At 58.6% G+C, this 115,343-nt stretch carries 108 protein-coding genes and 2 pseudogenes (2 of these 110 cut by a window edge); 71 read left to right on the top strand and 39 right to left on the bottom strand.

The window, feature by feature from the left end:
* The 3 genes from treZ to N2599_RS23955 all read left to right on the top strand — a co-directional run.
* Positions 1–811, top strand: partial view of a malto-oligosyltrehalose trehalohydrolase gene (treZ, locus tag N2599_RS23945; RefSeq protein ID WP_037143191.1) — the 3' portion only. The gene continues 1,010 nt to the left of window position 1, outside the view; only the last 811 of its 1,821 coding nucleotides appear in the window; the start codon falls outside the window, past its left edge; the stop codon is at positions 809–811.
* A 75-nt stretch (positions 812–886) separates the two neighbouring features.
* On the top strand, positions 887–2,350 hold the full coding sequence (locus N2599_RS23950) for a phospholipase D-like domain-containing protein (protein WP_027512530.1): 1,464 nt from the start codon (positions 887–889) through the stop codon (positions 2,348–2,350).
* A 91-nt stretch (positions 2,351–2,441) separates the two neighbouring features.
* Entirely contained in the window at positions 2,442–3,272 is an 831-nt protein-coding gene (locus N2599_RS23955; RefSeq protein WP_027512531.1) for an endonuclease/exonuclease/phosphatase family protein, read from the top strand.
* Positions 3,273–3,300: 28 nt separating this feature from the next.
* Here the strand turns inward: N2599_RS23955 and N2599_RS23960 are convergent, their stop codons facing one another.
* On the bottom strand, positions 3,301–5,862 hold the full coding sequence (locus N2599_RS23960) for an FAD-dependent oxidoreductase (protein ID WP_027512532.1): 2,562 nt from the start codon (positions 5,860–5,862) through the stop codon (positions 3,301–3,303).
* Between the two features lie 231 nt (positions 5,863–6,093).
* On the opposite strand from N2599_RS23960, the gene minC reads away from it, so the two are divergent.
* From minC to minE, 3 genes are read left to right on the top strand one after another with little or no spacing between them, the layout of a single operon-like run.
* A complete protein-coding gene (gene minC, locus N2599_RS23965; RefSeq protein WP_027512533.1) occupies positions 6,094–6,816 on the top strand; it encodes a septum site-determining protein MinC in 723 nt (240 codons plus the stop codon).
* 32 nt (positions 6,817–6,848) lie between these two features.
* The gene (gene minD / locus N2599_RS23970) at positions 6,849–7,664 is read left to right on the top strand and encodes a septum site-determining protein MinD (protein ID WP_027512534.1); all 816 of its coding nucleotides are present in this window, start codon (positions 6,849–6,851) and stop codon (positions 7,662–7,664) included.
* A complete protein-coding gene (gene minE, locus N2599_RS23975; RefSeq protein ID WP_027512535.1) occupies positions 7,661–7,921 on the top strand; it encodes a cell division topological specificity factor MinE in 261 nt (86 codons plus the stop codon). The genes minD and minE overlap by 4 nt, the downstream gene beginning before the upstream one ends.
* A gap of 111 nt (positions 7,922–8,032) precedes the next feature.
* Here the strand turns inward: minE and N2599_RS23980 are convergent, their stop codons facing one another.
* Complete coding sequence (locus N2599_RS23980) at positions 8,033–8,899, bottom strand: alpha/beta fold hydrolase (RefSeq protein WP_027512536.1); 867 nt, start codon at positions 8,897–8,899, stop codon at positions 8,033–8,035.
* A 235-nt stretch (positions 8,900–9,134) separates the two neighbouring features.
* Here N2599_RS23980 and N2599_RS23985 point away from each other — a divergent pair, with 235 nt between their 5' ends.
* The 9 genes from N2599_RS23985 to N2599_RS24025 all read left to right on the top strand — a co-directional run bounded on the left by N2599_RS23985 (position 9,135) and on the right by N2599_RS24025 (position 17,882).
* Positions 9,135–10,052, top strand: coding sequence for a metal ABC transporter substrate-binding protein (locus tag N2599_RS23985; protein WP_027512537.1), 918 nt, complete (start codon positions 9,135–9,137; stop codon positions 10,050–10,052).
* Positions 10,049–10,945, top strand: coding sequence for a manganese/iron ABC transporter ATP-binding protein (locus N2599_RS23990; RefSeq protein WP_027512538.1), 897 nt, complete (start codon positions 10,049–10,051; stop codon positions 10,943–10,945). Before N2599_RS23985 ends, N2599_RS23990 begins: the two co-directional genes overlap by 4 nt.
* Positions 10,945–11,802 (top strand): iron/manganese ABC transporter permease subunit SitC, encoded by an 858-nt coding sequence (sitC, locus tag N2599_RS23995; RefSeq protein WP_027512539.1) that lies wholly within the window; start codon positions 10,945–10,947, stop codon positions 11,800–11,802. Before N2599_RS23990 ends, sitC begins: the two co-directional genes overlap by 1 nt.
* Positions 11,799–12,641, top strand: coding sequence for a metal ABC transporter permease (locus N2599_RS24000; protein ID WP_027512540.1), 843 nt, complete (start codon positions 11,799–11,801; stop codon positions 12,639–12,641). The genes sitC and N2599_RS24000 overlap by 4 nt, the downstream gene beginning before the upstream one ends.
* A 209-nt stretch (positions 12,642–12,850) precedes the next feature.
* A complete protein-coding gene (locus N2599_RS24005; RefSeq protein WP_027512541.1) occupies positions 12,851–13,681 on the top strand; it encodes a metallophosphoesterase family protein in 831 nt (276 codons plus the stop codon).
* Entirely contained in the window at positions 13,678–14,841 is a 1,164-nt protein-coding gene (locus N2599_RS24010) for an ABC transporter ATP-binding protein (RefSeq protein WP_027512542.1), read from the top strand. Before N2599_RS24005 ends, N2599_RS24010 begins: the two co-directional genes overlap by 4 nt.
* Positions 14,834–15,757, top strand: a complete 924-nt coding sequence (locus N2599_RS24015; protein ID WP_027512543.1) for a carbohydrate ABC transporter permease — start codon at positions 14,834–14,836, stop codon at positions 15,755–15,757. The genes N2599_RS24010 and N2599_RS24015 overlap by 8 nt, the downstream gene beginning before the upstream one ends.
* Positions 15,754–16,590 carry a carbohydrate ABC transporter permease gene (locus tag N2599_RS24020; RefSeq protein WP_027512544.1) on the top strand — a complete coding sequence of 279 codons (837 nt, stop codon included), beginning with the start codon at positions 15,754–15,756 and terminating at the stop codon, positions 16,588–16,590. The genes N2599_RS24015 and N2599_RS24020 overlap by 4 nt, the downstream gene beginning before the upstream one ends.
* A 26-nt stretch (positions 16,591–16,616) precedes the next feature.
* The gene (locus N2599_RS24025) at positions 16,617–17,882 is read left to right on the top strand and encodes an ABC transporter substrate-binding protein (RefSeq protein WP_027512545.1); all 1,266 of its coding nucleotides are present in this window, start codon (positions 16,617–16,619) and stop codon (positions 17,880–17,882) included.
* Positions 17,883–17,936: 54 nt separating this feature from the next.
* Here N2599_RS24025 and N2599_RS24030 read toward each other — a convergent pair whose 3' ends face one another.
* Both N2599_RS24030 and N2599_RS24035 read right to left on the bottom strand, forming a co-directional pair.
* Entirely contained in the window at positions 17,937–18,932 is a 996-nt protein-coding gene (locus tag N2599_RS24030) for a substrate-binding domain-containing protein (protein ID WP_027512546.1), read from the bottom strand.
* Between the two features lie 159 nt (positions 18,933–19,091).
* The gene (locus N2599_RS24035) at positions 19,092–20,246 is read right to left on the bottom strand and encodes an ROK family transcriptional regulator (protein WP_027512547.1); all 1,155 of its coding nucleotides are present in this window, start codon (positions 20,244–20,246) and stop codon (positions 19,092–19,094) included.
* Positions 20,247–20,459: 213 nt separating this feature from the next.
* Between N2599_RS24035 and N2599_RS24040 the strand changes: the two genes are divergently transcribed.
* The 7 genes from N2599_RS24040 to N2599_RS24070 all read left to right on the top strand — a co-directional run bounded on the left by N2599_RS24040 (position 20,460) and on the right by N2599_RS24070 (position 27,125).
* Positions 20,460–21,767, top strand: a complete 1,308-nt coding sequence (locus N2599_RS24040; RefSeq protein WP_027512548.1) for an extracellular solute-binding protein — start codon at positions 20,460–20,462, stop codon at positions 21,765–21,767.
* Positions 21,768–21,827: 60 nt separating this feature from the next.
* A complete protein-coding gene (locus tag N2599_RS24045) occupies positions 21,828–22,718 on the top strand; it encodes a carbohydrate ABC transporter permease (RefSeq protein ID WP_027512549.1) in 891 nt (296 codons plus the stop codon).
* A gap of 3 nt (positions 22,719–22,721) precedes the next feature.
* Positions 22,722–23,639 (top strand): carbohydrate ABC transporter permease, encoded by a 918-nt coding sequence (locus N2599_RS24050; RefSeq protein WP_027512550.1) that lies wholly within the window; start codon positions 22,722–22,724, stop codon positions 23,637–23,639.
* A gap of 2 nt (positions 23,640–23,641) precedes the next feature.
* A complete protein-coding gene (locus N2599_RS24055) occupies positions 23,642–24,745 on the top strand; it encodes an ABC transporter ATP-binding protein (protein ID WP_027512551.1) in 1,104 nt (367 codons plus the stop codon).
* Positions 24,746–24,759: 14 nt separating this feature from the next.
* Positions 24,760–25,587: a glycerophosphodiester phosphodiesterase family protein gene (locus tag N2599_RS24060; protein ID WP_027512552.1), complete on the top strand. Its 828-nt coding sequence runs from the start codon at positions 24,760–24,762 to the stop codon at positions 25,585–25,587.
* Positions 25,584–26,414, top strand: a complete 831-nt coding sequence (locus N2599_RS24065) for an inositol monophosphatase family protein (RefSeq protein WP_027512553.1) — start codon at positions 25,584–25,586, stop codon at positions 26,412–26,414. The genes N2599_RS24060 and N2599_RS24065 overlap by 4 nt, the downstream gene beginning before the upstream one ends.
* A 402-nt stretch (positions 26,415–26,816) precedes the next feature.
* The gene (locus N2599_RS24070) at positions 26,817–27,125 is read left to right on the top strand and encodes a hypothetical protein (protein ID WP_027512554.1); all 309 of its coding nucleotides are present in this window, start codon (positions 26,817–26,819) and stop codon (positions 27,123–27,125) included.
* A gap of 53 nt (positions 27,126–27,178) precedes the next feature.
* Here the strand turns inward: N2599_RS24070 and N2599_RS24075 are convergent, their stop codons facing one another.
* Positions 27,179–28,723 (bottom strand): DHA2 family efflux MFS transporter permease subunit, encoded by a 1,545-nt coding sequence (locus N2599_RS24075; protein WP_027512555.1) that lies wholly within the window; start codon positions 28,721–28,723, stop codon positions 27,179–27,181.
* A gap of 162 nt (positions 28,724–28,885) precedes the next feature.
* On the opposite strand from N2599_RS24075, the pseudogene N2599_RS24080 reads away from it, so the two are divergent.
* The 6 genes and pseudogenes from N2599_RS24080 to N2599_RS24105 form a co-directional block, all read left to right on the top strand.
* A pseudogene (locus N2599_RS24080) lies at positions 28,886–29,116 on the top strand (hypothetical protein); the annotation flags it as partial.
* A 53-nt stretch (positions 29,117–29,169) separates the two neighbouring features.
* Positions 29,170–29,409 (top strand): hypothetical protein, encoded by a 240-nt coding sequence (locus N2599_RS24085; protein ID WP_027512557.1) that lies wholly within the window; start codon positions 29,170–29,172, stop codon positions 29,407–29,409.
* 316 nt (positions 29,410–29,725) lie between these two features.
* On the top strand, positions 29,726–29,920 hold the full coding sequence (locus tag N2599_RS37910; protein ID WP_156915332.1) for a hypothetical protein: 195 nt from the start codon (positions 29,726–29,728) through the stop codon (positions 29,918–29,920).
* Entirely contained in the window at positions 29,921–30,760 is an 840-nt protein-coding gene (locus N2599_RS37915) for a thermonuclease family protein (RefSeq protein WP_051336744.1), read from the top strand.
* On the top strand, positions 30,675–31,901 hold the full coding sequence (locus tag N2599_RS24100; protein ID WP_245209292.1) for a hypothetical protein: 1,227 nt from the start codon (positions 30,675–30,677) through the stop codon (positions 31,899–31,901). Before N2599_RS37915 ends, N2599_RS24100 begins: the two co-directional genes overlap by 86 nt.
* Positions 31,902–32,149: 248 nt before the next feature.
* Positions 32,150–32,797: a hypothetical protein gene (locus N2599_RS24105; protein ID WP_156915333.1), complete on the top strand. Its 648-nt coding sequence runs from the start codon at positions 32,150–32,152 to the stop codon at positions 32,795–32,797.
* Here the strand turns inward: N2599_RS24105 and N2599_RS24110 are convergent.
* Complete coding sequence (locus tag N2599_RS24110) at positions 32,754–33,572, bottom strand: IS5 family transposase (protein WP_087003020.1); 819 nt, start codon at positions 33,570–33,572, stop codon at positions 32,754–32,756. The genes N2599_RS24105 and N2599_RS24110 overlap by 44 nt on opposite strands.
* Before the next feature lie 305 nt (positions 33,573–33,877).
* A complete protein-coding gene (locus tag N2599_RS24115) occupies positions 33,878–34,177 on the bottom strand; it encodes a hypothetical protein (RefSeq protein WP_156915296.1) in 300 nt (99 codons plus the stop codon).
* Positions 34,178–34,224: 47 nt separating this feature from the next.
* Between N2599_RS24115 and N2599_RS24120 the strand changes: the two genes are divergently transcribed.
* The gene (locus tag N2599_RS24120; RefSeq protein ID WP_245209261.1) at positions 34,225–35,049 is read left to right on the top strand and encodes a class I SAM-dependent methyltransferase; all 825 of its coding nucleotides are present in this window, start codon (positions 34,225–34,227) and stop codon (positions 35,047–35,049) included.
* A 58-nt stretch (positions 35,050–35,107) separates the two neighbouring features.
* Here N2599_RS24120 and N2599_RS24125 read toward each other — a convergent pair whose 3' ends face one another.
* A complete protein-coding gene (locus N2599_RS24125; protein ID WP_260308576.1) occupies positions 35,108–35,242 on the bottom strand; it encodes a hypothetical protein in 135 nt (44 codons plus the stop codon).
* A gap of 173 nt (positions 35,243–35,415) precedes the next feature.
* Positions 35,416–35,751: an antibiotic biosynthesis monooxygenase family protein gene (locus N2599_RS24130; protein ID WP_027511047.1), complete on the bottom strand. Its 336-nt coding sequence runs from the start codon at positions 35,749–35,751 to the stop codon at positions 35,416–35,418.
* Positions 35,752–36,003: 252 nt separating this feature from the next.
* On the opposite strand from N2599_RS24130, the gene N2599_RS24135 reads away from it, so the two are divergent.
* The 3 genes from N2599_RS24135 to N2599_RS24145 all read left to right on the top strand — a co-directional run bounded on the left by N2599_RS24135 (position 36,004) and on the right by N2599_RS24145 (position 39,016).
* Positions 36,004–36,783, top strand: coding sequence for a class I SAM-dependent methyltransferase (locus N2599_RS24135; protein WP_051336626.1), 780 nt, complete (start codon positions 36,004–36,006; stop codon positions 36,781–36,783).
* A gap of 116 nt (positions 36,784–36,899) precedes the next feature.
* Positions 36,900–37,304: a DUF2199 domain-containing protein gene (locus N2599_RS24140; RefSeq protein ID WP_209444073.1), complete on the top strand. Its 405-nt coding sequence runs from the start codon at positions 36,900–36,902 to the stop codon at positions 37,302–37,304.
* Positions 37,305–38,044: 740 nt separating this feature from the next.
* Positions 38,045–39,016: a DMT family transporter gene (locus tag N2599_RS24145; protein ID WP_027511045.1), complete on the top strand. Its 972-nt coding sequence runs from the start codon at positions 38,045–38,047 to the stop codon at positions 39,014–39,016.
* Positions 39,017–39,103: 87 nt separating this feature from the next.
* Here N2599_RS24145 and N2599_RS24150 read toward each other — a convergent pair whose 3' ends face one another.
* Positions 39,104–39,253 carry a hypothetical protein gene (locus N2599_RS24150; protein ID WP_245209260.1) on the bottom strand — a complete coding sequence of 50 codons (150 nt, stop codon included), beginning with the start codon at positions 39,251–39,253 and terminating at the stop codon, positions 39,104–39,106.
* Between the two features lie 371 nt (positions 39,254–39,624).
* On the bottom strand, positions 39,625–40,290 hold the full coding sequence (gene plsY, locus N2599_RS24155; protein ID WP_027511044.1) for a glycerol-3-phosphate 1-O-acyltransferase PlsY: 666 nt from the start codon (positions 40,288–40,290) through the stop codon (positions 39,625–39,627).
* Between the two features lie 631 nt (positions 40,291–40,921).
* Here plsY and N2599_RS24165 point away from each other — a divergent pair.
* Positions 40,922–41,476 (top strand): Ivy family c-type lysozyme inhibitor, encoded by a 555-nt coding sequence (locus tag N2599_RS24165; RefSeq protein WP_511459604.1) that lies wholly within the window; start codon positions 40,922–40,924, stop codon positions 41,474–41,476.
* Positions 41,477–41,563: 87 nt separating this feature from the next.
* Here the strand turns inward: N2599_RS24165 and N2599_RS24170 are convergent, their stop codons facing one another.
* Positions 41,564–42,172: a L,D-transpeptidase gene (locus tag N2599_RS24170; RefSeq protein ID WP_027511041.1), complete on the bottom strand. Its 609-nt coding sequence runs from the start codon at positions 42,170–42,172 to the stop codon at positions 41,564–41,566.
* 782 nt (positions 42,173–42,954) lie between these two features.
* Here N2599_RS24170 and N2599_RS24175 point away from each other — a divergent pair.
* The 6 genes from N2599_RS24175 to N2599_RS24200 all read left to right on the top strand — a co-directional run bounded on the left by N2599_RS24175 (position 42,955) and on the right by N2599_RS24200 (position 49,142).
* The gene (locus N2599_RS24175; protein WP_027511040.1) at positions 42,955–43,677 is read left to right on the top strand and encodes a FadR/GntR family transcriptional regulator; all 723 of its coding nucleotides are present in this window, start codon (positions 42,955–42,957) and stop codon (positions 43,675–43,677) included.
* Entirely contained in the window at positions 43,674–44,840 is a 1,167-nt protein-coding gene (locus N2599_RS24180; RefSeq protein WP_027511039.1) for a PLP-dependent transferase, read from the top strand. The genes N2599_RS24175 and N2599_RS24180 overlap by 4 nt, the downstream gene beginning before the upstream one ends.
* Positions 44,841–44,879: 39 nt before the next feature.
* The gene (locus N2599_RS24185; RefSeq protein ID WP_027511038.1) at positions 44,880–46,139 is read left to right on the top strand and encodes an ABC transporter substrate-binding protein; all 1,260 of its coding nucleotides are present in this window, start codon (positions 44,880–44,882) and stop codon (positions 46,137–46,139) included.
* A 172-nt stretch (positions 46,140–46,311) separates the two neighbouring features.
* Entirely contained in the window at positions 46,312–47,247 is a 936-nt protein-coding gene (locus tag N2599_RS24190; protein ID WP_027511037.1) for a carbohydrate ABC transporter permease, read from the top strand.
* A gap of 4 nt (positions 47,248–47,251) precedes the next feature.
* Positions 47,252–48,082 carry a carbohydrate ABC transporter permease gene (locus N2599_RS24195; RefSeq protein ID WP_027511036.1) on the top strand — a complete coding sequence of 277 codons (831 nt, stop codon included), beginning with the start codon at positions 47,252–47,254 and terminating at the stop codon, positions 48,080–48,082.
* A gap of 4 nt (positions 48,083–48,086) precedes the next feature.
* Entirely contained in the window at positions 48,087–49,142 is a 1,056-nt protein-coding gene (locus N2599_RS24200) for an ABC transporter ATP-binding protein (protein ID WP_027511035.1), read from the top strand.
* A 165-nt stretch (positions 49,143–49,307) separates the two neighbouring features.
* Here the strand turns inward: N2599_RS24200 and N2599_RS24205 are convergent, their stop codons facing one another.
* The 14 genes from N2599_RS24205 to N2599_RS24270 all read right to left on the bottom strand — a co-directional run bounded on the left by N2599_RS24205 (position 49,308) and on the right by N2599_RS24270 (position 63,983).
* Positions 49,308–50,345, bottom strand: coding sequence for an MBL fold metallo-hydrolase (locus N2599_RS24205; RefSeq protein WP_027511034.1), 1,038 nt, complete (start codon positions 50,343–50,345; stop codon positions 49,308–49,310).
* A 47-nt stretch (positions 50,346–50,392) separates the two neighbouring features.
* A complete protein-coding gene (locus N2599_RS24210; protein WP_027511033.1) occupies positions 50,393–51,055 on the bottom strand; it encodes a peroxiredoxin in 663 nt (220 codons plus the stop codon).
* A gap of 193 nt (positions 51,056–51,248) precedes the next feature.
* Positions 51,249–52,292 (bottom strand): sulfate/molybdate ABC transporter ATP-binding protein, encoded by a 1,044-nt coding sequence (locus tag N2599_RS24215; protein WP_027511032.1) that lies wholly within the window; start codon positions 52,290–52,292, stop codon positions 51,249–51,251.
* A gap of 10 nt (positions 52,293–52,302) precedes the next feature.
* A complete protein-coding gene (gene cysW, locus N2599_RS24220; RefSeq protein WP_027511031.1) occupies positions 52,303–53,175 on the bottom strand; it encodes a sulfate ABC transporter permease subunit CysW in 873 nt (290 codons plus the stop codon).
* The gene (cysT, locus tag N2599_RS24225) at positions 53,165–54,022 is read right to left on the bottom strand and encodes a sulfate ABC transporter permease subunit CysT (protein WP_027511030.1); all 858 of its coding nucleotides are present in this window, start codon (positions 54,020–54,022) and stop codon (positions 53,165–53,167) included. Before cysT ends, cysW begins: the two co-directional genes overlap by 11 nt.
* An 8-nt stretch (positions 54,023–54,030) precedes the next feature.
* Positions 54,031–55,056 (bottom strand): sulfate ABC transporter substrate-binding protein, encoded by a 1,026-nt coding sequence (locus N2599_RS24230; protein WP_027511029.1) that lies wholly within the window; start codon positions 55,054–55,056, stop codon positions 54,031–54,033.
* A gap of 268 nt (positions 55,057–55,324) precedes the next feature.
* Positions 55,325–55,780, bottom strand: a complete 456-nt coding sequence (locus tag N2599_RS24235) for a PTS sugar transporter subunit IIA (RefSeq protein WP_027511028.1) — start codon at positions 55,778–55,780, stop codon at positions 55,325–55,327.
* A gap of 41 nt (positions 55,781–55,821) precedes the next feature.
* Entirely contained in the window at positions 55,822–56,514 is a 693-nt protein-coding gene (locus N2599_RS24240) for a response regulator transcription factor (RefSeq protein ID WP_027511027.1), read from the bottom strand.
* On the bottom strand, positions 56,511–59,219 hold the full coding sequence (locus N2599_RS24245) for a DUF4118 domain-containing protein (protein WP_027511026.1): 2,709 nt from the start codon (positions 59,217–59,219) through the stop codon (positions 56,511–56,513). Before N2599_RS24245 ends, N2599_RS24240 begins: the two co-directional genes overlap by 4 nt.
* 63 nt (positions 59,220–59,282) lie before the next feature.
* Positions 59,283–59,852, bottom strand: coding sequence for a potassium-transporting ATPase subunit KdpC (gene kdpC, locus N2599_RS24250; protein ID WP_027511025.1), 570 nt, complete (start codon positions 59,850–59,852; stop codon positions 59,283–59,285).
* A 12-nt stretch (positions 59,853–59,864) separates the two neighbouring features.
* Complete coding sequence (kdpB, locus tag N2599_RS24255; protein ID WP_027511024.1) at positions 59,865–61,952, bottom strand: potassium-transporting ATPase subunit KdpB; 2,088 nt, start codon at positions 61,950–61,952, stop codon at positions 59,865–59,867.
* A gap of 41 nt (positions 61,953–61,993) precedes the next feature.
* Positions 61,994–62,149: a hypothetical protein gene (locus N2599_RS24260; protein WP_167333911.1), complete on the bottom strand. Its 156-nt coding sequence runs from the start codon at positions 62,147–62,149 to the stop codon at positions 61,994–61,996.
* A gap of 9 nt (positions 62,150–62,158) precedes the next feature.
* Positions 62,159–63,862, bottom strand: a complete 1,704-nt coding sequence (kdpA, locus tag N2599_RS24265; protein WP_027511023.1) for a potassium-transporting ATPase subunit KdpA — start codon at positions 63,860–63,862, stop codon at positions 62,159–62,161.
* 31 nt (positions 63,863–63,893) lie between these two features.
* Positions 63,894–63,983 (bottom strand): K(+)-transporting ATPase subunit F, encoded by a 90-nt coding sequence (locus tag N2599_RS24270; protein ID WP_016556800.1) that lies wholly within the window; start codon positions 63,981–63,983, stop codon positions 63,894–63,896.
* Between the two features lie 453 nt (positions 63,984–64,436).
* On the opposite strand from N2599_RS24270, the gene N2599_RS24275 reads away from it, so the two are divergent.
* From N2599_RS24275 to N2599_RS24300, 6 genes are all read left to right on the top strand, one after another.
* Complete coding sequence (locus N2599_RS24275; protein WP_027511022.1) at positions 64,437–65,480, top strand: NAD(P)-dependent alcohol dehydrogenase; 1,044 nt, start codon at positions 64,437–64,439, stop codon at positions 65,478–65,480.
* A 223-nt stretch (positions 65,481–65,703) separates the two neighbouring features.
* Positions 65,704–66,216 (top strand): hypothetical protein, encoded by a 513-nt coding sequence (locus N2599_RS24280; RefSeq protein ID WP_143534077.1) that lies wholly within the window; start codon positions 65,704–65,706, stop codon positions 66,214–66,216.
* A 270-nt stretch (positions 66,217–66,486) separates the two neighbouring features.
* On the top strand, positions 66,487–66,705 hold the full coding sequence (locus N2599_RS24285) for a hypothetical protein (protein ID WP_027511020.1): 219 nt from the start codon (positions 66,487–66,489) through the stop codon (positions 66,703–66,705).
* A 505-nt stretch (positions 66,706–67,210) separates the two neighbouring features.
* Positions 67,211–67,420 (top strand): cold-shock protein, encoded by a 210-nt coding sequence (locus N2599_RS24290; RefSeq protein ID WP_027511019.1) that lies wholly within the window; start codon positions 67,211–67,213, stop codon positions 67,418–67,420.
* Between the two features lie 183 nt (positions 67,421–67,603).
* On the top strand, positions 67,604–67,984 hold the full coding sequence (locus N2599_RS24295) for a DUF6481 family protein (protein ID WP_027511018.1): 381 nt from the start codon (positions 67,604–67,606) through the stop codon (positions 67,982–67,984).
* Between the two features lie 81 nt (positions 67,985–68,065).
* Positions 68,066–69,100: a fatty acid desaturase gene (locus N2599_RS24300; protein ID WP_027511017.1), complete on the top strand. Its 1,035-nt coding sequence runs from the start codon at positions 68,066–68,068 to the stop codon at positions 69,098–69,100.
* A 170-nt stretch (positions 69,101–69,270) separates the two neighbouring features.
* Here the strand turns inward: N2599_RS24300 and N2599_RS24305 are convergent, their stop codons facing one another.
* The 6 genes and pseudogenes from N2599_RS24305 to N2599_RS24330 all read right to left on the bottom strand — a co-directional run bounded on the left by N2599_RS24305 (position 69,271) and on the right by N2599_RS24330 (position 77,572).
* Entirely contained in the window at positions 69,271–70,458 is a 1,188-nt protein-coding gene (locus N2599_RS24305; RefSeq protein WP_027511016.1) for a galactarate dehydratase, read from the bottom strand.
* A gap of 12 nt (positions 70,459–70,470) precedes the next feature.
* Positions 70,471–71,688, bottom strand: a complete 1,218-nt coding sequence (locus tag N2599_RS24310) for a mandelate racemase/muconate lactonizing enzyme family protein (protein WP_027511015.1) — start codon at positions 71,686–71,688, stop codon at positions 70,471–70,473.
* Positions 71,685–73,411, bottom strand: a pseudogene (locus tag N2599_RS24315) (ABC transporter ATP-binding protein). Before N2599_RS24315 ends, N2599_RS24310 begins: the two are co-directional and overlap by 4 nt.
* 7 nt (positions 73,412–73,418) lie before the next feature.
* A complete protein-coding gene (locus N2599_RS24320) occupies positions 73,419–74,540 on the bottom strand; it encodes an ABC transporter permease (RefSeq protein WP_027511014.1) in 1,122 nt (373 codons plus the stop codon).
* A gap of 9 nt (positions 74,541–74,549) precedes the next feature.
* The gene (locus N2599_RS24325) at positions 74,550–75,536 is read right to left on the bottom strand and encodes an ABC transporter permease (protein ID WP_027511013.1); all 987 of its coding nucleotides are present in this window, start codon (positions 75,534–75,536) and stop codon (positions 74,550–74,552) included.
* Positions 75,537–75,631: 95 nt separating this feature from the next.
* Positions 75,632–77,572: an ABC transporter substrate-binding protein gene (locus N2599_RS24330; RefSeq protein WP_027511012.1), complete on the bottom strand. Its 1,941-nt coding sequence runs from the start codon at positions 77,570–77,572 to the stop codon at positions 75,632–75,634.
* Between the two features lie 215 nt (positions 77,573–77,787).
* Here N2599_RS24330 and N2599_RS24335 point away from each other — a divergent pair, with 215 nt between their 5' ends.
* The 11 genes from N2599_RS24335 (at position 77,788) to N2599_RS24385 (ending at position 88,683) form a co-directional block, all read left to right on the top strand.
* Entirely contained in the window at positions 77,788–78,501 is a 714-nt protein-coding gene (locus tag N2599_RS24335; protein WP_027511011.1) for a ribonuclease activity regulator RraA, read from the top strand.
* A complete protein-coding gene (locus N2599_RS24340) occupies positions 78,501–79,214 on the top strand; it encodes a FadR/GntR family transcriptional regulator (protein WP_027511010.1) in 714 nt (237 codons plus the stop codon). Before N2599_RS24335 ends, N2599_RS24340 begins: the two co-directional genes overlap by 1 nt.
* Before the next feature lie 23 nt (positions 79,215–79,237).
* Positions 79,238–80,068 carry an NAD-dependent epimerase/dehydratase family protein gene (locus tag N2599_RS24345; RefSeq protein WP_027511009.1) on the top strand — a complete coding sequence of 277 codons (831 nt, stop codon included), beginning with the start codon at positions 79,238–79,240 and terminating at the stop codon, positions 80,066–80,068.
* Positions 80,065–80,943, top strand: a complete 879-nt coding sequence (locus tag N2599_RS24350) for an SMP-30/gluconolactonase/LRE family protein (protein ID WP_027511008.1) — start codon at positions 80,065–80,067, stop codon at positions 80,941–80,943. Before N2599_RS24345 ends, N2599_RS24350 begins: the two co-directional genes overlap by 4 nt.
* Positions 80,944–80,965: 22 nt before the next feature.
* Positions 80,966–81,895: a dihydrodipicolinate synthase family protein gene (locus N2599_RS24355; RefSeq protein WP_027511007.1), complete on the top strand. Its 930-nt coding sequence runs from the start codon at positions 80,966–80,968 to the stop codon at positions 81,893–81,895.
* A 91-nt stretch (positions 81,896–81,986) separates the two neighbouring features.
* The gene (locus N2599_RS24360) at positions 81,987–83,573 is read left to right on the top strand and encodes an ABC transporter substrate-binding protein (protein ID WP_027511006.1); all 1,587 of its coding nucleotides are present in this window, start codon (positions 81,987–81,989) and stop codon (positions 83,571–83,573) included.
* A 6-nt stretch (positions 83,574–83,579) separates the two neighbouring features.
* Positions 83,580–84,680 carry an ABC transporter permease gene (locus tag N2599_RS24365; protein ID WP_027511005.1) on the top strand — a complete coding sequence of 367 codons (1,101 nt, stop codon included), beginning with the start codon at positions 83,580–83,582 and terminating at the stop codon, positions 84,678–84,680.
* 5 nt (positions 84,681–84,685) lie between these two features.
* Positions 84,686–85,621, top strand: a complete 936-nt coding sequence (locus N2599_RS24370; RefSeq protein WP_027511004.1) for an ABC transporter permease — start codon at positions 84,686–84,688, stop codon at positions 85,619–85,621.
* Positions 85,618–86,475 (top strand): ABC transporter ATP-binding protein, encoded by an 858-nt coding sequence (locus tag N2599_RS24375; protein WP_027511003.1) that lies wholly within the window; start codon positions 85,618–85,620, stop codon positions 86,473–86,475. Before N2599_RS24370 ends, N2599_RS24375 begins: the two co-directional genes overlap by 4 nt.
* Positions 86,472–87,218, top strand: a complete 747-nt coding sequence (locus tag N2599_RS24380) for an ABC transporter ATP-binding protein (protein ID WP_027511002.1) — start codon at positions 86,472–86,474, stop codon at positions 87,216–87,218. Before N2599_RS24375 ends, N2599_RS24380 begins: the two co-directional genes overlap by 4 nt.
* 556 nt (positions 87,219–87,774) lie before the next feature.
* Positions 87,775–88,683, top strand: a complete 909-nt coding sequence (locus N2599_RS24385) for a class I SAM-dependent methyltransferase (protein WP_198521624.1) — start codon at positions 87,775–87,777, stop codon at positions 88,681–88,683.
* A gap of 16 nt (positions 88,684–88,699) precedes the next feature.
* On the opposite strand, the gene N2599_RS24390 is transcribed toward N2599_RS24385, so the two are convergent.
* The 5 genes from N2599_RS24390 to N2599_RS24410 form a co-directional block, all read right to left on the bottom strand.
* Entirely contained in the window at positions 88,700–88,891 is a 192-nt protein-coding gene (locus N2599_RS24390) for a hypothetical protein (RefSeq protein WP_027511000.1), read from the bottom strand.
* A 336-nt stretch (positions 88,892–89,227) separates the two neighbouring features.
* A complete protein-coding gene (gene cysN, locus N2599_RS24395) occupies positions 89,228–91,129 on the bottom strand; it encodes a sulfate adenylyltransferase subunit CysN (protein ID WP_027510999.1) in 1,902 nt (633 codons plus the stop codon).
* Positions 91,129–92,076, bottom strand: a complete 948-nt coding sequence (gene cysD, locus N2599_RS24400; RefSeq protein WP_051336623.1) for a sulfate adenylyltransferase subunit CysD — start codon at positions 92,074–92,076, stop codon at positions 91,129–91,131. The genes cysN and cysD overlap by 1 nt, the downstream gene beginning before the upstream one ends.
* Before the next feature lie 3 nt (positions 92,077–92,079).
* Entirely contained in the window at positions 92,080–92,928 is an 849-nt protein-coding gene (locus N2599_RS24405) for a sulfotransferase family protein (protein WP_027510997.1), read from the bottom strand.
* A gap of 42 nt (positions 92,929–92,970) precedes the next feature.
* Positions 92,971–93,969 carry a glycosyltransferase family 4 protein gene (locus N2599_RS24410; RefSeq protein WP_156915294.1) on the bottom strand — a complete coding sequence of 333 codons (999 nt, stop codon included), beginning with the start codon at positions 93,967–93,969 and terminating at the stop codon, positions 92,971–92,973.
* A 580-nt stretch (positions 93,970–94,549) separates the two neighbouring features.
* On the opposite strand from N2599_RS24410, the gene N2599_RS24415 reads away from it, so the two are divergent.
* The 6 genes from N2599_RS24415 to N2599_RS24440 all read left to right on the top strand — a co-directional run bounded on the left by N2599_RS24415 (position 94,550) and on the right by N2599_RS24440 (position 102,807).
* Complete coding sequence (locus tag N2599_RS24415) at positions 94,550–95,824, top strand: pectate lyase family protein (protein ID WP_157814366.1); 1,275 nt, start codon at positions 94,550–94,552, stop codon at positions 95,822–95,824.
* Between the two features lie 51 nt (positions 95,825–95,875).
* Positions 95,876–97,015, top strand: a complete 1,140-nt coding sequence (locus tag N2599_RS24420; protein WP_037142335.1) for a glycosyltransferase family 4 protein — start codon at positions 95,876–95,878, stop codon at positions 97,013–97,015.
* Between the two features lie 5 nt (positions 97,016–97,020).
* Positions 97,021–97,872: a sulfotransferase domain-containing protein gene (locus N2599_RS24425; protein ID WP_027510995.1), complete on the top strand. Its 852-nt coding sequence runs from the start codon at positions 97,021–97,023 to the stop codon at positions 97,870–97,872.
* Between the two features lie 429 nt (positions 97,873–98,301).
* Positions 98,302–100,407 (top strand): polysaccharide biosynthesis protein, encoded by a 2,106-nt coding sequence (locus tag N2599_RS24430; protein ID WP_084606507.1) that lies wholly within the window; start codon positions 98,302–98,304, stop codon positions 100,405–100,407.
* A gap of 38 nt (positions 100,408–100,445) precedes the next feature.
* Positions 100,446–101,621: a glycosyltransferase gene (locus tag N2599_RS24435; RefSeq protein ID WP_051336619.1), complete on the top strand. Its 1,176-nt coding sequence runs from the start codon at positions 100,446–100,448 to the stop codon at positions 101,619–101,621.
* Complete coding sequence (locus N2599_RS24440; protein ID WP_027510994.1) at positions 101,596–102,807, top strand: glycosyltransferase family 4 protein; 1,212 nt, start codon at positions 101,596–101,598, stop codon at positions 102,805–102,807. The genes N2599_RS24435 and N2599_RS24440 overlap by 26 nt, the downstream gene beginning before the upstream one ends.
* On the opposite strand, the gene N2599_RS24445 is transcribed toward N2599_RS24440, so the two are convergent.
* The gene (locus N2599_RS24445; RefSeq protein ID WP_084606502.1) at positions 102,804–104,093 is read right to left on the bottom strand and encodes an O-antigen ligase family protein; all 1,290 of its coding nucleotides are present in this window, start codon (positions 104,091–104,093) and stop codon (positions 102,804–102,806) included. The two genes, N2599_RS24440 and N2599_RS24445, sit on opposite strands and share 4 nt — an antisense overlap.
* 245 nt (positions 104,094–104,338) lie before the next feature.
* Between N2599_RS24445 and N2599_RS24450 the strand changes: the two genes are divergently transcribed.
* Positions 104,339–106,585, top strand: a complete 2,247-nt coding sequence (locus tag N2599_RS24450) for a GumC family protein (RefSeq protein WP_027510992.1) — start codon at positions 104,339–104,341, stop codon at positions 106,583–106,585.
* Here N2599_RS24450 and N2599_RS24455 read toward each other — a convergent pair.
* The gene (locus N2599_RS24455) at positions 106,577–107,953 is read right to left on the bottom strand and encodes a lipopolysaccharide biosynthesis protein (RefSeq protein WP_051336628.1); all 1,377 of its coding nucleotides are present in this window, start codon (positions 107,951–107,953) and stop codon (positions 106,577–106,579) included. The two genes, N2599_RS24450 and N2599_RS24455, sit on opposite strands and share 9 nt — an antisense overlap.
* A gap of 259 nt (positions 107,954–108,212) precedes the next feature.
* On the opposite strand from N2599_RS24455, the gene N2599_RS24460 reads away from it, so the two are divergent.
* The 8 genes in view from N2599_RS24460 to N2599_RS24495 are tightly spaced (at most 44 nt apart) and all read left to right on the top strand, a layout consistent with a single transcriptional unit that may run on beyond the window.
* Positions 108,213–109,451: a polysaccharide biosynthesis/export family protein gene (locus tag N2599_RS24460; protein WP_051336618.1), complete on the top strand. Its 1,239-nt coding sequence runs from the start codon at positions 108,213–108,215 to the stop codon at positions 109,449–109,451.
* Entirely contained in the window at positions 109,393–110,157 is a 765-nt protein-coding gene (locus tag N2599_RS24465) for a sugar transferase (RefSeq protein WP_084606501.1), read from the top strand. Before N2599_RS24460 ends, N2599_RS24465 begins: the two co-directional genes overlap by 59 nt.
* Positions 110,158–110,160: 3 nt before the next feature.
* Positions 110,161–111,069: a methionyl-tRNA formyltransferase gene (locus N2599_RS24470; RefSeq protein WP_027510990.1), complete on the top strand. Its 909-nt coding sequence runs from the start codon at positions 110,161–110,163 to the stop codon at positions 111,067–111,069.
* Entirely contained in the window at positions 111,066–111,746 is a 681-nt protein-coding gene (locus N2599_RS24475) for a PIG-L deacetylase family protein (protein WP_027510989.1), read from the top strand. The genes N2599_RS24470 and N2599_RS24475 overlap by 4 nt, the downstream gene beginning before the upstream one ends.
* A 44-nt stretch (positions 111,747–111,790) precedes the next feature.
* On the top strand, positions 111,791–112,981 hold the full coding sequence (locus N2599_RS24480) for a DegT/DnrJ/EryC1/StrS family aminotransferase (protein WP_037142329.1): 1,191 nt from the start codon (positions 111,791–111,793) through the stop codon (positions 112,979–112,981).
* A 1-nt stretch (position 112,982) separates the two neighbouring features.
* Complete coding sequence (locus N2599_RS24485; RefSeq protein ID WP_375714146.1) at positions 112,983–113,696, top strand: PHP domain-containing protein; 714 nt, start codon at positions 112,983–112,985, stop codon at positions 113,694–113,696.
* A complete protein-coding gene (locus tag N2599_RS24490) occupies positions 113,693–114,667 on the top strand; it encodes an ATP-grasp domain-containing protein (protein ID WP_027510987.1) in 975 nt (324 codons plus the stop codon). The genes N2599_RS24485 and N2599_RS24490 overlap by 4 nt, the downstream gene beginning before the upstream one ends.
* A protein-coding gene (locus N2599_RS24495; RefSeq protein WP_051336615.1) for an NAD-dependent epimerase/dehydratase family protein crosses the window boundary here: on the top strand, positions 114,664–115,343 show its 5' portion. The gene runs 235 nt beyond the window's last position; the window shows 680 of its 915 coding nt (coding positions 1–680); its start codon is at positions 114,664–114,666; the stop codon falls past the right edge of the window. Before N2599_RS24490 ends, N2599_RS24495 begins: the two co-directional genes overlap by 4 nt.

The following is a 115,343-nucleotide window of genomic DNA, read 5'->3' on the forward strand; positions in this document are numbered from 1 at the left end:
AACCGGCGAAACAGCCGGCCACTATAAGCCCTTCGCATCCGACCTTTGGGAAAAGACGAAGCTTTCGATGCAGCACGGCTTCGTCTATCCGGACCGCGGCGATCCGCCTGAGCTGCCGAAGGATGAACGGGTCTATTTGCCACCCGTGGCCTTTATCAATTTTCTCCAGAATCACGATCAGGTGGGTAATCGCGCTTTCGGCGAGCGCTTGATCAGCCTTGCGCATCCCGGCATGACAGAGATGCTGACGGCGGTTCTGTTTCTATCGCCGCAGATCCCCTTCCTCTTTATGGGCGAGGATTATGGCGAGACGCAGCCGTTCCACTTCTTCTGCGACTACACCGGCGAACTCGGCGAGATCGTCCGCAGAGGGCGGATGGCAGAGGCGGAAGGCTTTGGCGGTTTGAAGGAAGGCAAGACAGCCGGCGATCTGCCGGATCCAAATGCGATCTCTACGTTCGAGCATTCGAAGCTTCGATGGGAGCGTTCCGACAGCGATGAAGGTAGACGACGGAAGGCCTATGTACGAGAGCTTATCGGTCTGCGGCACAAGTATGTCGTGCCATTGCTGAAGAGACCCGGCCGGATCACAAGCGCGGCGTTGGAAAGCGTCGATGGCGTGCTGGCTGTCAACTGGACCTTCGGCGGCAGCAAGCTGGAACTTCGAGCCAATCTGAGCGACCGTCGTCTTCCGGTACCCCCTTTCGAAGGTGCAGTCATCTTCGATCTGCTGCCTCGCAGCGAGCCGGGGGACGGCAAGCTTGCCGCCCATTCGGTGGTAGTTGCGCTCGATCCCAAGCTGGCAAAATAGCAGCACGAAAATTTCGCGCTTCTGTTGAGCGGCGGCGAATTGAACGCCGCCGTTTTGCAGCTATATCTTCTTCCAATGTTTTATCTCATATCGACCTACTGGGCGCATATCCTTTTCGTCATTTCGCTCGCGATGGGAGCCGCCGCGGCGATCCATGCCGCCATGACGAAGGAGGAGGTACGCGCTGCAATCGGCTGGGTCGGCGTCATCATCCTCTCGCCGATTGTCGGCGCGGTACTTTATGCGATCGCCGGCATCAATCGCATCCGCCGGAAATCCCTGAGCCTCCGTCGCGATGCCCTGCTGCCGGCAGCCGACCTTGACGAACTCGAGAGTTTCGATGCGGAGCCGGAGAGGATCATCAGCGCTTATGGACGGCGCTTTGCAGCATTGCAGACGCTTGGCGATCGCGTTGCCCGCTATCCGCTCACCACCGGCAATACGATCGACATGCTGGAAACGGGCGACGATGCCTATACGGCGATGAAGGCTGCGATCGACGGGGCCGGGCGGAGTGTTCTGCTTGAAACCTATATTTTCGATCGCGACAAGATCGGCCTCCAGATTGCCGATGCGCTGATTGCGGCGGCAAAACGTGGCATCGAGGTGCGCGTGCTGATCGACGCCGTCGGCGCGCGCTATTCCGTGCCCAGCATTCTCGGCTATCTCGCTGATGGCGGGGTGATGGTTTCGGTCTTCAACGGCAATGTCATCATGGGCCTGCGGCTGCCTTATGCAAATCTCCGCACTCACCGAAAAATTCTGATTGCCGACGGGCGTCTGGCGTTGACGGGCGGTATGAATATCCGACAGGGCTTCAGCTACGCGATGACGGGCGATGATTTTGCACGCGATACGCATTTCTCCGTGACCGGCTCCGTGGTTGCCGATCTCTTCGATGTCGCGGCCGAGGATTGGCGCTTTACGACAGGTGAGATTCTAAGCGCGGACGCGTGGCGGGTCGAAGCGCCCGAACGCCAACCGGGCGATCCGGTCTTCATGCGCGTCGTTGCCTCCGGACCGGACCGCAGCGTCGAGACGAACCATAAGATGCTGATAGGCGCCTTTTCTGTCGCGCGGAAATCAATCCGCATCATGTCACCTTATTTCCTGCCCGATCGTGAACTGATCAGCGCGCTGACAACTGCCGCTCGGCGCGGCGTCGAGGTCGATATCGTCGTGCCGGCCGTCAACAATCTCGTTCTCGTTGACCGGGCGATGACGGCGCAGTTCGACCAGATCCTCAAGAACTACTGCCGCATATGGCGCTCGACCGGCAGCTTCAGCCACTCCAAGCTGATGACGATTGACGGGGTCTGGGCCTATGTCGGTTCGTCCAATCTTGATCCGCGCTCGCTCAGGCTGAACTTCGAGGTGGATCTCGAAGTTCTGAACGAGGGGTTTGCGGCGGAGATCGACGAGCATATCGACGAGATGCTGAAATCTGCAGCACCGGTGACCTTGGAGAGCCTCCAGGGGCGGCCCTTCCTGGTGCGGCTTGTCGAAAAGTTTCTGTGGCTGGGTTCGCCCTATCTTTGATTTTCTCGGATCGGACATGGCAAGTTTTACCTGTGGGCCTATACTGCCAAATCAGAGCCGATTTCGACCAACGGAGCGCGCGTAAACTCCGATGCTTGCCAGGAAAGACAGCCTGCCCGCCAACATTCTCGCGTCGATCCGTAACCGCAAAAAGCGGTTGGATGCCGTGCTTGCGGCTGCAAAGCCCCGGGCGGAAGGTACATTGATCGCCTCCTACAATGTCCATAAATGCGTCGGCGCCGACAGGCGTTGCGATCCCGAGCGAACAAGCCGGGTGATCCACGAGATCGGCGCCGACGTGATTGCCTTGCAGGAGGCCGACACGCGCTTCGGGGAGAGGACAGGCATCCTCGATCTGGCGCGCCTGGAGCGCGAGACGGCACTTATTCCGGTTCCGGTCTCGGGCATGTCGAAGGCGCATGGCTGGCACGGCAATGTCGTGCTCTTCAAGAAAGGCCTGGTACGCGACGTGCACCAGATCAAACTGCCGGGCCTTGAACCGCGCGGCGCGCTGGTTGCGGAACTCGAACTGGAAAATGGCGGAGAGCTTCGGATCATTGCCGCCCATTTCGGGCTTCTGCGGCACTCACGTGCGCGGCAGGCTCAGATGCTGGTCGATCTGATGGCGGATCGGAGCGAGGTGACGACGGTCCTGCTCGGCGACCTCAACGAATGGCGGCTCGGCGACCGTTCGTCGCTTAACACGCTTCAATCCGCCTTCGAGGCGCAGCCTCTTGCAGTCGCAAGCTTCCCGGCTCGCCTGCCGATCTTGGCGCTCGACCGCATCATGTCGAACCGGAAAGGTGTGCTGACGAACGTCGAGGCGCATGATACGCCACTTGCGCGCGTCGCCTCCGATCACTTGCCGATCAAGGCGGTTCTCAACCTGAAGAGGGTGGAAGAGCTGACGGCGTCCGCCTGATCCCTCATCCACCTGCTCATTTTTGATATCAGCTCCGGGGTTTCAAATTTTCCGGATCGTAGAGCGGCCTGTAGCCGACGGCGGCGACGTCGACCGGATAAGTCTCACCGAAGTATTCGATGACGAGCTTGCGGCCTTCCTGGGCATGGGACCAGGGCAGGTAGGCGAGCGCGATGTTCTTTCCGATTGTCGGGCCATAGGCGATCGACGTCGTGTAGGAGCGGCGGCCGAACTCGTCGACAAGGGTCTCGCCGGTTTCCGGATCCATGACCGGCAGCGTGCCGACCGGATAGCGGGCGACGCCTTTGCTGTCGATGTTATCGGTCATCACCAGCGTGCAGAGCATCGCCGGCTGGTGCTCGCGGGCCTTATATTCGAGATGCCTGGCCTTGCCGCGGAAATCGGCCTCCTTGACCTTCGGACGGGCGAGGCCGGCTTCGATAAGATTGTACTGCGTGATGAGGTCGGCATTCTGCAGGCGCAGGCTCTTTTCCATGCGACGGCTATTGGCGTAGGTCTCGACGCCGAAGGCCATGACGCCAGTCGCGCGCAGCGCATCCCAGACGGCAAGGCCATCCTCGTACTTCATGTGCAGCTCCCAGCCCTGCTCGCCGACATAGGAGATGCGGAAGGCCGTGACGTGCCTGCCGTCGATCTCGATCGGCTTGATCGCGGCGAAGGCGAAGTTTTCCGGATCGAGGGCCGCCGGATCGGCGACGACCTTCTTCAGCGTGGCGCGGGCGTTCGGCCCCCAGATGCCGATGGTGACGTATTTTTCGGAGACGTCGGTGACGGTAACGTTGAAGCCCTTATCCTCGGCAATCCGCTTGATGTAGTGGAAATCGCGCGGGCCTGCGTCCGCCCCGTCGATCACACGGCAGCGGTCGGCGATACGGATGACCGTCAGATCGGCGCGCACCATGCCCTCGTCGTCGAGGAAGTGCGTGTAGATGCCCTTGCCGATGTTGGCGTCGCCGCCGATCTTTGCGGCGCAGACCCACTCCATCAGCTCGACATGACCAGGCCCTTCGACGTCGAACATGTAGAAGTGGCTTAGGTTGACGATGCCGCAATCCTCGCTCATCGCCAGGTGCTCGGCATTGGAGACGCGCCAGAAGTGGCGGCCGTCCCATTCGTTTTCGCGCACCGGCACGCGATCGCCGTACTTCTCAAGCAGGTGCTCGTTGGCTCTGTAGCCATGGGCGCGCTCCCAGCCGCCAAGCTCCATGAAATAGCCGCCGAGCTCGACTTCGCGCTCGTAAAAGGGCGAGTGCTTGACGTCGCGGCTGGTGGCATAGGGCTCGCGCGTATGAACGGCCGGGAAATAGATCTTCTGGGCGGCCTCAAAACAACGGTCCTCGATGAACTGTTCCGTCAGCTGGTGCGCGTAGAAGCGTGAATAGTCGATGCTGGCGTGGTCGATCCCGGTGCGGCCGTCGGTCATCCAGTCGGCGATCAGCTTGCCATAGCCGGGACCATCCTTGACCCAGATGGCGACGCAGTACCAGAGGCCGCGCACCTTCTGGCTCTCGCCGCAGGACGGGCCGCCGGCGGCGGAAACCTGCAGCAGGCCGTTGAAGGAATGGCTTTCGTTATAGCCGAGTTCGCCGAGGATCGGGGTGAGCTCCATGGCGCGCTCGAGCGGCGCGATAATCTCATCCATTTCGAGGTCGCGCTGCGAGGGCGACAGGCGCGCCTCATGCTTTTCGAGCAGCTCGCGGGGATGGCACATGCGCGGACTGGTCTGCTCGTAGTAACCCCATTCGATCTGGCCGCCCTCGGTGGTCTTCGGGTCGCCGGTGTCGCGCATATAGGCGGAGTTGCCCTGGTCGCGCAAAAGCGGGAAGCCGATTTCTTTGCCTGTGCCTTCGAACGCGTTGTAGGGGCCGAAGAAGGTGAGCGGATGGTCGACCGGCATGACCGGCAGGTCCTCGCCGACCATCTCTGCGACCAGACGGCCCCACAGGCCGGCGCAGACGATGACGTGATCGGCCATGATCGTGCCGCGATGAGTGACGACGCCCTTGATGCGGCCGTTCTCGACGATCAGCGACTTGGCCGGCGTATTGGCGAAGGCCTTGAGCTTGCCGACCTTCTCGCCGGCATCGACCAGCTTGCCGGCAACCGTCTGCGAGCGCGGGATGACAAGGCCAGCATCGGGATCGAACAGGCCGCCCTGGACCATCTCTTCCTCGATCAGCGGGAACTTTTCCTTGATCTCGGCGGGGCTGACGTAATGGGCGCGTGTGCCGAAGGCCTTGGCCGAGCTCAGCTTTCGCTTGATCTCCTCCATCCAGGTGTCGTCGCCGGTGCGGGCGACTTCGAGGCCGCCGATGCGGGCGTAGTGTCCCATCTTCTCGTAGAAATCGATGGAGTACTGCGTCGTCCAGACCGACAGATAGTCGTGGCTGGTCGTATAACAGAAGTCGGAAGCATGTGCCGTCGAGCCGATATCGGTCGGGATGCCCGACTTGTCGATGCCGACAATATCGTCCCAGCCGCGCTCGATCAGGTGATGGGCAATCGACGCGCCGACAATGCCGCCCAACCCGATAATTACGACTTTCGCCTTGTCTGGAAATTCTGCCATCACATGCACCCTCGAATTTTGTTGCGCCGAATCTAGTACACGCGATCTTGCAGCTACAGTCGATCCACGACATTAAGATGTAGCGATCCGCCAAAAGCATCCTTCGTTCAGGTTCAGCGTCGCTGGCATCCCCCCGTTGGGGACCGATGTTATCTAGGCCTTCGCGATCGCCGCGTTAACTGTTTGTTAACCATGTCGGCGATAGACATGGTCAACGATTTCTTAACTCAGATGACCAAAGTGCTAACAGACGCTCGCTCGATCCGAATCAAGGGCCGCTCCTTCCTCGCGGTCATGCTTTCTCCGGACCTCCCTTTCGATGATTGGCTGGCGAGGCTGGATGATCTCGCAGCCCGTTCAGCCGGATTCTTTCTGGGGCGGCCCGTCGTTCTTGATGTCACGGACCTGCAGATCGACAGGTCGCAGCTGAAGGAACTTATCGCGGAACTGACGCGACGCAATGTGAGCATCATGGGTATCGAGGGCGGGCGCCCTTCAATCCTTGGGCCGGGCATGCCGCCTGCGCTTAAGGGCGGTCGTCCCGGTTCAGACTTCGAGCTGCCGAAAGCGGAACCAGTTATCGATCTGCAAAACAAGCCGGCGGCCGCCGAGATTCGTTCGGCACTACAATCCATCGTGATCCGGGAGCCTGTGCGTTCCGGTCAGTCGGTGATCTTCCCGGAAGGCGACGTCACAGTCATCGGATCGGTTGCCTCGGGTTCGGAGATCGTCGCTGGAGGGTCGGTCCATATCTATGGGGCGCTGCGGGGTCGAGTCATGGCAGGGTCGGTTGGAAATGCGTCCGCGCGTATCTTCTGCCGAAAGCTTGAGGCCGAGCTGATTGCGATCGATGGCATCTACAAGACCGCCGAAGACATGGCCTCGCACCTTCGTGGGCAAGCCGTCCAGCTCTGGCTCGAAGGCGATACGATCATGGCAGAGAAACTTATCTGAGCCGAAAGCCGGCTAGGACAAAGGAGAGCAAGATGGGGAAAGTCATCGTCGTCACTTCAGGCAAAGGCGGAGTTGGCAAGACAACCTCGACCGCCGCGCTGGGAGGGGCCTTGGCACAGAGAAACGAGAAAGTGGTCGTCGTCGATTTTGATGTCGGGCTGCGGAATCTCGACCTAGTGATGGGCGCGGAGCGAAGGGTTGTCTACGACCTGATCAACGTCATACAGGGTGACGCCAAGCTCTCGCAGGCGCTGATACGCGACAAGAGGCTGGACACGCTGTTTCTGCTGCCGGCGTCGCAAACGCGGGACAAGGACAACTTGACCCCGGAAGGTGTTGAACGGGTCATGGCTGATCTGAAGCGCCACTTCGACTGGATCATCTGCGATAGTCCGGCGGGCATCGAACGCGGCGCGACCCTTGCAATGCGCCACGCCGATGTCGCGGTCGTCGTCACCAACCCGGAAGTCTCGTCGGTACGCGATTCAGATCGCATCATCGGCCTGCTGGATGCAAAGACCGCCAAGGCCGAACGCGGCGAGCGGATGGAAAAGCACCTGCTCCTGACCCGATACGACGCCAACCGGGCGGAACGGGGCGATATGCTCAAGGTCGACGACGTCTTGGAGATCCTGTCCATCCCGCTCCTCGGCATTGTTCCCGAAAGCATGGATGTTCTGCGCGCCTCCAATATCGGCGCTCCTGTGACACTCGCCGATAGCCGCAGCGCACCTGCGATGGCTTATTTCGATGCGGCCCGCCGGCTTGCTGGTGAGGATGTGCCGATCACAATTCCGGGCGAAAAGCGAGGCATCTTCGGCAAGATCTTCGGACGGAGGGCCGCATGAACATCTTCAGTTTTTTCGGCAGAAAGCAAACCGCACCCGCGGCGCGTGAACGCCTGCAGGTGCTTCTGGCACACGAACGCTCGTCGGTGGGTACAGACCTCGTGTCGCTGCTGCGCGAGGAGATTCTGGAAGTCATCGCCAAGCACGTGCAGCTCGACGCCGATAAGGTGCAGGTGAAGATGGATCGCAACGAGCACGTCTCGATCCTGGAAATCGACGTCGAAATCCCGCTGAAAGCAGCTGCAGAGGCGGCTTGAAGCAGTCCGCTAAACCGTCTCACTGGCACTCGTAAAGACCTGAAGCCGCCCGGTGATATCAAGAGCCGGGCGGTTTTCGTAAGCAAGGATTGTGCCCAAGGCAATCGTTTCCTACTCGAACATCCCCCTCGGCGTCTCGCCCTTCAAGAAAGGTTCGATGAAGGCATGCAGCAGGTCGGACTGGTTGATGACGGCGGTGTGTGACGTCGCCGGCATGACGGCAAGACGAGAGGCAGGAAGGGGCTTGCCCATATCGCCCATGACGCCGCCGCCGAGCAACCGGAACATGGCAACCGAATGTTCTAGGGTTGCAACATCGGCGTCGCCGGAGATGAGCAGCACCGGTATCTTCAGCGACTTCACGTCCTTTTCCCATGCCATCGGCTCGTGCTCGAGGGCGATCAGTTTCCTGACCAGGGCAGGGAAGCCGTCGGGATTGGCGGCAAGCTTGCGGTAGTCGTCGGCGAACGGCATGCCGACAAACATTTCCACCGTCATTTGCGGGATGAAGGCCCTGAACGCCGGCTGCCAGCCCTCGGCATCGTAGGCAACGGAGGCTGCTGCAAGTTTGTTCACTTTTTCCGGATGGCGGACGGCGACTTGCAGCGCAGCGGCCGCACCCATGGAATATCCGAACACATCCGCCTTCTTGAGGCCGACCGCGTCCATGAAGGCCGCGACGTCGTCTGCCAGGTTTTGATAGGTAATGGGGCGGTCGATGTCGGTGGTGCGGCCGTGGCCCTGGAATTCGAGCGCGTAGACCTTGTGGGTTTCGGCGAGCTTGGGGATGATCGCGCCCATGGACGGGATGTTCATATAAGCGCCGTGCAGCACGATCAGCGGGTCACCGTCTCCGGACACTTCATAATACATCTGCATGCCGTTGACCTCGACCCGGTCGCCTGTCGGCTTGGGTTCGGCCAAGGCTGATCCTGCGATAAACAAGCCGACTGCGGCAATGAGGGCGGTGCGGAACATGGGGTGTTTCTCCTTTCGTCTCATGCGTTTTCATCAACGCCGACAATAAGACGAAAGGCCGTTGCTCAATCCGACATGGCCGGCTCAAGATTCTTCGGCGCCTACGGTGCTGCGCTGCATGCTTGCCATGTGACCTGATCCGCGGATTTTGCAATTGCGAATAAGTCGCACTTGCAAAAATAAATTCCTTTCCTTAAGACTGTAATGCAAGTCATTCGCAGCAAGGAGCGTGAGGATGTTAAAACGGGCAGGGCGCCTATTGGCCGGATTGATAGCGGCAGCAATCGTGTCGGTCGCGGCGATGGGACCGGCAGCGGCTGCGGAGAAGTTCAAGGCGGTGACAACCTTTACCGTTATTGCAGACATGGCCAAGAACGTGGCGGGTGATGCCGCCATCGTGGAATCGATCACCAAGCCGGGTGCGGAGATTCACAATTACTCCCCGACACCCGGTGACATACAAAGGGCGCAGGGCGCTCGCCTCATCCTCTGGAACGGGCTCAATCTTGAGCGCTGGTTCGAAAAGTTTTTCGTTAATCTCCATGACGTTCCGGGCGTCGTCGTTTCCGAAGGCATCGAACCGATGAGCATTGCCGAAGGGCCTTATTCCGGCAAGCCCAACCCGCACGCCTGGATGTCGCCGAAGAATGCTCTGATCTATGTCGACAACATCCGCGATGCCTTCGTGAAGCACGATCCGGCGAACGCCGCTGCCTACGAGGCCAACGCTGCCGCTTATAAAATGAAGATCGAGGCGACCATCACGCCGATCCGCGAAAAGCTTGAGCAGATTCCGGACGACAAGCGCTGGCTGGTGTCGAGCGAGGGCGCCTTTTCCTACCTCGCCCGTGACTTTGGCCTGAAGGAACTCTATCTCTGGCCTATCAATGCCGACCAGCAGGGAACACCACAACAGGTCCGCAAGGTGATCGATGCCGTTGAGGCCAACGAGATCGCTGCCGTCTTCAGCGAGAGCACGGTGTCCGACAAGCCGGCCAGGCAGGTCGCACGCGAAACCGGCGTACATTACGGTGGCGTGCTCTATGTCGATTCCCTTAGCGAGGAGGAAGGGCCCGTGCCGACCTATATCGATCTGCTCCGCGTAACCTCCGACACGGTCGAAAAGGGCCTAGTCGAAGGCCTGTCGCAATGAATGAGCCGCTTAAAAAGCTTGCCCGTCCCGCGGATGCGGGATCGGGCATTGCGGTGAGCAGTGCGACCGTCACCTATCGCAACGGCCATACTGCCCTTCGCGATGCCAGCTTCCAGATCCCGACGGGCACGATTACGGCGTTGGTCGGGGTCAACGGCTCCGGCAAATCGACACTGTTCAAGGCGATTATGGGCTTCGTGCGCCTTGCCAGGGGCGACATAAGGATACTCGGCATGCCGGTCGGTGAGGCACTGCGCAAGAACCTCGTCGCCTATGTGCCGCAAAGCGAAGAGGTGGATTGGAACTTTCCAGTCCTCGTCGAGGACGTTGTCATGATGGGCCGCTACGGCCACATGGGCATGATGCGCATCCCGAAGGCGGCCGATCACGCTGCCGTGTCATCGGCACTCGCACGCGTCAACATGAGCGAATTGCGCACGCGCCAGATCGGCGAGTTGTCGGGCGGGCAGAAGAAGCGGGTCTTCCTGGCTCGCGCGCTGGCGCAGGACGGCCGCGTCATCCTGCTCGATGAGCCCTTCACCGGCGTCGACGTCAAGACCGAAGACCAGATTACCGTTCTGCTCCGCGAGTTGCGCGACGAAGGCCGGGTCATGCTGGTCTCCACCCACAATCTCGGCTCGGTACCGGAGTTCTGCGACCGCACCGTTCTCATCAAAGGCACCGTCCTCGCCTACGGCACGACTGCCGAGACTTTCACTCCGGCAAACCTCGAGAAGACTTTTGGCGGCGTGCTGCGCCATTTCATGCTGACCGAGGCTGACGACCGCGGGTCACATCCGATTGATGTGATGACCGACGACGAACGCCCGCTTGTGATGCAAGATGGCCGGGCCGTCGGGCACGAGCCAAGGGGTAATGGGGGCCGGCGCTAATGGTCTTCCTTACCGAGCCGTTTACCTATGAATATATGCTCAATGCCATGTGGGTTTCGGCTCTGGTGGGCGGTGTCTGCGCGTTTTTATCCTGCTACCTGATGCTCAAGGGCTGGTCACTCATCGGCGACGCGCTTTCCCATTCCATCGTGCCTGGTGTTGCCGGCGCCTACATGCTGGGCTTGCCTTTCTCGATCGGCGCCTTCTTCTCCGGCGGCCTTGCCGCCGCCGCGATGCTCTTCCTCAACCAACGCACCAAGCTGAAGGAGGATGCCATTATCGGCCTGATCTTCTCCTCCTTTTTCGGGCTCGGCCTCTTCATGGTGTCCCTGTCGCCGACCTCGGTGAACATCCAGACCATCGTGCTCGGCAACATTCTCGCCATCACGCCGGAGGACACGCTCCAGCTCGCCGTTATCGGTTTCGTCTCGCTCGCTATCCTTCTCGTCAAATGGAAGGACCTGATGGTCACCTTCTTCGACGAGAGCCATGCACGTTCGATCGGCCTCAACCCCACTGCGCTCAAGATCATGTTCTTCATGCTGCTTTCGGCATCGACGGTCGCCGCCCTCCAGACGGTGGGTGCCTTTCTCGTCATCTGTATGGTGGTGACGCCGGGTGCCACTGCTTATCTGCTGACAGATCGCTTTCCCCGGCTGCTCGCAATCGCAGTGGTCATTGGCGCAGTGACCAGCTTCGTCGGTGCCTATGCGAGTTATTTCCTGGATGGCGCGACCGGCGGCATCATCGTCGTGTTGCAGACCCTCCTCTTCCTCGCCGCGTTCCTCCTTGCGCCCAAACATGGAATGCTGGCGGCGCGTCGCAGGGCGGCCGAAGCACAGGAGGCCAGTCAATGAATATCCTCGAGACGCTGTTCATGCCTTTCCAGTTCAGCTTCATGATCAATGCGCTGGTCATCTCGATGCTTGTGGCGGTGCCGACGGCGCTTCTTTCCTGTTTTCTTGTGATCAAAGGCTGGTCGCTGCTCGGCGATGCCATCTCCCATGCGGTTTTTCCCGGCGTAGTAATCGCCTACATCGTTGGCTTCCCTTTTGCGCTCGGCGCCTTCATCGCCGGCATGTTTTGCGCCGTTGCTACTGGTTTTCTGAAAGACAACAGCCGCATCAAGCAGGACACGGTGATGGGTATCGTGTTTTCCGGCATGTTCGGCCTTGGCCTCGTGCTTTACGTGAAGATCCAGTCCGAGGTGCATCTCGATCACATATTGTTCGGGGACATGCTCGGCGTTGGCTGGCGGGACATCGGCGAAACGGCGATGATCGCGACTTTGACCGCCGGTATCATCTGCATCAAGTGGAAGGATTTTCTGTTGCATGCCTTCGATCCGGCGCAGGCAAAGGCGGTCGGCCTTCGCGTTAACCTGCTGCACTACGGATTGCTTTGCCTGATCTCGCTTACCGTTGTCGGCGCGCTGAAGGCGGTCGGAATCATCCTCGCCATCGCGATGCTCATTGCACCCGGCGCCATCGCCTTCCTGCTGACGCGCAGCTTCGGCATGATGCTGGTCCTGTCGGTGGTTATCGCCATGATCGCCTCGGCTGCCGGAATCTATCTGTCGTTCTTCATCGACAGCGCACCGGCGCCAACCATCGTGTTGTTGCTTTCCATCTTGTTTGCTGCTGCCTTTGCCGCCACCGTCCGAAGGGCGGAGCGATCCGAGACGGCACAGCAATAGATCCTCGCACATTGGAACCTGTGCCGACTGTCAGGGCCTCTTCCGGCACGTCGAAGACACGACGCTCGATGACGGATCGATGACAAAACTGAAAAACAGCTGAAAACCACCGCTGCCTGTTTGACATGGGAGCCTTCTACAGAGGTCGCGAAGAAGCGACGGTCGTTCTGAAGGGCGTTCGGCGCTCCGGCGACTTGGAGAAGCACCCCATGAAAATTATTCAGATCACCGATACCCATTTCAGCCCGAACAAGCCGCATTTCAACGGCAATTGGGCGCCGCTGCTGACATGGATCGAAGAAACGGCTGCCGATCTGATCATCCATACCGGGGACCTTACCGTCGACGGCGCGGACAAGGATGAGGACATCTCCTTTTCGATGGACCTCATGCGTCAGGTTTCCGTCCCGATGCTCATCGTTCCAGGCAATCATGATGTCGGCGATCTTCCAGGCTCACGCCAGCCGGTGAATGCCGAACGGCTTCAGCGCTGGCGGCGGCTGGCCGGCGAGGACCGATGGCTTGAAGACGCGGGCTCCTGGCGCTTCGCCGGTCTCAATTCGCTGCTGCTCGGCCACGAGGATGACGAGGAGGAAGCGCAATTCGAATGGCTCCAGAAGGCGTTGGAAGACCGCGGTGGCCGCCGCGTCGCGCTTTTCGCGCACAAACCGCTTTTCGTCGATGAGCCGCATGAGGGCGATACCGGCTACTGGAGCGTCAAGCCGTCCCAGCGCCGCCGGCTTTATGACCTGATCGCGGCACATGACGTCGCGCTTTTTGCCAGCGGCCATCTGCATTGGGCCTGGCAGGGCCGCTACGAACAGACAGCGCTGACGTGGGGGCCTTCGGCGGCGTTCATCATCGACAAGATGGAGCGCGAGATGCCAGGTGAGCGCCTGATCGGCGCTGTTATCCACGAACTCGGCGATGATGCCGCAAGCCGCATCGTCGCTATTCCCGGCATGACCGCGCATGTGCTCGACGAGGTTGTGCACGAGGTCTATCCGCATGCGGCAAAGACGCAGGAGCCGGTCGAATGAGCGCGCTTTCGCTTCGCGGCATCACGAAGTCCTTCGGCGGCAATCTTATCCTCAAGGGCGTGAGCCTCGATGCCGGACCTGGCGAGTTCATTGCGCTTGTCGGTCCCTCCGGCTGCGGCAAGAGCACGCTGCTGCGCATCCTTGCCGGCCTCGACTATGCCGATCAGGGTGAGATCTTGATCGGCGGGCGCGAGATGTCGGCGGTGGCGGCGGCCAACCGCAATATCGCGATGGTTTTTCAATCCTATGCGCTCTATCCGCATCTGACGGCATCGGAAAATATCGCCGTGCCGCTTGCGATGCGCAGGCTTTCGCGGGTGCAGCGTCTACCGTTCGTGGGATCGTTGATACCTGGCCAGCGCGCGATCCGCGCAGGCATTGCCCACGATGCCAAGGAAATGGCGAAATCGTTGAAGATCGACCATCTGCTTGATCGCAAGCCGGGTCAGATGTCCGGCGGCCAGCGTCAACGCGTGGCGCTCGCCCGCGCCATGGTACGCCACCCAAGCGTCTTCCTCATGGACGAGCCGCTTTCCAACCTCGACGCCAACCTGCGCGTCCATGCCCGCGGCGAGATCGTCGAGCTGCATCGCCGGGCCGGCGTGCCGACCGTCTACGTCACGCACGACCAAGCGGAAGCTCTTTCGATGGCGGACCGTGTCGCCGTGATGATCGGCGGCAATCTCCTGCAACTCGCGAGCCCGCAGGCAATCTACGACGATCCAGCGCATATCGAGGTTGCCCGCTTCGTCGGACAGCCGCGCATCAATCTGCTGCCGGCGATCGCCGAAGCCGGCATCGTCACGTTTGGCGGCATTCGCCTGACGCTTAAAAACATGACCCAGCCGAAAGCTCGTGTCACCGTCGCCATCCGCCCGGAGTTTGTGCACATTTCAAAGAGCCGGCATGACGGGCTTCCCGCACATATCGAGCGGATCGAATTCCTGGGATCGGAGGTCATCCTCCATTGCCGGCTCGACGCGATCGGCGAGACGGTGATCGTCAAGCTTTCGCCTGCGGAGGCCGCCGGTCTTGCAACTGGCGCCCCCGTCGGCCTTCAGCTCTTGCCCGAACGAGCCATGGTTTTTGCCGAAGACGGCCCCCGCCTTGGCAGTGTCGTTGCTGCCGCGGATGCCAAGCGGGAGAAGACGCATGGCTAGCGTCGCCTCCATTGCCATGCCACGCGATCCGGCTGTGGCGCATCGGTGCAGCGAAGCCCGCATCGCCTGGATGCTGGCGCTGCCGGCGATCATGCTGCTTTTCTTCTTCGTGCTGCTGCCGGTCGTTGCCGTGATCATACTCGGCTTCACCGACTTCGAGCTCGGCTATGGACAGTTTCGTTTCGTCGGCTTCGAAAATTACGCGCACCTGATAACCGATCGCACCTTTCGCAAGTCGCTTTGGAACACCTCGATTTACGCGGCGATCGTCGCGCCGGTCTCGATCTTTCTCGGGCTCGCCATTGCCATGCTGATCGAAAGCGAGACGACGGCGCGCAGCTTTTTCCGTACTGCCTATTTCCTGCCGGTCGCCTCGCTGATCGTCGCGATGGCGACCGTCTGGCAATATATGTTCCATCCAACGATCGGGCCGCTCAACGCGCTGCTTTCACTTGCCGGGCTTCCCGGTCCGAACTGGCTCGGCAGTTCCGGCACGGTGCTTTACAGCCTGTCGATCATCGGCGTCTGGCAATCGGCGGGCTTCAATATGGTGCTTTTCCTGGCTGGGCTGACCGCGATCCCGCGTGAACTTTATGCCGCAGCCGAGGTGGACGGTGCCAGATCGGCAGTCGACCGTTTCTTCCTGGTCACTTGGCCGATGCTCGGCCCGACGACGCTCTTTGTTGTCACGATTAGCATCACCAATGCAGTGAAGGTCTTCGAGACGGTCAAGACACTGACCGAGGGCGGTCCGAACAAGGCCTCGGAGGTGCTGCTCTTCACCATCTACCAGGAAGGCTTCGTCTATCTGCGCGTCGGCTATGCCTCGGCGATGACGGTCGTTTTTCTCCTGATCCTCGTCGTGCTGATGTTCCTGCAGTATCGCCTTCTTGATCGCCGGGTGCATTACACATGACAACGAGTGCTCTTTCCCTCGGCAGAATTATCCGCCTGACGTTGCTTTCGCTTGGCGCCATTGTCTTCCTGGCGCCCTACCTCTTCATGATCTCGACCGCCGGCAAGGCGCAAAGCGATATTTTCACCTCATCTCTGTCGCTGATCCCCGAGCACTTCAACTATGTGCAGAATTTCACCAAGGCGCTGAGCCGTGTGCCGATGGGAATGCTGCTCTGGAACGGGGTCGTCGTCTGCGGGTTGATCTTCTTCTTCCAAGTGCTCGTCGCGATCCCTTGCGCCTATGCCATGGCGAAACTCCGCTTCCGCGCCGCACGGATGATGATGGTGCTCGTCATGCTCGGCCTTCTGGTCCCGATCCATGCGACCGCCTTGCCGATCTATGTCGCCTTCGACCGGGTCTCGCTGCTCAACAGCTATGCCGCGCTTGTTGCGCCCTTTACGATTTCGGTTTTCGCGATCTTCATGTTTCTGCAGTTCTTCCGCGCCATGCCGGATGATCTCATCCATGCTGCCCGGCTCGACGGCATGTCGGAAGTCGGCATCGTCGCGCGCGTCATCGTCCCGAACGCCTGGCCGGCGGTGACGGCCTTCGCGATCTTCTCGGTCGTCGCACACTGGAACGATCTCTTTTGGCCGCTGGTCGTCATTAGTAAGCAGGACTACGCGACGCCGCCGCTCGGCCTCATGTATTTCCGCGCGGCCGAGGCAGGCGACGATTACGGCGCGCTGATGGCGGCGACGCTCACCATTACCCTTCCCCTCGTTGCCGTCTTCCTGCTTGCGCAGAAGCGTTTCGTCGAGGGCATCACCATGACCGGTCTCAAAGGCTGACCGGTTGCAACCCAGGAGAACGAGCGATGAAACCTATCACCCAGCTTCTCGCCGCAGCGGCTATATCCATGGCAATCTCGTTTCCGGCCAATGCCGAAACGACGCTGACGGTTCACTACCCGATGCCCGGCTTCTTCAAGGACGTGATGGACACGATCTCGAAGAAGTTCATGGAAGAAAATCCGGATATCAAGATCCAGTTCGCAAGCCCGTCTGCAACCTATGAAGAAGGCATCCAGACGATCCTACGCCAGGCCGGCACCAGCGAAATGCCTGATGTCACATTCGTCGGCCTCAATCGCCTGCGCATGCTGAATGAGCGCAAGGTCGGCGTCGATCTGAGCCAGCTCGTCCAGAAGGATGGGAACATGACTGAGCAGGGTTTCTCCGACACGATCCTGAAGCTCGCGCAAGTCAACGGCAAGCAAGTCGGTCTCGCTTTCGCGACCTCCAACCCGATCATGTACTACAACGCCGATCTCGTGAAGGCGGCCGGCGGCGATCCTGATAATCCGCCGAAGACCTGGGACGAAGTCATTGCGCTCGGTGGCAAGATCAAGGCGCTTGGCAACGGCGTTGACGGCATCGATTTCCGCTGGCAGGGCGACGACTGGATGTTCTCGGCTCTGCTTTTCGGCGCCGGCGGCAAGATGCTGAACGAAGACGAGAGCAAGGTGGCCTTCAACGGTCCAGAAGGCCAGAGAGCCGTCGAGACGCTGCATCGTATGGTCACGGAAGGCGGCATGCCGGTCTTCACCAAGGCTGCCGGCGAACAGGCCTTTGCCGCCGGCAAGGTCGGTTTTGAGTTCCAGACGACCGGCGCGTTGCGCAACACGATCAAGAATGTCGGCAGCAAGTTCGATCTGCGCACGGCCAAGATCCCGCTGATCGATCCGGTCAACGGGCGCCTACCGACGGGCGGCAACGCCGTCGTTATCCTCACACAGGATGAAGCAAAGCAGGACGCAGCCTGGACGTTCGCCAAGTTCGCCGCCGGCCCCTATGGGGCTTCCGTCGTCGTTCCTGGCACGGGTTATGTTCCCAACAACGAACTTGCGGCCAAGTCGGCCGAATATCTCGGCGACTTCTACAAGCAGAACCCGCTCTTCCGGGCGGGCTTGAGCCAGATGCCGGTGATGGTGCCCTGGTATGCCTTCCCGGGCACCAACGGCGTGAAGGTCACACAGACGATCGTCGACAACCTTTCGCGCATCGTCGACGGCTCTGCCGAGCCGAAGGACGCGCTCGACGACGCAGCCGACGAGGTTCAAGGCATGCTGCCGCGCAGCTAAGCCGCCGCCTTCAACGCTTCGAAGCCGCCGCATCGCGAAATGCGGCGGCTTTTTCTATGACGGATCTTTTGTTAGATCGCGCACGGTTCCGCCCTTACGCAACGTGTAGGCAACATCGAGATGGCGGGCAGGGGCGGCGTTCTCGGCCATGTCGAGGAGCAGCGAGGCGGCCGTCGCCCCCATGCTTGCATCCGGCATTTCGATCGTCGTCAGCGGCGGGTCCATTAGCCGGCCGATGGCGATGCCGTCGAAACCGGCGACGGAAATGTCGTGGGGTACCGAGAAGCCCTCGCGCCGAAGCGCGCTGATGACACCGAAGGCGAGAAGATCATTGGAGGCGATGATCGCTGTCGGCGAAAACGTGGCCATCGCCTGGCTGAGGTCAAGCTGCTCATAGCCGCTGACGAACGGGATCTGCACTGCACGTAGCGGCGCCAGCCCGCTTTCGTTCATGGCGTCAACGTGACCGTCATAGCGAGATCTTGCCCTGTCGGAAGCGGTGAAATCTCCGGAAACAAAGAGAATGCGCCGGTGCCCCATGGCGATCAGGAAGGCGGTGAGCTCACAGCCGGCGCTGCGGTTGTCGGCTGTGACGGCGGCGGGAAATCGTTGCGTCGGCATGTTATTGAGGAGAACCGTCGGCGGCAGGGACGGCAGAAGTGCTGCACTCGTCAATGGATCGCAGACGGTGAGGATCAGGCCAGTTGGACGGTCATTCAGAAGAGATGCAACGGCATCGGCCTCGCGCGCTGGATCATAATTCGATTGGGCGATCAGAACACCGTGTCCGGCGACCAACATGCGATTTTGAATGCCGGAAAGCGATGATGCAAAAACCGGGTTGGTAATGCTCGGTATAAGTACGCCGACAACCGGTCTGCGTCCGAGCTTCCCCGCGGCAAGTCCCGCCGGCCGATAGCCGAGCTCTGCTGCTGCGCGGCGCACCTTGCGCACCATTCCATCGCTGACCGGCCCGTTGCGGTTCAGGACCCGGCTGGCAGTTGCAAGCGAACACCCTGCCCGGAAAGCAACCTGTTGCAGCGTGGCCATAACCTACCTCATCAAAATGATTTCATCGGAAATTCCATAGGCAAGTTTAATGACACTGATCTGAAAGCGCGCCGAAGGGGAGCTTGAGTTTCATCGAGACAGACGACGGTGTGCCGTACCTGCGCCGTCTCGGTCAGTCGTCCGTCAGATCGCTATCAGCTAGTAAAAGGTCGACCGGAAGGGCGCAATCGCGGCTCCCATCGCCGATGCGTCGCTGCTGATCTTGGAGATGATGAGCTTCGGACGTGGACGATCCACACCATAGCGCGGGCGGCCAAACATCTCGGTCCGATCGATCATCATCTGGGCCAGGCCGGAGGGGACTTGTCCGCCAAAGACGATCGCCTGTGGGTCGAAGATCGCCCATATTGCGTTGACAAGACGGTTGTAGGCTGGAGTAATCTCATCCACCCATTCGACGACGCCCGGCCATCGCGGGTTGAAATTCTTGCGCATGTAAGTGATGGAAGGAACATCGATGCCGTTGCGGTTGAGTCTCTCGATCAGCAACTGCAGAGCCGGCCGGCGCTGGCTTTCTTCGGTATCGTATATACCAGAGAACTCCCCAGCATTGCCGTTTCCACCCAGCAGCAGTTCTCCGTCGCTGATCAATCCGCCTCCGAAGCCGTAGTTGAAGCTCAGATAGGCGAAGTGCTTGATGTAGCGACCGACGCCGAACATCGATTCGGCGACGGCACCGGTATTGGCGCCATTGTGTACCCAAACCGGCTTACCGAAGAATTCGGCAAGCAGCGGCCCAAGTTCGATCAGCGACCATTCGTGCAGCGGCAGCGGGGCATTATAGCGGGTTCCGCCCACGTCGTAGCCTGCAATGGCAAAACCGATGCCGAAGAAACCATCCGGCAACAGCCCCTTGAGTTTCTGCTGCTCGGCAAGCCGCTCACGGACCAGATCGAGCGACTGCGCCATCGTTTGCTCGCGCAAAGTCACGCTGCTCTCGGCCAGGATGTTGCCTGCCAAATCCATCAGGCAAAGGCCGATGACGTCGGTGTTGACGGATATCCCGCATGAATAGGCATAGCGGCCTTCGAGCCTCAGCGTGGGGCTCGGCTGACCACGGCCGACGCCAGGTTTCGGAGATCCGAAGCCGACGATGCCGCGTTCCGCCAGCTGGTCGATGATGCGGTATACCGATTGCTGGGTGAGGTCGGTATGAGCCGTCACTTCCGACCGCGACAGCCCGGGATGGCGCCAGATAAGCCGCAAAAGATTGCGCTCGTTGGGTGAGACGACACCTTCCGTCGTAGCCCTTAGAAATTTGGGGGCAATCAGCGCTTCGGGGAAATAGGGCATCTCATGCACCGGTTCGGCAATTACTGTGGAAGTGTAATAATTATCGTCACTTGCAACGTCGCATTGAGCTTTCTGTCCTGAATACCGGGAAAGTTTGGCGACGGCAAGCAGCTCAGACCGTCATTCAATTGTTACACTTTAAGTGTAGAAATAGACGTGTTCACGGTTCCAGGTCGAATTCGGCCGAATTTTCCAAGGCAGGTGAGGGCGACTATGAAGATTTCCACTCTGGCGGCTGCGACCGCCTTGATGACGGTTGCGCATGCAGTGCAGGCGGCCGACATAGAATTCTGGTACGGCAACACGGGCAATGTCGAAACTGCCATCAAGGCCGAGTGCGACGCGTTCAATGCCGCTCAAAGCAAGCATCATGTCACCTGTGTCGGCCAGGGTAGCTACGAAGTCTCGATGCAGAAAGCGATCGCCGCCTACCGGTCCCATAACTATCCGGTGCTGATCCAGTTCTTCGATGCCGGAACGCTCGACCTGATGCTGTCGGATGCCGTCGTTCCGGTCCAGGACATTCTTCCGGACGTCAAGTGGAACAGCTATATCGCTGGCGCCCGCGCCTATTACGAAACCTCCGGAGGCAAGCTCTTCTCGCAGCCCTACAATGCCTCGACGCTACTCTTCTACACCAACAAGACGGAGCTCGAGAAAGCCGGCATCGCCAAGATCCCGACCACCTGGGAAGAGGTCATCGACGCCGCGCGCAAGCTGAAGGCCGCAGGACATGCCTGCCCTTTCGTCACCGACGGCGACACCTGGCGCGTACTGGAGCAGTTCTCCGCACGCCATGGTCTGCCGATCGCTTCGAAGCATAACGGCTACGATGGCCTCGACGCAGAATATGTCCTCAACACAACCTTTGCCGCCAAGCACCTCACCAATCTGGTTGAATGGCGCAAGGAAGGCCTGGTCAAGCTCAACGCCGATACCAAGGCCGGTAACTATACGGCAGCCTTCAACGCCGGCGAGTGCGCCATGATGGAAGGCTCCTCCGGCTCCTATGCCGCCTCCGCCAAGGCCTTCGAAGGCAAATACGAAATCACTGTCGGCATGGCGCCGATGTATCAGGGCTACGAGCGCCACAACACGCTGGTCGGCGGCGCTTCGATCTATGTCATGAAAGGTCGCGACCAATCGGAGGTCGATGGCGCCAAGGCCTTCCTCGACTTCCTTCGCCAGCCCGAGCAGCAGATGGCCCTCACCGCGGCAACCGGATATGTGCCTGTCACCAACGACGTGCTTGATGCCATCGCCAAGAGCGGCGAGGGCAACTCCACCAAATATGCGACCGCCGCGATCGGCATTAAATCGATGAACCAACCGCGCACTGAGGACAGTCGCGGCATCCGCCTTGGCTTTTATGTGCAGTTCCGCGAGGTCTTCATGGAAGAAACACAAAAGGCCTTTGCCGGCGAGCAGACCATGCAGGCCGCACTTGATCGTGCCAAGGCTCGCGGCGATGAACTGCTGCGCCGCTTTGAGAAGACTTACAAGGGCGTAAAACTGCCCTGATCCGGCCATCGCCGCCACGGCAGTCGGCCGTGCCTGTCCTCATCATTGCGGGCTTTCCCCATGTCCTCGGATTCCAATCTTTTCAGCAATCGCTGGCTGCCGGTGCTCCTGGTGGCGCCTTTCATGCTGCTGATCGCCGTATTCTTCTACGCACCGGTCTTCCAGGCCTTCTACTGGTCCTTTTTCTTGGAACAGCCTTTTGGCGGCGGCTCGATATTCGTTGGCTGGGAGAATTTTGCCCGGGTGCTTTCCGATTCGGAATTCTGGGAGGCAGCTTGGCGCACCATCATTTTCATGGTGACCGCCTCGTCATTGGCCGTCGCGGTTCCATTGATCCTGGCGGTTGCCGCCGACCGGAAAATCCACATGTCACTTCCGGCCCGCAACGTGCTGGTTTGGCCGAAGGGCGTTGCCGGAGCTTCGATCGGCGTGGTTTTCGCCTTCATATTCAATCCGTTCGTCGGCGTGCTCGCGCCGCTCAACAATTCCTTTCCCGGCATCTGGGCGCCGGGCATCGATGGTACGGATGCCTTCATTACGCTTGTCGCCGCGCATGTTTGGGGCGGCATCCCGTTCAATTTCGTCATCATCCTGGCGGGATTGCAATCGATCCCGCGCACCATGCACCAGGCCGCAGCGATGGACGGGGCAGGGCCCTGGCGGCGCATCTTCGATGTGCAACTGCCTCTCATCATGCCGCAGCTTTTCCTGACGCTGGTTCTGGAATTCACCGAAAGCGTGACTTCGGCCTTCGCACTCATCGATACAATCACCGATGGCGGTCCGGGCGGAGCGACGACACTGCTCGTCTACAAGATCTATGTCGACGGCTTCAGCGGATACGATCTTTCCGGCGCCTCGACACAGACTGCGATCCTGATGGTCTTCGTCATTATCCTCACTGCCGCCCAGTTCCTATTCCTCGGCCGGCGCATCAACTATGAGCGGTGAACCATGGTCGAAAACGCGCGTTCCCTCAATTTCGCTACGGGCCTTATCCTGTTGATCGGCATGGCCTATATCTTGGGGCCGCTCTATCTGACGCTTACCACAGCCTCGCATTCTTACGAATTCATGCTGCGTAACGGACTTGCCTGGTATCCGGGCGACCAGCTTGTGGCCAATATGGCGCGCGTCTTCACTGAGACCCGAATCCCTGTCCAGATGCTCAACAGCTTTCTGGTGGCGCTCGGCAATGCTGCGGCGACCTGCATCCTGTCGGTTCTCTCTGCCTACGCGCTCGTTTATTTCCGCGTCCGATGGGCGGGTGTTGCCTTCGCGCTGATCCTTGCCACGATCATGCTGCCGCTGGAAATCCGTGTCATCACCACCTATCAGGTGGCATCGAACGTCTTTTCTCCGCTCAACGCACTGCTTGATGTCACCGGTCTCAACGATCTGATCGCACAAATCGCCGGAGTTCCTCTTCATCTCGAATGGAGCGTGCTCAACACACATTTTGGTTTGATTGCGCCACTCGTTGCGCATGGCACAGGAACCTTCCTCTTCCGGCAGTTCTTCCGCACGCTGCCTGCGGATCTGTTCAAGGCTGCACGCATGGACGGTGCAGGCCCGATCCGTTTTCTTTTCGATATCATCCTGCCTCTCTCACGCACCAGCTTTGCCGCACTTTTCGTGCTGACCTTCCTCAGCGGCTGGACGCAATATCTGTGGCCGCTCGTCGGTGCATCGACACCTGATATGCAGACTGCAGTCGTGGGGCTCGCCCGGCTTGTCCCGGACGCCGAAGGCACCGTGCCCGACTTTCCGATGGTCATGGCCGGTGCCGTGATCGTTTCCATCATTCCCCTGGTGATGATCGCGCTGTTGCAACGCTATCTCGTTCAGGGCCTCGTCCTTTCGGAGAAATAGCGATGAACGCCATCGATACGGCCATCCGCGCCGCAGCTGCCGATATCAATCTCGCAGGCGTCACCAAAGCTTATGACCCGCAGACCATCGTTATTCCGCCGATAGATGTGGAACTCAAGGCAGGTGAATTCACCGTCGTGCTCGGCCCTTCGGGCTGCGGCAAATCCACGCTTCTGCAGATGATCGCCGGGCTTGAACGGGTAAGCGCCGGGAAGATCGTCATCGGCGGCCGGGAAGTTCAGGACCTCGAGCCGAAGCAGCGCGGCTGCGCCATGGTTTTTCAGAACTACGCGCTCTATCCGCATATGACGGTGTTCGAGAACATGGCCTATAGCCTGAAAGTCGCAGGCCTGGCGAAGGTGGAGCGTGCCGAGCGGGTGGCGGGGGTCGCGAAGATGCTCGGCCTTTCCGACTGTCTCAGTCGGAAGCCGGGGCAACTATCCGGTGGCCAGCGCCAGCGCGTCGCAATCGGCCGTGCCATCGTACGCGAGCCCGGCGTACTGCTCTTCGATGAACCGCTTTCAAACCTCGATGCGCAACTCAGACACGATATGCGCGTCGAACTTGCCGAGCTGCATCGGCGTATTGGGGCTACCACCGTTTTCGTCACGCACGACCAGATGGAAGCGATGACGCTCGCCGACCGCATCCTGATCCTCAACAGGGGCCGCATCGAACAATTCGATACGCCGAAGGCTATCTACCATCATCCGGCCTCGGTCTTTGTCGCGAGATTCATCGGCGCTCCGCCAATGAACATCCTGCCGGTCACCGCCGACGGTTCCGCATTGTGCCTAGCCGACGGGCAAGTCGTGGCCGAAACCCCTTTGACCGGCAGTTTTCAGCTTGGCATTCGTCCTGAAGACATCGTCACCAACGGCAACGGCGCCGGACGGATACTCAAGGCAATGCTGCGTTTTCGCGAAGACCTCGGCTCCCATTCTGTACTGGCGGCCGATCTGGCCGGATCGGTGATCCGCGTTGCGACGCCCTTCGGCGTCGACACTGCCGACCAGCCTGAGCTCTCCCTGAATTTCCCTCCTTCCCGGCTGCATCTCTTTGATGCGGAGACAGGCCGGGTCATGGCCGATGCCCTCGGCGCTTAATGAAAGAATACCTCATGACTTACAAAGATTTTATCGCCGATCCAGCGCGTTCCTGCGCCGTCGTTGCCCATCGCGGTGCTTGGCATGGTGCGCCGGAAAACAGCCTGGCCGCCATTGAAAAGGCCATCGCGCTCGGCTGCGACATAGTGGAACTCGATGTCCGCAAAAGCGCCGACGGGGAGCTTTTCCTGATGCATGACGATACCCTCGAGCGCATGGCCGGCATCGACCGGGTGGCCGAGAGCCTCGCGATGGCTGAACTTCAGTCGATTGCTTTGCGTGATGGAGACGGCGGCGAAACCCGTGCGCCCACCGATCAGCGCATTCCCACGCTGAGGCAGGCTCTGGAGGTCATCCGCGGCCGCATCTTCGCCGACCTCGACCTTAAGGATAGGGGCCTCTTCGCTGAGGTTGCGGCCTGCGCGCGCGCAGTGGCCGCCAGTAACGATATCGATCTGAAGACCAAGGTCCATACCAGCGCCGATGTCGCATGGGTGCGTGCCCAGAATATTGACGGTGTGCCGTTCATGGGCATGGCGCAGTTTACCGCGGAAGGAACGAAAGATACACTTGCTGTGCTTGCCGAACTTTCGCCCTTCATGTGCGAGATCCGCTTCGACAGTCTGGAGACGATCGCACGCAATCGCGAAGCCTTTGCCAAAGCAGGCATGGCGCTTTGGGTCAACACGCTCGACCAGCCAGGCAGCGGCGAGTGGACCGATCGCGCTGCGCTTGCCGATCCGGATTCTATCTGGGGCCGGTTGATCGATGCCGGCATCAGCGTTATCCAGACCGACCAGCCCGCCGCCCTGAAATCTTACCTGAAAGTTCGCAGCGCATGACCATGATCTCCGATGCTCTGATCTGCGTCCTGATGGAGGATATGCGCCGGGCAGGCGAGGCGGAGATCCTGCCCCGGTTTCTCGGCGTGACTGCAGATGGCATCCGCACGAAAACTACGCCGGACGATCTGGTAACCGATGCCGATATCGGTGCGGAACGCCGATTGTCCGAGGCGTTTTCGGCGCACTTTCCGGATGCACTGCTGGTCGGCGAAGAGGCGGTTTCGGCCAATCCGGCGTTGCTTGCGCGCCTGGCGGATACCGATCTCGTCGTGATCATCGACCCTGTCGACGGGACCTGGAATTTCGCCCATGGCGTCCCGCTGTTCGGTATGATCGTCGCCATCGTTTCCGGCGGTGAAACGGTGGCCGGGCTGATCCACTACCCGCTGACCGGCGATTTTCTTGTCGCCCGGCCTGGAAAGGGGGCTTGGCATATCGCTCGCGACGGCGCGCCGACCCGTCTGGCTGTCGCCGCATCAGGACCTATCAGCGAGATGCATGGATTCGTGCCGCTGCACATGTTTATGCCTGAGGAGCAGGCGGCTTTCGCTTCGCGCCAGCTGCGCTTTTGCCGCACGACCACATGGCGCTGCTCGGCTTATGAATACCGGATGATCTCCACCGGCGCGATGAGCTTTTCCTTGAATGCGGACCTGAAGCCCTGGGACCATGCGGCCGGCGTGCTGATCCACCGCGAAGCGGGCGGTTATGCAGCTTTGCTAGGCAGTGCCCCTTATCGGCCGGCAATGACGCAGGGGAGGCTGTTGCTGGCGCCGGACCTGCGTAGCTGGGAGGCAATTCGAGAGGCGCTGACGAAGGAATGAACCTTCCGCCATGGCGAGGAGCTTCCGCCATGGCGAGGAGGAGGAGGTATCCTCGGCTCCTGCATGAAAATGTCAAGGTGGTGCTCTAGCGAGCGCCGGCGCCTCCAAAGCTGATCCGGGTTGCACGCATGCTTCAACGGAAGAAGAGGTATTTGACGAGCACCGCGATCACGAGCGCGCCCACAACGAACCCGAGTATGCCCGCGAGCCCCATGCCCCACATCATTCCGCTGTCCATCATGTGGTTCATCATGATCGCCACCTCCATTCATTCTGCAGCCTCGAGGCTACACCCACCTCGGTGGGGATCAGACCAAGGTCCGACGTCAAGTTGCGAAAGACCTGCTACGGTGCGGACTGGAAGTAAGGGCGGCTGCGGCCAAGCGCAGATGGGGAGGGCTCATGTCCCACGGTGTCATCACCGAAATTCGCGAGGCGCGGAAAGTACTATTGACCCTTTCAATCAAGGATCGCGAGCTTCTTGTTCGCCGGATTGTGGACGAAATCCACGCGGTTCGAAATAACGACCTTTCCAACGGCCTGTTTGCCAATAGCGCTGGTTTCGACCACCTTATTGCGCACACTTACGACACGATCCCCAGTATCGCGCGGATGGACGACGAGAACTTCGGAATCGTCCTCGACCAGTTCGCTGACCTACTCAACACGGTTGCGAGCATCCTTCGCGGGCAGCCGACTGTGCTGCATTAAGGTGAAGTGAAGTATCAGCGCTGACCCCGGTACTTAAACCGTCACTTCGGGCATCATTCTAAGATGGGAGTACGCCTTGCGAACGGCAGGCAAATGATCGCGCAGCCCGTGAGGGCAGCGACAGTCATCCATGCCTCGTTGATTGCCTGGACGGCCGCGGCTATTTGGACCAGCGGGTCGAGCATCATCATCGTGGCCGCATCGGCGCTGCCGGTGTCACCGGTGACGGCCGCCAACGGCACGCCGACAAAGGATGCCGCATCGGCATCGCCCGCCTGCAACCGATCCCAAAGCTTCTGTCCGAGCGGTCCGGAGCGCATATAGATGATCGTATCGATCAGCGCGATGCCGATTGCCCCGCCAAGGTTGCGCATTAGGTTAAAGAGGCCACTTGCGTCGGGAATGCGCTCTGGCGCCAGACTGCCGAGGGCCAGCCGCGTGGGCGGCAGCAGGCAAAACATGATGGCAACGCCCCGGATGACCTGGGGCCAGAACATGGCATCGTAGTCGGAGCGCGGGTCCTGGAACGCGCTCATTGCAAGCCCGACCGCGAAGACTGCAAATCCGAGCGCCGAAAGGAGACGGGGGTCGGTCCGCTTTTCCAGCGCAACGGCGATTGGTGCGGTGATGAGCTGGGCGATCCCTGTCACCAACATGGTGGTACCAATCTCCAGCGCGTCATGTCCGCGGATGAAGGCAAGGAACACCGGCATCAGATAGACCGACCCGAACAGGCCCATGCCAAGAACGAAGCTGAGCAACGATCCCGTTAGAAAGTTTCGATCACCGAAATTGCGAAGATCGACGACCGGCCCATTCCGATGCAGCGACCGCCATATGAACACGCTTGCCGATCCCAGGCACAAAGCAAGCAGGAGCAAAACATAGGGCGATGTCCAACCGCCAGTCGGTGCTTCCTTCAAGCTCAGTTCCAGGCAGATGAGGGTAGTGGCCATCATCAGTAGCGAAAGCGCGTCAAGTCGCCTAAGTTCCGACACGTCGCCCGCTTCCTTCTGCAAGGATCGCCAGGCGAGGAGTGCAGAAACAATGCCGGGAATGATGTTGATCAGAAACAACCAGTGCCAAGAATATGTCGCCGTCAGAAAACCTCCGACAATTGGTCCGACTGTAGGTGCAAAGACGGCAAGTGCGCCGGCGATCGTCGTCGCAAGGGCTTGCCGTTCAATCGCAAACAGCAAGAAGACGGCCGAAAACACCGACGGAATCAGCGTTCCACCGGAAAAGCCCTGAATGATCCGCCAGGTAACCAGCTCTCCAAAGCTGCCGCTGATGGCGCAGCCTGCAGACGCAATGACGAACAGACCGATGGAAGCGACAAATAACCATCGCATCGTCAAAAGTCGCGTCAGGAAGCCGGTCAATGGAATGGCCACAACCTCGGCAATGAGGTATGCGGTCTGTATCCAGCTCATCTGATCCGGATCGATACCAAGCGCGGCCTGAATGGTCGGAAGCGACGTGGCGACGACCTGGACGTCGAGGATCGCCATAAACATTCCGATGCACATGGCCATAAAGCCCAGCCAGACCACCGCCGGGTGCGCTTGGGGATGAGAAGGCTCTAACCGTTGCGGCATAGGGCAATTCTTTCAGGAAAGCATCTGCTTTGATGCGCACAGTCAAGAGGCGCGCATGGGCAATCGCGACGATCGATGCGTAGACCGGCATTCGGGATAAGATAGCGGAAGGACTGTGATCTCACCAATCAAAAGAGCGCAGTTCTGGTAGCGCGGGGAGCGCTTGCCGCGGGGATGCCGATCGAGGGCGTAGCAAAGACACCCAGCAACAAGCTTGCCCACTATTATGGCGTCGAGCATCCTCCATTGCAGGGGCATGACGCCCTCGACGATGGCCTCTCCGTTGCGTACGCCCTGCAGTATCATCTCTTGAAGACTGGGACGTTGCAGTCAGAGGCTTTCGACCGTACTTACCGCAAAGAGAAAACTGCCCGAGCTGGTTGCTGGTGCTAAACTATTTCTACAGCAGCGATTGCGCGTGGGCCGAGACGGAGCAGGACCAATTGATGGCCGAAGACGACCCAGAATTGACTGCCCTTTTCAAGGCGGTGGCCGAAAGCCCGAAGCGAGACAACAGCACCTATCATAAGGCACTTGCCGAGGCTCGCCAAGCTTTCGAAGCCGCCGAGCGGGCATTAGGCGAGGCGGTTCGGGTGCAGACGAAGACCAAAATGAAGCGCAACGGCGATTACGTCGTAAAATGGACTTTCAAGCGGAATGCCGGCGAAAAGGCTAAATCGCGATGATCCCGCTCTAGGGTGATGGAAATGGTCTTCCGCGATTCCTCCGGCGCTCGCTGGGCTAGCTTGTAAAAGATCGGCAAGTTTGATGCAGCATCCGGCTTCGATGTTGCGCCGGTTGTGCGCGTGGCGGTCGGAACGGCTGCCACGGATGGCAAATTGACGAGGGCAACGTTCTTCGGCGCCGCTCCTCGAACATCTGAACTGGCGGCTCCGCTCATTTCGTAACCGTGCATTTACCAGCTTCCTATCTGAGCGCAGCGTCATCTTGGAAGCATCGGTTGTTTTGCGTATAACGATTTTGCTAACAGGGGTTGTGTTCGTGATCTACATCGCGGTTGGACTTCTTATTGCTCATGTTGTTCTGATCGCCATCGGGTTTGGTCTTCGCAATAGCGAGGAACAATGGGTGCTCGGCCTGATGTTCGGCGGGTATTGCTTCGCCATACTTGGCTCCGTCACCGCGATATGGGTTCACTATAAAAAGTCCACCCGGCGCGTGGAGCCGTCTTGCTAGATGCAGAGCCATCCAGCTTCTGAGCCAAGCGGCGTCGTGCTCTTCGAGACGGAACATCTCAAAGCCAATATTCGCGCTGCACTGGCGGAAGCGACGCTCAGTCCGTGGCAGCGGAGCTTTCTCTCGGATGTGCTTCACAGGCTGGAGAGATACGGTGGTAGGGCGCGCCTGAGCGACAAACAACTGCTGAAACTCAATCAAATTCTCGGGCGCGACGGAACGCAGCACCGAGAAGCGATAGCGACATTCCGCTCGGACCCATACCGGCGTCGCTCGCGACACCGCAAATCTTCCTTCCTGCCGCGACAGGTCAGGTGGTGGGGTAGAAGATTTGCCCGAGATGCAGTGATTGTGGCACTCATCGCGATGGTCGGCCTTCTTTATTCACTGTTCGAAACTGGACCGAAGCAATTCTTTCTTGGCACGGCTGGCAAGTCGCCGAATGTGGTGGAGCAGGTCTGGTCATCGTTCACGGTGACCGACGGCGATACCGTTCATGTCGCGGGCGAGCGGGCAGGGACACGCCTCGTTGGCTTCAACACGCCCGAAACCTTCAGTCCTGAATGCACACATGAACGGCAACTCGGCAATCGCGCAAAAGCGCGTCTGAAGGAGCTAGTCAGCTCGCCGGACGTTCAACTCACGAAGGTGGCATGTGCTTGTCCAACCGGCACCGAGGGAACAGATGCATGCAATTACGGACGGAGTTGCGGTGTCTTGAAGGTCGACGGGCGAGACGTGGGTCAAATCCTGATTGCCGAAGGCCTCGCCGTTCCGTTCATTTGTCGAGGAGACCGCTGTCCAAGAACCCCACGGCCGTGGTGCGGACAGCAATCATGATCGATTTTCTGATGCGGCCGCTGAGCGGCCGTCGCCTTCCCTTTCACGCTTCTTCGAAACGCAGCAATCTCCATGGACATCAATGATGGCAATCTTAATTCGGCTGTTAAGGGCCGTGTTCGTCACTATCCTATGCATCGTCATTTTCGCGGCATTATTCGAATTTCTGAACGCCATCCCAACATACCTTTTTCTCCCGGACCACCTTGAGGGCGGTGTCGCATACCGTGGCGGAATGATGTTACTTGGTGCGCTCTGGTGGGGAGCGGTATTCCGTGCGCCGGGCTATCTTTTCTATGGCACCGTTCCGTTGCTGATCGTTCTGGCGGTGACAGAATGGAGATCGATGAAGGGTTGGCCATCGTATCTTGCCATCTGGTTCATCGCTGGGCTGGCAGCGACTGGCTTGTCTCTTTTGAACCCTCTAAGGGTCGCCGCTGTGCTGCTCGCAGCCGCTGCAGCTAGCTATCTCTACTGGCTTCTCGCCGGAAAATCCGCAGGCGATCGGCTACAAGGCTGGCGGAGGCGGGAGCGCAACGGCGGCTTCAAATTTGTAAACTATGCCGCCTACGCCGTCCTGGCGTATCTTGCCTTTCAACTGGCGGGATACGCCGATCATGGCGGCAAGCTGCTCTGGGCTACCTTTGTTTCCGAGCCAGAACCCGGAACGCCTCCCTTTCAGGTGAGGTTCAAACGACCACTGACTGCTTCACAGAAGGTCGCCATGATGGATTTTCCTGATCCAGCTTCCTGTCTGAAGACGTCGGAAACGGATGGTCTGCCACTTGATCGCCTCAAGGAAATGGATTGGGATCGGATAGACAATACGGACGAAGCGAATGTCTGCATGTTCAGACTGCTGGGTTCCTATCCGAATTTGTCCTACGCAACCGATTGGTATGAAGCGCAGGGGTTCAGGGTCCCGGACAACTTCAGTAGCGCTCGGCCCTACCTTGAGCAGGATGGTACGCAGCGCGTTTCCGCCTCTTACTCGATCCGAAAGAACGGCCCGAAATTCCCAACAACAGGCATCGTTCGGCGGGCGTTTGGATCAATTCCATACGGTATGTCCGTGGATGCTACATGGTCGAAGGACGGTAAGCAGCTGCAATGGGTGGAGACGGGATTCAGCACTTTGTAGTCAGTGGCGGCTAGGTCTTTGGTTGGATGCAGCGAAATGGCCATTGAACTTCCACGTTCAGGATTGGTCGCCAATTGCCGTCATCATAGCTTGCAAGATTATCTGTTCCGGGCGCAAGAGGGGGATGCAAATCGTTGAGGCAGCTATCAAAGTGGCACTGCGTTATTTTAACGGTCCTGCTCGCCTCCTGCGATCCACATGAGGCACCCCCTGACGTCGATTTCTTGTCGACCAGCGGATACTTTGTTGTGGGCGACCGGACGATTCACCTTCCTTTCGTAGCGGTGAATGCGGTGCGGGGAACTGGCCTGCCTCAGCTTGCCCCAGGGGACCGCGACGATGAGAGGAAACACATCGACGTGGCGGCTAACCCCGCCGTCCCGCCCAGGGTGCAATGGATGCGTTTATACGTTTCGTCGTACGGCACTTATGGAGAAACCATGCATGCCGGCAAAATCTGCGAGCAGGTCGTCCAGGAATGGGCTGTCACAATTTGCCACAATCGACGGCCGGGCCAGTTGAAGAATGTCCCGAGCTATTTTACGATCCTCGACCGAGATGCAATCGACATTCTCAAGGGTCATACGACGTTCGACGGCAAAACCCGATACGACCACGTTTCGAGGATGAAATTGGTGATCGGTGAGCCAGAGACAGTCTGCGACGAGCCGTCGGAACATTGCACGGCGGCAGTTGCCATCTCGCCTCGTCTGCTTGCGATCTGGAGCACATGGCTGTCGGCAAAGTCGCGAGAGACAGCTTCAGCGGCAGGTCTCCGTCAAGGTCGGGCGATCAAATGGTTCGTGGACAGTCAGATCGGAAACATCAGGGCTTCCTTGCCTAAGAGTCCGTTCAAGAAAGCGGATATCGAGCGAGCCTTCTTGTCATTAGCTTGATCATAGCGGTCTGAATGAAGGCGAGGCTTGTGCCAGAGAAGCGCTCGAAATCCTTTGCCATTCGGCGGTTTATGCCGAGCCACGCCAACGTCCGCTCGACGATCCATCGCTTCGGGAGCACCTGAAAGCCGGCCTGATTGCGTTTGACGATTTCCATCGATCGCGGACTGGCCTCTTCGACTGTCGGGCCCTGATACCCGCCATCGCCGCAAATTTTCTCGATGAATGGAAAGCGGTTGACGAGCCTGTCGAAAACAAGTGCTGCTCCATCACGATCCTGAATACCTGCCGAATGAACCTCCGCTTTCAGAAGCATGCCCAGGGTATCAACCAGAATGTGCCGCTTGCGGCCCTTGATCTTCTTGCCTGCGTCGTATCCGATATCGAGACGGGCATCTGGGCCGGTCTTCACCGATTGGCTATCGATGATGGCAAATGACGGCTGTTCTTCGCGCCCCTCAAGCCGCCGCGTCCGGCAGTAGAGCGCGTCATGGATACGACGCCACGTCCCGTCCCGGCAGAACCGCTTGAAATAATGATAGACCGTGCTCTTCGGTGGAAAATCATGCGGCAGCAATGCCCATTGGCAGCCTGACTGCAGCAGATAGAAAATCGCGTCCATCACCGCCCGAAGCGACGTCTTGCGTCGGCGGCCCAGTCGAGGCTGCCTTGGCATAAAGGGTTCGATCAGGCCCCACTCACGGTCAGTCAGATCGCTTGCGTAGCGCATGCGGCTTCTGTCATGATGACGCCGGGTGAAGGGTGTCCAGGCCATTCGATCTCTCCGTATTTGTCGCAAAATACAAAGAATCTGATTGCCGCCCTTCACTCAACCCCACGACCGCCAGCCATTCTTGAACAGACACTAAGTAGATTGTTGTGGCGAGTGTTACCTGGTTCGGATTTGCACTATCCGAAGAACCAGAGCACCGGCATTGCATCAACAGCCGCGAACGACATTCAGACTGCGACTGAGTTTTTGCCGAGGCTTGCTATAGCCGTGCGATATTCTGGACCCCCAGGGCGCTGAGCGGCTACGGCGATAACTGAGAAGGCTGGCCTCGAACGCATGTCGTATGGTTATTCCCCCATCGCCGCGATCCGGATGAAAAATAGCCCGTTCTCGTTTTGAAAGGAAGCTTCAGGAAAATCATCGTGATCACCGGCGTTATAGTGCTCTTTTTCGTTTACACTTCGCTCATCGCGCTGGGGCAAATCGCGACAAGCAGACGCAATGATGAGTTCACGGCTGGGGTGTTCGCAGTCCTGGCATTCGCGGCCATCGTCCTTTTTGCGGTGAGGGTTCGGCAGATGGACCTCACGAAACCTACAATGGTGATCGGACCCAGGCATCTCCAACCAAAAGGTGGCGAGACTCATCTCCGGTGCGTGCGGACGTGGCCCGTGGCGCTTGTTATAGCTGTCCTATGCGTACCCAAGATCCAGCCAACGTCTCGTCTCCAGGTTTTCTCCACGCGAAAGCATGGGCCGAGGCGTATGAGCTGATTGATCTTCAGCTATCGCCCTTGGGATTAAAGCCCATCGAGGCCCTGGGTTTGGATTTGCGAGACGTTGTTCTCGATGTAGGTTGCGGAACTGGGCAGACACTTCTCCAACTCGCCGAGCGGGTCGGAGCTGAAGGGCAGGTGATCGGGGTGGACGTGTCCCCGTTGCTCCTTGAAATCGCCAAGCAGAGGACCGAGCCGCTCGGCCAGGTGAGGTTGATCCGGGCAGATGCTCAGTTTCTGGATTTGCCGTTTGAGTGTGTGGATGCGGTGTTCTCGCGATTTGGTGTGATGTCCTTTAGCGATCCCGTCGCGGCCTTCGCCAACTTCCGTCGAATTCTGAAGCCGTCAGGTGCGCTGGCTTTTAGTTGCTGGCGTTCGCTTCGAGACAACGAGTTGGATCACCTTCCTCTCACCGCAGCGGGAATTCAGGCCACCGTCGACGAAAGTCCCTTCAGTTTTGCTGATCCCGAGTACATACGCCGCACGCTTGAGGCGGCTGGGTTTCGCGAGATCGTTATCCAATCGCACGACGAAAAGGTATCGAGCGGCGATCTCGACGCAACGACTTGGGTACTTCTGAACGTCGGACCGCTCGGAAAGCTCATTCGCGAGAACCCCGTCCTGCGAGCGACAGCCGAGCCTCGGCTGCGTAACGCGCTGGCTGCTTTGGGCGACCCCTCCAGGGTGCAGCTCTCAGCTTCCATCTGGATCGTAACCGCGCGCGCTGGAGCAGCGATCCGGTAACAAGGTGGTGATCACACGCAGATATATCCGATTAACTCACAGCTTTCGGCCGTCGAATTTAAGCGATATGTTTATCGGCTTTAGCGGCGGCTTGGCTGAGGGCGAAGGCGTCGATCTCCTCCACGCTTGCCAAACGAACAACGGCCTTTCCCTGCTGCTCCACTTCGGCGCATAGGGCGCGGATTTTCGGCATCCAGGATTGCTCAACTGTCAATGCCGGGTGAAATTTCCGCAGAAGTGCAACTATGCCGCTCCGGGCGACGTAGAGAATTGGGTATTTTTCGGCGGTCTCCAGCGTTGGCGTTGCGGTGAGGTTGGCAGCCCTTGCATCGTCCCGAGATACGCCGTTCAAGAACGGCGGTCGATCTATTGGCTTCCGCTGTCAAACCCGTAGGCTCGCTGAACAAGAGCGACGCGAATTTCGTATTTCGAGTACCAGTCTCTGCGGCCTCTTCGTTGTGCTTCAACATGGTCGACGACGGCCTTCCATGCGCGGATACTGTCTTCGTCCTTCCAGAACGAGACCAGTATTCCGAAGCCATCTGCGCCGCGAGCGCTTTCGAAGCCAAGATACCCCGGTTGTTGACTAGCAAGTTTGGTCATTGCGTAACCAATATCGCCATATCCATCGTCTACGTTTGTTCGCTGCGAGGTGAAGCTAACCATATAGTATGGTGGTTCTGGTAGGGCGGCTATCTGCATGTGATTTCCTCTGTTTTCGAGGCAGAAGCTACTTGCGCAATCCATTCTACATCCATTTCGTCGGGACCGCTGAGTCTGCTTTTGGCGCGAAGCCGCAGGTTCGTCTGCAGTCGGCCCCAAGGAGACTAAGTTAATCGTTAACTCAGAAGCCTTGTGCACTGTACGATGACCCTTGGTGGGTCATGAGACGATCCTGCGGATTGGCTGCCAGTACCCCTTGTCGGAAGAGCACTCCTCCCTTACGATGTAACAATGTTACAATCAGTCAGTGTAGCGCCGGCCAATCCGGCCAATTCAGCAAGCCCTCGATTTTTTGAGAGCGTTGGCATCAGAACGGGATCGCGCGTTCTCGATATCGGCTGTGGGAACGGTGACCTTAGCCGGTTCGTCGCGAGGCTGGCCGGGCCGCAGGGCGAGGTTGTTGCAGTTGACAGTAGCGAAGCGGCGCTGGCATTGGCACGTGCCGCAGGCGGTGAACCGGATGCGGCGCGGATCACTTATCGCGCGGTCGATCTGGCGGCTGATCTGTACGATCTCGGTCGCTTCGATGTGATCGTCGGACGCCGTGTTCTGATGTATCTCCCAGACGCTTCCGCCACGCTCGCTCGGCTGGTCGGACTTGCGAAGCCTGGGGCGACACTGGCCTTTCAGGAACACGCGCGCGCCAATCTTCCCTTCGGTCTTGCAGCCCTTCCTCTGCATCAACGTCTTTACGATTGGATGTGGGACACAGTTGCAGCCGAGGGCGGCGATGTGACACTTGGTCTGCGCCTCGTTGAACAGATGCGCTCACAGGGGCTTTCGATCGCTCAGGCACGCAACGAAGGCGTTCTGATCCAGCCCGGTGAACCTTCCTTCCTCCCGACCCTCATGCGGATCATGCTGCCACGCTTAATCGAACATAGTGTTGCCTCGGCGGAAGAGGTTCAACCCGATACTCTGGCACAACGGATCGAGGATGAACATCGCGCTGTCGGCGGCACGATCGTCTGGGATCAGGCCTTTCTCGCGGCGGGACAGGTCACGGGCTAACGGCCCTAAGCGGCCATCGCTTTGCGTCTGGCTCCCTTTCCACTTTCTTTGAATTCTCGACTGTTTTGCCAGAGACTCTATTAAAGCCCGATCTACAGCGTCTTTTATGGGAAATCATGGACGAATCTTTCATATGTGCGATATGCGGCACCCAACATGACGGGCTAACAACGGACTGGGCGTTCAAACTGCCCGATGTTGTTTGGAGTATTCCCGAGGACGAGCGGTCCGAAAAGGCAAAGTTCGACCGTGATCTCTGCCAATTTGGCGAACGGTATTTTATGCGATGCATCCTGTACGCGCCGTTTAGAGATCGACCGAGCGAGTTCGGCTGGGGTCTCTGGGCCGAGGTCGAATGGCCCACCTTCAAGAGATATCTTGAGCTTTACGAAGCTGACGGGTCAACTGAAGCCGCCTATGAGGGTTCGCTGGCGAACGCACTTGACGCTTACCAGAGTCATTTGGCGCGGCCGTCGAGATTCATTTTAGAGGGCCATCTGAACGCCCTACGCTTCACCTAAAATCTGATGATCCAAGCCGGTTCGCGGAAGAGCAGCGAAGAGGCATTAGCGACACCCGATACCATGAGATTTTGAAGCTTATCACGCCTGTGTGCTGAACATCGTACCGGCCGCAGTCGGCCCGAAGCAGTGATCCCCTTGCTTGCCAAACAGCGTTAATTGCAGCAGTCTTCGGCGCACATGTTATGTCGTTGAATGCGTGACCAAATGACCCGCTCACTTACGAAATTCGCCTGCCTCGATTGCCAACGAGTGTTCAAGCGACCTGCCGATTGCACACAGAAGGTTTGCCCACGCTGCTCGGGCGTACCTACCGGACGGGTTCAGACTTCAAGCCGCCCTGTGCAAACGATATGAAGGGTTGGGCGGTCGCAAGTTTCCTTATTTTGAAAGGCTTTCCGTACTACAGACTTGGAGTGCCGTATCCAACCACGCTGAACGAAGCCCAGAGATTTGTTGAGGCGAATGCGGCCCTGGCTGTTGATGTCACGGAAAATCGGACCATCCCGCTGCACTGGCCCCGAGATCAGAGGGTGTAGAGTGCCCCTATGACCGCAATTGGCGCAAAAGCGGCCGAGGCTCGTCGGCGATCGGTCCCAAGCAGCCAGCGGCTAGTCATCGCGAAATGCTGCGTTTTAATCGTAGCTGGCCCGCCGACGCTGGAGGTCGTCCTCGCGCAATAGGCGAAGTGCCGCCGCCTTCATCTGTGCAGCGCACAGGAACTGTGGCATAACTGGGCCATGGCGATACATGTCTTGGCGGTCCATCGCGACACGGTCGGGACGGAACAGGCGGCGGGCGGTTCGCTTGCAGCCGCCTATTCCGTGGGGGTTTTCTGCTGGCTGCTGTCGGCCGGCGTCTATATCGCCGCGAAATGGGTCTCTTCGGAGATGCCGCCCTGGGCGCTTTGCTTCTGGCGCGTGCTGATCGCCTGGGCGATCCTGATGCCGATCGTGTACCAGCATTTCGGCGCCATGGTCGCGCTCGTGCGGGCTCGCGGCCTCGAGTTGCTCGCCATCGGCGGTATGGGGCTTGCGATATGCCAGGGCCTGATTTTTGTCGGCCTCGAACATGCCGATGCCACTACCGCCGGCATCATCATCGCCCTGATCCCGATCATCACCATGATTCTTGCCCGTTTCATTCTGGCTGAGCCGATGGGACGCTGGCAGGTGATCGGATCGATCCTCGCCTTTCTCGGGATCGTGGTCATTATCGTCAAGGGCAGCCCGGCTGCGCTCTTGCGTCTCGACCTCAATCCCGGAGAGCTGTGGATCGTCGCTGGCGCGTTCTGTTTCAGCCTCTATACCGTCCTGCTCCGCCGGGCGAAATTCGATGTGAATCGCCTTGCGCTCCTGGTACTCCTCCTCGGTGCGGCGGTCCTGACGGCCCTGCCCTTCTACCTGTTTGAGCTTCTCTCCGACGAGCGCTCGACGCTGAATGCCAGCGGCCTTATCGCGCTCGGCTATGTCGCGATCCCGGGCGGCGCGGTTATGTATTATCTCTTCAATCGCAGCATCGAGGCCCTGGGAGCGGCGCGGGCGGGCGTGCTGCTTTACATCCAGACGATCTTTATCGCCGTGCTCGCCTACCTGTTCCTCGGCGAACAGTTGCAACGTTATCATCTCGAAGGCGCGGCACTCATAGTCGCCGGCTTGCTTCTCATCATCCTGCTGAAGCCAACGACCAGAGCGGAGGCGACCAAAGCCTGAGGACGAACGCAATGGCTTCCTAGTGACCGCTTCTGGCGCATTGCTGCCCACTGGCGCTGTCCGATTCCGGCTAGAAGCAGCAGGAAGTCAGCACTTCGTGGCGACTGTCCCCCATCCTTCGTACCGCAGGTTGAAACGCTTTTCGATTTTCAGCGCGGTCAAAGTCAGGCTGTCAATTGAAGAAGATCGGGCGTCCGATTGCAGCGATAGGTCGATAGCAACTTTGCCGTCTGGCATTCGGACGGACTGGATTACGATGAAGCCAAGTTCAGCAGCCGCTTCGGAGAGTTCTGATATCGCTGATTAGAGCCAACGAAGCGGAGGTCGATTGGCCGAACCACGGAAGAGCAATCCCCATTCCTTTGCAAGCTGGGAGTACATCAGCATCCGCCGCTCGTTCCGCTCTAAGCCGAACCTCATCCACCCCGGGGGGGGTCCAGAATGGTCGTCATAACGATACCGAACAAAATTCCTTGAAGCATTTCTTTCAGTAGATTTTTTCAGACGTGGATGCAACTTGCATGAAGCTCCGATGTCCGGTGGCGCGATCCGGAAAAAATTGTTCGTCCTTTGTCGGCGCCCAAGCGGGTACTTGCCCACAAACTGGCTCACCTTCGCTCTGGGGCGGTTTGCCCTAGCCGTGGCTCTGCCCCAGCCAGAAGCCGCTGAATATTGGCGCGACGACGCACGATCACGTACAGGCCACCTGCGACCACTAGCAACCGATAGGGCATTGGGTGCTCGAAGCTGAAGACGAGTACGATCGCTGTGGAGGCAGCGAGTATCGAGCTAAGGGACACGATGCGAAAGATGGCCAGCACGACATCCCAAACCGCCACTGCGCCTAATCCTACCGGCAGCGATATCGCCAGCAAAACGCCGAGGCCTGTGGCTGCAGATCTCCCACCTGTGAACTTCAGCCAGACCGAACGACCGTGCCCTAGCAACACCGCCAATCCCGATAGGCAAACCGTCGATGGCACCAAGGTCCGGATATCTGTGGGCGACGCGATGGACGGTTGTGTAGATAACAAAGGGTAATACCAGCGAGCAAAGACTATCGCGGCCGCGCCTTTCAACACATCGACAAGAAGCACGAACAGCGCAGGCCATTTGCCGAGGGTACGCAGCACGTTCGTCGCTCCGGTGGATTTGGAGCCGTGCTCTCGGATATCGATACCTCGAAGCAGTTTTCCTGCGAGGTAACCAGTCGGCGCAGAACCGAGAAGATAAGCAATCAGCAATCCAAAGGTACTTCCTATCCAAAACACCATCGAACCCAACTTTCCTCGAAGGTTATCGTCGTCTTTTCGTTCCAGCCAGACGCACTTGGCTGTGGGGCAAAGTCAAGCATCGATGCCCCTCCATGGCGGCGATAAGCGCACCGAGTTCGTTACCGATTGGCAGCTTGCCGAGGCCTGGGAAATCCATGAGCAACACAAAAATATAAAGGCCACCAGAGCAGGGGGCAGCATTGGTGCGCGAATCGGACTGCGCAGCGACAATCTGGATGAGACTCTTATGTCGCAAAAGCATCAATATAACGAACGACGCGAGCTGCCGGTTGGACTGTCCTTCCATGTCAGGACGAACACACGAAGCCAATTGTCATAAGCGAATTTCCGCAGGGTCAGCTCGTCAAACCCACCTTTGCGCATAGCCTCGAAGAGATGTGGCAAGCCGCTCGCATCCTTGACCTGATGGGGAACGACGGCACCGTCAAAATCCCAAGGGCGACCTTGTCTTCTCCTAAGCGATTGATGAGATAATCGATGTGCCGGATTACGACGTCGAACGAGGTATCGTCATCTAGGTGGCCATCGGCGCGAATGTCATTGACGGCGAGGTTGAAGCCGATCACGAACCTCTTCAGCGGGCGGCAATGCGTGTGAGGCTGCACCTTTCGTGGTCTCTTTTCCGAAAGGGCAAACGCCTCGGATCGACGGTCCGCTCGATAGTTGCCTTCCAGTGACTGTCAAACCATCGGATGGCAAACTCACTCTCTCCACCCCGGCAACGCCGAACGAGCCGGGGCGAAAGTGGGAGTGGACCGCCAGTGCCGGTTTCAAGGAACTCCAAGGCGAGGCCTTCGTCACTGATACTTCCAAGGGCTGGGACCAGCTCAGGGAGCGCTCGGTGGCGCATCCGGGAGGGTTGCTGGATTATGCGGAGGTGGCCGCAGAGATTAACCGTCTCGCCGGAGCCGACAAAGCGCTGATCAATGATATCCTCCTTGGTGTGGGGTCTGGTGAGTTCAAGGGTGACCTTTTCGTCGGCACAGCTTGTTCGCGGCATATGTGCTCGGATCAAGAGGCCGTAGTTGTCGCCGACCTTGCTTCGAGGACCGTCTACCTCGCTTGGAAGCCGTCTGGTCAGAAGATCAAGGTGAACCCGGCTGTGAAGATATGGCCTGAAAAGGCGAAGGTGGAACTTCGCCAGTGGGCAGCGAAATGGAAATAATGCGACAATTCCACCGACCGAGCTGCCTGCGGTTCCACGGAGTCTCCGTGGCCGCAGCAGCAGTCGCCTAGCAATCAGATTCCTCTGTCATCGCTGAACGATGACCCGCGTTCCCGGCTGGACCATCTCGTAAAGCTCCTCGACGTCCTCGCGGTACATCCGAAAGCAACCGCTTGACGCGTTGGTGCCTATGGAGGAGGGGTCGTTTGTCCCGTGTATGCGTAGTAGCCCGTCGGCAAGGTAGATCGCCCGGGTTCCAAGCGGGTTGGCGGGGCCAGACTTCACGACGGCCGGAAGCCTTGGGTTCTTCTGCCGCATACTCGCCGTCGGACGCCATTCGGGATGCTCTCGCTTCGACACCACCCGAGTTGATCCGTACCATTGCTTGCCTTCGCGGCCGACGGCGATGGGGTAAGCATACTGCTCGCCCCAAGGTGTCGTGTAAATAAGCGTATGCTCATGTGTCGCGATTACGATGGTTCCCCTCGCGCTTCGTGTCGACGGTCTGCGCTCACGCAAGGGTTCCTGATAGCGAGGCATTGGCTCGTAATCGAGCGGTGGCGGATAAGGACTGTACGGGTCTTCATAGCCGTAGTCCCCGTATTCGTCATATCCATCGTATGGTCCATAAACTTGGGCTTGGGCTTGAAACACCGTTAGCAAAATGGCCACAGCAAGAAGAGCCAGCAATCTCATTTTTCGCCGTCCGCTTGTTAAACAAGAATGATTGGGCCGAACTCTATGGCGGCACTATGACCGCTGGGTCTCAAGGACGTCGAGCGATGTTGTCGCCCGTAATCCGACCGCCTCCCTCACTTCACTGTTGCCGAAATCGCAATCTGGCATCTGTCAATGCCATCATGACGGTTATCGGCTGCCGCGACCGTTCACTGGGATATTCATGTGACATACATCTCTTCAACCAACCACTCACGAAGATATCTCCACATAAAGCGCTTCAATCATCTGGCAGTAATATTCCGGATTTTCAGCAGGGGAAGAATGAGCCTCCCGCCGAAGCTCCCAACTCGCATGAAAGTCCTCAAGATTCCCCGTGTTGCCGATAGTGCGTCGACACATGAGCGACTGAGACAAGAGCAGAAACGCGAACTCGTACCAGGATTGCATCTCTCTCGTTGAAAGAGTTTTGGCAAAAAATCCTTGTTCGGTGTGACCATCACCAGACCTTCGGCGTGTAACCGAGGCCGACCCTTGCTGGACGCGCTTAAAGCGGTACCACTAGCTGGGAGGATCTAAAATGATCCGCAGCTGGAAATGCGGCTTCATGCTTCGTTTTCGGGGCCAAACAGCCCGACTGGACGAAGCTAATGGAACATTGGCGCCAACCAACGTCCCTCGCGGAAGATTGTGAAGTGTGTCGCTAACAATTGTCTTGGCATCTTGACGGGTCGCAGTCTTTGAGAAATGCTAAGATGTCAGACCAATTTTACGTCTGCTTGGGAAGACAACGGGGAACCATGAAGGCAAATGTCAGCGATAATCCCTTGATCCGGCCGCTTCCGGTAATGGATCGCGCCCGTCAGGTCACCGAAGCGTTGGCTCACTACGTCGATGCCGCAAAGCTTAAGACAGGTGACAGGCTGCCTGCCGAACGCGAACTCATGGCAGCCCTTGCCGTCGGCCGTTCGACCATTCGCGAGGCGATCCGGCACTTTCAGGCACTTGGAGTCATCGAGACGCGCAAGGGAAGCGGCACCTATCTGCTGAAGCCGGTTTCCAAGGCGACCATCCACATGCCGCTGTCGCTCGACACTGCGCATCTTCGCGACGTGCTTTTGCAGACGCTGGAGGTTCGCCGCGGCATCGAATGCGAGGCGGGCATGGTGGCCGCGCGGCGCAGAACAGCCAGAGATCTCGTGATCATCGAGGAGAAGCTCGGTGAGATGGAACGAGTGCACCATGCGAAGGGCACATCCGGTCCCGAAGACCTCGCCTTTCACATGGCGGTTTACGACGCAACTCACAATCCGCTGTTCGGTCAGCTTCTTGAACAGATGCGTGAGGCCTTCGAGCGCTTCTGGACCCACCCGTTCGACCGAGAAGACTTCGCGCGCCGGTCCTTTCCGTTCCACCGCACGCTTTTCAACGCGATCGGCGCTCAGGACGCGGAGGCTGCTCGCGAAGAAACATTGAAAATTCTCGAGGTCGTCGAGGAAGACATCAAGGAAATGTCCAAATGAGCAGCGGCTTGCAACCGTTCGATCTTGCTTCGCTGATCACCGCGCACGATGAGGGCAACTTTGCCGACGCGGTCGTTCCGCCGATTTTTCAGACATCGCTTTTCACCTTTACCGATTACGACGACATGATCGCCTCCTATCGCGGCGAGAAGGTGCGACCGATCTATACGCGCGGGCTCAACCCGACGGTGCGTATGTTCGAGGAAATGCTGGCAAAGCTCGAAGGCGCGGAAGACGCGGTCGGCTTTGCAAGCGGCATGTCGGCGATCTCGTCTGCAGTTTTAAGCTTCGTCGAGCCTGGCGACCGGATCGTGGCAGTCAAGCATGTCTATCCCGATGCTTTCCGTCTATTCGGCACGATCCTGAAGCGCATGAAGGTTGAAGTGACCTATGTCGATGGACGCGACGAGGAGGCAATCGCCAAGGCGCTGCCCGGCGCCAAGGTTTTTTACATGGAAAGCCCGACGAGCTGGATTATGGAAGCCCATGACGTCGGCGCGCTTGCGGCACTTGCCAGGGGGCAGGGCGTCGTCACGATGATAGACAATAGCTGGGCTAGCCCTTTCTTCCAGCAGCCGCTGACCTTGGGTGTCGATCTCGTCATTCACTCGGCCTCGAAATATCTCGGCGGCCACAGCGATGTCGTCGCCGGCGTCGTTGCAGGCTCCAAGGAAATGATCGCGCACATCAAGGCCGAGGCCTATCCTTATCTCGGCGGCAAGCTTTCGCCCTTCGATGCCTGGCTCCTGATCCGCGGTCTCCGTACCCTGCCGCTTCGCATGAAGGCCCACGAGGCTGCGGCGATGACGATCGCCCAGCGCCTGCAGGCGCTCGATGTGGTCGAGCAGGTCTGCCATCCCGGCCTTACCAACCGCCTGCCTGTAGGCCTCAACGGCACGTCGGGCCTCTTTTCGTTCATATTCCGCGATGGCGTCGATATCCGCGCCTTCGCCGATCACCTCAAGCTCTTCAAACTGGGAGTGAGCTGGGGTGGACATGAAAGCCTGATCGTACCAGGCGAGGTCGTGCTTCAGCAGAAAGCGCAGCCGAATTCCGCGCATGCCTTTGGCATTCATCCGCGGTCCGTACGCCTCCATGTCGGCCTCGAAGGAACCGAGGCGCTGTGGAGAGATATCGAAGCGGCGATTGCTGCCGCTTCATAATCTTCAACCTGAGAGAACACCAAAAAGGGGGAACTGAGCATGAAAAGACTGATAACCGCAACGCTCTTCGCCACGATGATGGCAGGCACGGCCCTTGCCGATACGACGCTGAAGCTCGTCGAAGTCATCACCAGTCCGGAGCGCACCGAGACGCTGAAATCGATCGTCGGCAAGTTCGAAGCCGAAAACCCGGGCACCAAGGTCGAGATCATCTCGCTGCCCTGGAACGAAGCCTTCCAGAAGTTCGCGACCATGGTATCGGCGGGCGATACGCCCGATGTGATGGAAATGCCCGACACCTGGCTTTCGCTTTATGGCAACAATGGCATGCTCGAAAGCCTTGAGCCCTATCTCGAAAAGTGGGAGCACACCAAGGAACTGACGCCGCGCGCGCTCGAACTCGGCCGCGATGTCAAGGACACGGCCTATATGCTGCCGTACGGCTTCTACCTGCGCGCCATGTTCTACAACAAGAAGCTGCTGCAGGATGCAGGTGTCGCCGAACCGCCGAAGACGATGGACGAATTCACCAAGGCCTCCGAAGCGGTCTCCAAGATCTCCGGCAAATACGGCTACTGCATGCGCGGCGGCCCGGGCGGCCTCAACGGCTGGATGATCTTCGCCGCCTCCATGGCAGGCGACAACAAGTATTTCAACGAAGACGGCACCTCGACCATGAACAGCCCCGGCTGGGCAAAAGGCATCGAGTGGATGGTCGACCTCTACAAGAAGGGCTATGCGCCGAAGGACAGCGTGAACTGGGGCTTCAACGAGGTCGTTGCCGGCTTTTACTCCGGCACCTGCGCTTTCCTCGACCAGGATCCGGATGCCTTGATCGCGATTGCCGAGCGCATGAAGAAGGAGGACTTCGGCGTCATCCCGCTGCCGAAAGGCCCGGACGGCAAATCGTTCCCGACGATCGGCTATGCGGGCTGGTCGATGTTCACGACGAGCCAGAACAAGGATCTTTCCTGGAAGCTGATTGCAACGCTCGAAGGTCCGGAAGGCAACATTGAGTGGAACAAGAAGATCGGCGCCCTGCCGGCCTACACGGCCGCCGAGAAGGATCCCTTCTATGCGGGCGACCAGTTCAAGGGCTGGTTCGAAGAACTGGCCGACCCAAACACGGTTCCGACCGTCATGCCGACCTATCTCGAAGAATTCGCCTTCTTCAAGGATTCGCTGGCGATCAAGACCTCGCAGCAGGCACTTCTCGGCGACATCACACCGAAGGAACTGGCCGATCAGTGGGCCGATTACCTGACCAAGGCACAGCAGAAGTTCCTGGCCAAGAAGTAAAACGGCTGGCTTTGAGGCTGGAGCCTCTCATCCCACCCTTCGGGCCACCTTCTCTACAGTGGGGAGAAGGGACCCGAGAGGTCGCGCCATCGGAGAGAGGGTGCCGGCAGGCGGATGAGGGGGCTGGCCGCCGGACAAGACTTTCGCGTAACATGATGAGAGCCGCAACCCGATGACTATGACCGCCGACACGCGCGACATGCGCCCCGACCGCAGGCCGTGGCTTCAGCGTCTTGCGGATGCCTCGGAACCTTATCTCTACAGCGCGCCGTCGCTGATCCTCATCATCGCGGTCATGCTGGTGCCACTTGTGGTGGGCATTTCCTATGCTTTCCGCGATATCCAGCTTCTGAACCCATTTTCCGGTGGTTTCATCGGGCTTGAGCATTTCCGCGCCCTTTCGGCGGATGCAGCCTTCTACGGCGCGCTTCGGAATACGCTGTGGTGGACCGGGGCTTCCGTCATCTTGCAGTTCATCTTCGGGCTCATCCTGGCGCTGCTCCTCGACAAGCCGTTCTGGGGCAGGGGTATCGTTCAGGCGCTGGTCTTCCTGCCGTGGGCGGTCCCATCCTTCCTTGCCGGTCTCAACTGGGCCTGGCTATTTAATCCTGTGATCGGGCCGATCCCGCACTGGCTCTTCGGTCTCGGGCTAATGGGCGCGCCCAGCAATATCCTCTCTGATCCGCAATATGCGATGTGGGGACCGATCATCGCCAATGTCTGGTGGGGCATTCCATTCTTCGCGATCACGCTGCTTGCCGCACTTCAGGCAATCCCGCGCGATCTCTACGAAGCTGCGTCCATCGATGGCGCCGGCTGGTTCCAGCGTTTCCGTTCGATCACGCTTCCCTTCCTTGCGCCAACGATTGCCATCACCGTGCTGCTGCGCACCGTCTGGGTGTCGAACTTCGCCGACCTCATCGTGGTCATGACCGGCGGCGGACCTGCGGACCGAACGCAGATCGTCGCCAGCTACATCTTTACTCAGGCCTTCAGGCGGCTCGATTTCGGCTATGCCTCGGCGATCGCGCTGGTTCTGCTCGCGCTGCTGCTTGCCTATTCCATGCTGATCATCCTGCTTAGGCAGACTTTGCTGAACAAGGACTGAACCGATGAGACGATCCATCATTCCGACCGTCGCGCATCGGTTGGCGATCCTCTGCTATATCGGTTTCGCGCTCTTCCCGCTCTTCTGGCTGCTGAAGGTCTCGGTGACGCCGAACGATCTTCTTTATAGCGAAGGCGTTCGCATGTGGCCGTCGCGCACGACCTGGGATCACTATTCCTTCGTGCTTCAGCACAGTGCCTTTCCGACCTTCTTCAAGAACAGCTTGATCGTGTCGGCTTCTACTGCGGTGGCGGTGACGATCTGCGCCTCGCTTTCCGGTTATGCGCTGTCGCGCTTCAACTTCCGGGCAAAATACTGGATCGTCGCGCTGATGCTTTTGACGCAGATGTTCCCGCTGGTCATGCTCGTCGCACCCATCTTCAAGATCCTCTCGCCGTTGCACCTGACGAACAGCCTGACCGGCCTCGTCGTCGTCTATACGGCCTTCAACGTGCCCTTCGCGACCTTCCTGATGCAGTCCTTCTTCGACGGCATCCCGAAGGATCTTGAAGAGGCCGCGCTGATCGATGGCGCCACACAGTTCACCGCGTTTCGGCAAATCATACTGCCGCTGACGCTTCCGGGGATTGCTGCAACGCTCGGCTTCGTCTTCACGGCGGCGTGGAGCGAGCTGCTCTTCGCGCTTATGCTCATCAACGGTAACGACGCGGCGACCTTCCCGGTCGGCCTTCTCACGTTCGTTTCGAAATTCTCCGTGGATTTCGGGCAAATGATGGCGGCGGGCGTCATGGCGCTCATTCCAGCCGGCCTCTTCTTCCTACTCATTCAGCGTTATCTCGTCCAGGGCCTGACGGCCGGCGCGGTCAAGGGTTAGTCACATGGCATCGATCGATATCCAGAACATCAAGAAAGCCTATGGCCACGTACAGGTGCTGCATGACATCGATCTGCGCATCAAGGACGGGGAATTCGTCGTGCTCGTCGGCCCGTCGGGCTGCGGCAAATCCACCTTGCTGCGCATGATCGCGGGGCTGGAAGACGTCACCGGCGGTGAAATCCGCATTGCCGGCAAGCGGGTCAACGAGCTGCACCCGAAGGACCGGGACATCGCCATGGTGTTCCAGTCCTACGCGCTTTATCCGCACATGAACGTCGCCGGAAACATGAGCTACAGCCTGAAGCTCAGGAAGACGGCGAAGGAAAAGATTGCGAGTGCGGTTGCAAATGCAGCCTCTAAACTTGGCCTCGATCCGCTGCTTGAACGACGGCCGAAGGCACTTTCTGGCGGCCAGCGGCAGCGTGTCGCCATGGGCCGGGCCATCGTGCGTCAGCCGAAGGCCTTCCTCTTCGACGAGCCGCTTTCGAACCTCGACGCGCGTCTTCGCGAACAGATGCGGGCGGAGATCAAGAAACTGCATGGTGACCTGAAGGCGACCTCGATCTATGTGACGCACGACCAGATCGAGGCGATGACGCTGGCGGACCGGATCGTCGCCATGCATGGCGGGGTCGTCCAGCAGGTCGGCAGCCCGCTCGAACTCTACGACAGGCCCGCCAATCTTTTCGTCGCAGGCTTCATCGGCTCACCGGGTATGAATTTCCTCGATGCAATTTACGAGGCGAGCGGGGTCAGGCTCAAGGACGGGACACTGGTTCCACTATCGGCGCCGCTTGCGCTTTCGAGCGGCGCGAAAGTCACGCTCGGCATCCGTCCGGAGCATGTGGTCATGTCGGATCAAAGCGGCATCAGCGCTGAGGTCGAACTCGTCGAGCCGACGGGCTTCGGCATTATCCTGCATCTCTCACTGCACGGGTTGCCGTTCAAAGTCTTCACGCTTGACCGCGATGCGCTGGCGTGCGGGCCGAAAGTCAACGTCTCCTTTCCGGCACAGCATCTGCATCTATTCAATAGCGAGGGGAACAGGGCAGGCTGACGTCTCTTCCTCCGCCCCGTCGGCTACGGCATCCACAGTGCGGCCTGGCGCTTGCTGATTTTTCCGTGTTCGTCCCATGCTTCTGGTACCAATCGAAATCAGACATGTGGGCAAGCTCCGTGTTAGACGACGCTGTCGCACAGCTGAAAAAATCGATGATGCGGTCTATCGGACCACTGGCCCGTTCGCCTTCTTCCAGGCGTCGAGGCCACCTTCGATGTGGCAGGCGCTGGCAAGTCCGGCGTCATGGGCTGCCTGCACGGCCATCGCCGAACGTTCGCCGAAGGCGCAGTAGAACAGGACGCGCTTGCCGGTGGCGGTCGCCATTTCATGCAGCATGCCGCCCGCGCTGATGTTTTCCTGTAAATCCAGATAAGGTGCATGCAGAGAGCCGGGGATCGTTCCATGCTTCTCGCGTTCTGCCTTCTCGCGCAGATCGACGATTGCAATGTCGGGGCGGCCGCGCAGCGTCACCGCGTCGGCAGCCGAGACGGCCCAGCCTTTGCGTGCGATCTCGTCTTGATGCAGACCGACATGAATATTTGCGGGCACGGCCACATCCATCATCTTCGGATTTGGCAGCTTCAGGTTGTTCATGAGGTCGGCATATTCGTCAGCCGATCGAACCTTGAGGCGCGGATTGAAGCGCTTCTCCTCGCCGATGGTCGAGACCGTGTCGCCCTTATAGTCGTGCGCCGGATAGACCAGCGTCTCGTCCGGCAATTTGAGGAGTTTGTTGAAGATGGAATCATATTGCTGAAGCGGATTGCCGTTCTGGAAATCGGTGCGTCCGGTGCCGCGGATGAGCAGCGTGTCGCCCGTGAACACGCGGCCGTTCATGAGGAAGGAATAGGAATCGTCGGTATGGCCGGGCGTATAGAGCACGTCGAGGCTCAGTCCCTCGATCGCGACACGGTCGCCTTCGGTCACGCGCATCGAGACGACATCGGCAAGCGTCTGTTCGCCCATCACGGTAATGCAATGGGTGCGGTCGCGCAGTGCGCCCAACCCGGTAATGTGGTCGGCGTGCAGATGCGTATCCACGGCCTTGACCAGCTTGAGGTCAAGCTCTTCCACGAGCTTGAGATAGCGATCGACCTTCTCGAGCACCGGATCGATGATGAGCGCCTCGCCCCCTTGCCGGCTGGCGATGAGATAGGTGTAGGTGCCGGAAACGCTGTCGAAGAGCTGACGGAAGATCATCGGCACCCCCTTTCGCAATGTTGCCCCGGACGAACCGGATGCTGCTGTTACGTCTCTGGCTGCGGGACGATCCGGATGTAGGGCTTCGGCGCGTTCCATCCTTTCGGATAGATCGTCCTGGCTTCGTCGTCGCTCACTGAGCCGGCGATGATGACGTCTTCGCCTTGCTTCCAGTTCACCGGCGTTGCGACCCTGTGTTTGGCCGTCAGCTGCAGCGAGTCGATCACACGCAGCACTTCATCGAAATTGCGGCCGGTGGTCATCGGATAGACGAGGATCAGCTTGATCTTTTTGTCCGGGCCGATGACGAAGACGTTACGCACCGTCTGGTTGTCGGCCGGCGTGCGCGTCGTCGGATCGCCCGATACTGCTGCCGGAAGCATGCCATAGAGCTTCGACACGTTGTAGTCGGTATCGGCAATCATCGGGAAATTCGGTGCTGCGCCCTGGGTTTCCTTGATGTCGCTTGCCCAGCCGGAATGGCGGTCGAGCGGATCGACGGACAAGCCAATGATCTTCACTCCGCGTCTATCGAACTCGGGCTTGATCCTGGCCATGTAGCCCAGTTCGGTGGTGCAAACCGGCGTGAAATCCTTCGGATGTGAGAACAGGACGGCCCAGGAATTGCCGATCCAGTCGTGAAACTGAATCTTGCCTTCGGTCGTTTCTGCCTGGAAATCCGGTGCGATATCGTTGATTGCGAGAGACATGATCTCCTCCACCTGACAAATGGTTGCCAAAACGTTTCGCAGGTATGGTTATTGGGCATTTCTCTAAAATAAGCAATGCGTAATATAAGGGATGGCGCTTTCTTCGATGCCGCCGGCAACATATTTGAGAAGTCGTCGGCAATACATTTGACCTTTCGTGCCTCCTCTACTCCTTTTGGAGAGGCATGGACCGTCAAGCGCTCCTGAACAGCTTCCAGCGTTTCGGACGGAAGGCGATGCGGTTGCGGTCAAGGCCGTCAGCCTGTGCAGGCGGCAGTTCGAGCTCTATCGATGGGTGATCCTTGCCGATATTGACCTCGATATGGCGCGTGCCGGCCACGCGGCGGCTGGAAACGAGCAGGCCGGCAATGCAGCCGCCGCAGCCGTCGCGCAGTTCGATATCGTGCGGACGGAAATAGAGCTGCGCTTGGCCGTCCGCCTCGTTCTGAGCCGTGAGCCCCAGCGGGCGGTCTTCGAACCAGATTTCGCCGCTGGCAACGCGCACATCCAGACAGTTCGACTGACCGACGAAGCCGAAGACGAAAGGTGAATTCGGGTTGTCGTAGACCTGGTCAGGCGTGCCGACCTGTTCGATCGCGCCCTGGCTCATGACGACGACGCGGTCGGCGAGTTCCATCGCCTCGTCCTGGTCATGCGTGACGAAAACCGTGGTGTGGCCGGTGCGGTCGTGGATTTCACGAAGCCATCTGCGCAGGTCCTTGCGCACCTGGGCGTCGAGCGCGCCGAAGGGCTCATCGAGAAGCAGTACGTTAGGCTCAACTGCCAGCGCACGGGCGAGGGCGACGCGCTGGCGCTGGCCCCCCGAGAGCTGGGCCGGATAGCGTTTCTCCAGGCCGGAAAGCTGCACGAGATCGAGCAGTTCCAGCGCGCGGCTGCGGATTTCGATTTTTGACGGGCGGCGGGCCGTGTTGCGCACCTTGAGCCCGAAGGCGACGTTGTCGAGCACCGTCATGTAGCGGAAGAGGGCGTAGTGCTGGAACACGAAGCCGATATTGCGCTCTTGCACGGTCTTTTTCGAGGCATCTTCGTCACCGAAGTAGATCAGGCCCTCGGTCGGGCTCTCGAGGCCGGCAATGAGGCGCAGCAATGTCGTCTTGCCGGAGCCGGACGGCCCGAGCAGCGCGATCAGTTCGCCGGAGCGGATATCAAGAGAGACGTCGTGCAACGCCGGAAAACGCTCGAATTCCTTGCGCAGGTTCTGAATGCGAACTTCCATTTTATTTCCTTCAGTGCCGTCGGCTGGCGGCGATTTCTTCGCTGTATCGCATTTCGAGCAGCGTCTTCAAAACAAGGGTCACAAGGGCAAGCAAGGCAAGCAATGTCGCAACGGCAAAGGCGCCGGTGAAGTTATATTCGTTGTAGAGAATTTCTACCTGCAGCGGCATGGTGTTCGTTTGGCCGCGGATATGGCCGGAGACGACGGAGACGGCACCGAACTCGCCCATGGCGCGGGCGTTGCAGAGCAGCACACCATAAAGCAGGCCCCATTTAATGTTCGGCAAGGTGACGTGCCAGAAGGTCTGCCAGCCGCTGGCCCCTAGCGACAAGGCAGCCTCTTCGTCTGCCGTTCCCTGCTCCTGCATCAGCGGGATCAATTCCCGCGCGACGAACGGGAACGTGACGAACATGGTGGCAAGGATCAGTCCCGGCACGGCGAAAAGAATCTTGATGTCGTGCGCATCGAACCATTTTCCGAGATAGGTATTGGCGCCGAAAAGCAGCACGAAGACGAGGCCGGAAATAACCGGCGAGACGGAGAAAGGCAGGTCGATCAAGGTCGTCAGGAAAGCCTTGCCCTTGAACTCGAACTTGGCAATCGCCCAAGCCGCCGCGACGCCGAAAAACAAGTTTAGCGGTACACTGATTCCGGCGACGACAAGGGTCAGCCGAATCGCGGAGAAGGTTTCCGCGTCCTGCAGCGCCTCGAAGAAAGCACTCCCGCCCTTGCGAAAGGCCTCGACGAAGACCGCCGCAAGCGGCAGCAGCAAAATAAGGAGCAGGAAGATCAGCGACAGGATGATGAGCGTCCAGCGGGCGAACCTGGTTTCGGTGATGACAGAGCGGACCTTGGTTGAGCGAGCGATCGTGTCAAATGCCATTCCCATACCTCCGCCTGCTCCAACTCTGGATGAGATTGATGACCAGCAGCATGATGAACGAGATGATCAGCATGACTGCAGCAATACCCGTCGCGGCCGCATAGTTGTATTCTTCCAATTTGATGATGATCAAAAGCGGCGCAATCTCCGACTTGAACGGCAGGTTGCCGGCAATGAAGATGACCGAGCCGTATTCGCCGACGCCGCGAGCGAAGGCGAGTGCAAAGCCCGTCAGCACGGCAGGCGCGAGTGCTGGAAGCAGGACGCGGAAGATCGTCTGGAAACGATTGGCACCGAGCGTTGCGGCAGCTTCTTCCACCTCCTTGTCGATCTCTTCCATCACCGGCTGCACGGTACGCACGACGAAGGGTAGACCGACGAAAACGAGAGCGACGACGATGCCCACAGGTGTGAAGGCGATCTTGATGCCGAGCGGCGTCAGGAACTGGCCGATCCAGCCGTTCGGCGCATAGAGCGTCGTCAAGGCGATGCCGGCAACGGCGGTCGGCAATGCGAAAGGCAGATCGACCATCGCATCAATGACGCGCTTGCCGGGGAAACGGTAGCGCACCAGCACCCAGGCGAGGACGACGCCGAAAGCGGCATTGACGCAGGCCGCGACGAACGCGGCGCCGAAGCTAATGCGAAGCGCGCTTAGCGTACGCTGATCGAGCGCGATCGACACGAATTTGTCCCAGCCGAGTTCGCTCGAGCGCCAGGCGAGGCCCGAGAGCGGGATGAGGATCAGAAGGGTGAGCCAGGTCAAGGTAAGGCCGAGCGCTATTCCAAAACCTGGAATGACGCTCGGCCGTTTGAACCGCCACCGTGTGGGGCTATGTGCTTTCATGCGGCGTATTATTGGGCCGGCTTGTAGATTTGGTCAAACACGCCGCCATCACCGAAGAATTTCGGCTGCGCCTCCTTCCACCCGCCGAAGTCGTCGATAGTCGCGAGCTTCAGTTTCTGGAAACGGGCAATGTCCGCCTTGTCGGCGACTTCCGGCTTGCTCGGGCGATAGAAGTGCTTGGCAGCGATCTTCTGACCTTCATCGGAGTAGAGGTAGTTGAGATAGGCTTCGGCGACCTTGCGCGTGCCTTTCTTGTCGACGTTGCCGTCGACGATTGCGACCGGCGGATCGGCGCGGATCGACAGGGTCGGCGTGACGATCTCAAACTGGTCCGGACCAAGTTCTTCCAGCGAAAGATAGGCTTCGTTTTCCCAGGCGAGCAGAACATCGCCCAGACCGCGCTGGACGAAGGTCGTCGTTGCGCCGCGAGCGCCGGTGTCGAGCACCGGAACGTGCTGTAGCAGCTGCGTCACGTATTCTTGGGCTTTGGTGTCGTTGCCGCCGTTTGCCTGCTTGGCCCAAGCCCAGGCGGCCAGGAAGTTCCAGCGTGCGCCGCCCGAGGTCTTCGGGTTCGGCGTGATGACCTGGACATCTTCCTTGATCAGGTCGCCCCAATCCTTGATGCCCTTCGGATTGCCCTTGCGGACGAGGAAAACGATGGTGGAGGTGTAGGGCGCCGAATTGTTCGGGAACTTGGACTTCCAATCGGCCGGGATCTTGCCGGTCTTCTCGGCGATCGCATCGATGTCGCCTTCGAGTGCGAGAGTTACGACATCGGCCTCAAGGCCATCGATGACCGAACGCGCCTGGGCGCCGGAGCCGCCATGCGACGTCTGGATCGTGACCGTCTCGCCGGTATCCTTCTGCCACTTTTCGGCAAAGGCGACATTGAAATCCTTATACAATTCGCGCGTCGGGTCGTAGGACACGTTGAGAAGCGTCTGATCGGCGAAAGCCGGGGCAACGGCGCCGATTGCTACGCTGCCTGCAAAGACAGCGGCCGCAAGCAGCCGAATCGTCCTTATTGATCGCATGGGAACCTCCTTCGTTCTGCCTAAACTCTATCAACTTGGTCGTATAACGAAACGAACGTTCTTCCGGTTCCCCAGGTGCTTTTAGAATGTCATCCCATATGACGGGCAAATCTGAAATGAGCATCCTGCCCGGCGATATGTCCGCATTGCGAGCCATCCTAAGAAATGTGGCATTCCGGCGACAAGAAGGCTGCTGAAATAACAAATTCGCGACAGGACGGGCGATGATGTCTCAAGGGACCAGGCGCTGCGCTCAAACCGCGCTCTCTCATGGTCGTGAATCTCCAATGAAACTCGAATAGAATTCATCGACGTTTTTTGCCTTGCGCATCGACATAAGGACGCCATCTGACTGCAGGCGCCGTGCGATGGCGGCAAGCACGTTTAGGTATGCGCCTCGATTGCTCTCTCCGAAAAGTAGCACGAAGGCGATGTCCGTCTGCACGTCGTCGATCGCCTCGAAATCCAGCGGCTGCGCGAAACGCACAAGAAGGCCGCGCGGGCTCGTCATGCCGGCGATCACCGCATGCGGCACCGCGATGCCGTTGCCGATGCCGGTCGAGCCGAGGTTTTCACGGCTTTCCAGCGCCTGGAGGATGATCTTCTCCTCGATGTCGAATGCTTTGCCGGCCTTTTCCGCGAGGCTCCGCAGCGCACGCCACTTCGTCGCCCCCGAGACGCCGATGATGGCATGCTCCGGCCGGATGATGTCTGCGAGGTTCATGTCTTTCCCGTTATCATATTGACCGGATGAGGCGCCCGAAATCAATCCGGCTCCCTGAGCCGGTAGCCGACGCCGGTTTCGGTGGTGATATATTGCGGCTGGTCCGGAATCTGCTCCACCTTTTGCCGCAGCTGGCGGACATAGACGCGCAGATACTGAACGTCGGCTGCCGGTCCCCAAATCTGTTTCAGAAGGAACTGATGCGTCAGCACCTTGCCGGCGTGCTGGGCGAGCACTCGAAGGATATCGTATTCCTTCGGAGACAGCTTGATCTCCCTGTCGTCCACCTTGACGATCCGCTTGACGAGATCGATGGAAAGGCCACCGGTTTGGAAGATGGCCTTTTCGCCCTGCTGCTGCAGCCGATGGCGGAGTGCCACACGGATGCGGGCACCGAGCTCGTTGATGCCGAAGGGTTTCGTCACATAGTCGTCAGCGCCGGTTTCGAGCGCCTTGACGATGCCCGCCTCGTCGGTGCGGCTTGAGAGGATGACGACGGGCATGGAAAGGCCATCTTCGCGCCATTCGCGCAGCAGGTCGTGGCCCGGCTTGTCGGGAAGGCCGAGATCCAGAACGACGAGGTCCGGCTCATTTTCTTTCACGGCCCGATCGGCACCGGCGGCATTCGGCGCCTCATGCACCTCGTAGCCTTGCGCACTGAGCCCGACGCGAAGCAGTTTGCGGATCGGCGGCTCGTCGTCGACGACGAGAATTTTCACGGCTGAACCGGTCATTTGAGCTCATCCAGTTTTGGAATGTCATTGGGTTTCGGCAGGCGGATGGTAAAGACGGCGCCGGAGCGGTCCTTGCGGTTTTCGGCAATGATCGTTCCTCCCATTGCCTCGATGAAACCGCGGCAGATGGAAAGGCCGAGACCTGTTCCGGCACGCACCTGGTCGCCCTTGCGGACGCGGTGGAAGGTGTCGAAGACGCGGGTGAGATCGTTGGGTGGAATACCCAGGCCCTCGTCGGCAATCTGAATGACGACGTGTCCGGCATCGGTCCAGCCCTCGATGCGGATCACCGAACCTTCAGGCGCATATTTCGCAGCATTGTCGAGCAGGTTGAAGAGCGCCTGTTCGAAAAGTACGGGATCGACACGCACCATCGGCAGGTCGACAGGCATGATCATCTCGGTCTTGTGACGCTCAAGGATCTTGATGGCCCGCCTCAGCGCGCTGCCGGCGATATCGCCTGGATAGTGCAAGCCGTAATTCGGCTCCATGGCTCCGGATTCGATTTTCGTCATGTCGAGCAGGTTGGCGATGAACCGATTCAGGCGTTCGGATTCGTCGATAACTGTCGACAGAAGATCGTCGCGATCTTCTGCCAGCATGGAGCCGAAATAGTCGCGCAGTGTGCCGGCGGCGCCAAGGATCGCGGCAAGCGGTGTCTTCAGGTCATGCGAAATCGAGGTCAGCAAGGCGGAACGCAACCGGTCGGCTTCGGCGGCGAGCTTGGCGCGATCGACATCGGCAACGAGCTGTATGCGCTCGATGGCAAGCGCTGCCTGGTCGGCAAGCGCATCCAGGAGTCGCTGCTGCTCGGGCGTAAACAGCGGGCCCTCGCGGCGGTCGCTGTCGAGACCGATGACGCCGACGGCGGTGCGCCCGGTTCGTAGCGGCACATAAAGGCGTTTGGCGCCGGGAAGCGTATCCGCACCGCGCCCGGCGGCATGATTGTGTTCCCAGGCCCAGCGTGCCGCGGCAATATCGGCATCGTCCAGCGTGTCGTCAGGCGGATATCCTGCCTTGACTGCGATCGTACCTTCTTCGGGTAGGAGCAGGACGACACGGACCTTGAGCATCGAGGCGATCTGGAAGGCGGTTGCCCAGAGCACGTCGTCGAGCGTGCCGGTGCTCGCGAGCTTGCGGGAAAAAAGATAAAGGTCCTCGGTGGTGCGCGCACGCTGACGCGCGGCCGCCGCCTGCCGCTGAACGGCTGCCGTGAGGTTACTCGCAATCAGCGCAACGCCGATAAAGAAGAAAAAGGCGATCACGCTTTCGGGGTCCCTGATCGTCAGGGTGAAACGCGGCGGCAGGAAAAAGAAGTTAAAAGCAAGCGCGCCCAGAAGGCAGCTGTAGAGCGCGGGCCGCAAACCGTGGAGGACGGCGGAGGTGAGCACTGCCATCAGGAAAACCAGGGCAAGGTTGCGCACGTCCAGAACCTGATCGAGCACCACGCTGAATCCGAGCGCTACGGCAACATAGGCCGTTGCGAGCAGATAGGCCTTGATGTTGAAGGCCGGCAATGCAGGTGCCAGTCTGACGCCTCGGCCCGCGCTGTCGTCCTTCTCGTTGCCGGAGATGACATGAATGCTGATATCGCCGGCGAGCCGGATCAGATCGTCGACCGGCGAGTGCTGAAACCATTGGCGCCATGTCGGCGCCTCGGGTGAACCGACAACGATATGCGTGACGTTGTTGGCGCTCGCGTGGCGAAGCAGTTCCTCGGCGACCCGGTTTCCGGGAAGCGTGAGTGCCTCGCCGCCGAGCCGCTCGGCTAGGCGCAGCGTTGCTGCAATCGTATCCCGCTCTTCTTCTGTCAGGCTGATCGACCGGTTGGTTTCGATATAGACGGCGGACCATGGCGCGCGCAGCCGCGAAGCCATGCGTGTGGCATAGCGCACCAGCGAGGCAGATCGCGGATGGTGATCGATCGAGACGAGCACGCGTTCGCCGGCAGCCCATGGACCGGAGATCGCATGCGCCTGCATATGGCTTACAAGCTGGTCGTCGACACGCTGCGCAGTTTTGCGCAACGCAAGTTCACGAAGTGCCGTCAGATTCCCGGGCGTGAAATAGTTGGTCAGCGCGCGTTCGGCCGTTTTTGGCACATAGACCTTGCCATCGTGCAGGCGCTTGATCAGGTCGTCGGGCGTCAGGTCGATGATCTCGATATCGTCAGCCATGTCGATCACGGAGTCGGGCACCGTCTCGCGGACGCGGATGCGGGTGATCTGCGAAACGACATCGTTCAGGCTCTCGACATGCTGGATGTTCAGCGTCGTATAGACGTCGATGCCGCGATCCAGCAGCTCCTTGACGTCGAGGTAGCGTTTCGGATGGCGGCTGCCTTCGGCGTTGGTGTGGGCAAGTTCATCGACGAGGACGAGCCCCGGCTTGCGGGCGAGGATGGCGTCGAGGTCCATCTCCTCCAGGGTGTGGCCCTTGTAATGGACTTTCACCCGCGGAATGATCGCAAAGCCGTCGAGCAGCGCCTGGGTTTCCCTGCGGCCGTGGGTCTCGACGACCCCAACAACAACGTCGATGCCGTCCGCAAGCTTTGCCCGTCCGGAAACCAGCATTTCATAGGTCTTGCCGACGCCAGGTGCGGCGCCGAGGAATATCTTCAACCGGCCGCGCGTTTCGGCCCGCGCCTTCTCGAGAAGCGCGTCCGGCGAGGGCCTTGCAACCTGATCGCGGTTATCATCCGGCATTCGCATGATCTTTCCGATGAGCAGGCCCTGGACCGCTTGCGAACCGTCCGGGGCCTACAACCTTTACTGAGTCATAGAAGCATCGAGGGACCGGTTCAATGCCAGAACATTGACCGTCGGTTCGCCAAGGATGCCGAGTTCAGGGTGCTGTATGGCGCTATCCACCAGCGCCTTTACCGCAGCCTCGTCCATGTTGCGGGCCTTGGCAACGCGCGGTACCTGGAAGTAGGCAGTGTCCGGCGAGATATGCGGGTCAAGCCCGCTGCCGGAGGCGGTCACCAGATCGATCGGCACTTCGGCATTCGGGTTTGTCGCCTTGGCGGCCTCGTAGTCGGCCTTCACACGGTCGATCAGCTTCTGGCTGGTCGGGCCGATGTTCGAGCCGCCGGAGCTTTCGGCATTGTAGCCGTCGCCCGCCGCCGAAGGACGGCCGTGGAAATACGTCTCGCTGGTGAAGGATTGGCCGATCAGCGTCGAGCCGATCACCTGGCCATCCTTCTCGATCAGGCTGCCATTTGCCTGTGTCGGAAACAGCGCCTTGGCGACGCCTGTCATGGCAAGCGGGTAAAGCAGGCCGGTGATGGCCGTGGTGGCAACGAACATGACGATCGCTGGACGAAGTTGTTTCAACATTGCTGGTACTCCTTAGGCGAGGCCGGCAGCGGTGATCAGCATGTCGATCGCCTTGATGCCGATGAACGGAACGACAATGCCGCCGAGGCCGTAGATCAAAAGGTTGCGCGAAAGCAGGGCGCCCGCCCCAATCGGACGGTAGCGCACGCCTTTGAGGGACAAGGGGATCAACGCGATGATGATCAGCGCGTTGAAGATGATCGCCGAGAGGATGGCGCTTTGCGGCGACGACAAGCCCATGACGTTCAGCGCGGAAAGCTGCGGGTAGAAGGTGAGGAACATCGCCGGGATGATGGCGAAATACTTGGCGATATCGTTGGCGATCGAAAAGGTCGTCAGCGCGCCTCGGGTCATCAAGAGCTGCTTGCCGATCTCGACGATCTCGATGAGCTTCGTCGGGTCGCTGTCGAGGTCGACCATGTTGCCCGCCTCGCGGGCGGCGACGGTGCCGGTATTCATGGCGACACCGACGTCGGCCTGGGCAAGGGCCGGTGCGTCGTTCGTGCCGTCGCCGCACATGGCGACCAGCTTACCTTTCGCCTGTTCCTCGCGGATGAGCGTCAGCTTGTTTTCGGGTGTTGCCTGCGCCAGGAAGTCGTCGACGCCGGCTTCGGCGGCGATCGCAGCGGCGGTCATCGGGTTGTCGCCTGTGATCATGACGGTACGGATGCCCATGCGGCGCAGTTCGGCGAAACGCTCGCGGATGCCGCCCTTGACGATGTCCTTGAGCTGAATGACGCCAAGCAGACGGCCGTCACGGGCAACGGCAAGCGGCGTGCCGCCGGACCTGGCGATTTCGTCGGCGATTGTCTGCAACTGCTTCACGACGTCGCTGTTGATCCGCAATGCGAGTGCGGCGTTGCCCGACATAGAGGTTGAGCCTTCGCCGACATAGGCAAGCACCGCGTCGACAGCGCCCTTGCGTATCGACGAGCCCTCGACATCGACCCCACTCATGCGGGTCTGGGCCGTGAAGGGCACGAAAGTCGCCTTCAGGCTGGCCATCTCGCGGCCGCGGATTGCGTATTTCTCCTTGGCAAGCACGACGATCGATCGGCCTTCCGGCGTTTCGTCGGCAAGCGAAGCAAGCTGGGCTGCATCGGCAAGCTCCTGCTCGGAGACGCCGCGGATCGGATGGAAGGCGGTTGCCTGGCGGTTGCCGAGGGTGATGGTGCCTGTCTTGTCGAGCAGCAGCGTGTCAACGTCTCCGGCGGCTTCGACGGCGCGGCCGGACATGGCGAGCACGTTGAAGCGGACAAGACGGTCCATGCCGGCAATACCGATGGCCGAGAGCAGGGCGCCGATCGTCGTCGGGATCAATGTCACGAAGAGTGCAACGAGCATGATGATGGGGATCGAGCCGCCGGCATAGACCGCAAAGCTCGGGATCGTCGCAGTCGCGAGAACGAAGATCAGCGTCATGCCAGCGAGCAGGATGTTGAGGGCGATCTCGTTCGGGGTCTTCTGGCGTTCCGCACCTTCGACGAGCGAGATCATGCGGTCGAGGAAGGTCGACCCCGCAGCCGCCGTGATGCGAACGCGGATCCAGTCGGAAAGCACCTGCGTGCCGCCGGTGACCGCCGAACGATCACCGCCGGATTCGCGGATGACCGGCGCGGATTCGCCGGTGATCGCAGCTTCGTTGACCGAGGCGACACCTTCGACGACTTCGCCGTCCGACGGGATGATGTCGCCGGCCTCGACAAGGACAACGTCGCCGACCTTCAGGCTCGTGCCGGGCACCATGCGGTAACCCGTGCCGTCATTGGACGTCAGCAGCTTGGCTTGGGTTTCGGTGCGGGCCCTGCGAAGCGAGTCGGCCTGCGCCTTGCCACGGCCTTCGGCGACAGCCTCGGCGAAGTTGGCGAAAAGCACCGTGAACCAGAGCCAGAGATTGATCTGGAAGGAAAAGCCGAGATTTCCGCGGCCGGTGATGAGATCGCGGAGGAAGAGAACGGTCGTGAGCGCCGAGACTGTGGCCACGACGAACATGACCGGGTTTCGGGCAAGCGTCCGCGGGTTGAGCTTCTTGAAAGCAGCGCTGACTGCCGGAATGAGGATGCGAGAATCCATGATGCTCGCGGATTTTGCCTGGCTCATAAGAGACTCCAGCTTGAAAGAGTAAGGCGACCGTCGCGCGGTCAGCCATGTAGGATTCGAACGGCGGCGAGGATGACGAGGAGGCCGGCCATCATCACCAGGATGATGTCGGAGGCCCGCGCCATCCGCTCGCTGTCACATCCCGGTGAACCGGGATGTGACTTGAAGGGGCTGCGAGGTCTGCGACGAAGGATCATGTCTTCACCTCAGAAGGTCTGGCCGGCGATCATCATCAGGTGCTCGACGACCGGGCCGAGGGCGAGGGCCGGAAAGAAGGTCAGACCGCCGACGATCAGGATGGTGCCGCCCAGAAGCCCGACGAAGAGCGGACCATCGGTCGGGAATGTGCCTGCCGAGGCGGGAACCGACTTCTTGGCGACCAACGAACCCGCGATTGCAAGGGCCGGGATGATGACCAGGAAGCGGCCAGCCAGCATGGCGATGCCGAGCGTGATGTTGTAAAAGGGCGTGTTGCCGGTCAGGCCACCGAAAGCCGAGCCGTTGTTGGCGGCAGCCGAGGTATAGGCATAAAGGATTTCGGAGAAGCCGTGCGGACCGGCCGTGCCGATCGAGGCGACGGCTGAGGGAAGCACGGTTGCGATTGCCGTGAAGATCAGCATGGCGGCCGGCAGGCAGAGAATGGCAAGCACGGCCATTTTCATTTCCTTGGCTTCGATCTTCTTGCCGAGGTATTCCGGCGTACGGCCGACCATCAGGCCTGCGACAAAGATCGCGATGATGATGAACAGCAAGATGCCGTAAAAGCCTGCGCCCACGCCGCCGACGATGACTTCGCCGAGCTGCATGTTGATCAGCGGGATGAGGCCACCAAATGCGGTGAAACTGCCGTGCATCGCATTGACGGCGCCGCAGGAGGCGGCGGTCGTGATGACGGCAAACAGCGAGGAGAGCACGACGCCGAAGCGGACTTCCTTGCCTTCCATATTGCCACCGTTGAGCCCGAAGGCGTGCATCAGCGGGTTGCCAGAGGCTTCCGCCCAGTAAGTGACGCCGACGCCGATGACGAACAGGATGCCCATCGTGGCAAGGATCGCCCAGCCCTGGCGCTGGTTGCCGACCATGCGGCCGAAAACATTGGTCAATGCGGCGCCGATCGCGAAAATGGAAAGCATCTGGACGAGGTTAGAAATGGCGTCCGGATTCTCGAAGGGATGCGCGGAATTGGCATTGAAGAAGCCTCCGCCGTTTGTTCCCAGCATCTTGATGGCAAGCTGGGAGGCAACGGGGCCGACAGCGATTGTCTGCTTGGCGCCTTCAAGCGTCGTTGCTTCCACATAAGGGCCGAGCGTCTGCGGAACGCCGAGATAGACATAGACCAGTGTCAGTATGATGCAGAGCGGCAGCAGCACGTGGAGCGTGCTGCGGATCATATCGACCCAGAAATTGCCGATTGCCTTACCGGACGCGCGCGCAAAGGCGCGGATTAGGCCGACGGCAATGGCAATACCGGTTGCAGCCGACACGAAGTTCTGAACGGTGAGCCCTACCATCTGCGTGAGGTAGGACATCGTGCTTTCGCCGCCGTAATTCTGCCAATTCGTGTTGGTGACGAAGCTGACGGCGGTGTTGAATGACAGCTCCGGCGGCACGGAGGTCATGCCGGCCGGGTTATAGGGGAGAACAGCCTGCAGGCGCATCAGCGCATAAAGGACGAGCACGCCCAGGAAATTGAAAAGCAGCATCGAAAAAGCATAGGAGGTCCAATGCTGCTCCTCGCGCTCGCTCGTGCCGGCAATGGCGTAAAGCCCACGCTCGATTGGAGCGAGGACCGGTGAAAGGAATGTGCGCTCGCCGTCGAAGACACGCGTCATGTAGCCGCCGAGCGGTTTGACGAGCGCGATGAGGATCCCGCAGTAAAGCAGGATCTGAAGCCATCCGTTGAGGGTCATGGGAGGTAACTTTCAGTACCCGGCTTCTTGATCAGAAGCGCTCGGGGCGAATAAGAGCGTAGGTAAGGTAAACGGTCAGAAAGACCGTGACCGCACCGCTTAAGATATAATCGAGTGTCATGATGTTCCTCGGTTCAGAGCCTGTCGCAGGCGCTGGTATAGGCAAAGCACAGCGCGAAGAATGCGACCGCAATGCCGGGTAGAATGATGTCCATCATCGATCTTGACTCCTGTTGTTGTTCTTTGGAGTCAGACAAGACAAAGGGCACCGTCTTTGAAAGACGACACCTTTCGGGCTTTCTGGCGCGGAGATGATCTTGCCGATCTCTCGAGCGTGAATATGCTGCCGAAGCGCATAAAGGTTCGAGACGGGGCGGAGGTCGCCAATATAAAAATCTTATAAGTGCCGATGCCCGCTGCCTGCGCTCAATCCCGCCAGATTAGTCGAGCATTTCATCATGCGGTGAGCAAAAGCCGCGCATTTCTGTTGAATTGCGAGGGCCAGGGGTCGTATAGTCACTCAAACGATGTCCGCGGTGAACCGGACGAAATCATCAGGGAAGGAAACCGACATATGGCCAAAGTCCGTGCGCTGGTCCTGGAACGCCAGCATGAGCTTGCGCTTCGCGACGTCGATCTGCCGCTGGAAACAGGACCGGGACAGGTGAAGATCAGGATCCATACCGTCGGCGTCTGTGGTTCGGACGTGCATTACTACACGCACGGCAGGATCGGACCCTTTGTGGTCAAGGAACCAATGGTGCTCGGTCATGAAGCTGCAGGCACGGTGGTCGAAGTCGGCGAAGGCGTGACGCATCTGAAAGCCGGCGACCGCGTCTGCATGGAGCCCGGCATTCCCGATCCGAATTCGAAGGCAAGCCGTCTCGGCATGTACAACGTCGATCCTGCCGTCACCTTCTGGGCGACGCCGCCGGTTCACGGTGTGCTGACGCCGGAAGTGGTTCATCCCGCCAATTATTCATTCAAGTTGCCGGACAATGTGAGCTTTGCCGAAGGCGCCATGGTCGAGCCCTTCGCGGTCGGCATGCAGGCAGCGGCAAAAGCGAAGATTGCGCCGGGCGACACAGCCGTCGTCGTCGGCGCCGGACCGATCGGAACGATGGTGGCGATTGCTGCCCTTGCCGGAGGCTGCGCCCGGGCGATCGTTGCCGATCTCGCCCAGCCGAAGCTCGATATCGCTGCGCAGTACCAGGGCGTCATTCCGGTCAATGTCCGCGAGAAGAACCTCACTGACGAGGTGAGACGGCTGACGGATGGCTGGGGCGCGGACGTGATCTTCGAGTGCTCCGGATCACCAAAGGCCTGGGAGACGATCATGGACCTGGCGCGCCCAGGCGGCGTCATCGTTGCCGTCGGCCTTCCGGTCAATCCGATAGGGTTCGACGTTTCGACCGCCTCGACCAAGGAAATCCGCATCGAAACGGTCTTCCGCTACGCGCACCAATACGAGCGTTCGATCGCACTGCTCGGCTCCGGCCGCGTCGACCTGAAGCCGTTGATCTCGGAGACCTTCAAATTCGAGGATTCGATCAAGGCGTTTGACCGCGCAGTGGAAGCGCGGCCGACCGATGTGAAACTGCAGATCGTTATGGAGTGATCCATTTTTTCGGGAATCCCCGTCGGGTCGAAATGCTCGAGCAGTATCCGGACCAGACAGAATTCGCGAGTGGGCTCCCGGCAGCCCACTCTTTAGATCTCTAACGGCACATATGCTGCAAGCCGGCGATCGTCCATAGTCTTATTTGTACAGACCATTGTCTCGCGAGCGCCGAGCTTCGGATGAGCGCCATTGCGTACGACCGTCAAAGCGTGCATGTTGAATGCCTTCAGCAGCCGGATCAAGGGCGCTGCTGCTTCGGGGCCTCGATGTCCTGGCCCCAACGAAAGGAGGACGAAATGTCTTCCAGCCTCCATCTTTACAGTACCGCTCGCAATCTCGTCAGCGTCAGCGAGTTTGGGTACGGCGAAAACATTCGGGTTCAGCAAATTGGCAAGAGCAGGCCATCGGACGTCTTGCCCCTCAAGCGGATCAATTTCGCAGCATCAGCCGCCAAGCCTTCCCGGGACGGTTGCGAAGTATCCACTGCGAGCTTCTGGAACATTTCGTCGCCACTGAGCGGGCGCAGAAATACAACGCTGCCGCAGCATTGAAGCTGCGATCAACAATCAACCGAAAAACCCAGGAGGACCAAATGGCCAAGGGCCAAGCGCGAAGCAATCGTGAAGTTCGAAAACCCAAAAAGGAAAAGACGGTGACACCTGTCGCCACGGCGCAAGGCACTCAGGTCAAGTTCGCAAACAGCGCGCTTAGCCTCGGCAAGAAGCAGAAATAGCTCCAGTCTTGGAAGCAGCTTTTCGCATGCTTCTGCCGCCGCCGGTACCAAGGGCCTGGCTTTGTTGGGCGCAAGTGCGGGCCGCCTTGAATAAGGCGGCCCGCGTCACCACATCATTGTTGCGTTTTCAGCCTTTTGGCTACCTGATCTCGCCGGTTCGCCCGGCTGCTTGGCAATCTCAGAATTGCAAAACGTCCATAATTCCGCTCTGCGGCGGAAGATAGTCGCGCTGAAGCCATTGCCTCGCGCATCCACGTTTTAGGATACCTCATGATAGACACGACCCGCCACGCGGCGGAGAGCCTGTTCCGACGCACAGCCCCCGAAGGCTCGAATGCCGCCAAGTTGCAGGACGTACGCACCAGACAGATCCTCAGAATGAGAGAACGCAGGCCCGTTGAAATGCAGCAGCGCCTCGAAAATCGTATGAGGCGCGCCAATCTCGAGACCCTGTTTGCCCTAAAGGAGCGTACGCATGGCGATATTTGATTACAGCACCGGTGCAGGACTATACCCCTGCAAGACCGTGAAGAGAACGAGCCGGCTTCGGTACAGAAGGTTTGATTCGGCCGCTGAAGCGCTTCGCTTTGCGATTGAGGACATGCCTGCCTCGCTGCTTCGCGGTTCCATACTAGAGGTTGAGGAAGCCCGCTATGATGGTCAGCAGATGCAGAGGCTTTACGAAGCCGACGCATATCCTCTGCCTAGGCGGGGCAAGAGCGATTCTTTGGAAGTCGAACCGCGCCGAGCCCGGCAATCCGGCTGACGCGACTCCTTTTGGGGATTGCCATCGTAAGTGGTATCAACGCAAGCGTCAAAACAAGAAGTTGACGCGGCCGTCGAAAGTGTCTATACAAAAACCCATCGATACTTTGTTTGACGATAGTTGTTTTTGCTGCGCTTCGCGCTTCGCGACGAACTTCCTTCTCTCAAAAGTCGAAAACCCGCTGTGCGTCGCCCAGCGGTGATCAATGTTGCTAAGAAAGGGTTCGTTATGACCACTGGCACAGTTAAATGGTTCAATTCCACCAAAGGTTTCGGCTTCATTCAGCCTGACGACGGCAGCGCCGATGTGTTCGTTCACATCTCGGCCGTCGAACGCGCAGGGATGAGCTCGATCGTCGAAGGCCAGAAGCTCGGTTTCGAGCTCGAGCGCGACAGCAAGTCGGGCAAGATGTCTGCCGGCCAGCTCAAGGCCGCCTAAGCTTTAGCCGCCGATGACCACGGATGTACCGACACGGCGGCAAGAGGTTACAAGAGGCCAGGCTCATGTCTGGCCTCTTTCCGTTCTGAGGCACCTTCCGCAGCGCGCGATACCAGCGCAGGTCTTCCCTAGCAGCGCGATGGTACAAGCCTCCCTACCTTACGAGATCCAAAGGAATACCTATTGAGACATTCCAACGACAACGGTTTTGCCGAACGCCGCAATGCCGCGGCGGAGGCAAAGCGAGAGCTTCTGGCAAAGTTCGCCTCCGCCCCGAAATCAGCCGATCCCGGGATGCAGGAGCGGCTTGCTGCGCGTGACGCGGTGATCCGCGCCCGCGAGGCCCGCCGTGCCGAGCGGGAAGCATTGAAGACAGCAGAGAACCAGCGAATTCTTGCCGCTGCGGCGGCGATGGCGGCTGCGGCCGAGGCCGAGGAAAAGGCAGAAGCGGAAGCCCGTCAGGCAGAAATTGCTGATCGCGTTTCACGCGGCGTGGCGGACGAAGCCGCACGCAAGGCCGAGCGTGATCGCCGTTATGCCGCGCGCAAGGCCCGCCAAGCCTGAGGTCCCAAACCACTGCGCCTATGGGCGCAGACAACCATGCGTGCGCAGATGACGCAAGGCGCGCGATAGGAACCGCTTTTGATGAACGCACATGTCCATACACCAGCCCCGCTTGCTGAAGACAATGTCGGAGCATGGTTGAAGACTCTGGCGAAATATCGCCAGCCTCGTATTGGCCGCTCCGCCTTCGAGCTTATTGTCACCGCCGTCCCGTTCGTGGGGTTCTGGGCTATCGCCTATTTTTCCCTCGTTTACGGCTTCTGGTACGGACTGGCTGCAATCATTGCGGCCGCAGCCTTCCTCCTGCGACTGTTTATGATCCAGCACGATTGCGGTCACGGCTCGTTCTTCGCCCGTCGCGGCATTGATGATTGGACAGGGCGTGTCATAGGCGTACTTACACTGACACCTTACGCCTATTGGCGCCGGGCGCACGCTGCCCATCATGCGTCGGCCGGCAATCTCGACGAGCGGGGCGTTGGTGATATCACGACCCTGACGGTTGCAGAGTACCGTGCGCTTTCGCCCATGAACCGCCTCGGCTATCGCCTCTACCGGCACCCGCTGGTGATGTTCGGCATCGGCCCTGCCTGGCTCTTCCTCTTCAAGCAGCGCCTGCCATTCGGGATGATGAATTGCGGAGCGCTTCCCTGGGTTTCGACCATGGGTACAAACCTCGCGGTTGTCACACTTGCAGGCCTGATGATGTGGATTGTGGGGGTCGGGCCGTTCCTGATGATCCACCTGCCGATCGTGCTTCTGTCGGGTGCGGCCGGCATATGGCTCTTCTATGTCCAGCATCAGTTCGAGGACACGCACTGGTCGATAGGCGACGACTGGCAGTTTCCAAAAGCCGCTCTCCACGGCGCATCCCATTACGATCTGCCGCTGGCGCTACGATGGTTGACTGGCAATATCGGCATTCACCACGTGCATCATCTGTCGAGCCGCATACCTTATTACAGGCTGCCGGAAGTGCTGCGCGACCACCCACAACTTGCCGGAATCGGGCGCATTTCACTCTGGCAAAGCCTGCAGTGCGTCAGGCTCGTGTTATGGGATGATCGGCGCCAGAAACTCGTTTCATTCCGTGAGAGCGCGGCAGCGGCGGCTTAGCGCGTACATTCGGCAAGGTTCCCGGCGGGCCGCCGATCCGACGAAACCATGCTTGCGCTCACGCCGCCGACCCCAAGATACCCGACAATCGAAGTCGGGTTGATGATGGCCATTGGGGACCGCCGTTGCAGCCAGCCGGCGGTCCACTCTTTCGTTTAGTCTACAACTCCTCAGGCAAATGCATAGGAGCCGTCCGGCCGTTTCGGGACGCGCCGTTGCCAATGAACATAACCTTCCTCGGTCATTGCCTTCTCGTCCATCTCGACACCCCAGCCGGGCCGGTCGGGCCGCAGCTCCAGATAACCATCCTTCGGCAGATAGGGATCGGCAACGTACCGCGTTTCGCCCTGCCGCTTCTCGATGTCGATGCCGCCATAAACGTAGGCCTGGCCCTTCGGCAGCCGGTATTCGAGGATCCGGAAGTTCTGCGCAGCGGCCGAGAAATGGACGTTAACTGCAGTTGCCAGCGGACCCATGGGATTGTGTGGCGCGACACCGACGAAATAGGCTTCGGCGAGTGTCGCAATCCGCCGCATTTCGCTGATGCCGCCGACGACGCAGATGTCGGGCTGTATCAGGTCCGCGCCCTTGACCTGCAGAAGGCGCAGGAACTCGTTTCGATTGTAGAGTGACTCGCCCGTTGCGAGGACGCAGTTGAGTCCCTGCTTGAGGTCGCCCCAGGCCTCGATGTTTTCCGGGCGAAGCGGTTCCTCGTAAAACAGCGGATCATAGGGTGCCAGTGCATTGCCGAGCTGGCGGGCTGCGACCGGCTCGAAGATCTTCGCATGCGCGTCAAACGCGATCTCATAGTCGTCGCGCACGGTTTCACGAAGCGAGCGGAAATAGTCCGCCGAAGCCTTGACGACGTTGCCCCAGCGATGAGCGTGCATGTCGATGCGCCACGGGCTGAGCTTGAAAGCGGTGAAGCCCCATTCCTCATTCAGGCGATCGAACTCGTCGCGAGCCGCCGGCGCATCCGGTGCCGTGTAGACGCCTGCATAGACCTTGATGCGATCGCGCACTTCACCACCGAGCAGTTTGTAGACCGGAACGTTCGCAGCCTTGGCGGCAAGGTCCCACAGGCAGTGATCGAGCGCCGAGATTGCGGCTAGGCCGAGTGCGCCTGGCGGGAACCTGCTTTGCTGGATCAGCAGATTGACGAGATAGTCGACGCGTGTCGGATCCTGGCCTGATAGGAAGGCGTAGAGATAATCCAAAATCGGCGGTAGCGCCTTATCCGGACCATGATTGTAGCATTCGCCCCAACCTGTCAGGCCGTCATCCGTATCGAGTGCGACGATGACGCGGGGACGGTCCTTGTCGCGGGTCATGAAAACCCGCATGCGGTCGATTTTCATCTTTCTGTCCTTCTACCGATTGAAATAAGTGCGGCGCGAGAGGCGCGTCTGCACATAGAGGTGCTCGTTGTAGGTTCCGGGATTGTACGAGCCGGCATTCTCCGGCACGGGTACGGAGACGTTGCCGCCGCTTGGGAAGCGGGCCACGAAGGCCTCGTCGATGTCGCAGCCAAGCCCCGGCGCATCAGGAACGGCAATTGATCCGTCGACCTGTTCAGGATGCGGCACGATGGTCCGCCGGCGGCCGTCCCAGTCGTCGTCGATGCGCTCGAGGATAAGCGCGTTGGGAATCGCCGCAAGCACGTGCAGGGCCGCATATTCGGCGACCGGGCCAAGCGAGCCGGAATGCGGAGCCATCTGGATATGATGCGCCTCGGCCATCGCCGCGATCTTTGTCATCTGTGTGATGCCGCCGGCCCGGCCGGTATCCGGCTGGATCACGTCGACCAGTTCTTTCTCGATGAGTTCTCGTTCGCCGAAGATGGTCGCCGAGCGCTCGCCGGCCGCCAGTGGCACGTGCGCCGCATCGCGAATGCGCCGGTAGCCGTCGATATTCTCCGGCGCAATTGGATCTTCGACCCAGAAGAGTTCGTAAGGCTCCAACGCCCTGACCAGGCGGCAGGCATCCGCAGGCGTCAGCCAGGGCGGTCCATGCAGATCGATCGCAATGTCGATATCGTTGCCGACCGCCTCGCGCAATGCAGCGACTTTGCGGACGGGATCGGCGACCCCGCCGCATTTAATCGCCTTGATGCCGCGCTCCTTGACCGCAAGCGCGCGCTCGGGCGTGTTTGCGTGGGAGTAGATCGGGATCCTGTCGCGAACCTTGCCGCCGAGCAGCATCCAGACCGGCACGCCGAGTGCTTTTCCCTTAATGTCCCAAAGTGCCATGTCGATGCCCGTCAAGGCGCCGGCGCCGACCGTTCCCAGCATGCCGTGGCCCATCATGGCGATGTGCATCTTCTGCCAGAGACGCTCGATATGGGCCGGATCCTCGCCAATGAGAAGCGGTGCCAGATCGTGGATCGCCGTCTCGATGACCCGCGGCCAACCCGAGCATTCACCGATACCGGTGATGCCTTCGTCGGTGTCGATCTTCAAGAACAGCCAATTTCGTGTGCCGGGCAGCTGTTTGGATGCGCCGTCTCCCGAGCGCTCATCGGAGGCCCATTTCGAGGGGTCTGGTTGCCCGGCATGCATGAGAAAGGTTCTAATTCCGGTGATTTTCATCGCACAGAACTCCCGTTCTTGAGATTCGCTGGTTCGATGTAGCGGAAACGCCGTGAGCGATCCCGGTCGCGTGGATCGGGGCGGGGAATGGCGGAGATGAGCGCTTGGGTATAGGCGTGCTCCGGCGTGTTGCAGATCTTGTCCGCATCTCCAACCTCGACAAGCCGGCCCTTGTACATTACGCCGACACGATCGCACATGTAGCGAATGACGCCGATGTCGTGGCTGATGAAGATGTAGGCAAGGCCGAGCTCGTCCTGCAAGCGCATCAAAAGGTCGAGGACCTGCGAGCGCACGGATACGTCGAGCGCCGAAGTCGCTTCGTCGGCAACGATGATGCGTGGGCTGAGCGTGATGGCGCGGGCGATGCCGATGCGCTGACGCTGGCCTCCGGAAAAAGCATGCGGGTAACGTTCACGGGTCGTCGGATCGAGCCCCACCTGCTCCATCAGGTGACAAATGCGTTCATCGAGTGCCCGGCCGCGTGCGATGCCGTTGACAAGCAGCGGCTCGCCGATGATTTGCGAGACGGTCATACGGGGATTGAGAGAGCCGAAGGGGTCCTGGAAGACCATGCGCAGTTCGCGCCGCGCAGCGGCAAGCGGTTGCCCCTTCGCGGTTGCCAGATCGATCATGCCGCCATCAGCTCGCGGCGATACAGAATCTCGCCCGCGGTCGGATCGATGAGGCGCATGATCGAACGTCCCATCGTCGTCTTTCCGGACCCGCTTTCGCCGACGATGCCGAGCGTCTCGCGCGGCAGGAGAGAAATGGAGACATCGTCGAGCGCTTTGACCTCGCCGAAATCCATGGACACGTTGCGGAGCTCGAGAATTGGCGCTGCCGTCCTGTCGAGCGGCGCCCGCGCCAGCCTGATTTCGGCCTTGGCTTCCAGTTTCAAAACGGAGCCGATCAGCATCCGGGTGTAATCGTCTTTCGGCGCATGAAAAATCTGCTCGACCGGGGCGTATTCCTTGGCGACGCCGTTGTGCATGACGAGCACGTCGTCAGCGATTTGCGCCACGACGCCCATGTCGTGCGTTATGAAAAGCACTGCCATGCCGTAAGCCTTTTGTAGTCGGGCAATCAGGTCGAGGATTTCGGCTTGCGTGGTGACGTCCAAAGCCGTCGTAGGCTCGTCGGCGATCAGCAACTGCGGCTTGCATGCGAGCGCCATTGCGATCATGGCGCGCTGGCGCATGCCGCCCGAATATTGGAACGTATAGCGATCCACGGCTTTTTCCGGGAAAGGAATCTCCACCTGCTTCAGGAGTGATATCGCTTCGGCGCGTGCATCCGCCTTGCTCATCCTGGTGTGAAGACGAAGTGCTTCGATGATCTGGTCGCCCACCGTGTGGACCGGCGAGAGTGACGACATCGGTTCCTGGAAAATCATGGCAATGTCGCGGCCGCGTATGGCGCGGATGTGGCGCCCGCGCGGGTTAAGACTGACGAGATTAACGGAGCGACCGTCTTTGCCATTCAGGACGATGGACCCGCCGCAGATACGGCCTGGCGCGTCTAAGATCTGCAGGATCGAGCGGGCCGTCACGGACTTGCCGGAGCCGCTCTCGCCGACGACGCAAAGCGTCTTTCCCGGCTCGATCGAAAAGGAAAGATCATCGACTGCGCGAAAGGCGCCGTTGCGCAAGGCAAAGTCGACGGTCAGGTTCTGCACCTGCAGGAGCGCCCTGCCAGCGGTGATCGGAACGATGTCGGTCATGCCGGCCTCATTTGTTGTATGGGTCAGCCGCATCGCGCAGGCCGTCGCCGAGAAGGTTGAGCGCCATAACCGCGACGACGACGGCCGCGCCCGGCAGGAAGAGCCATGGCGCCGTGGCGATCGAGCGGATGTTTTGAGCCTCGCGCAAAAGCACACCCCAGGAGATGGTCGGCGGCTGCAGGCCGAGGCCCAGGAAGGAGAGGGAGGTCTCCGCAAGGATCATCGCCGGCACGGCGAGCGTGATCGACGCTATGATGTGGCTCGCGAAACTCGGCAGCATGTGGCGGAAGATGATGCGCCTTTCGCGAACGCCGTCCAATCTCGCGGCAGCGACGAATTCCTCGGTACGCAAAGACAGAAAGCGGCCCCGTACGACACGGGCAAGCTGCGCCCAACCGGTCAGCGACAGGATGATGGTGATCATCATGTACTGGAGCGTTGCCGGCCAGCCCTGCGGGAGCGCCGCCGCCATCGCAAGCCAGATCGGGATCGTCGGCAGCGACAGCACGAAATCGATGACGCGCTGCATGAAGAAATCGATGCGGCCGCCGTAATAGCCGGAAATGCCGCCGAGCACGATGCCGAGCAGCAGCGAAAAGAAGACACCGACAAGGCCGATCGACAGCGAGATCTGAGAGCCCTGAACCGTCCGGCTAAAGACGTCGCGCCCGAGTCGGTCGGCGCCGAACAGCAGAAGAGGGCTCGCCTTGTCGGACGAAGCGATCAGATGGATGTTCGTTCTAAACAAGCCGAGCACCGAATATTCATAGCCGCGCCCGAACAGCTGGACGTCGACCCGTTTCGTCCTGTCCTCCTTGTAGATCGCCGCAAGGGTTTCCGGGTCGCGGGTGAGCTTCATCGCATAGTAGTGCAGATCGATAGAGAGGCCATTGTCCGCGTCGACGAAATGCAGCGCCTGCGGCGGATGAAAGGTCGCCCGAGCGTTCTGCAGGTTCGGATCGTTGATGGCGAAGAAGCCCGGAACGACGGCAACGATGTACATCAGGATGGTGACGACGAGGGCAACCATGGCAAGCCGGTGCCGGCGGAAGGCCCACCAGATGAGCTGCCATTGCGAGGCGACGGCGGCACGATCTGGCGAAAGATTTGTGACAGCAATGTCGGTCACGATCAGCTCCTATTCCAACCGGATGCGGGGATCGACCAGCGCAAGCAGGATGTCGCTGATCAGCGAGCCGATCAGCGTGAGCGCGCAGATCAAAAGCACGAAGGCGCCGGCCAGATACATGTCCTGCGCCATCAGCGCCTGCAGCAACAGGGGGGCCGCCGTCGGCAGATTGAGGACGATCGCCACGACGACGGAACCGGAAATAAGGTTGGGAAGCAGCCAGGCAATCGTCGAGATGAACGGATTGAGCGCGATCCGTAAGGGATACTTCACGAGCAGCCTGAACTCCGAGAGACCCTTTGCCCGTGCCGTCGTAACGTAAGGTTTTGGCAATTCGTCAAGCATGTTCGCGCGCATGACGCGGATCAAGCTTGCGGTCGAGGATACGGCCAGGATGATTACCGGAAGCCATATATGCGAAAACAGGTCGAGTATCTTGGCGAAGCTCCAGGGCGCAGTCTCGAACTCGGACGAAAAGAGACCGCCGACGTCCTGACCGAATTCGACGGCAGCGATATACATCAGCACGAGCGCCAGCAGGAACGAGGGGATAGCCAATCCCAGGAAGGTGAAGGCGGTAAAAAAATAGTCGCCGATCGAATATTTACGCACGGCGGAAAAGACGCCGATCGGAAGTGCGATCGCCCAGGTGGCGATCAGCGTCGAAAGAGCAAGCACCAGCGTCAACGCAATGCGCTCCCAGATGAGGCCGGAGACCGGTTGTTGCCATTCGAAGGAGATGCCGAAGTCGCCGCGGGAAACGATGCCCCATATCCATTTGAAATATTGCACGAGCATCGGATCATCGAGGCCGAAACGCTCGCGCAATTGCGCCGCGGTATTCTGATCGATGACCTCGTTCGACGCAGCAAGCGTTGCGATATAGGTCGTGACGTAATCGCCCGGCGGGAGCTGGATAAGTACAAAGGCCAGGAAGCTGACAGCGAAAAGGGATGGGATCATCCACAGAAGGCGTTTAGCGATGAAGACAAGCATGAGGCATCTCTTGCATTGAACACCGCTTCCGAAGTTTCCAGACAGCGTGCTTGAAAGAAGCGCCGCCCCAAAAAGGGCGGCGCGGGAACGGCAAATCAGCTCGTGAAGCTAAACTGCTGGGGCAGTGCCGGTCCCGGATTGGGCCAGGACCAGCTATCCGGCTGCTTTTCCGGCACATTGCGCAGGTTGTTGCGGATGATGCCGAAGCCGCCGACGGCAAGGCAGAGGCCGACTGTCTCGAATTCGTCAGCCGCGATGTCGAAGATCTGCTTCATGATCGCACCGCGCTTGTCGAGATCGGCGGTCGAACGGGCGCCGTCGAAGAGCTTCATGCGTGTCTTCTGACTTTCCGGCGGTTCTTCGCCGCGTGCGCCGTTCGACGTATACCAAAGCGACCACGGAATGGCGTAGCGCGAGCCTTGCGGGTGGAAGGCGAAGAAGTCGCGCGGATCAAGCATCGGATCAAGTCCGCCCGGACCCGGCCAGACCGCCGCATCATGCGCGTTGTCGTCGCCGCGGGTATAATAGAGGGCGCGCTCGATCGTATTGACCTTCATGTCGATGCCGATCTGCGCCCAATGCGCCTTGACCAGTTCCAAGGCATCGACGAGGTCGGGATAGAGCGTCGGAATGACGTCGACCGTGAAAAACACCTTCTGGCCGTCGGGCCGGAGGCGGAACCCGTTCCCGTCCTTCTTGTCGTAGCCTGCCTGATCCAGCATCGCGCCCGCTTTGTCAGGATCGTATTCGGTAAACTGGCGCGCGAGCTTATCGTGATACCACGGATGCTCAGGGCGGGGTCCGGCCTGGTAGCCTTCGCTCTGCCCGAAATACACGATGTCGATCAATTCTAGCCGGTTGATTCCAAGCGAAAGCGCCTGCCTGAACGACTTGTCGACAAACATCTTGCGTAGGGCAGGATCCTTGTGGGTCATGTTGAAGTAGATCTGGCACTGCTGTGAGGCGGACGGCACCAGCGACAGTAGGCGGTAGTCGCCTTTGTCCATGTTCTGGGAGAGCGTCGGCTTGTTCGAGAGAACGCTGATATGGCGCTCCTGGATGTCGATCTTCCCGGAGATGACATTCAGCATCAGCGACTCGACGTCCTGCGAGATGCTGAAATTGATCTCATCGACATAGGGAAGCTGGTTGCCTTGGGTATCGACCTGCCAGAAATAGGGGTTCCGGGTCATGACGACGCGCGTCGCGCCGCCGCTGTAAGGCTCCTTCACGACCCATGGATCGAGCGTCGGCTTGGCCGGGTTGCCCCACCGCGATGGAATCTCGATATCGCCGCAGCGCGCGCGGAAGAGATCCGTCCAGCTGCCGGCGCCTGCCTTCGTGACGTCTTCGGCGATATTGGGATTGTATTTCGGCAGGAACTGGCTGCAATAATGCTTCGGAAAGAGTGTCGGATGCTGGCCGAGCGGCGTCGCGAGGTTTTCCAGATAGAGCGCGTTTGCCGCAGCAAAGGTGAATTTCACCGTAAAGTCATCGATCTTCTCGACATTGACGGCCTTGCCCGCAACCGACAGCTGCGCAGGCGTCGAGCTGTAGAGCTCGCTGTTCTTCACGCAGTCCTCAATGGCAAAAACGATGTCATCGGCGGTGAAAGGATGGCCATCGGACCAGCGGACCCCTTCGATGAGGTGGAAGGTAAACTGGGAGGCGTCGTCGTTGATTTCCCAACGTTCGGCGAGGTTGGGCACAACCTGCGTGAATTCCAGATTCCAGCGCACGAGGCTCTGGTTGCCGACCATGCGCAGGATGCCGTTATGGTCGGATGAACCTCGGAGCCCGCGGCGGAGAGTTCCGCCGTAAGTGCCGACCTTTTCGAGAGGCGTCACGACCATCGGCTTTTTCGGCAGCCGTTCAGCGAGCGGCGGCAGCTTTCCGTCCTTGGCAAGCTGCGCCAATGCGGGCGCTTCGCCGCCTGCCGCAGCGACGCGGCCAGCAATGGACAAGGCTGCCACTCCGGCCATGCCTCCGAGCACGGCGCGCCGAGTGACGCCGCGAGACAGTATTTCATCACGCATAGAGTTCCCTCCCGTTTTGTGCCGGCACGACTGTGATCAACCGGCGCGACGAGCCCCCTACCCGTCGCAAGGCGCTCTTCTTAACGCCGTGGGCCGACCATAGACACCTTCTCAAATAATTACAAGAGTTGACAGATAATGACAGATTTAGTAGCCCTGCGGCATAGAAAATGGCTGTCGCTGCCGGAAAAGACCGCCTCGAGAGTGTGAAAAACATGGAACTGTCAGATGCTGTGCGCGAAAAACTGAAAGCTGTTTCGACGGCGACGCTGACGACGGTGCTGCTGAAGCGCGGCTTGAGGAACGTCTTCATTTGCGGCGTGCACAAGATCAATCCGCGGGCCCCGCGCCTGGTCGGCCCTGCCTTCACGCTGCGCTACATTCCCGCCCGCGAGGACATCGATCACCTTGGCGTCTTTGCCGATCGGAGCCATCCGCAGCGCCGCGCCATCGAGGAGTGTCCGCCGGGCTGCGTGCTGGTCATCGACAGCCGCAAGGATCCTTCTGCGGCATCGGCCGGCGGTATTCTGATTACGCGCCTTTTCAAGCGGGGTGCGGCCGGCGTCGTCACAGACGGCGGTTTCCGGGATACGCCGGATATCGCCGCTTTGCCGTTCGCCGCTTATCACGCGACACCATCGGCGCCGACGAACTTGGTGCGCCATCATGCGCTCGACATCAATCAGCCGATCGGCTGCGGCGATGTGCCCGTCTACCCAGCCGATATCATGGTTGGCGACAACGAGGGCGTGGTCGTCATCCCCGCTGCGATGGCCGAGGAGGTGGCAAACGAGGCCTTCGAGCAGACGGTCTTCGAAGACTTCGTCGAGGAGCGGGTGCAGGCCGGGCAAGGCATATTCGGCCTTTACCCTCCCGGCGAGGAGGCAGCCGCGGAATTTGCTGCCTGGCGGCAGAAAGAAGGGCGATGATGAAACTGTTGGCCGTTGCCGATTCGAACAGGGGCGCAACGCGCTTCAGCGACATCATCTACGAGAAGATCGTGGGGATGATTGCGGACGGAAACTTTCCGGTGAATGAGCGGTTGCCGCCGGAATCGAAGCTCGCCGTCATGTTCGGCGCATCAAGGCCTGTCGTGCGCGAAGCGCTCGAGCGTTTGAGGGCTGACGGACTGGTCGTCTCGCGCAAGGGTTCAGGCTCCTACGTGCGGCAACGACCGGATTCGTCCATGCTGAAAATGGTCCCGGTCGGCTCCCTTGCCGACGTGCAGCGTTTTTTCGAATTCCGCGCCGGCCTCGAGGCCGAGGCCGCGGAGCTTGCCGCACGCAACTGGCAGCCGGCCGACAAGGAGCGGATAACCGCCGCGCTCTTTGCTATCGAACAATGTCTGCGGGACGGCAAACTTGGCGCCGAGGAGGACCAGGCGCTTCACGATGCGATTGCCATGGCAACCGGAAACCAGTTCCACATCACGGTTCGCGAGTGGTTCAGGCCGCATTTCGCCATCGGGCACTCGGTGACGCGAAGCCTGAGCCTCAAGCGGACGCCCGAACAGATACGCAGCGTCCAAGACGAGCACGCGGTGATCGTGGAGGCAATCTTCGCGCGCAACGAAGCCGAGGCCCATGACGCGATGAAAAGACACATACTGAATGCGCGCGCCCGCATGTTCCAGGGGGTTTGAGCGATGTTGGGGAGGAAGGGACGATGAAACGGCTGGCTCTCACAGGCGCTGCCGGACGCATAGGGACGTTGCTGCGCCCGCTTCTTCGGCCGTATGTCGAGCACGTGCGCCTGATCGATTTCCATGAACCTGCCCGGCTCGGTGAAAATGAAAGCTTCGTCAGGGCTGACCTTACAAGGCTCGATGAGGCAACGGCCGCCCTTGAGGATGTTGATGGCGTCGTCCATCTGGCCGGCATTGCAAGCGGCATCGACATGAACGCCATTTTGCAGGCGAACGTGCTTGGGACATACAATCTCTACGAGGCCGCACGGATCAACAGCGTCCGGCGGGTCGTCTACGCATCGAGCAATCACGCCACGGGCTTTTATCCGCGCGGCCAGATCGTGTCTCCGCTGGATCCTATGCGCCCGGACAGCCCTTATGGGCTTTCCAAATGCTGGGGCGAACTGGTGGGAGGGCTTTACTACGACACCTGCGGCATTCGCACTTTTTCCATCCGCATCGGCAACGCCGGAACCTACCCTAACAGCGAGCGGTCGGTGGCAATCTGGATCAGTGCGCGGGATCTGGCGCAATTGGTCAGGATCGGCCTATCCCACCCGCTTATCGCCGCAACAGTGGTCTACGGCGTTTCCGATACCGAGGAGCCCTGGTGGGACAACGAGGTCGCGGCCAAATTGGGCTATCAGCCGCAAGACCGCCCGCGGGATCATGCGCGCATCGAGGAGCCGTCAGAAGGGCCGGTTGCTCTTGCGTTCCAGGGCGGAGGGTTCTGTGAGATCAATCACGACGGCATCATCCGCACGCGGGACGCCGAGGGTTTGGCCAAGAGCCTGGAGACGGTTCCGTGACGGCGCCGCGGACCATCCATCCGGAAGTCCGTCCGATGCTGCAGCAACCGCTGGGCGTCGGCGAATCGCCGGTATGGGACGAGAAGACCGGATATCTTTGGCTCGTAGACATCCAGGCGCCGGCTATCGTCCGGCTTTCGGCGCAGGGGAAGATCGACAGCTTCCGAATGCCTTCGGCGATCGGCAGCCTTGGGCTTTGCCGTGACCGCCGTATCGTTGTTGCCCTAAGATCGGGCATTCACCTTTTCGACCCCGCTTCCGGAAGCCTCGAGTTTTTATGCGATCCAGTGGGGAGAGGCGTAAATTGCCGCCTCAACGATGGCAAGGTTGGCCCTGACGGCCATTTCTGGGTCGGGTCGATGAGCGAAGCCAAGCCGCAGGTCAATGATGCGGCGCTTTACCGGGTGAGCTCCGATGGCATGGCGCGGACCATCGCAACAGGATTGACCAGCTCCAACGGCCTTGCCTGGTCGCCAGACGGCCGGCGGATGTATCACTCCGACAGCCGCCAATGCTTCCTGCAGGCTTTTGATTTCGATCCGGCCACAGGCGAGCCCGGAAACGCCGGACGGCTTCGGGTCTTCACGGAGGAGGAGGGCCGGCCGGACGGCGCCGCAACCGACCGGGACGGCACCTATTGGAGTGCAGGCGTTTCTGCGGGCCGGCTCAACCGGATTTCTCCAGGTGGCGACATCGTCGAGATTTATATTCTGCCGGTCGCCGCACCAACGATGCCCTGCTTCGGCGGGCCGGATATGCGGACGCTCTTCGTCACTAGCCTGTCGAGCGATCGCAGCGGCCATTTCGAAGCGGGTACGGTCATCGCCTTTGACGTGGATGCGGAGGGCCTGCCGCCCTTCCGGTTCAGCAATTGATGGAAGGGAACAGGGAAAGAAGATGAGCATCGCAACCATGCGTCAAGCGCTTAGGGGCGTGTCGGGTGTTCCCGTGACGGCCTATGACGGAAATGGCGAGGTCGAACCCCGGACCACGGCTATGGTCTATAGACGGGTGGCGATCGCTGGCATTCACAATATCGTCGCTGCAGGAAACACCGGCGAATTCTACGCTTTGACCCCGGAGGAGATCCGCAGCGTGCACGAAGCTGCGGTTTCCGGCGTTGACGGCAGAGCCCCTGTGACGGCCGCAATCGGCAGGTCGCTGCGCGAAGCAATCCGGATGGCCAAGGATGCAGCCGCGATCGGTGCAACTGCGGTCATGTCACACCAGCCCGTCGATCCCTTTGCCGCGCCGTGCGCGCAGATCGACTATTTCTGCAGTCTTGCGGACGCTTCGCCTTTGCCGCTGGTTGCCTATGTGCGGGCGGACGGCTTCAATGTCGACGACATGGTCCGTCTTGCAGCCCACGGCAATATTGCCGGCATCAAGTTCGCGACGCCGGATCTGATGCTTCTCTCCAGGGCCATAGCAGCGTCGGATCCGGCGGGAGCGCTGTTCGTCTGCGGCCTTGCAGAAAGCTGGGCGCTGTCCTTCACGGCCGCTGGTGCGCGGGGCTTCACATCCGGCCTTGTCAACGTTGCGCCACAGTTGTCGCTTGCGGTCCACGATGCACTGGCCAAGGGCGATTTCGAAGCTGCACGCGCCATCATCAATCGGCTCGAGCCTTTTGAGCGCATGCGGACGAAATTCCGCAACGGCGCGAATGTTACGGTCGTAAAGGAGGCTGTGGCGCGTTCCGGCCTCAACGTCGGACCGGTGCGCGTGCCGGGACTGCCGCTGCTTGATCAAAAGGATCGCGAAGAATTGGTTCGCCTGCTCAAGGGCTGGGAGGTCGCAGGCGATATCCTTGCGCCTGCGGACCAATAGGTTTCCGCGCAGGCGGCAGGCTGAGTTTGAATTCATAACTGAAGGCAAAAGGCGCCGAAACTGCTGCGCCGCGAGATTGGGAGGTCTTGAGATGCTGAAGAACTTGCTGACGACGATCACACTTGCTGGCGCTTTGATCACGGCGCAGCCATCCTTCGCGGCGTCACCGCCAAACATGCTGGTGATCGGTACCAATCTTACCGGCATCCGGACGCTCGACCCAGCACAGAACAACGCCCGCACGGTTTCCGAACTGATCTCGAACATCTATGACAACCTCGTCCAGCTGTCGCCGGATGATCTTAAGACGCTGAATCCGATGCTTGCCACGAAATGGCGCGTTTCCGAAGACGGCAAGATCATCACCTTGACCTTGCGCGACGATGCGGTCTTCCAGAGCGGTAATCCGGTCACGGCCGAAGACGCCGCGTGGTCCATCCAGCGCGTGATCAAGATGGGGCAGGTCGGGTCAACCGATATCGCGCTCTGGGGCTTCACGCCCGAGAACGTGGACAAGCTCGTCCGGGCCAAAGACGAGCACACGCTGGAGATTGAATTGCCACTGGCCGTCAATACCGATCTTGTGCTTTATTCCCTCGCCGGCTCGTCGATCGGCGTCATCGACAAGAAAACGGCGTTATCGCACGAGGCGAACGGCGACCTCGCTGGTGCGTGGCTGTCCGCCAATTCGGCAGGAAGCGGACCGTTCGCGCTGGCGCAATGGCGCCCGAACGACGTCGCGATCTTCAATGCGCAGAAGGACTATTGGGGCGGCGCACCGGCCATGGCACGTGTTGTCGCCCGCCACATACCGGAATCTGGCAACCTCAGGCTGCAGCTCGAAGCCGGTGACGTCGATGTCGGCCAATACATCGCGAGCGGCGACCTTGATGCCTTGTCGAACAGCAAGGATATGGTGATCGAGAGCGTTCCGGGCCTCGGCTTCTACTATGTTGCGCTCAACCAAAAGGATCCGGACCTGCAGAAGCCCAAGGTCCGTGAGGCGTTTCAGCACGCGTTCGATTGGAAGGCGATCTCCGGCAACATCATGCGTTATACCGGCTTTCCATGGCAGTCGATGATCCCTCGCGGAATGATCGGAGCGCCGGAAGATGCGGCATCGCGCTACGATTATGATCCCGCCAAGGCCAAGAAATTGCTGGCCGAGGCCGGATATCCAAACGGCCTGAAGAAGGTGCTGAACCCGTCCGGTGCGGCAACCTTGCCTTTCGCAGAAGCGCTGCAGGCGAGCGCCCGCGCCGCCGGCCTTGATCTCAATCTCGTGCCCGGCGAATTCACCCCCGCATTCCGCGAGCGCAAGTATGAGGTCCTGCTCGGCAACTCGGGTGCCCGGCTGCCGGATCCGTTCGCCGTTGCCACGCAGTACGCCTACAATCCCGACAACAGCGACGAGGCGCGTCTCGGCAGCTACTACCTCTGGCGGGCCGGGATGAAGGTGGACGAGCTCAATGCGCTCGTCGATCAGTCGATGAAGGAACGCAATGCGGGCAAGCGCGCGGAGATCTTCCAGAAGATGGACGGCATCTACAGCGGCATGGACGCCCCGCTCGTCATCTTCTTCCAGCGCACTGACCCGTATGTCATGCGTGCCAATGTCAAGGGCTATCATGGGCATACGACCTGGTCGACGCGCTGGCACGACGTGACGAAGGAGTAATTTCCCGTGGTGAATGCCGATCTGACATCGAAACGGGATGCGGACCGCAGTATGGACGAGGACGGCGCCGCCCACGCGCCGCCGCCGCATCCGCTCGTGACCATCCTGCGGCGACTGGCAGGGCGTGTCGTGGCGGTCGTGACAACGCTCCTCGGCCTGCTGTTCCTCACCTTTTCGATGGGCCGCCTGCTTCCAGCCGACCCGGTGCTCGCCATTACCGGGGCGGAGGTGAGCAAGGACGTCTATGATCGCGTCTATAACGAGTTGGGGTTGGGACAGCCGATCTCGGTGCAGTTCCTGAACTATGTGCGGAAGGTTGCGACGGGCGACCTCGGCACATCTGCGACGACCGGTCAGCCGATACTCACCGATCTGCTGACCATCTTCCCGGCGACCATCGAGCTTGCCATCATCGCCATGATTGTCGGCGCCCTTGTCGGCGTTCCGCTTGGCATCACTGCGGCCGTCAGGCGCGGCACGATCATCGACCACATCGCGCGCATCGTTGCGCTCGCCGGCCACTCCATCCCGATCTTCTGGACCGGGCTGATGGCGCTCTTCATCTTCTATGCGAAGCTGAAACTCGTCGGCGCATCCGGCCGGGTGGACGTATTCTACGAGGGGCTCGTCACGCCGGTCACCGGCTTCCTGCTGATCGATTCGGCGATCGAGCGCCAGTGGGATGTGTTCCGAAGTGCGCTCGGACACATCATCCTGCCGGGCGCGATCCTAGGCTACTATTCCGTGGCTTATATCAGCCGCATGTCGCGCAGCTTCATGCTGGAACAGCTCAGCCAGGAATATATCATAACGGCGAGGGCAAAAGGGCTCGGACTGCGGAAGGTCGTCTGGCGACATGCCTTCAGAAATATCCGCGTGCAACTGCTGACGATCATGGCGCTCACCTTCGGGGGCCTCCTTGAAGGGGCAGTGCTCATCGAGACCGTCTTCGGTTGGCCGGGACTCGGCCAGTATCTGACCCGCGGACTTCAGATGAACGACATGAATGTCGTGATGGGCGCGGTGCTGACCATTGGGGCTGTCTTCCTGACGATCAACATCATTTCGGATGTGCTTTATCGCATTCTTGATCCGAGAACACGGTGATGCCGATGACAATCTCCGCCGAACACACAGATCGCGCCGCCGACAGCGGCTTTCGCAAATGGCTGCGCGCGCCCGAACCGCGGGGCTGGTTTCAGTCGTCGGTACAGCAATTCCATCAGGGGTGGCTGAAGTTCCGCTTGCATCCGCTCGGTTTGGCTGGGCTGGCAATCATCGGACTGCTGATCCTGGTCGCGGTCGCCGCGCCACTGCTGACGCGTTACGATCCGATCGTTCAGGACATGGCGGGGCGCCTCGCTCCGCCTTCGGCAGAGCATTGGCTTGGCACCGACAATTTCGGCCGCGACGTCTTTTCCCGTGTGATCTACGGCGCGCGCACCACGCTTTACATCATCATGCTCGTTACCGTCATCGTTGCGCCGATGGGCCTTCTGATTGGCACCTGCTCCGGTTATTTCGGCGGCATCGTCGATGAAATCCTGATGCGGATCACCGACATTTTCCTTTCCTTTCCAGGCCTGGTGCTGGCATTGGGCTTTGCGGCAGCGCTCGGTCCCGGCATTACCAACGCGATCATCGCAATTTCGTTGACCGCATGGCCGCCGATCGCCCGGCTTGCGCGCGCCGAGACGCTCAGTCTGCGCAAGGCCGATTTCATCGCCGCCGTGCGTCTGCAGGGGGCGACGCCAATGGCCATCATCACCCGCCACATCCTGCCGATGTGCATTCCGTCGGTGATCGTGCGCGTGACCCTCAACATGGCCGGCATCATCATCACCGCCGCCGGGCTCGGGTTCCTCGGCCTCGGCGCGCAGCCGCCTTGGCCAGAATGGGGAGCGATGGCGGCGACCGGGCGTGAATTCATGCTCGACAGTCCCTGGGTCATTGCTGCACCCGGCATTGCGATTGCGCTGGTGAGCCTTGCGTTCAACCTCGTCGGCGACGCACTTCGGGACGTCCTTGATCCACGAGGTTCGGAATGAGTTCTTCCCTCATCGACATCCGCAATCTCGAGATCGCCTTCGGCGGCGGAGCCGTGCGGGCGGTGCGCGGCGTCAGCTTTTCGCTCGGACAGGAAAAACTCGGGATCATCGGCGAATCCGGATCCGGCAAGTCGACGGTCGGGCGTGCCATCATGAAGCTGCTGCCACCGACTGCCGTCGTCACCGCGGACCGGATGACGTTTCGGGATGTGGATCTCATCAAAGCCGGCGAGCGTAGGATGATGACAATACGGGGGCGACGGATCGGACTGATCCTGCAGGACCCGAAATATTCGCTGAACCCCGTCATGCGGATCGGCGAGCAGATTGCCGAAACCTATCGTTTTCACTATCCGAAGGCGAACGCAAAGCAGGCTCATCAGCAGACGCTCGCGATGCTCGAGGCCGTCCAGATCCGCGATCCGGAAAGCGTGGCTCGCCTCTATCCGCACGAGATATCGGGCGGCATGGGCCAGCGCGTGATGATCGCCATGATGCTGATTGCGGAACCGGAGGTTCTGATCGCTGACGAGCCGACATCCGCCCTCGATGTCACAGTACGGCTCGAAATCCTGGCACTGCTTGATGAACTCGTCGCTCGCCGCAACCTCGGCCTGATTTTCATCAGCCACGACCTGAACCTCGTCCGGAACTTCTGCGACCGGGTGCTGATCATGTATGCCGGCCGCGTCGTCGAGGTCCTCAGGGCTTCTGACTTCGCAAATGCAAGGCATCCCTATACGCAAGGCCTGCTCGCATCGCTGCCGTCGATCGACGATCCGCCCGTACGGCTGCCGATATTAAAGCGCGACCCGGCCTGGCTCACTGACATTGGTCTGGAGGCGGCACGGTGATCGAAATCGACAATCTCACGATCCGTTTTGATCCCGGCCAGAGGCCGGTCGTCAGGAACGTCAGCCTCGCCATCGAGAAGGGCACCGCTTTCGGCCTGGTTGGGGAATCCGGCTGCGGCAAGTCCACAGTGCTGCGCGCGATATCCGGCCTCAATCCGAATTACGACGGCCGGATCAAGCTGGATGGAAGCACATTGGACCGGCGGCGCGACCGGCCGTTCTTCCGCCGCGTGCAGATGGTCTTTCAGGACCCTTATGGATCGCTCCATCCCCGCAAGACAATCCGCGCGCAGCTCAAGGAGCCGCTTCGGAACCAGGGGCTCGCGATCAACTCGGTGGACCTGGATACCGTGCTGCGGTCGGTTGGCCTCGACCCGTCGCTCAGTTACCGATTTCCGCACCAGCTCTCCGGCGGGCAACGGCAGCGTGTGGCCATTGCTCGTGCTCTGGTACTTGATCCGGCCGTCCTGCTCCTCGACGAACCCACGTCTGCGCTAGACGTGTCGGTCCAGGCGGAAATCCTCAATCTGCTGCAGGATCTGCGCAAGGAGCGCGGCCTGACCTATTTGCTCGTCAGCCACGATCTCGCCGTCGTGTCCCACATGTGCAGCCACGTCGCCATCATGGAGGCAGGCGAGATTGTCGAGCAGGTGGATATCGAAAGGTTGCGCAAAGGAGCGGTCGAGCATGCCTATTCCCGACACCTGTTGGGCGCGAGCAAACATTACGGAAGGGCGCATTGATCGGTTGGCGAAAAAACCGGAGCGGGCTTCCGCTACGTGCACCAGTGCGAGCCTCGATCGCACTCTTCGGCTCCGGGCGCGTCGGCCCGAAGCCGCCGATCTAGGAGACCTTTATATTCGAGGATCCAATCAAGGCATTCGACGGCGCGACAGCGCAGTGGACAAGCCACAGCATAAAGGTCCCAGGATTTGATAGACAACATCAAAGTCGACGCTCAGGAACTTGCTGATTATCAGTGTGTTGGCAACAGCAAATCTGTCCACGGCATTATTTTATACTTATTTAGAGTTGCAACCTAAGTTAAGTGCTATGCGAGAAAACAGAGCGGAATTGGATTAAACCTCACTCTTTTGCAGCGCAACGAGATTAAATCGGCATTCTATAATTTAGATTATTTTAATATTTAACAACCACCGCGTTTGTGCTATTCCACTTACGGAAAAACGTGGCAAGCCACCTGCATGCCCCCATCTACACGATATGAAAACGCAACGGAGGCTAGCTATGCTCGTTCCTCGCGCTGATTGCATTGACCTTCTCCTATGCCCCCGCACAATGAGCCCGCTGCGTCTCGAAGGTGGCAAGCTCGTTGCAAATGACAGCGGCAGCGAGAGGGTGTTCGAATATCGGATGATAGATGGAGTTCCGATCCTCATCGATTTTGAGCAATCAGTCTTCACTGAAAGCGAAATCACTTGCCGCAAGGCAGGGAGCGCCATCGTTCGGCCGGAGTACACTGGTTTGCAGCGTTCACTAAAGCGAATGGTCTCTCCGGCGAAATCGGGGACACGCGTGAACATATTGAATTTAGTACGTCATCTGGAGAACAATGACGGCCCTTCGAAAGTGCTCATCATTGGCGGTGGGAGCGTCGGCAATGGGCTTGAGCCAGTCTACAACCATCCGCGCTTGGAGGTTTACAGCTTCGACGTTTACGTCACGCCTTATGTCCAATTTGTTGCCGATGCTCATAGGATACCTTTACCAGCCGAGACATTCGATTGCGTGATTGTTCAAGCCGTACTGGAGCACGTTCTCCAGCCGAGCGAGGTAGTCGCAGAGATATGGCGGGTTTTGAAGCCATCAGGTTTGGTTTACGCCGAGACGCCTTTCATGCAGCAGGTTCATGAGGGCGCATTCGACTTCACACGATTTACCGAAAGCGGCCATCGGTACTTATTTCGTCAGTTCGAAAGACTGGACTCGGGTGCAAACGGCGGGCCGGGAATTCAGTTTATGTGGGCAGTCGATTATCTCGCGAGGGGCCTTTTTAGGTCTCGGAAGGTGGGTAAAATGGCGAAGCTCGCATGCTTTTGGGCTCAGTATCTCGATCATCTCATACCGGCTCCTTATGCAGAGGATGGCGCAAGCGGCGTCTTTTTCTATGGCAGAAAAACGCAGCGGGTCTTTTCTCCGCCAGAAATCATCGCGCATTATCGTGGCGCGCAGGCCACGCGTCGTTGATGTCTAACCCGAAGGCTTAGTGAGACGCCTGATCGAGCCCGACCAGATGGATAAATTTTTCAGTCGTCAGAAAAAGTGGCGAAATCGGGTTAAAACCTTCGATAGTGAAATAGACCCGGCCATCCTCGATGGCTGTGACAACAATCTTCTTTCCCGTTTTTCGGGAGATATACGTGGCGCCAACCTTCAGTTTTAGATGTTCCGCCATTGCCGCCGAGCACTTTCATAGAGAAATCAAAATAGAACCAGGTAAACGTAATACGAGTAGATGTCGTAAAGCGATTTGAGAATGACTTCCATCAGGTGAGCTTGGAATGGGTCGCGCCGGACGCACCACCTCGTTTCCTTAGGGTAACTCTTGATGGCGGCTTGTAAACGGAGATCTCATATCGCAAGGCGGGGGATGGGGGTAGGTGCGCTTGGTGCCTTTGAAGCTAGCACTGTCTTGCGGACCAGCCCAGGCGCCGGAAAGCGCGACGTTGAACTCGCCACTGCCGCAGGATGAGGCGTGCCGATCAGATCACGTCTGCGGCTGATGCGCAGCTCAGCGAGAAGCCTCGCTTCTATTCAAATAATCTTCTATCCTTGCAGCCAGCAGACCGGGATCCATGCCCACGGTGCTGAGGCGGATTTCCGGCTCCAAGGGAATCTCGTAGGGGGAGCTGATCCCCGTAAAGTTCTTAAGCTCGCCTGCTTGTGCTTTTTTGTATAGCCCCTTCGGGTCTCTCTTGGCGCATTCCTCGATCGGCGTATCAACGAAAACTTCAACGAAATCATCCTGCATAAGATTGCGGGCCATCTGTCGTTCCGAACGGAAGGGGGAAATAAAGGACACGAGGACAATAAGGCCCGCGTCCAGCATCAGCTTAGCCACCTCAGCCACCCGGCGAATGTTCTCCACGCGATCTGCATCTGTAAAGCCTAAATCACGATTGAGCCCATGGCGGATATTGTCGCCGTCGAGGATGTAGGTATGCAGGCCGTTGGCTGTGAGCCGCTTTTCAAGCAGGTTTGCGATTGTGGATTTGCCGGAGCCAGAAAGACCAGTGAACCAGATCACGCGCGGCCGCTGACCGAGGCTGTGAGCCCGCGCAGCCTTGTTAACATCGAGGGCCTGCCAGTGAACGTTGTCGGCCCGGCGTAAAGCAAAATCAATCATCCCTGCGCCGACCGTGGCATTGGTCAGCCGATCGATGATTATGAAGTTGCCCGTAACGCGGTTTTTGGCAAAGGGGTCAAAGGCAATCGCGGATTGCGTGGAAAAATTGCACACTCCGATCTCGTTCATGTGCAGTGACTTTGCAGCCAACTGAGCACAGCTGTTAACGTCGATGCTGTACTTGAGGTCGGTGACAGTTGCCCCGATGCATTCGGTCTCGGTTCGCAGGAGATACGAACGGCCAGGAAGCATGTCTTTGCGATCGAACCAGATCACGTGCGCTTGAAACTGGTCGGCAATTTCTGGCCGATCGTCTGACGCCACGAGCATGTTCCCGCGGGAAAGCTCCACTTGATCTTCCAGGAGAATGGTTACGGCATCGCCTTCGCGCGCCGTCAACAGTGATCCGTCGTATGTGACAATTTCTTTGATTCGGGTTTGCTGCCCTGACTTTGCGATAGTTACTCGATCACCCACGGATGCCTCGCCGGAGGCAACTTGGCCTGCATAACCGCGAAAGCTTGAATCGGGGCGGTTGACGAGCTGAACTGGAAATCGAAACGGTCTACGTGCTTGCCCGGCAGCGACTGGGACGGTCTCAAGATAGTTGAGCAATGCCGGTCCGTCATACCAGGCCATCTTGACGGAGGGCTGACTGACATTGTCTCCAGAAAGGGCTGAAATTGGAATCACTTGGATGGTATCGAACGCGAATTTCTCCGCGAACTGCATGAACTCATCGCTGATCTCATAGAATACTCGCTGATCATATGCGACGAGATCGAACTTATTGACAGCCAGTACAACATTGCGGATGCCAAGCAGTGCCGCAATAAAGGTGTGCCGCCTTGTCTGCTGCAGCACGCCTTGGCGCGCATCGACCAACACGACCGCCAAATCCGCCGTTGAGGCACCCGTTGCCATATTGCGCGTATATTCTTCATGCCCCGGCGTGTCGGCGACAATGAACTTCCGTCGATCGGTCGAAAAAAAACGATAGGCTACGTCGATTGTTATGCCCTGTTGTCTCTCGGCCTCCAATCCGTCAACGAGCAGCGAGAAGTCTATTTCATCGCCGGTCGTTCCGAATAGTTTGCTGTCGCGCTCCAGTGCAACGAGCTGGTCTTCGAGAATGCAGTTTGTTTGGTGGAGCAGGCGTCCAATGAGCGTCGATTTCCCGTCGTCGACAGAGCCGCAGGTTAAAAAGCGCAGTAGCGTTTTTTCGTCTTGGGGGGCTGGCAGAGACGCTGCGTCGGTTTCCTTTAATGGTCCGTCCGTATATCGCATTAGAAGTACCCCTCGCGCTTCTTCCTCTCCATTGCGCCGGCCTCATCCTTATCGATCATTCGTCCATGCCTTTCCGACGTGCGGGAGGTGAGCATCTCCTCGATGATCTCTTCGACGTTGACCGCATCGGACAAGGTTGCAGCTGTGAGCGGGTAACAGCCAAGCGTGCGGAAACGCACTCGTCGGCGTTCGACGATATCGGACGCTGTGAGGGGCATGCGATCATCATCGATGACTATGAAAGCGCCATCACGCCTCACGACCGGCCGCTCGGCTGCGAAGTAGAGCGGTACGACCGGAATGTTTTCTCTCTGGATGTAGTGCCAGATGTCGAGCTCAGTCCAGTTGGACAGCGGAAAGACGCGTATCGACTCGTTGCGAGCGACACGCGTGTTATAGGTCTTCCACATCTCAGGCCGCTGGGCTTTCGGATCCCAGCCGTGTTCTGCGTTGCGAAATGAGAATATTCGCTCCTTGGCTCGCGACTTGTCTTCGTCACGGCGAGCTCCTCCAAAGGCCGCGTCGAAGCCATATTTGTCAAGAGCCTGACGTAGTGCAAGCGTCTTCATGATATGGGTGTGAACGTTGGACCCATGTGTGAAGGGATTGACGTTTTGCTGCAAACCGTCCTCATTTATGTGCACGAGTAGCTGAAGTCCAAGTTCTGCAACGACCCGATCACGGAAGGTGATCATCTCCCGAAATTTCCATCCGGTGTCGACGTGCAGGAGCGGAAATGGTGGCTTTGCCGGGTAAAAGGCTTTCCTGGCAAGATGAAGCATGACACAGGAGTCTTTGCCGACGGAGAAAAGCATCACCGGTTTTGAGAATTCGGCGGCGACTTCCCGCATGATATGGATGGCTTCAGCTTCCAACCGGCGAAGGTGGCTTGCTTTGTCGCTATTCGGTGCGTTGAGCACGGCGTCCCCTCCATGGCATGCCGCCATTGTTCATTCCTTCACCGGGAGTTGAGCGATCTGCGTGTTTTGAAGCCATGGCGTCAGATCGACATCCATCAGCGTGCCAAGTTTATCGATTTGCGGCTCGTAATAGCCGATGAGCCGCTCTTTCAGATCCTCTGAAAGCGTTGCGTAGTTTATCTCTCGAGCGATGAGCGAACGGGCCTTCTTGAAGGCGGCGGTATGTCGGAATGGTTTGACCGTCGTTTTGAAAGGCGCCAGCCATCGTCGCATCTCCGGGCCGACAAGAGGCTGCTTCTTGTCCTTGACTTTTTCTGCTACCGGCGGCACCTGCAGCTCTGCCCGCAGCCCGAGAAAACTCCCTACACGATCGAGCTGACGACGTGGTTCGATCGCAATATTTTCATAAAGTAGGACCAGCAGATTATCGGATCCGAAACGGTCAAGGAAACCCTGCAACTGATCGTAGTAGAGGCCGCCGTTTAAAAAACGACCGCCCTGGCCGGCTCGCGGGTCGAGATACTGGCCTATTTCGCGGCCCACCTCACCCCTTCGATAGAGCATGCAATAGTCCGAGTATGCACGCTCGACAGGGTTTCTGAGCTGAGCAATCAGCCGCACATTTGGAAAGTCACCATGAATGCGCGCGGCAGCCTCCGGCGTATCCATATATGAGTTCGATTTTTCGCCAATAACAAGGTCGTCGCGCGGCGGCCGAAACTGATCCGCGTACCATGCAGCCCCGTTTCCGTAGACCCGACTGAAGTAGTGCAGTTCGGGATCGGGCATATAGACATCCGGATGCCTCTGAAGGGACTGCTGCAGCCATGTTGTAGCGCTTTTCGCCGCGCCGATGATTAGGAAGTCCAAACGGTCCATGGCTGCCCCTCATATCGCAACTGTCTTTGCAAGCCTTGCTGGCTAGTTCCTCATCCGCTCGTAGATGCTCGTGATCCCCTCGATATGGCTGCTTGCGCTGTAATGCGACAAAGCGGCCGAGCGAGCGGTTTCGCTGACGCGTTCCCACTGGGTTTGATTGGTCAAAAGGCGATGGAGCGGCTCAACGAATGCCTGCGGAGATTCGGCCGGGACGAGATACCCGTTCTCGCCGTCGACAATAGCCTCCGGATTGCCGCCGTGGTTCGTCGCAATGACTGGCGTGCCGAGCATCATAGCCTCAATCAGCGTGCGCCCGAAGGGCTCGTTGATTGCCGGAACGAGGAGCGCATCAAGCGCGCACATTAATGGAGAGATGGGCGAACGGAATCCCATAAGATGTATCCTATCGCCAATCCCGAGTTCATCCGCATAGGAGCGGACTTTCTCATCGAGCCGGTCGCCGCCGGGCTCTGGCAAGCCAAGTAGAACACCGTGCAACGTGATCCCGGGATAGCGTTTCCCAAAGGCTGCGATCGTCTCCACGAAGTGCAATGGCCGCTTGCGCGCGGTGAGAACGCCAATATATCCGGCAAAGCGGATATTCCCCTTCAGGTTCAGTTCCTCGCAGAGCTGATGATGACATTGGGCTCTGTCGGGCAGCGAAATTGGGTGCTCGAAGGGACTGTGTAAGACGGTCACCCGGTCGTCAATCGGAAGAATAGGTCGGCTTGGCCGTGCGAAATTCGAGACGGTCACGATCTCATTAGCAAGGACGGGGGCGAGGAAATTTGCAGCGCGTGCGGTCGGATCTCCGCGATGGTGCCATAGCAATCGTGCGCCCGAAATCCGTGCGGGTATTGCCCATGTCGCATGCATCTGGCCGTCATTTGTGTGTACCACGTCAACAAGGTGGCCGCGCAGGAAGCGAACGAGACGAGGAAGGTAGGCGGCATAGGCAGCGGCGACCTTCAACCTGTTTTGATGTGGCAGCCGGTGCGCGGGCGATAGGACCTGCCCTCTCGGAGCAGCAAAAAAGGTCATCCCGCGTTTCGTCAGATAGCTCGCCAGTGCGCCATCGGTGATGTGCAATATGATCAGACATTTGATCAAAGTGGAATCTAAGCCCGCGATCAAATCAACCGCAGAAATGTGGCTGCCCCCTACCTCATCCCCAAGAAACGGAAATGCTACGACGACTGGTTTGATGGACACGCGACGACATCCTCACCATGACCAACTCAAAACCTGCAATGCCCTGTCGATTTGACGACTTTTGCATTCGGTCAGCCTTATTTAGCGAGTGATCATACGGCCTGGTCCACGGTATTGTCAATTTTTTGGAGCTGTTGCGCTTATGTACAAGTGTAATCCCAAATAGCGTCTTCCCATCCGCCGTTAGGCGTAATATGTTTACACAGAATATAATTTCGCCATGTCTCAGTTCGTCGCGAAGTTTCGGGAGAGGCTATTTCTGCGATGAGAGGATGTGTGCCTAAATTCCTTTAGTAAAGCAGGACATTGTCTTATGAGAGCTTGTTCCGCTTTGTGGACGTCATCTATTCTGTGCATGCTAGCGCTTGGAATTAGCGTCGATCCCTCAGAGGTTCGGGCGGGTGAGAGGTTGGCGTTTGAGCACGCGGATGGGTACGGCAAGTTCAGCCAGGGTGGACGGGGAGGCCGCATCATCTATGTCACCAGCCTCAATGATGATGGGCCTGGAACGTTGCGCGAATGCGTAGAGGCGCAAGGACCCCGCAACTGCCTGTTCAAAGTCGCCGGAATTGTAGAACTAACGCGGCCGATCATGATCGGAGAGGATAGCAGCTTCGTATCAATCCTTGGCCAGACGGCGCCAGGCGGCGGCGTCCTGCTGACCATCAGCAACAAGGACCGCAAGAACAAGCATACGCCATTCATAATTAAGAGAAGCCATAACGTGATCCTTCGCCATATCAGGATTCGACCGCGTTTTCCCAACAGCGTGGAGAATGTCGATGCCCTGACGATTGAGGACAGCTCCAATATTTATGTCGATCATATATCCGGTTCGTGGGCCACGGATGAAAACATAAATACCCACGCTGACTCCACCAAAGTAACGATCGCTCACTCAATCTTCGGCGAAGGCTTAAATAAGCACAGCAAGTGCGCATTGCTCGGATCTGATCCGCGCCAGCCTCAGGAGATCACGTTCTGGGGCAACGCCTGCGTGTCAAATCGGGACCGGAATCCCGACAATAATCACTATGGTGGGTCATGCATTGACGTCATAAACAATGTATTCTTTAATGCGCGCTCCGAATGGGGCGAAGTTTTTTCGCAATATCCCGGCGGCACGCCAATCTCCTACGTTGGTAATTATTTCAAAGCCGGGCCCAGTACCGAAGACATCACCTACGCGATAAATTGGAACGATACCAACAGTGCCGCCGAGCCGCGCATCTACCAGCATGACAATCTGACCTGGAGTTCTGGCTCGAAAAAGGTCGCCTTGGTCGCACCGGATACTGAGAGGCTTCTCGTGTCGACGCCGCCTTGTCCGCTGTCAGTCGGCAACATCCTAACCGCCACCGACGCCTATCGGAACGTGCGCCAGCGTGCGGGCGCGTTTCCGAGGGACGCAATCGATGCAAGACTCATTAAGGAGATCGCGGACATGAACCAGACCGGACAAGGGCGGATGGTCAAGGCGCCGGGTGAATTGCCGCCCATCGCGCCGGGCGAAGCATATGCTGACGCGGATGGTGACGGTATCGCAGACAGTATCGAGCTGGCCGTGGGTGCAAAGCCTGGAACCAGCGATCCTTGGGAGGATGGGGATGGGGATGGATGGTCGAATTTTGATCAGTTCATGGAAAAGTTGGCGCAGGATCGGATTATCGGCGAGTATCCCTGAGAAAGCTGTGTTCTGCATTGACGGGGGTCCGTCATCGTTGGACAGGTGCCGATGAACGTCAGCTACGCCACTCTTCCGACCGGACGGCCCTTAAAGGTGCTCATCGTTCTGCCAGCGCTTGGAGCGGGAGGCACGGAACGCGTAGTCAATATGCTCGCCAACCACTGGGCGGAGGTCGGTTACGATGTGACGCTGTTGACACTTGAGAACCATGATGCCACGCCATATTACACCTTCTCTCCTCGGGTGCGCATTAGACGGATTGGCGTACCGCCCAGACGGGCGCCCTTTTTGGTGGCAACGTGGCTTGCCTTTTTGCGTGTCCGGCGCATGCGAGCCGAGATCTCCAGACGCAAACCGGACTTTTTGCTCAGCTTTTTGACCCGAACCAATCTCCTCGCCTTGGTAGCCACGCTTGGAACCGGTATCCCCACCGTTGTGTCGGAACGAAACAATCCGGACGCTCAACCCTTTGGGCCACTTTGGAAACTTCTCCAGCGGACTCTATATCCGCGAGCCTTTGGGCTTGTAACCATGACACAGGGCGCGATGGATCATTTTTCCATCGCGCAGCGCCGCCGATCATGGGTCATTCCAAATGCGGTCAACCTGCCTGTCGGCTGGAGAGACCGTCGCGGCAGCAACGTCTTGACGGCGGTTGGTCGGCTCACTCGCCAGAAGGGATTTGACCTGTTGTTGCAGGCGTTCGCCCGTATCGAAGCGCGGTTTCCCTCGTGGCGATTGGTTATCTGGGGTGAAGGCGAAGCCCGGCAGGAGCTCGAAGCGCAGCGCGAAGCGCTTGGACTTGCCAGCCGCGTCGACTTGCCTGGGGTAACAAAAACGCCGGGTGAATGGATCGAGACAACTGACATTTTTGTTCTGTCGTCGCGCTACGAGGGTTGGGGTATCGTCCTGCTTGAGGCGATGGCCGCTGGCCTTCCGGTCGTTTCATTCGCATGCAAATGGGGCCCCGAGGTCATGATAACCAATGGGCACGACGGCTTGCTTGTTCCGCCCGAAGATATCGGCGCTCTTGCGCAAGCTTTAGAGCAAACGATATCCGACAGCGAGCTTAGGCGCCGATTGGCGGCCAACGCATGTAGGTCGGCCGACAAATATTCCAGGCAGAGCGTCCTGAGCGCATGGGACCAAATGGCATGGGATGTAACCCATCTCGAACGGCGCGAGTGAAGCAGATGAGTTCATTTCCGGTCAAGGCGGTGCGGCGAATCCGAAGACGCACAATGCTGATGCGCTATGCGCTCCAGGCAGACAGCTTCCTAACTTCATATCCCAAATCCGGCAGGACATGGTTTCGTTACTTGCTGTCACACTACTTTGCTGATGTCGCAGGCATTGGCCAAGCGATCGACTTGCACAACATGTTTTCGGTCGTACCGAACTTTGATTTAGACACAGAACGAGGCATTCCGGGTTTTAACAAGAACGGAATCGAATACACAATTCCGAAAATCTGGGTGAGTCACCTCCACTACAGGCGGACACTTTTCTTCAACCGTCCTGTCATCCTGATGGTTCGCGATCCACGCGATGTCGTTGTGTCTGCCTATTTCCACGCTACCCGGCACAAACATCGTTTCGCGGGTGGCCTGACTGAGTTCGTTTCCGATGGCGAGCAGGGTTTGCCGGCCATGTGCCGCTATCTCAACGGCTGGGCAAAAGGACTGTCGCACAGGCGGCACCATATCGTCAGTTATGAGGCCCTCTCGCGCCAAACAGAAGTTGAAACGACAGCCGCTCTCGCCTTTTTGGGCTGCGCAGTCGAACCAGAAGCTTTAAGGCGTGCCGTCGACGCCGGGCGCTTTGAAGCGATGCAAGAACAGGAGATTGCCCAAGGAATCCCGGCGCATGATTATGATCGGTCGGACAAGGAAAGCTTGAGAATGCGGCGCGGTCGAGTTGGCGCCTTTAGTGAATATATGGATCCCGGACTGGTTGGCTTGGTTGACGATATCTGCAGGAGACAATTGTCTTCTTCGGCCAAACGTCTGCTTGCTCCCACCGGATTCGTGAGGCCAATTGTTTGATTAACACAGCGGAATGGTGCAACTAATCCGTATGAGCGATCGAAGTCCGTATTCAGAAGACATTTTCTCGTAACAATACAAAATAGGATTAATCAGATTGGGGTATTATTGCTCTGAAGCAACAAGTATAGGCGAATGATATACGTTTAGATCATTAAATCCATAGAGTTTTGATACTATAAACATCCATTTACAGCTCGGAATGTTTGTGCGAATGTACTATGAATAGTCGCAGCCAATGCATAAGTCATTTGCCGCAATGCTACACTATCCAGTTCGATCCCAAAGTCAGTTGGCCCACATGAGTATTCTTTGTGAGGCGCGGAAAACTGAGCAGAGTCGCTTTTTAAGAATGCTGCAAGTGCGGATTGTGAGGGGGACGTCATGCGACGCGACGATCAAGCGTGGACCGAACCACAGCCCGACGCGATGGGGCCGAGGGCGCGCCGCACTCATGCACTCCAAATCGTATCAAAGCGGCTGTCGGACGCCGGCTGGCGACGGTTGCGCGCGGCCATCTTAAATGTAAGCAAGTCGCCTGGCCTATTTGTTGCCGACTTGTTCGCGGCAGTCCTCGCACTCTCGTTTGCATTCATGCTTCGATACGGCGTCGATGCTTTGGCGCTGCGTGCGGAGGTGGTGCGGGCGTTGGCTATAGCCTGCTGGCAGTACCTGGCGATGTGTGCAATCCTCTTTCCGCTTTGCGGTCTTTACAGTCGAAATTGGCGATATGGTTCGGTTGCCGACCTCGGCACCGTCGTGCGTGCTGTTGCCATTAGCTCCGGTCTTTTCGTCGTTATACTCTTCTTCGGCACAAGGCTGCAGGATATTCCGCGGAGCGCGATCGTCGTTGAGCCATTATTGCTCGCAGCCTTCTTGCTCGCTTCGCGCCTTAGTTTCAGATGGGACGAGTTGCGGCAATGGGGAAGGGCGGTGACCCAGGCTTCCTCGGTAAACGTGCGACGCGTCCCCACGCTGCTCGTCGGTGCACAAGGGGCGGCAGATTTATATCTGCGTGCTGTCAGTCGCGACAAGAACTGCCAGCATCTGCCTGTCGGCTGCCTGGACGTTGACTCTGTGCACCAAGGCATGACGCTGCGTGGCGTTCCAATTCTTGGAACGCTCGACCAGTTCGGATTTGCTGTGGAACAGCTCAAACGTGAAGGGCTGTGCCCCCGCCACATCGTTTTCACCGAGCCACCTTCTGCTTTCGGCGATGAGCGATCGGAGACACTTATACGTCAGGCCGAGTCAATGGGTATTTCTGTTTCGCGCCTCTCTCAGATGACGGAACTGAAAAATGCACATAGGGAAAACCGCTTTGAACTGCGAGCCATCGAGCTTACCGATTTGCTGGAGCGACCACAGGCTGCCCTCGATCACGAAGCGATTGACCGATTGGTCAAGGGCCGACGGGTTTTGGTAACGGGTGCGGGAGGGTCGATCGGAAGTGAGTTGACGTTGCAAATAGCCGCCTGCGAGCCGGCGGAGGTGGTGTTGATTGAGAACTGCGAACTCAACCTTTACCAGATCGATATGGAACTCAGCGAGCGTTTTCCGGATGTTCCGCGCTTCCCACATATGTGCAACGTGCGCCGTGCGAACCGCGTCGATCGCATCTTCGAAGACCATCGACCAGAATTGGTGTTTCACGCCGCGGCACTGAAGCACGTGCCGATGGTCGAGAAGAACGCATGCGAAGGTGTCCTGACAAATGTTGTTGGCACAATGAACGTTGCACGGGCGGCGGCGCGAAGTGGCGTTCTGGCGATGGTGCAAGTGTCGACTGACAAAGTGGTCAATCCGACGAGTGTGATGGGAGCGACAAAACGCCTTGCGGAACTTTATTGCCAGGCGCTGGATCTTCGAGGCTTTGACGAACATCGTGGACCGCGGTTCATGACAGTGCGGTTTGGAAATGTACTCGGGTCGAGCGGCTCTTTGATTCCCCTATTTAAGAAGCAACTCGCGCGCGGCGGGCCGCTGACAATAACGGACCCGAACATGACTCGCTTCTTTATGACAATCCGGGAAGCAGTCGAACTAACATTGCAGGCTTCGGCCTATGGCCTGGAAGGTGAAATCGGCCAGGGAGAGATTTTCGTCCTGGATATGGGAGAACCGATCAAGATCATCGACATTGCCAAGCGTATGATAACCTTGGCCGGGTTCACGCCTGACGTGGATATTCCGATCACAACGATTGGGATGCGACCGGGGGAAAAGCTATTCGAAGAGCTCTTCGATGACGGTGAACAGCGGGTTGCCTCGCCTGTTCCTGGCGTCCTGGGAGCGGTCCCATCCCCGGTCGCCCTGGAGGTGTTGGAGGAAGCGTTCGAAGCACTGCAGACCCACGGAGAGATGGGCGAGGAGGAGCGCGTTCTAGAAATTATCGGCCAAATCGTCGAAGGGTTTGAAAGGTCGCCGAAAGCCGCTCCCTTGTGGGGTATCGCCAGGACGAGGCCCCAGGCGCGGAAGCAGGGCAAGGGACGCCGGGTGAAAATAACGTCAAACATCACGCCCCTACCTCGCTGAAACCATTCGCTTTAACGCGTCAGGGGCGGCATTTTGCAATGATCACTCGGGTTTTAAACTGCATCACCGGCCTGAACGTTGGCGGCGCCGAATATATGCTGGCGAGATTTGTAAACGAGCTGCGTGGTACTGACTATCTACCAGAGGTCATGTCTCTTATGAGCCCTGGGCCGGTTGCTGCCTTATTGAGAGCCAACAACGTCCCCATTCACGCACTGGACATGCACACCTCCATGACGTCTCTTCGAGCGCTCACCCGCCTTCGCTCAGTAATGGCAGCCACGCCGAGCGATCTTCTGCACGGATGGATGTACCATGGCAATTTGGCGGCATCCGCGGCTGCGCTGATGGGCGCTTCCCAGCCGGTAATCTGGAGCGTCCACCACTCTCTTGATGAGATAAAGAGGGAAAAGCCCCTGACGCGGTTCATCATCCGCCTGCAAGCGCGGCTTTCGAAAATGACGTCTGCCATCTCCTATTGTTCCAGCACCGCAGCCGCTCAGCATGAGGCCCTCGGATTCGATGCATCAAAACGGGTAATTATTCCAAACGGAATTGACTGTGAGGCGTTCCGCCCCCTTCCGAATGCTCGCGAGCGTATTCGTGCGGAACTGAATATACCTCCCGAACGGCTGGTAATCGGCAATGTCGCGAGAGCGCACCCGATGAAAAATCATGAGGGTTTCGTTAGAATACTGGCGCAACTGCGCACCCAGGGGTTCGATGTGCACGGTTTGATCATTGGCGAAGGTCACAGTGATGGAGCCGCGCGCCGGCTCGCACGCGATATGGACCTGGAGGACCGGCTAACGACACCAGGTCCCCGAAGCGACGTTGCCAGTTTGTTGCCGGGGTTTGATGTTTTCGTCTTGTCATCTGCTTGGGGGGAAGCGTTCCCGCTTTCGGTTGCCGAGGCCATGGCTTGTGGCGTACCCGTTGTTGCAACCGACATTGGCGATTGTGCCTGGCTCATCGGTGACCATGATCTCATCAGCAGACCCGGCGATCCGGAAGCTCAAGCTCAGGTCGTAGCGAGCCTTTTCAGCCAGTCCGCCGAAGCGCGATCGAGGCGTGGCTTGGCGGGTCGAAAGCGGGTCGAACAAAGGTTTTCGCTGAGACAATATCGAGACGCTCACATGTGCCTCTATGAGGCTGCCTTGGAGGAGCGCAGACGAAGTGGATCGAATAATGCATGGCGTCGAATCGGAGCTTAGGAGCCGGCCAGGCGAAGGTCCGGACTACGCTGAGGCGGGAAAAGTCGGGACGCCTCCCCGCAAGATTGCAGTCATCTCAAGTTATTCCCCCTCTTTGACCAATTTCCGTTATGAACTTCTGAAGCGGATGGTTGAAGCGGGACACGCCGTAACTGCTTTCGGCCCGGAGGATGACGACGCCGTCAGGGGCGATCTGGCAAAGATCGGGGTTGCCTTCGTTGTCATCCCGATGGCGCGGGCAGGGCTCAACCCACTTGAGGATATTGCCACCGTCAGCGCGTTACTCAAGCATTTTCGCAAGCTCCGGCCGGATGTGGTTGTGCCGTACACCATGAAACCGATTATCTATGCGGGCATCGCCGGGCGGCTCGCCAAAATTCCCAGTCGATGTTTTCTCATCACCGGCTTAGGGCATGTGTTTTCGGATAGTTGCGGCGCCACGCTGAAGGGCAAATTCATGCGAGCAGCAAGCGTCCTATTGTATCGCATCGCTTTGAGTGGCGCGAAAGTCATCTTCACGTATAACGAAGCGGACGATAAGGATATGAAGCATTATCGGATGACCACCGATGATACTAAGATTTGCCGCGTTCCAGGCTCCGGAATTGACCTCGTTCACTTCGGCTACCAGCCCCCGCCGTCTGGCAGGTGCGTCTTCTTGCTGATCGCGAGGCTCCTGACAGACAAAGGCATCCACGACTACGTGGATGCTGCGCGGCTAGTCAAGAGAACTGTTCCCGACGCCGAGTTCAGGCTGCTTGGCCAATTCGATCCCAACCCGGCTGCAATTTCAAGAAAGCAAATCCAGGACTGGAGCAGCGAAGGGGTTATCAAATATCTGGGAGAGACGAGAGATGTCCGCCCCTATCTGGCTGATTGCAACGTGTTCGTGCTGCCCTCGTATTACCGGGAGGGTATTCCGCGCAGCATCCTGGAGGCACTGTCGACAGGAAGGGCCGTGATAACGACCGATCTCCCTGGCTGCCGCGAGACGGTGATCCAAAATGTGAATGGGCTTCTCGTCCCTCCCAGAAACGCCAAAGCGCTGGCGGATGCGATGCTAAGCTTTGTCCGGGATCCAACGGCTGCGGCGCAAATGGGTCTCGAATCGCGCCGTGTTGCCCAGCAAAAATTTGACGTTCATGACGTCAATAAGACACTGCTTTTGCGCATGGGGCTCGTCTAACGCATCCGCGTTGAAGACTGATAGCGACAAGTGTTCGCCAGTGCTACTGTCAATATGATCGGCATCGCCCAAAAGCGGCCGTAGACGCTTGGGAAGGCATTGATCAAAAAGAGAAAAAGGCAGACCGTGCAGATTGCAGATGCGGCAAGATGTCGTCCTCCCGGCTGTTGCCAGGCTGACAGCGCAGGACCGAAACTTGCGCCAATCATCACGATGAAGCCCACCATGCTGAGAAATCCGCCTTCCGTCCACAACAGAAGATAGAGGTTGTGCACAGGTTGCGTTAATACGCTGGTCAGCGCGTACTGATCGGCGCCAAGCCCAAAGAGGAAAGTATCCTTTGTCCGACCGATCGCTTCATGGATCAATTGTAGGCGATGTTGGAAGGAACCGGCCTGGTCGAGGTCTCCACTTTCCAGCGCGCCGAGAACGCGCCTTTGAAACGCGACCGGAAGATAATCCCGGCCCCATCGCTCGACAATTACGATCAAAATGGCGCCCAAGGCGCCGATAGGCGCAAGAAGTTTTACATTCAAGGTCAAGGCGCAGAACAGGCCGACACCCAAGAGGAAAGACGCCAGGCCAGTGTTGGATCCCGTCAACATCACGCCGTAGCCCATGAAGGGTAAAGCCAGCAGGCCGAGCTTGCTGGATCCGCGGCCGAAGCAGAATGTGAGCAGCATCGGAACGGAAAGTGCAATCAGTGCGGAGCACTCGTTTTCGCGTTCTACAAAACCGGTCAAGCGGCCACTGCCGCTGACGAACGTGGTATTTGTCTCGGCCACTATGTTGATGACATATGCCCCGTGTAGGCACATCAGTAATATCGACGCCACGTAAACCTTGGACATTAACAGCAGCCTTTGACGGTCGCTGCTGCCGATGACGACAAGAAGAATGAAGTACGCGAAGAAATATTGAACGATGTAAACGGTGCCCCGCAATGGATCGCCGTTGATCATGCTGCTCACAAGCAGTCCTGTCAGCAGCATGCACAGTCCGAGCAGCCAAACCACAGTCGGCACCGCGCCGATCGGATCAAATCGCAGCCGGCCGCGCAGCACAAGGATGAAAAGACAGATGCATGCAAACGCGTCGCTGAGAGTGAAGTAGAAAAACGGCAGCCGGAGAAAATTCATGGGCGACAAGAAAACGGCGGCTAGTGCAGACAAATTCTCAGCCCAATCAGCGACTTGTGACCCGTTTCTTTCCCTAAAACGAGAACGGGCCAGCCAAGGAAGTCCCAAGTCCTCCCGTCGGGCCTGTAATACTTTCTTGGTAGACATGATTATACGCCCCCGATACTAGTCTTTGCTGCCGTCACCTTTTGTTAAGCAATAAGATAACTACGACAATATCGTATATTGTCTTTAGGATCACGAGATTTTCTTGCCAAAAAAGGGCGCATCTTCTAGTCTTTCAAAGGCCATTGAAGCAGATGACGGATCTGGGAATCCGCGAATTCGGGCAACGATCACATGCGTTGGCGTTGAGTTTTGGCGTTGAGTTTTGAATGAGCATCGGAGGCGGTATGCTTACGACCGAACGTGCGGCTGGTAACTTTGCGTACAATAGCAGTGACGGTAGCTCGCCATTCGTCAATGAGCGCTTTTCAAGCAGCAGAGGGACCGGAGAGGCCTGGTCGCTCGTGTGGCGGTACAAGAAGTTTTTAGCTTTTGTCATCACGGTTGGCGCGCTCCTCTCTCTGCTATTAAGTTTCGCGTTGCCCGCGGAATATGCAGCGACGTCGGCCATTGTTTTTGACCGGAATGACACGCGCCCTTACGAAGCTGTGGTGGAAGCGCAAAAACAAGAGCGCGATAAGTCGTCAATGGATACCGAACTCGACATTATCCGGTCTCGGGTCTTTATGGGTACCGTCGTCGATGCGCTGAATCTGGTCGCAGATCCCTTTTACAATTCCTATCTGAGCGTGGCCGAGCCAAACGCTCTCTCTCTTGTTGTTCGAAGGATCTCCGGTTGGTTTTTGGGTGGCGAGGAACGCGACGGCCGCCGCGCTCCAACAAACCGTATCATTTCCGAAACTGCCCAACGTGATCGCGCCATTACAACGCTTCTCGGCACCTTCACGGTCGATCGAAAGGGCGACAGCTTGGCGTTGACGATCACCGTTCGTCAACCAAGTCCGATCCAGGCGGCGGCCGTTGCTGATGCGATTGCCCGGCATTACGTCGAATGGACAAGCAATCTGAAGTCAGTTGCGACTTCGGAGACGATTAAATATCTGCGTCAGCAGTCGGATGAACTGGCAGTCTCAATTACGAAACGCGAACGCGAGATAGCAGCCTTTACTGCTACGAGCGATCTCACCTTTGATCCAAAGGATGATTTGCTTCGAGCCCGCACCGAACAATTGAACGAGCAATTTACACTCGCACGCGTCGATGAGGCGGGAGAATGGGCGAAGGTGAACGAAGCTAAGGCCCGTCTCGCCTCAGGTGGCGAGGAAGACATCGGCAAGGTTGTCACGTCCGATCTACTTACCAGCCTTCGAACCGAGGGAGCCCGTCTTCAGAGGCTGCGAGGACAATTGACGTCTAAATTCGGCAACAACCATCCCCTTGTTATCGACGCCGATGCTGAGATTGCCTCAAACCGGAAGATGATCCTCGACGAGGCGAGCCGAATTCTCCAGGAACTCGAAAACAACGCGAGGGTGGCAAGCATTCGGGTGAAGAATTTTGAGCAGGCAGTGTCGGTATTGCAAGACAGGGTGCAGTCCCGCAATCTAGCTGAAATCCGCAGACGAGAACTTGAGCGCGACCTCCTGAGCGAGCAGAAGCGTTATGATGCTGTAGAACTGCGTCTGAGCGCTCTGGACCCTGACCGGGAACAGTTCAAAGCGACTGCGATGGTGTCCTCGTTCGCCGAGGTGCCTGTTCAACCGTCCTTTCCTCAGCCGCTATTTATATTTGGAGCGGGACTTGTCGGTTCTAGTCTTCTCGCCCTTATGGGGATGATCATTCTGGACAATTTGGACAGCCGTATTCATTCTTCCAGGACCGTCTCGGCGATCCTCGGCCGGCCGAATATCGTTAGCGTCCCTGGCTGTGCCCTTAAGCATGATGTAGCGAAGGAGACAGGCTCGAGACTGCTGGCTGATGAGAACTCTGGACTGGCGATTGCGGCCCGCACGCTTTGCTTGGCTTGGAAAACGATCGACAGCTCGCCAGGAAGCAAGGTTGTCATGTTCACCTCGACATCGAGGCGCGATGGCAAGACGATGTTGTCGGTCGCCATGGCTGCTTCTGCTCAACGTGAAGGCTTGAGCACGATCCTGGTTGACCTCTCGGCGGGTGCAGTGAATGCCTACAGTGTAACCTCAAGCCGGGGTCTAGCCAACAGCCCCATTGCCGGCTCCGACCTCAAGCATATGGTGACACGCTCGCCGTCATATCCCTTCTTGGACGTTCTTACGGGGCGACCGTCGCTGCAGCAATACCGAGAACTGTTCAACGCCTTGAGACAACACTACGATCTCGTCATCGTGGATACACCAGCCACCGACACGGCCCAGGACGCGATCTGGCTGTCGGCGCATGTCGACTCGATATTCGTGATTGGCGTACTTCATAAAACGAGACAAGCCGCGCTGGTTGACTTGGTAGAGCGATTAAACCTCAACCACGCATTCATTATCGGCGGGATTATAAACAGTGCCGCTGATCATGGATCCTCGGTTAAGCGGATTGATTGGACGATTGCAAGAAACATGCTGGCATCCTTGCGCGTATTCAGCTTGAAAAGATCAACCTAATCCACTCGTATCATTGGCGCCTGCGTTATCCGCAATGTGGGCTCGATAGGGGAGCAACATCGCAAGCATCCATAAAGATGCCATTGTGATGTGCGCGATGTTGGCGCCCATGGGGCCGATGACAGGTATGAGCGCAAAGGCAGTAAGATGAAATGCCAAGGTGGAAAACAAGACGCTGCGAAGAACGGCGTTTTCGCGCCCCATTGCAAGCAATGCGGACCGCAGGACAGAGCCGTTCAGCACCATAACAACGGCGATGGCCTGGACGACAACTAAAGGTGCGGCTCCTATAAACTGCGCGCCCGCTGTCCAGAGCAAAAGAGGCTTAATCGTCAGGCTCACGACGGCGATGAGACAAATGCCGGCGGCGAGTAGAAGCCATTGGGTCTGCCGTACGATGCGGCGAAATGCCGAAACTGAATGGGTCGCCCAAAGTCTCGAAAGCTCCGGGTACACAACGGTTTGGACTTGTACACCGGCTTGTTGCGCCATCCTGCCTATGCGCTTTGCTATGTGGTAAAGCCCGGCCGCTGTTGGATCGGCCAGATACCCGACCAAGAGCGTATCCAGCTCGTTTGCGCTCGAGCGGATCGTAAGAGAGATGTTTGCCGACAGCGCGAAGCGCCACAATCCAGGTACGCTCTGTGTTATGCCCGTTAGAGGTGCCGTCAGAATATTCTGATAGCCGCGGCGGCGTGTTTCCAGGAACGCAAGCCCTGTCATGCTCATGGAACTGATGATCTGCATGCCCATCCAGATAAACGTGAACTCTCTCAATCCCCATCCAGCCAGCAGCCCGATACCGCACAGAAGCACCCTGACGAAGCTACCGAGGACCTGACTGTAGGCAAGCGTGGAAAAACCACCGAAAAGCCGCAAGACCGCTGTGGGCATTCCGGCAATCTGGAACGGCAGGGCGCTGCAGTAAATCAGGGCAAAGGTTTGGACTTCGGGTCGGATCCCCACAAGCGGCGAAGCAAAAAGGATTAGACCAACCGCGACAATCCAAGAAACGAGCGCAGCCCCTACGTCCAACACAAAGCCGAATTTTAGCAACCGCCGGAGATCTTCAGTTCGCTGATCCTCCATCGCCTGCGCACCGAACTTGATCAAAGGCTGCCAGGATTGAAAGCTGACCAGTCGCTCGATCGCGCGACTGAACGCAAAACAGAGAGCAAGAATGCCGTAATCCGCCGGTCCCAGTGCTCGGGCAGTCAAGGCAAAGGCCACAAGCCCAACCATCGACGCTACAAAGTTGCCGCTTAGGAGATGAAGTATCTGTCTTAAATGCTTGGCGAAATCGCGCTCGCTGAAAACCCTTGCCCTGAAGCGATCCGCTTTTTTCGCAATGAGGGAAAACGCTGACATGGGCATTCCTTTGATGACGTCCAGGCCCAAGGCGATAAGGACGGCCAAGTCCAGATCGATAGTAGTGTTATGTAGAAAATCAGTATCACATATTGTTACAAGACAGTCGTCTTAGTCAAAACTAAGCGTTTAGGAGCATGCATTCTTAATCAATACTCGACAAAACGCAAATTCCGTTTATTCTGGGCTGAAATATTGGAGGCGAAGTCGGGCATGCGACGGCGTGCGCGCGCCACTATCTCTTGGCCGAGGGTGATCCATGTTTCAAGCGATCTTTACTTGGCGAGGGTTTTCTCGCCGGCCAGCCTTTTTGGGCTGTGTCTTCTTAGCGCTGGCGATGTCGGCGGCCTGCGCGAAAGCTGGTGCGGATGACTACCGCCTCTCCGCCGGCGACGCCGTAACCTTCGATTTTCTGGATGACGCGGAGCTTCCCGTCACCCTGACCGTTACCTCGGCCGGCGACGTCCAGTTTCCGCTGATCGGAGATGTTCGCATAGCCGGACTGACGGTCACTCAGGCGCTGGCCAGTCTCCGCGCGCAGTATGTCGAAAAAGACATTCTGAAGGACCCGAGGATCGCGCTAAACATCACGACGTTCAGGCCGATCTTTGTACTGGGCGAAGTGAACAGCCCTGGATCGTTTCCGTTTTACCCTGGCCTGACGGTTGAACAGGCCATCGGACTTGCAGGTGGAACCCAGACTGACGTCACCAATCCATCCGACCGGATTGTGGCGCGGGCCCGGTTGCGCGGTGAGATCGACGGCTCGGACGCTCAAATCGTTCACGAGGCCGTCTACGCCGCAAGATTGGTTGCCCAGCTTGAGGGACGCGATAAGGTAGACTTGAACGATGTACCTGAGATCGCAAAGAAATTTGTCCAAGATGTTTCAATAAAGTCAGTGGTCGAAATAGAACAAAAGATTCTGGAAACGGATTTAGCGACCAGCAGGTCTCAGATCGATATTCTTTCCCAAGGCATCAAGGAAGCAGAAAAAGGACTTGAGATTCTTCAGCAGCTGGAGGTGGAGCAGAAGGAGCTGGTTGCGACAACCGAAGCAGTTTTTGGCCGTGCGGACGAGCTGCGGCAGAAGCAACTGAATACCTCTGCCGAATGGCTGCGGGCAAAGACGGCCGCGTCTGGGGAAAAGGCAAGTCTGTTGCAAATCTACGCCGACATGTCGCGTTCACGGCGTGAGCTTGGGGGACTGCGATTAGACCTAGCAAAGCTTCAGGCAGACCGTCAGAACGACATTTTGCTGAAACAGCAAGAGCGGGATGTAGCGATCAAGAAGTTGATCGCGGAACGTCAATCAGCTGAAGAACAGTTCTTCCTGATGGCTGCGGCGTCGGCAACAGAAAACGCGGCCAAGAACAAGATCACTTTCTCCTATCAGATAAGACGTCAAGTGGACGGGAACCGACAGGCAATGCCTGCGGATGCACAAACCGAAGTTCTGCCCGGCGACGCGGTCATCGTCGCGATCGCTGGAATATAACGCCTCGGGGGATGAAGTGGTGGCACCAGGTGACTTCCGGGACGCGCGAGGTCGCAGCGAGCTCCTAAACGAAAGCTCAGTCAGCAAGAGGATCTTCGACATCCTGCTTTCGTCTCTTGTTCTGATCATCTGCTCGCCGATCTTTTTGACGGTCGCTGCGCTGACGTATCTCGCGTTGGGTTGGCCGGTTATGTTCCGCCAGGTGAGAGCAGGCCTTTCAATGCGGCCGTTCTCGATCTTGAAATTTCGCACGATGTCTAATGAGCGAGACGGGAAAGGCGACCTGCTTCCTGACCATTTGAGGCAAACGCGACTGACAGCCATCATCAGACGTCTTCGCTTTGACGAGCTGCCGCAGCTTCTTCTGGTTCTGGCAGGGGTGATGTCTTTTGTTGGACCGCGGCCCTTGCCTATTCAAACGCTGAGCGATCTTGGCGCCATCGGTCAGCTTCGCTGCAGGGTGCAGCCGGGCTTGACGGGTTGGGCCCAGGTCAACGGCAACACACGCCTGAACGACATGCAGAAGCTCGCTCTGGATATCTGGTATGTCGAGCAGCACAACCTTGCGCTTGACGTATTGATTGTGGCGATGACGCTCAAGACGTTGGTGTTGGGCGAGGTGGTGAATGAACACAATGTTCAGAAGGCTGAAACCCAGCCGACGATACTGTCCTGTTTGCGAGTTGGATTGGACCCGAAAGGCTAAACCATGCGTATCGTTGTCGTCGGAGCGGTGGAGTCAACAGTTGCTGCCATTGAAGCTCTCTTGGAATCACAGACTGCCCCTGCCGCAGTCGTGACGTTACCCCGAAAGGCCTTGGGCCGGCATTCTGACGCGATCGATATCTCCCAGGCCGTAAGCGCCACCCTCCCGATCATTTACGCAGAGGATGTGAACTCTGCCCCGATTGTAGCGGAGGTTCGGCAATTGAACCCTGACATCATTTTCATCGTCGGTTGGTCCCAGGTCTGCAAAGCACCCTTTCGTGAAGCGGCCCGCCTGGGCTGCATAGGTTTTCATCCTTCTTTGTTGCCGAAACTGAGGGGCAGAGCCGTCATTCCGTGGACAATCCTGACCCATCAACAGGAAACCGGCGCTAGCTTTTTTTGGGTCGACGATGGCATCGACACTGGCGACATACTGCGTCAGCAGCGCTTTCGGTTGAGAAATGACGAAACCGCGAGAAGTCTTTACGATAGGCAACGGAGCGCCATTCGCGAGCTTATTCCTCAAATCGTGAATGATTTTCACCAAGGCGTCGCGACCCGAACGCCGCAGGACCATGACCATGCCACCTACTGCGCGCGCCGCCGGCCTCAGGATGGGAAGATCGATTGGCATGCGGATGCAGCCGGGGTTCTGACTTTCATCAGGGCGGTTGGCGATCCCTATCCCGGCGCGTTTACAACGATGGACGGAGAGCGCCTGTCTATCTGGACCGCTCGGCCTTACGCGGATAGCCATCGCTACATCGGTCTTCCTGGGCAGATCCAGACACTAACCACCGGTGGTTTCGTCGTTCGATGCGGCAACGGTGAATGCGTCGAAGTGACGAAATGGACGACACCGGCAGATCGCAAAATTGCGCGTCACGCAGTTCTTGGGGAAGCGGAATGAACAGCGCTGCTTTCGGGACAACACTCGTGGTCGCACCTCATCCTGATGATGAGGTGCTCGGCGCTGGCGGCACGATGTCGAAGCTTTCGGCAGCTGGGAACGACGTGTTTGTCGCGATCGTCACCGAAGGAAAGCCACCCGCCTTCTCCGCAGCCATGGTCGCCAAAGTGCAGGCAGAATGCAGGCGCTCTCTCGAACTCCTCGGGGTCAAGGAAACCGTCTGGCTCGGCTTTCCAGCCGCGGCGCTTTCCGAAATAGCACATTCCACTCTCAATGCCGCGTTGGGCGAATTGATCGCGCGGTTGCGCCCGCAAACGCTCATCATCCCATTCCTCGGTGACATGCATCTGGACCACCAGCTCATCTTTGCCTCCTGTCTTGTTGCCGCACGCCCCCATCAGCCGCAGTATCCGACACTTATCCTTGCCTACGAGACGTTGTCGGAAACAAACTGGAACGCTCCCTATCTCACACCCTCTTTCGTGCCGAATGTCTTTGTCGACATCGAAGATCATCTGGAGCGAAAGCTTGAAGCAATGCGGTGCTACGCGTCCCAGATCCGCGATGCGCCGCATGAGCGGTCAATCGATAGCCTGCGGGCGCTGGCAACCCTGCGAGGGGCTACCGTGCTGAGACGTGCCGCGGAAGCCTTTGTTCTTGTTAGATGCGTCTGTTGAGGATGAATTCGGATCAGTGCCGATGACCGGCAAGTGAGGGAAGGATGCCAAAGTGGCCAGTTTATAGCGAAGAGCAAATCGAGGAGGTGGCCGAGGTCTTGCGATCGGGTCGCGTAAACGCCTGGACAGGACCCTACGTCGAGGCTTTCGAACAAGCCTATGCGGAATTCCTCGGCAACCGACGGGCCATTGCGCTCGCGAATGGAACCGTCGCGCTCGATCTTGCGCTGTTCGCGCTCGCCTTGGCGCCGGGCGATGAGGTCATCGTCACGCCCCGCAGCTTTGTTGCATCCGGTGCATGCGTACCATTCAGTGGCGGCGTCCCGATTTTTGCCGATGTCGACCCTGAGAGCCAGAACCTCACTTCTGATTCCATCGAAGCGAAGATAACCCCGCGCACAAAGGGGCTGATTGTGGTCCATCTTGCCGGTTGGCCGTGCGACATGCCCGAAATTATGCGCCTCGCCCGGCGGCATGGACTGTGGGTGATCGAGGATTGTGCGCAAGCCCATGGGGCTGAAATCGACGGAAAGCCCGTTGGCAGCTTTGGCGATATCGCGGCTTTTTCGTTCTGCCAGGACAAGATCATAACGACGGGAGGAGAAGGTGGGCTCATCTCGATGAATGATGACGCGCTTTGGTCGCGAGCCTGGAGCAGAAAAGATCACGGGAAATCCTACGATACGGTCATAAGAACCAAGGACCAAACGGGGTTTCGTTGGCTGCACGAGTCAATTGGTACGAACCTTCGAATGACCTCGATCCAAGCCGTGCTGGGGCTGCACCAACTGAAGCGGCTTTCCTCGTCGCGCGACATTAGGAGCAAGAACGCGGCAATCTTGGCGGAGGCGCTCTCAGGAATCGATGCGCTGCGGGTGCCAGTCCCGGAACCTCGGCTGCGGCATGCCTACTACCGCTTCTATGTCTTTGTTAGGCCCGACAAACTTAGCGCCGGCCATGACCGGGATCGTCTGATTGCCGAGATCAACGCCGAAGGGGTTCCCTGCTTTTCCGGCAGTTGCTCCGAAATATATCTCGAGAGATGTTTTTCTGATCTCGGTCTTTCGCCAAAGGAACGCCTGTCGACGGCCCAGATGTTGGGTGAGACGAGTTTGGCCTTCCTTGTCGACCCCACGATCGACGGAAGAACGATGCGCGCGAACGCAGAGATCGTCGCAACTGCCGTCAAGCGTGCGACAGCAGATGCACCAAAGCTCAGCGCGGCGGATGCTTAAGATGCCAACACCAGTATTTTGCCGGTATAGTGAACTCACTCCCTCGGCGGTCAACGTCGAATATCAGGTCCATACAAACTGGACAGACGGGCAAGCAAGCTCTGCTGCAATTCTGGAAGAAGCCGCTCGCATCGGCCTTGGCGCCATTGCATTTACTGAACATGTTCGACGATCAACTGACTGGTTTGACAGCTTCGCAGCAGAGATAAGAGAAATCGCACATGCCTATCCTGCCATGAAGGTCTTTGTAGGATCGGAGGCCAAGGCATTGGATGAAGCCGGAACACTTGATATATCGCCCTCGGTGCAGCAGGGCTCAGATATCGTATTGGGCGTCGTACATCGGTTTCCCGACGGGAATGGCGACTACCTTGACTTCAATAAAATCTCTGCGGCCGAGACAGCGGCCATAGAGTTCCAGCTTTCGATGGGCTTGATCAAACATGCGCCGATCGACGTGCTTGGCCATCCAGGAGGCATGTATCAGCGCCGCCACGGGGCTTTTCCCGCCGAGTACTTCGCGCAAATGATGGAAGCGTCGCTCGAGCGAGGAATAGCAATCGAAATAAACTCTTCATATCTGGTCGACACTGCGACGTTCGTCGAACTTTGTCGGCAGATCGATCCGATCGTGTCGATCGGCTCCGACGCGCATCGCATCGACCAGCTCGGGCAGTGCCGGGATATTCTGAGAACTATGGGGGTTGGGCGGTGAAGGTACTCGTCACTGGCGCTGGGGCGCTCCTTGGACAAGGCATTATCCGCAGCCTTCAGCGATCAAATTTGAATGCCACCATCGTCGTTGCCGATCCCAGCCCTCTCGCCGTCGGCCTGTATTGGGGAGATGTGCCATATCTCATTCCGATGGCCAACGATCCCGCATACTTCGAACGGATTTGCGTTGTCATTGAGCGCGAGCGGCCGGACGTCGTTATTCCAGGCACCGATGTCGAGCTTCACGCTTTTGCGGCGCACCGGGAATTTCTTGAAGCGACCTACGGCACGCGCGTCATCATCAGCTCGCCGCGGGTCGTTGAAATTGCGGACGATAAGTGGCTGACGGCTCAGTTTCTCGAAAGCGAAGGCTTGGGTTTTGTTCCATCATGTCTACCGGGCAACGAACATGACCTCATCGCAACGGTCGGATTTCCGCTCATCGTCAAGCCACGCGTCGGCGCCCGCTCGATCGGAGTACGCGTCATTCACTCGGATGGCGAACTGCAGGCCGCAATTGATGAACAGCCTCATAGTGTCATTCAGAAATACGTCGGAACGCCTGAGACGGAGTATACGGCCGGAACTTTGACGTTTGAGGGCAAGTGCGCCGCGTCTATTGTCATGCGCCGCGACCTGCGGGACGGTAACACATACCGCGCATTCGCTGAGCCGTACGGTGAACTCAACGAGGCCGTAGAACGCGCGGCTACGATATTGAACGCGTTCGGCCCCGCCAACTTTCAGTTCCGTCTTGACGATGGAGCCGTCAGAATCTTTGAAATTAACGGCCGCTTCTCCGGGACCACTGGCATACGCATGCACGCCGGTTTCAACGAAGTCGAGATGTGCATTCGGCACATCCTTTTTGATGAGCCCATCATCCAACCAGCGGTTCTGCCCGTGACTGTGCTTCGTCATTGGTCGGAGACCGTTTTGATGAACAGCGACTTACTTGAACCACGACAATGATGAAGATCGCCATCACGGGGGCCACCGGCTTCATTGGAAGCAAGTTAGCACGAACGGCGCTTTCGAGGGGAATTAGCGTGGTCGCGCTCGTTCGGGACGTAACACGATGCTCCGTTCCGCGTTCCAAATCACTCGAGATTTTACCCTGGCACTTAGGTCAGCCACTGCCGAAGCTTCGCGATGTGCAAGCGGTATTTCATCTTGCCGCAGTGATTCCCAACGACCTAAGCGACCCTGGAACGGCGCCACTTTGCTTCCAAAACAATACCATTTCCGCCCTTCAACTTGCAACGGATGCAGCCCAGCAAAGGATTGGTCACATCATCCATTTTAGCTCGGGTCAGGTCTATACCCGCTCCCAGGCGCCGGCGCATGAGGATTCGCCCGCCTATCCCGTCGAGCGGGCAACCTATTATCTGGCGAGCAAGCTCGCTGGTGAACTCTGCTTGGCGGCGGCGGCGCGCGCAGGAACAGTTGTTGCGACCATCCTGCGTCTTGGATCCGTCTATGGACCCGGAATGCATCCGCGGGGAATGCTTCCCACCTTCATCGCCAATCTTGTGCGTAATACTCCTGTCATTATCGATCAGGGCGGTGGCTACACTGCCGATTTCATTCATGTCGACGACGTCGTGGAACTCGCGCTCAAGATGATCGAGGCGCCGTTCGACGGGTT

Origin of the sequence: Rhizobium sullae (assembly GCF_025200715.1) — a bacterium.
In the GTDB taxonomy this organism is placed as follows: domain Bacteria; phylum Pseudomonadota; class Alphaproteobacteria; order Rhizobiales; family Rhizobiaceae; genus Rhizobium; species Rhizobium sullae.

Bases quoted from the DNA above. Each gene is read 5' to 3' on its own strand.
- N2599_RS24195 (WP_027511036.1), top strand. From the start codon at position 47,252: ATGAGACGATCCATCATTCCGACCGTCGCGCATCGGTTGGCGATCCTC.
- cysD (WP_051336623.1), bottom strand. From the start codon at position 92,076: ATGGCGGCATGCCATGGAGGGGACGCCGTGCTCAACGCACCGAATAGC.
- N2599_RS24300 (WP_027511017.1), top strand. From the start codon at position 68,066: ATGAACGCACATGTCCATACACCAGCCCCGCTTGCTGAAGACAATGTC.
- N2599_RS24445 (WP_084606502.1), bottom strand. From the start codon at position 104,093: ATGTCTACCAAGAAAGTATTACAGGCCCGACGGGAGGACTTGGGACTT.
- N2599_RS24340 (WP_027511010.1), top strand. From the start codon at position 78,501: ATGAAACTGTTGGCCGTTGCCGATTCGAACAGGGGCGCAACGCGCTTC.
- N2599_RS24075 (WP_027512555.1), bottom strand. From the start codon at position 28,723: ATGCCGCAACGGTTAGAGCCTTCTCATCCCCAAGCGCACCCGGCGGTG.
- N2599_RS24430 (WP_084606507.1), top strand. From the start codon at position 98,302: ATGGGGCCGAGGGCGCGCCGCACTCATGCACTCCAAATCGTATCAAAG.
- plsY (WP_027511044.1), bottom strand. From the start codon at position 40,290: ATGGTGTTTTGGATAGGAAGTACCTTTGGATTGCTGATTGCTTATCTT.
- kdpC (WP_027511025.1), bottom strand. From the start codon at position 59,852: ATGTTGAAACAACTTCGTCCAGCGATCGTCATGTTCGTTGCCACCACG.
- N2599_RS24065 (WP_027512553.1), top strand. From the start codon at position 25,584: ATGACCATGATCTCCGATGCTCTGATCTGCGTCCTGATGGAGGATATG.
- N2599_RS24285 (WP_027511020.1), top strand. From the start codon at position 66,487: ATGATAGACACGACCCGCCACGCGGCGGAGAGCCTGTTCCGACGCACA.
- N2599_RS24035 (WP_027512547.1), bottom strand. From the start codon at position 20,246: ATGCCCTATTTCCCCGAAGCGCTGATTGCCCCCAAATTTCTAAGGGCT.
- N2599_RS24205 (WP_027511034.1), bottom strand. From the start codon at position 50,345: ATGATCTTCCGTCAGCTCTTCGACAGCGTTTCCGGCACCTACACCTAT.
- N2599_RS24115 (WP_156915296.1), bottom strand. From the start codon at position 34,177: ATGAGTCTCGCCACCTTTTGGTTGGAGATGCCTGGGTCCGATCACCAT.
- N2599_RS23985 (WP_027512537.1), top strand. From the start codon at position 9,135: ATGTTAAAACGGGCAGGGCGCCTATTGGCCGGATTGATAGCGGCAGCA.
- N2599_RS23955 (WP_027512531.1), top strand. From the start codon at position 2,442: ATGCTTGCCAGGAAAGACAGCCTGCCCGCCAACATTCTCGCGTCGATC.
- N2599_RS24020 (WP_027512544.1), top strand. From the start codon at position 15,754: ATGACAACGAGTGCTCTTTCCCTCGGCAGAATTATCCGCCTGACGTTG.
- N2599_RS23950 (WP_027512530.1), top strand. From the start codon at position 887: ATGTTTTATCTCATATCGACCTACTGGGCGCATATCCTTTTCGTCATT.
- N2599_RS24480 (WP_037142329.1), top strand. From the start codon at position 111,791: ATGCCAAAGTGGCCAGTTTATAGCGAAGAGCAAATCGAGGAGGTGGCC.
- N2599_RS24015 (WP_027512543.1), top strand. From the start codon at position 14,834: ATGGCTAGCGTCGCCTCCATTGCCATGCCACGCGATCCGGCTGTGGCG.
- N2599_RS23980 (WP_027512536.1), bottom strand. From the start codon at position 8,899: ATGTTCCGCACCGCCCTCATTGCCGCAGTCGGCTTGTTTATCGCAGGA.
- kdpB (WP_027511024.1), bottom strand. From the start codon at position 61,952: ATGAGCCAGGCAAAATCCGCGAGCATCATGGATTCTCGCATCCTCATT.
- N2599_RS24305 (WP_027511016.1), bottom strand. From the start codon at position 70,458: ATGAAAATCGACCGCATGCGGGTTTTCATGACCCGCGACAAGGACCGT.
- N2599_RS24120 (WP_245209261.1), top strand. From the start codon at position 34,225: ATGCGTACCCAAGATCCAGCCAACGTCTCGTCTCCAGGTTTTCTCCAC.
- N2599_RS24360 (WP_027511006.1), top strand. From the start codon at position 81,987: ATGCTGAAGAACTTGCTGACGACGATCACACTTGCTGGCGCTTTGATC.
- N2599_RS24110 (WP_087003020.1), bottom strand. From the start codon at position 33,572: ATGGCCTGGACACCCTTCACCCGGCGTCATCATGACAGAAGCCGCATG.
- N2599_RS24310 (WP_027511015.1), bottom strand. From the start codon at position 71,688: ATGAAAATCACCGGAATTAGAACCTTTCTCATGCATGCCGGGCAACCA.
- N2599_RS24050 (WP_027512550.1), top strand. From the start codon at position 22,722: ATGGTCGAAAACGCGCGTTCCCTCAATTTCGCTACGGGCCTTATCCTG.
- N2599_RS24240 (WP_027511027.1), bottom strand. From the start codon at position 56,514: ATGACCGGTTCAGCCGTGAAAATTCTCGTCGTCGACGACGAGCCGCCG.
- minD (WP_027512534.1), top strand. From the start codon at position 6,849: ATGGGGAAAGTCATCGTCGTCACTTCAGGCAAAGGCGGAGTTGGCAAG.
- N2599_RS24485 (WP_375714146.1), top strand. From the start codon at position 112,983: ATGCCAACACCAGTATTTTGCCGGTATAGTGAACTCACTCCCTCGGCG.
- N2599_RS24010 (WP_027512542.1), top strand. From the start codon at position 13,678: ATGAGCGCGCTTTCGCTTCGCGGCATCACGAAGTCCTTCGGCGGCAAT.
- N2599_RS24230 (WP_027511029.1), bottom strand. From the start codon at position 55,056: ATGCGATCAATAAGGACGATTCGGCTGCTTGCGGCCGCTGTCTTTGCA.
- N2599_RS24085 (WP_027512557.1), top strand. From the start codon at position 29,170: ATGGCCGAAGACGACCCAGAATTGACTGCCCTTTTCAAGGCGGTGGCC.
- N2599_RS24345 (WP_027511009.1), top strand. From the start codon at position 79,238: ATGAAACGGCTGGCTCTCACAGGCGCTGCCGGACGCATAGGGACGTTG.
- N2599_RS24280 (WP_143534077.1), top strand. From the start codon at position 65,704: ATGCCTTCAGCAGCCGGATCAAGGGCGCTGCTGCTTCGGGGCCTCGAT.
- N2599_RS24070 (WP_027512554.1), top strand. From the start codon at position 26,817: ATGTCCCACGGTGTCATCACCGAAATTCGCGAGGCGCGGAAAGTACTA.
- minE (WP_027512535.1), top strand. From the start codon at position 7,661: ATGAACATCTTCAGTTTTTTCGGCAGAAAGCAAACCGCACCCGCGGCG.
- N2599_RS24180 (WP_027511039.1), top strand. From the start codon at position 43,674: ATGAGCAGCGGCTTGCAACCGTTCGATCTTGCTTCGCTGATCACCGCG.
- N2599_RS24440 (WP_027510994.1), top strand. From the start codon at position 101,596: ATGCATGGCGTCGAATCGGAGCTTAGGAGCCGGCCAGGCGAAGGTCCG.
- N2599_RS24135 (WP_051336626.1), top strand. From the start codon at position 36,004: ATGTTACAATCAGTCAGTGTAGCGCCGGCCAATCCGGCCAATTCAGCA.
- N2599_RS24330 (WP_027511012.1), bottom strand. From the start codon at position 77,572: ATGCGTGATGAAATACTGTCTCGCGGCGTCACTCGGCGCGCCGTGCTC.
- N2599_RS24170 (WP_027511041.1), bottom strand. From the start codon at position 42,172: ATGAGATTGCTGGCTCTTCTTGCTGTGGCCATTTTGCTAACGGTGTTT.
- N2599_RS24290 (WP_027511019.1), top strand. From the start codon at position 67,211: ATGACCACTGGCACAGTTAAATGGTTCAATTCCACCAAAGGTTTCGGC.
- kdpA (WP_027511023.1), bottom strand. From the start codon at position 63,862: ATGACCCTCAACGGATGGCTTCAGATCCTGCTTTACTGCGGGATCCTC.
- N2599_RS24045 (WP_027512549.1), top strand. From the start codon at position 21,828: ATGTCCTCGGATTCCAATCTTTTCAGCAATCGCTGGCTGCCGGTGCTC.
- N2599_RS24150 (WP_245209260.1), bottom strand. From the start codon at position 39,253: ATGCCAGACGGCAAAGTTGCTATCGACCTATCGCTGCAATCGGACGCC.
- N2599_RS24275 (WP_027511022.1), top strand. From the start codon at position 64,437: ATGGCCAAAGTCCGTGCGCTGGTCCTGGAACGCCAGCATGAGCTTGCG.
- N2599_RS24470 (WP_027510990.1), top strand. From the start codon at position 110,161: ATGCGTATCGTTGTCGTCGGAGCGGTGGAGTCAACAGTTGCTGCCATT.
- N2599_RS23960 (WP_027512532.1), bottom strand. From the start codon at position 5,862: ATGGCAGAATTTCCAGACAAGGCGAAAGTCGTAATTATCGGGTTGGGC.
- N2599_RS24175 (WP_027511040.1), top strand. From the start codon at position 42,955: ATGAAGGCAAATGTCAGCGATAATCCCTTGATCCGGCCGCTTCCGGTA.
- N2599_RS24355 (WP_027511007.1), top strand. From the start codon at position 80,966: ATGAGCATCGCAACCATGCGTCAAGCGCTTAGGGGCGTGTCGGGTGTT.
- N2599_RS24210 (WP_027511033.1), bottom strand. From the start codon at position 51,055: ATGTCTCTCGCAATCAACGATATCGCACCGGATTTCCAGGCAGAAACG.
- N2599_RS24215 (WP_027511032.1), bottom strand. From the start codon at position 52,292: ATGGAAGTTCGCATTCAGAACCTGCGCAAGGAATTCGAGCGTTTTCCG.
- N2599_RS24040 (WP_027512548.1), top strand. From the start codon at position 20,460: ATGAAGATTTCCACTCTGGCGGCTGCGACCGCCTTGATGACGGTTGCG.
- N2599_RS24465 (WP_084606501.1), top strand. From the start codon at position 109,393: ATGCACAAACCGAAGTTCTGCCCGGCGACGCGGTCATCGTCGCGATCG.
- N2599_RS24460 (WP_051336618.1), top strand. From the start codon at position 108,213: ATGTTTCAAGCGATCTTTACTTGGCGAGGGTTTTCTCGCCGGCCAGCC.
- cysW (WP_027511031.1), bottom strand. From the start codon at position 53,175: ATGGCATTTGACACGATCGCTCGCTCAACCAAGGTCCGCTCTGTCATC.
- N2599_RS24190 (WP_027511037.1), top strand. From the start codon at position 46,312: ATGACTATGACCGCCGACACGCGCGACATGCGCCCCGACCGCAGGCCG.
- N2599_RS24270 (WP_016556800.1), bottom strand. From the start codon at position 63,983: ATGACACTCGATTATATCTTAAGCGGTGCGGTCACGGTCTTTCTGACC.
- N2599_RS24425 (WP_027510995.1), top strand. From the start codon at position 97,021: ATGAGTTCATTTCCGGTCAAGGCGGTGCGGCGAATCCGAAGACGCACA.
- cysT (WP_027511030.1), bottom strand. From the start codon at position 54,022: ATGAAAGCACATAGCCCCACACGGTGGCGGTTCAAACGGCCGAGCGTC.
- N2599_RS24025 (WP_027512545.1), top strand. From the start codon at position 16,617: ATGAAACCTATCACCCAGCTTCTCGCCGCAGCGGCTATATCCATGGCA.
- N2599_RS24375 (WP_027511003.1), top strand. From the start codon at position 85,618: ATGAGTTCTTCCCTCATCGACATCCGCAATCTCGAGATCGCCTTCGGC.
- N2599_RS24130 (WP_027511047.1), bottom strand. From the start codon at position 35,751: ATGCAGATAGCCGCCCTACCAGAACCACCATACTATATGGTTAGCTTC.
- N2599_RS24450 (WP_027510992.1), top strand. From the start codon at position 104,339: ATGCTTACGACCGAACGTGCGGCTGGTAACTTTGCGTACAATAGCAGT.
- N2599_RS24455 (WP_051336628.1), bottom strand. From the start codon at position 107,953: ATGTCAGCGTTTTCCCTCATTGCGAAAAAAGCGGATCGCTTCAGGGCA.
- N2599_RS24410 (WP_156915294.1), bottom strand. From the start codon at position 93,969: ATGACCTTTTTTGCTGCTCCGAGAGGGCAGGTCCTATCGCCCGCGCAC.
- N2599_RS24245 (WP_027511026.1), bottom strand. From the start codon at position 59,219: ATGCCGGATGATAACCGCGATCAGGTTGCAAGGCCCTCGCCGGACGCG.
- N2599_RS24390 (WP_027511000.1), bottom strand. From the start codon at position 88,891: ATGGCGGAACATCTAAAACTGAAGGTTGGCGCCACGTATATCTCCCGA.
- N2599_RS24260 (WP_167333911.1), bottom strand. From the start codon at position 62,149: ATGATCCTTCGTCGCAGACCTCGCAGCCCCTTCAAGTCACATCCCGGT.
- N2599_RS24060 (WP_027512552.1), top strand. From the start codon at position 24,760: ATGACTTACAAAGATTTTATCGCCGATCCAGCGCGTTCCTGCGCCGTC.
- sitC (WP_027512539.1), top strand. From the start codon at position 10,945: ATGGTCTTCCTTACCGAGCCGTTTACCTATGAATATATGCTCAATGCC.
- N2599_RS24055 (WP_027512551.1), top strand. From the start codon at position 23,642: ATGAACGCCATCGATACGGCCATCCGCGCCGCAGCTGCCGATATCAAT.
- N2599_RS24235 (WP_027511028.1), bottom strand. From the start codon at position 55,780: ATGAACCTCGCAGACATCATCCGGCCGGAGCATGCCATCATCGGCGTC.
- N2599_RS24125 (WP_260308576.1), bottom strand. From the start codon at position 35,242: ATGCCGAAAATCCGCGCCCTATGCGCCGAAGTGGAGCAGCAGGGAAAG.
- minC (WP_027512533.1), top strand. From the start codon at position 6,094: ATGACCAAAGTGCTAACAGACGCTCGCTCGATCCGAATCAAGGGCCGC.
- N2599_RS24005 (WP_027512541.1), top strand. From the start codon at position 12,851: ATGAAAATTATTCAGATCACCGATACCCATTTCAGCCCGAACAAGCCG.
- N2599_RS24475 (WP_027510989.1), top strand. From the start codon at position 111,066: ATGAACAGCGCTGCTTTCGGGACAACACTCGTGGTCGCACCTCATCCT.
- cysN (WP_027510999.1), bottom strand. From the start codon at position 91,129: ATGCGATATACGGACGGACCATTAAAGGAAACCGACGCAGCGTCTCTG.
- N2599_RS24200 (WP_027511035.1), top strand. From the start codon at position 48,087: ATGGCATCGATCGATATCCAGAACATCAAGAAAGCCTATGGCCACGTA.
- N2599_RS23990 (WP_027512538.1), top strand. From the start codon at position 10,049: ATGAATGAGCCGCTTAAAAAGCTTGCCCGTCCCGCGGATGCGGGATCG.
- N2599_RS24145 (WP_027511045.1), top strand. From the start codon at position 38,045: ATGGCGATACATGTCTTGGCGGTCCATCGCGACACGGTCGGGACGGAA.
- N2599_RS24000 (WP_027512540.1), top strand. From the start codon at position 11,799: ATGAATATCCTCGAGACGCTGTTCATGCCTTTCCAGTTCAGCTTCATG.
- N2599_RS24370 (WP_027511004.1), top strand. From the start codon at position 84,686: ATGACAATCTCCGCCGAACACACAGATCGCGCCGCCGACAGCGGCTTT.
- N2599_RS24420 (WP_037142335.1), top strand. From the start codon at position 95,876: ATGAACGTCAGCTACGCCACTCTTCCGACCGGACGGCCCTTAAAGGTG.
- N2599_RS24325 (WP_027511013.1), bottom strand. From the start codon at position 75,536: ATGCTTGTCTTCATCGCTAAACGCCTTCTGTGGATGATCCCATCCCTT.
- N2599_RS24030 (WP_027512546.1), bottom strand. From the start codon at position 18,932: ATGGCCACGCTGCAACAGGTTGCTTTCCGGGCAGGGTGTTCGCTTGCA.
- N2599_RS24405 (WP_027510997.1), bottom strand. From the start codon at position 92,928: ATGGACCGTTTGGACTTCCTAATCATCGGCGCGGCGAAAAGCGCTACA.
- N2599_RS24335 (WP_027511011.1), top strand. From the start codon at position 77,788: ATGGAACTGTCAGATGCTGTGCGCGAAAAACTGAAAGCTGTTTCGACG.
- N2599_RS24435 (WP_051336619.1), top strand. From the start codon at position 100,446: ATGATCACTCGGGTTTTAAACTGCATCACCGGCCTGAACGTTGGCGGC.
- N2599_RS24385 (WP_198521624.1), top strand. From the start codon at position 87,775: ATGAGCCCGCTGCGTCTCGAAGGTGGCAAGCTCGTTGCAAATGACAGC.
- N2599_RS24185 (WP_027511038.1), top strand. From the start codon at position 44,880: ATGAAAAGACTGATAACCGCAACGCTCTTCGCCACGATGATGGCAGGC.
- N2599_RS24140 (WP_209444073.1), top strand. From the start codon at position 36,900: ATGGACGAATCTTTCATATGTGCGATATGCGGCACCCAACATGACGGG.
- N2599_RS37915 (WP_051336744.1), top strand. From the start codon at position 29,921: ATGCAGAGCCATCCAGCTTCTGAGCCAAGCGGCGTCGTGCTCTTCGAG.